107 protein-coding genes, 4 tRNA genes and 6 pseudogenes (1 of these 117 only partly in view) are annotated in these 110,907 nt (G+C 70.1%); 66 read left to right on the top strand and 51 right to left on the bottom strand.

All coding sequences use genetic code 11. The annotated features are described in order from the left end of the window. The 4 genes and pseudogenes from ABZ453_RS10560 to ABZ453_RS10545 all read left to right on the top strand — a co-directional run. On the top strand, positions 1-2,109 hold the 3' portion of the coding sequence (locus tag ABZ453_RS10560; RefSeq protein ID WP_359013650.1) for a molybdopterin cofactor-binding domain-containing protein. The gene continues 201 nt to the left of window position 1, outside the view; the window shows 2,109 of its 2,310 coding nt (coding positions 202-2,310); its start codon lies off the left edge, out of view; it ends in the stop codon at positions 2,107-2,109. A gap of 38 nt (positions 2,110-2,147) precedes the next feature. Then, positions 2,148-2,324: pseudogene (locus ABZ453_RS10555) on the top strand (phosphotransferase); the annotation flags it as partial. 399 nt (positions 2,325-2,723) lie between these two features. Continuing rightward, entirely contained in the window at positions 2,724-3,893 is a 1,170-nt protein-coding gene (locus ABZ453_RS10550; protein ID WP_359013648.1) for an SUKH-4 family immunity protein, read from the top strand. 83 nt (positions 3,894-3,976) lie between these two features. Continuing rightward, positions 3,977-4,381, top strand: coding sequence for a hypothetical protein (locus ABZ453_RS10545; protein ID WP_359013646.1), 405 nt, complete (start codon positions 3,977-3,979; stop codon positions 4,379-4,381). Positions 4,382-4,438: 57 nt separating this feature from the next. On the opposite strand, the gene ABZ453_RS10540 is transcribed toward ABZ453_RS10545, so the two are convergent. Continuing rightward, positions 4,439-4,513: transfer RNA gene (locus tag ABZ453_RS10540), tRNA-Cys, on the bottom strand. A 172-nt stretch (positions 4,514-4,685) separates the two neighbouring features. On the opposite strand from ABZ453_RS10540, the gene ABZ453_RS10535 reads away from it, so the two are divergent. From ABZ453_RS10535 to ABZ453_RS10525, 3 genes are all read left to right on the top strand, one after another. Beyond that, positions 4,686-6,143, top strand: coding sequence for an MFS transporter (locus ABZ453_RS10535; protein ID WP_359013644.1), 1,458 nt, complete (start codon positions 4,686-4,688; stop codon positions 6,141-6,143). 246 nt (positions 6,144-6,389) lie between these two features. Next, positions 6,390-8,183 (top strand): DEAD/DEAH box helicase, encoded by a 1,794-nt coding sequence (locus tag ABZ453_RS10530; RefSeq protein WP_359013642.1) that lies wholly within the window; start codon positions 6,390-6,392, stop codon positions 8,181-8,183. A 305-nt stretch (positions 8,184-8,488) separates the two neighbouring features. After that, positions 8,489-9,130: a helix-turn-helix domain-containing protein gene (locus ABZ453_RS10525; RefSeq protein ID WP_359013640.1), complete on the top strand. Its 642-nt coding sequence runs from the start codon at positions 8,489-8,491 to the stop codon at positions 9,128-9,130. 519 nt (positions 9,131-9,649) lie between these two features. On the opposite strand, the gene ABZ453_RS10520 is transcribed toward ABZ453_RS10525, so the two are convergent. Next, the gene (locus ABZ453_RS10520; protein ID WP_359013638.1) at positions 9,650-11,191 is read right to left on the bottom strand and encodes a helix-turn-helix domain-containing protein; all 1,542 of its coding nucleotides are present in this window, start codon (positions 11,189-11,191) and stop codon (positions 9,650-9,652) included. A 119-nt stretch (positions 11,192-11,310) separates the two neighbouring features. Here ABZ453_RS10520 and ABZ453_RS10515 point away from each other — a divergent pair, with 119 nt between their 5' ends. Genes ABZ453_RS10515 through ABZ453_RS10505 form a run of 3 tightly spaced genes read left to right on the top strand, consistent with a single transcriptional unit; the run spans position 11,311 to position 14,062 of the window. Further along, positions 11,311-12,111 (top strand): chorismate synthase, encoded by an 801-nt coding sequence (locus tag ABZ453_RS10515; RefSeq protein ID WP_359013636.1) that lies wholly within the window; start codon positions 11,311-11,313, stop codon positions 12,109-12,111. Continuing rightward, positions 12,108-13,217: an o-succinylbenzoate synthase gene (gene menC / locus ABZ453_RS10510; RefSeq protein ID WP_359013634.1), complete on the top strand. Its 1,110-nt coding sequence runs from the start codon at positions 12,108-12,110 to the stop codon at positions 13,215-13,217. The genes ABZ453_RS10515 and menC overlap by 4 nt, the downstream gene beginning before the upstream one ends. Before the next feature lie 53 nt (positions 13,218-13,270). Next, complete coding sequence (locus ABZ453_RS10505; RefSeq protein WP_359013632.1) at positions 13,271-14,062, top strand: S16 family serine protease; 792 nt, start codon at positions 13,271-13,273, stop codon at positions 14,060-14,062. Here ABZ453_RS10505 and ABZ453_RS10500 read toward each other — a convergent pair. From ABZ453_RS10500 to ABZ453_RS10485, 4 genes and pseudogenes are all read right to left on the bottom strand, one after another. Next, complete coding sequence (locus ABZ453_RS10500) at positions 14,059-14,244, bottom strand: hypothetical protein (protein WP_359013630.1); 186 nt, start codon at positions 14,242-14,244, stop codon at positions 14,059-14,061. The two genes, ABZ453_RS10505 and ABZ453_RS10500, sit on opposite strands and share 4 nt — an antisense overlap. A gap of 15 nt (positions 14,245-14,259) precedes the next feature. After that, a complete protein-coding gene (locus ABZ453_RS10495) occupies positions 14,260-14,850 on the bottom strand; it encodes a winged helix-turn-helix domain-containing protein (protein WP_359013628.1) in 591 nt (196 codons plus the stop codon). Between the two features lie 129 nt (positions 14,851-14,979). Beyond that, positions 14,980-15,269: pseudogene (locus tag ABZ453_RS10490) on the bottom strand (ABC transporter permease); the annotation flags it as partial. A gap of 25 nt (positions 15,270-15,294) precedes the next feature. Beyond that, positions 15,295-15,774 carry an Lrp/AsnC family transcriptional regulator gene (locus ABZ453_RS10485; RefSeq protein WP_359013626.1) on the bottom strand — a complete coding sequence of 160 codons (480 nt, stop codon included), beginning with the start codon at positions 15,772-15,774 and terminating at the stop codon, positions 15,295-15,297. Positions 15,775-15,900: 126 nt separating this feature from the next. Between ABZ453_RS10485 and hppD the strand changes: the two genes are divergently transcribed. The 5 genes from hppD to nthA all read left to right on the top strand — a co-directional run bounded on the left by hppD (position 15,901) and on the right by nthA (position 19,152). Continuing rightward, a complete protein-coding gene (hppD, locus tag ABZ453_RS10480) occupies positions 15,901-17,046 on the top strand; it encodes a 4-hydroxyphenylpyruvate dioxygenase (protein ID WP_359013624.1) in 1,146 nt (381 codons plus the stop codon). An 89-nt stretch (positions 17,047-17,135) separates the two neighbouring features. Beyond that, positions 17,136-17,996, top strand: coding sequence for a Teichoic acid biosynthesis protein C (Precursor) (locus ABZ453_RS10475; protein ID WP_359013622.1), 861 nt, complete (start codon positions 17,136-17,138; stop codon positions 17,994-17,996). 20 nt (positions 17,997-18,016) lie between these two features. Continuing rightward, positions 18,017-18,298, top strand: a complete 282-nt coding sequence (locus tag ABZ453_RS10470) for a hypothetical protein (RefSeq protein ID WP_359013620.1) — start codon at positions 18,017-18,019, stop codon at positions 18,296-18,298. Then, on the top strand, positions 18,291-18,581 hold the full coding sequence (locus ABZ453_RS10465; protein ID WP_359013618.1) for an SH3-like domain-containing protein: 291 nt from the start codon (positions 18,291-18,293) through the stop codon (positions 18,579-18,581). The genes ABZ453_RS10470 and ABZ453_RS10465 overlap by 8 nt, the downstream gene beginning before the upstream one ends. Next, complete coding sequence (nthA, locus tag ABZ453_RS10460; RefSeq protein ID WP_359013616.1) at positions 18,571-19,152, top strand: nitrile hydratase subunit alpha; 582 nt, start codon at positions 18,571-18,573, stop codon at positions 19,150-19,152. The genes ABZ453_RS10465 and nthA overlap by 11 nt, the downstream gene beginning before the upstream one ends. Position 19,153: 1 nt before the next feature. Here nthA and ABZ453_RS10455 read toward each other — a convergent pair whose 3' ends face one another. Continuing rightward, on the bottom strand, positions 19,154-20,599 hold the full coding sequence (locus tag ABZ453_RS10455) for a tetratricopeptide repeat protein (protein ID WP_359013614.1): 1,446 nt from the start codon (positions 20,597-20,599) through the stop codon (positions 19,154-19,156). A 92-nt stretch (positions 20,600-20,691) separates the two neighbouring features. On the opposite strand from ABZ453_RS10455, the gene ABZ453_RS10450 reads away from it, so the two are divergent. Then, a complete protein-coding gene (locus tag ABZ453_RS10450; protein ID WP_359013613.1) occupies positions 20,692-22,098 on the top strand; it encodes an FAD-linked oxidase C-terminal domain-containing protein in 1,407 nt (468 codons plus the stop codon). A gap of 17 nt (positions 22,099-22,115) precedes the next feature. On the opposite strand, the gene ABZ453_RS10445 is transcribed toward ABZ453_RS10450, so the two are convergent. Further along, positions 22,116-22,529 carry an SsgA family sporulation/cell division regulator gene (locus ABZ453_RS10445; RefSeq protein WP_359013611.1) on the bottom strand — a complete coding sequence of 138 codons (414 nt, stop codon included), beginning with the start codon at positions 22,527-22,529 and terminating at the stop codon, positions 22,116-22,118. 242 nt (positions 22,530-22,771) lie between these two features. Between ABZ453_RS10445 and ABZ453_RS10440 the strand changes: the two genes are divergently transcribed. Together ABZ453_RS10440 and ABZ453_RS10435 are read left to right on the top strand one after the other, a co-directional pair. Next, positions 22,772-24,364 (top strand): RDD family protein, encoded by a 1,593-nt coding sequence (locus ABZ453_RS10440; protein WP_359013609.1) that lies wholly within the window; start codon positions 22,772-22,774, stop codon positions 24,362-24,364. Between the two features lie 89 nt (positions 24,365-24,453). Beyond that, positions 24,454-25,149, top strand: a complete 696-nt coding sequence (locus tag ABZ453_RS10435; protein ID WP_359013607.1) for an RDD family protein — start codon at positions 24,454-24,456, stop codon at positions 25,147-25,149. Between the two features lie 91 nt (positions 25,150-25,240). Here the strand turns inward: ABZ453_RS10435 and ABZ453_RS10430 are convergent, their stop codons facing one another. Beyond that, positions 25,241-25,501: a hypothetical protein gene (locus ABZ453_RS10430; protein ID WP_359013605.1), complete on the bottom strand. Its 261-nt coding sequence runs from the start codon at positions 25,499-25,501 to the stop codon at positions 25,241-25,243. A 376-nt stretch (positions 25,502-25,877) separates the two neighbouring features. Between ABZ453_RS10430 and ABZ453_RS10425 the strand changes: the two genes are divergently transcribed. Then, the gene (locus tag ABZ453_RS10425; protein WP_359013603.1) at positions 25,878-28,232 is read left to right on the top strand and encodes an immune inhibitor A domain-containing protein; all 2,355 of its coding nucleotides are present in this window, start codon (positions 25,878-25,880) and stop codon (positions 28,230-28,232) included. Between the two features lie 134 nt (positions 28,233-28,366). Then, positions 28,367-28,696, top strand: a complete 330-nt coding sequence (locus ABZ453_RS10420; RefSeq protein ID WP_356766195.1) for a hypothetical protein — start codon at positions 28,367-28,369, stop codon at positions 28,694-28,696. Positions 28,697-28,732: 36 nt separating this feature from the next. On the opposite strand, the gene ABZ453_RS10415 is transcribed toward ABZ453_RS10420, so the two are convergent. Continuing rightward, positions 28,733-29,323 carry an isochorismatase family protein gene (locus ABZ453_RS10415; protein WP_359013601.1) on the bottom strand — a complete coding sequence of 197 codons (591 nt, stop codon included), beginning with the start codon at positions 29,321-29,323 and terminating at the stop codon, positions 28,733-28,735. Between the two features lie 73 nt (positions 29,324-29,396). After that, positions 29,397-30,743 carry a nicotinate phosphoribosyltransferase gene (locus tag ABZ453_RS10410; protein WP_359013599.1) on the bottom strand — a complete coding sequence of 449 codons (1,347 nt, stop codon included), beginning with the start codon at positions 30,741-30,743 and terminating at the stop codon, positions 29,397-29,399. A 139-nt stretch (positions 30,744-30,882) separates the two neighbouring features. On the opposite strand from ABZ453_RS10410, the gene clpS reads away from it, so the two are divergent. From clpS to ABZ453_RS10375, 7 genes are all read left to right on the top strand, one after another. After that, positions 30,883-31,200, top strand: a complete 318-nt coding sequence (gene clpS / locus ABZ453_RS10405) for an ATP-dependent Clp protease adapter ClpS (protein ID WP_240860202.1) — start codon at positions 30,883-30,885, stop codon at positions 31,198-31,200. A 41-nt stretch (positions 31,201-31,241) separates the two neighbouring features. Next, a complete protein-coding gene (locus ABZ453_RS10400; protein WP_359013597.1) occupies positions 31,242-31,844 on the top strand; it encodes a DUF2017 domain-containing protein in 603 nt (200 codons plus the stop codon). Positions 31,845-32,175: 331 nt separating this feature from the next. Next, positions 32,176-33,603 (top strand): amino acid permease, encoded by a 1,428-nt coding sequence (locus ABZ453_RS10395; protein WP_359013595.1) that lies wholly within the window; start codon positions 32,176-32,178, stop codon positions 33,601-33,603. A gap of 145 nt (positions 33,604-33,748) precedes the next feature. After that, on the top strand, positions 33,749-34,171 hold the full coding sequence (locus tag ABZ453_RS10390) for a M67 family metallopeptidase (protein WP_133046326.1): 423 nt from the start codon (positions 33,749-33,751) through the stop codon (positions 34,169-34,171). A 79-nt stretch (positions 34,172-34,250) separates the two neighbouring features. After that, positions 34,251-34,346 (top strand): putative leader peptide, encoded by a 96-nt coding sequence (locus ABZ453_RS10385; protein ID WP_358593903.1) that lies wholly within the window; start codon positions 34,251-34,253, stop codon positions 34,344-34,346. Between the two features lie 109 nt (positions 34,347-34,455). Next, the gene (locus ABZ453_RS10380; RefSeq protein WP_359013592.1) at positions 34,456-34,734 is read left to right on the top strand and encodes a MoaD/ThiS family protein; all 279 of its coding nucleotides are present in this window, start codon (positions 34,456-34,458) and stop codon (positions 34,732-34,734) included. 5 nt (positions 34,735-34,739) lie between these two features. Continuing rightward, the gene (locus ABZ453_RS10375; RefSeq protein ID WP_359013590.1) at positions 34,740-35,690 is read left to right on the top strand and encodes a cysteine synthase; all 951 of its coding nucleotides are present in this window, start codon (positions 34,740-34,742) and stop codon (positions 35,688-35,690) included. Positions 35,691-35,706: 16 nt separating this feature from the next. Here the strand turns inward: ABZ453_RS10375 and ABZ453_RS10370 are convergent, their stop codons facing one another. Further along, complete coding sequence (locus ABZ453_RS10370) at positions 35,707-36,159, bottom strand: type II toxin-antitoxin system PemK/MazF family toxin (protein WP_359013588.1); 453 nt, start codon at positions 36,157-36,159, stop codon at positions 35,707-35,709. A gap of 211 nt (positions 36,160-36,370) precedes the next feature. Between ABZ453_RS10370 and ABZ453_RS10365 the strand changes: the two genes are divergently transcribed. Next, a complete protein-coding gene (locus ABZ453_RS10365) occupies positions 36,371-37,123 on the top strand; it encodes an MBL fold metallo-hydrolase (RefSeq protein ID WP_359013586.1) in 753 nt (250 codons plus the stop codon). A gap of 68 nt (positions 37,124-37,191) precedes the next feature. On the opposite strand, the gene ABZ453_RS10360 is transcribed toward ABZ453_RS10365, so the two are convergent. Beyond that, on the bottom strand, positions 37,192-38,442 hold the full coding sequence (locus ABZ453_RS10360) for a PTS transporter subunit EIIC (protein WP_359013584.1): 1,251 nt from the start codon (positions 38,440-38,442) through the stop codon (positions 37,192-37,194). Positions 38,443-38,690: 248 nt separating this feature from the next. Here ABZ453_RS10360 and ABZ453_RS10355 point away from each other — a divergent pair, with 248 nt between their 5' ends. From ABZ453_RS10355 to rdgB, 4 genes are all read left to right on the top strand, one after another. Beyond that, entirely contained in the window at positions 38,691-38,924 is a 234-nt protein-coding gene (locus ABZ453_RS10355; protein ID WP_109498534.1) for a PTS glucose/sucrose transporter subunit IIB, read from the top strand. An 84-nt stretch (positions 38,925-39,008) separates the two neighbouring features. Further along, a complete protein-coding gene (gene rph, locus ABZ453_RS10350) occupies positions 39,009-39,746 on the top strand; it encodes a ribonuclease PH (protein WP_359013582.1) in 738 nt (245 codons plus the stop codon). Between the two features lie 142 nt (positions 39,747-39,888). Continuing rightward, positions 39,889-40,296 (top strand): hypothetical protein, encoded by a 408-nt coding sequence (locus tag ABZ453_RS10345; protein WP_359013580.1) that lies wholly within the window; start codon positions 39,889-39,891, stop codon positions 40,294-40,296. Positions 40,297-40,330: 34 nt separating this feature from the next. Next, entirely contained in the window at positions 40,331-40,933 is a 603-nt protein-coding gene (rdgB, locus tag ABZ453_RS10340; protein WP_359013578.1) for an RdgB/HAM1 family non-canonical purine NTP pyrophosphatase, read from the top strand. A 49-nt stretch (positions 40,934-40,982) separates the two neighbouring features. Here the strand turns inward: rdgB and ABZ453_RS10335 are convergent. From ABZ453_RS10335 to bcp, 4 genes and pseudogenes are all read right to left on the bottom strand, one after another. Then, a tRNA-Leu gene (locus tag ABZ453_RS10335) sits at positions 40,983-41,066 on the bottom strand. Positions 41,067-41,123: 57 nt separating this feature from the next. Then, positions 41,124-41,777: pseudogene (locus ABZ453_RS10330) on the bottom strand (HNH endonuclease signature motif containing protein); the annotation flags it as partial. Beyond that, entirely contained in the window at positions 41,774-42,415 is a 642-nt protein-coding gene (locus ABZ453_RS10325) for an HNH endonuclease signature motif containing protein (protein ID WP_359013576.1), read from the bottom strand. The pseudogene ABZ453_RS10330 and the gene ABZ453_RS10325, both read right to left, overlap by 4 nt. Positions 42,416-42,554: 139 nt before the next feature. Beyond that, a complete protein-coding gene (bcp, locus tag ABZ453_RS10320) occupies positions 42,555-43,022 on the bottom strand; it encodes a thioredoxin-dependent thiol peroxidase (RefSeq protein ID WP_359013574.1) in 468 nt (155 codons plus the stop codon). 105 nt (positions 43,023-43,127) lie between these two features. On the opposite strand from bcp, the gene ABZ453_RS10315 reads away from it, so the two are divergent. Further along, on the top strand, positions 43,128-43,457 hold the full coding sequence (locus ABZ453_RS10315) for a DUF3618 domain-containing protein (protein ID WP_359013572.1): 330 nt from the start codon (positions 43,128-43,130) through the stop codon (positions 43,455-43,457). Positions 43,458-43,479: 22 nt separating this feature from the next. Further along, the gene (locus tag ABZ453_RS10310; protein ID WP_133046337.1) at positions 43,480-43,833 is read left to right on the top strand and encodes a co-chaperone GroES; all 354 of its coding nucleotides are present in this window, start codon (positions 43,480-43,482) and stop codon (positions 43,831-43,833) included. 94 nt (positions 43,834-43,927) lie between these two features. Here ABZ453_RS10310 and ABZ453_RS10305 read toward each other — a convergent pair whose 3' ends face one another. Then, positions 43,928-46,198 carry a transglycosylase domain-containing protein gene (locus ABZ453_RS10305; protein WP_359013756.1) on the bottom strand — a complete coding sequence of 757 codons (2,271 nt, stop codon included), beginning with the start codon at positions 46,196-46,198 and terminating at the stop codon, positions 43,928-43,930. A gap of 1,190 nt (positions 46,199-47,388) precedes the next feature. Here ABZ453_RS10305 and ABZ453_RS10300 point away from each other — a divergent pair. The 4 genes and pseudogenes from ABZ453_RS10300 (at position 47,389) to ABZ453_RS10285 (ending at position 51,206) form a co-directional block, all read left to right on the top strand. Beyond that, complete coding sequence (locus ABZ453_RS10300; RefSeq protein ID WP_359013570.1) at positions 47,389-48,189, top strand: ABC-2 family transporter protein; 801 nt, start codon at positions 47,389-47,391, stop codon at positions 48,187-48,189. Between the two features lie 64 nt (positions 48,190-48,253). After that, positions 48,254-49,019, top strand: a pseudogene (locus tag ABZ453_RS10295) (ABC transporter permease). Between the two features lie 25 nt (positions 49,020-49,044). Continuing rightward, positions 49,045-50,055 (top strand): ATP-binding cassette domain-containing protein, encoded by a 1,011-nt coding sequence (locus ABZ453_RS10290; RefSeq protein WP_359013568.1) that lies wholly within the window; start codon positions 49,045-49,047, stop codon positions 50,053-50,055. A 314-nt stretch (positions 50,056-50,369) separates the two neighbouring features. Further along, positions 50,370-51,206, top strand: a complete 837-nt coding sequence (locus ABZ453_RS10285) for a DUF1707 domain-containing protein (protein ID WP_359013566.1) — start codon at positions 50,370-50,372, stop codon at positions 51,204-51,206. Between the two features lie 28 nt (positions 51,207-51,234). Here the strand turns inward: ABZ453_RS10285 and ABZ453_RS10280 are convergent, their stop codons facing one another. Beyond that, entirely contained in the window at positions 51,235-52,569 is a 1,335-nt protein-coding gene (locus ABZ453_RS10280) for an SGNH/GDSL hydrolase family protein (RefSeq protein ID WP_359013564.1), read from the bottom strand. Positions 52,570-52,837: 268 nt separating this feature from the next. On the opposite strand from ABZ453_RS10280, the gene ABZ453_RS10275 reads away from it, so the two are divergent. Beyond that, entirely contained in the window at positions 52,838-54,100 is a 1,263-nt protein-coding gene (locus tag ABZ453_RS10275; protein WP_359013562.1) for a DUF445 domain-containing protein, read from the top strand. Between the two features lie 133 nt (positions 54,101-54,233). Beyond that, positions 54,234-55,751 (top strand): MFS transporter, encoded by a 1,518-nt coding sequence (locus ABZ453_RS10270; RefSeq protein ID WP_359013560.1) that lies wholly within the window; start codon positions 54,234-54,236, stop codon positions 55,749-55,751. A gap of 260 nt (positions 55,752-56,011) precedes the next feature. Here ABZ453_RS10270 and ABZ453_RS10265 read toward each other — a convergent pair whose 3' ends face one another. After that, a complete protein-coding gene (locus ABZ453_RS10265) occupies positions 56,012-56,314 on the bottom strand; it encodes a hypothetical protein (protein WP_359013558.1) in 303 nt (100 codons plus the stop codon). Between the two features lie 162 nt (positions 56,315-56,476). Here ABZ453_RS10265 and ABZ453_RS10260 point away from each other — a divergent pair, with 162 nt between their 5' ends. Continuing rightward, positions 56,477-56,899, top strand: a complete 423-nt coding sequence (locus tag ABZ453_RS10260; RefSeq protein WP_359013754.1) for an Hsp20/alpha crystallin family protein — start codon at positions 56,477-56,479, stop codon at positions 56,897-56,899. A 93-nt stretch (positions 56,900-56,992) separates the two neighbouring features. After that, on the top strand, positions 56,993-57,457 hold the full coding sequence (locus ABZ453_RS10255; protein ID WP_359013556.1) for a DUF2267 domain-containing protein: 465 nt from the start codon (positions 56,993-56,995) through the stop codon (positions 57,455-57,457). Positions 57,458-57,479: 22 nt separating this feature from the next. Here the strand turns inward: ABZ453_RS10255 and ABZ453_RS10250 are convergent, their stop codons facing one another. Next, positions 57,480-58,292, bottom strand: a complete 813-nt coding sequence (locus ABZ453_RS10250) for an alpha/beta hydrolase (RefSeq protein ID WP_359013554.1) — start codon at positions 58,290-58,292, stop codon at positions 57,480-57,482. Positions 58,293-58,355: 63 nt separating this feature from the next. Between ABZ453_RS10250 and ABZ453_RS10245 the strand changes: the two genes are divergently transcribed. Beyond that, positions 58,356-58,787 carry a MarR family winged helix-turn-helix transcriptional regulator gene (locus tag ABZ453_RS10245; RefSeq protein WP_359013552.1) on the top strand — a complete coding sequence of 144 codons (432 nt, stop codon included), beginning with the start codon at positions 58,356-58,358 and terminating at the stop codon, positions 58,785-58,787. 10 nt (positions 58,788-58,797) lie between these two features. Here ABZ453_RS10245 and ABZ453_RS10240 read toward each other — a convergent pair whose 3' ends face one another. The 7 genes and pseudogenes from ABZ453_RS10240 to ABZ453_RS10210 all read right to left on the bottom strand — a co-directional run bounded on the left by ABZ453_RS10240 (position 58,798) and on the right by ABZ453_RS10210 (position 62,738). Further along, complete coding sequence (locus tag ABZ453_RS10240) at positions 58,798-59,328, bottom strand: PadR family transcriptional regulator (protein WP_359013550.1); 531 nt, start codon at positions 59,326-59,328, stop codon at positions 58,798-58,800. Positions 59,329-59,693: 365 nt separating this feature from the next. Then, entirely contained in the window at positions 59,694-59,984 is a 291-nt protein-coding gene (locus ABZ453_RS10235; RefSeq protein ID WP_359013548.1) for a hypothetical protein, read from the bottom strand. A gap of 56 nt (positions 59,985-60,040) precedes the next feature. Beyond that, a complete protein-coding gene (locus tag ABZ453_RS10230; RefSeq protein ID WP_359013546.1) occupies positions 60,041-60,508 on the bottom strand; it encodes a hypothetical protein in 468 nt (155 codons plus the stop codon). 88 nt (positions 60,509-60,596) lie between these two features. Next, positions 60,597-60,799, bottom strand: a pseudogene (locus ABZ453_RS10225) (DUF397 domain-containing protein). A gap of 391 nt (positions 60,800-61,190) precedes the next feature. After that, positions 61,191-62,027: a helix-turn-helix transcriptional regulator gene (locus ABZ453_RS10220; protein WP_359013544.1), complete on the bottom strand. Its 837-nt coding sequence runs from the start codon at positions 62,025-62,027 to the stop codon at positions 61,191-61,193. Beyond that, complete coding sequence (locus ABZ453_RS10215; RefSeq protein WP_359013542.1) at positions 62,024-62,545, bottom strand: DUF6879 family protein; 522 nt, start codon at positions 62,543-62,545, stop codon at positions 62,024-62,026. Before ABZ453_RS10215 ends, ABZ453_RS10220 begins: the two co-directional genes overlap by 4 nt. After that, positions 62,529-62,738 (bottom strand): hypothetical protein, encoded by a 210-nt coding sequence (locus tag ABZ453_RS10210; protein WP_359013540.1) that lies wholly within the window; start codon positions 62,736-62,738, stop codon positions 62,529-62,531. The genes ABZ453_RS10215 and ABZ453_RS10210 overlap by 17 nt, the downstream gene beginning before the upstream one ends. Positions 62,739-63,344: 606 nt before the next feature. Here ABZ453_RS10210 and ABZ453_RS10205 point away from each other — a divergent pair. After that, on the top strand, positions 63,345-64,589 hold the full coding sequence (locus ABZ453_RS10205; RefSeq protein WP_359013538.1) for a DUF262 domain-containing protein: 1,245 nt from the start codon (positions 63,345-63,347) through the stop codon (positions 64,587-64,589). A gap of 631 nt (positions 64,590-65,220) precedes the next feature. Here the strand turns inward: ABZ453_RS10205 and ABZ453_RS10200 are convergent. Both ABZ453_RS10200 and ABZ453_RS10195 read right to left on the bottom strand, forming a co-directional pair. After that, positions 65,221-65,559, bottom strand: a complete 339-nt coding sequence (locus ABZ453_RS10200; RefSeq protein WP_359013536.1) for a DUF397 domain-containing protein — start codon at positions 65,557-65,559, stop codon at positions 65,221-65,223. After that, positions 65,559-66,404 (bottom strand): helix-turn-helix transcriptional regulator, encoded by an 846-nt coding sequence (locus tag ABZ453_RS10195; RefSeq protein ID WP_359013534.1) that lies wholly within the window; start codon positions 66,402-66,404, stop codon positions 65,559-65,561. The genes ABZ453_RS10200 and ABZ453_RS10195 overlap by 1 nt, the downstream gene beginning before the upstream one ends. A 207-nt stretch (positions 66,405-66,611) precedes the next feature. On the opposite strand from ABZ453_RS10195, the gene ABZ453_RS10190 reads away from it, so the two are divergent. Then, positions 66,612-67,253: an ATP-binding protein gene (locus ABZ453_RS10190; protein WP_359013532.1), complete on the top strand. Its 642-nt coding sequence runs from the start codon at positions 66,612-66,614 to the stop codon at positions 67,251-67,253. A gap of 292 nt (positions 67,254-67,545) precedes the next feature. Here ABZ453_RS10190 and ABZ453_RS10185 read toward each other — a convergent pair whose 3' ends face one another. The 4 genes and pseudogenes from ABZ453_RS10185 to ABZ453_RS10170 all read right to left on the bottom strand — a co-directional run bounded on the left by ABZ453_RS10185 (position 67,546) and on the right by ABZ453_RS10170 (position 71,974). Then, positions 67,546-67,785 (bottom strand): hypothetical protein, encoded by a 240-nt coding sequence (locus ABZ453_RS10185; RefSeq protein ID WP_359013530.1) that lies wholly within the window; start codon positions 67,783-67,785, stop codon positions 67,546-67,548. Between the two features lie 303 nt (positions 67,786-68,088). Continuing rightward, positions 68,089-69,099: an SEC-C domain-containing protein gene (locus ABZ453_RS10180; protein ID WP_359013528.1), complete on the bottom strand. Its 1,011-nt coding sequence runs from the start codon at positions 69,097-69,099 to the stop codon at positions 68,089-68,091. 106 nt (positions 69,100-69,205) lie between these two features. Continuing rightward, positions 69,206-70,408: pseudogene (locus tag ABZ453_RS10175) on the bottom strand (MFS transporter); the annotation flags it as partial. A 93-nt stretch (positions 70,409-70,501) separates the two neighbouring features. Beyond that, the gene (locus ABZ453_RS10170; protein ID WP_359013526.1) at positions 70,502-71,974 is read right to left on the bottom strand and encodes a beta-1,6-galactanase; all 1,473 of its coding nucleotides are present in this window, start codon (positions 71,972-71,974) and stop codon (positions 70,502-70,504) included. Positions 71,975-72,241: 267 nt separating this feature from the next. On the opposite strand from ABZ453_RS10170, the gene ABZ453_RS10165 reads away from it, so the two are divergent. After that, entirely contained in the window at positions 72,242-73,039 is a 798-nt protein-coding gene (locus tag ABZ453_RS10165; RefSeq protein WP_359013524.1) for a class E sortase, read from the top strand. A gap of 31 nt (positions 73,040-73,070) precedes the next feature. On the opposite strand, the gene ABZ453_RS10160 is transcribed toward ABZ453_RS10165, so the two are convergent. After that, on the bottom strand, positions 73,071-74,507 hold the full coding sequence (locus ABZ453_RS10160; RefSeq protein WP_359013522.1) for an MFS transporter: 1,437 nt from the start codon (positions 74,505-74,507) through the stop codon (positions 73,071-73,073). Between the two features lie 69 nt (positions 74,508-74,576). Here ABZ453_RS10160 and ABZ453_RS10155 point away from each other — a divergent pair, with 69 nt between their 5' ends. The 3 genes from ABZ453_RS10155 to ABZ453_RS10145 all read left to right on the top strand — a co-directional run bounded on the left by ABZ453_RS10155 (position 74,577) and on the right by ABZ453_RS10145 (position 76,356). After that, entirely contained in the window at positions 74,577-75,104 is a 528-nt protein-coding gene (locus ABZ453_RS10155) for a helix-turn-helix domain-containing protein (protein ID WP_359013520.1), read from the top strand. Between the two features lie 10 nt (positions 75,105-75,114). Continuing rightward, positions 75,115-75,375, top strand: a complete 261-nt coding sequence (locus tag ABZ453_RS10150) for a hypothetical protein (protein ID WP_359013518.1) — start codon at positions 75,115-75,117, stop codon at positions 75,373-75,375. A 123-nt stretch (positions 75,376-75,498) separates the two neighbouring features. Beyond that, positions 75,499-76,356, top strand: a complete 858-nt coding sequence (locus tag ABZ453_RS10145; RefSeq protein WP_359013516.1) for a fumarylacetoacetate hydrolase family protein — start codon at positions 75,499-75,501, stop codon at positions 76,354-76,356. 114 nt (positions 76,357-76,470) lie between these two features. On the opposite strand, the gene ABZ453_RS10140 is transcribed toward ABZ453_RS10145, so the two are convergent. From ABZ453_RS10140 to ABZ453_RS10130, 3 genes are all read right to left on the bottom strand, one after another. Then, on the bottom strand, positions 76,471-77,337 hold the full coding sequence (locus tag ABZ453_RS10140) for an LLM class F420-dependent oxidoreductase (protein WP_359013514.1): 867 nt from the start codon (positions 77,335-77,337) through the stop codon (positions 76,471-76,473). Between the two features lie 88 nt (positions 77,338-77,425). Beyond that, positions 77,426-77,929: a heme-degrading domain-containing protein gene (locus tag ABZ453_RS10135; RefSeq protein ID WP_359013513.1), complete on the bottom strand. Its 504-nt coding sequence runs from the start codon at positions 77,927-77,929 to the stop codon at positions 77,426-77,428. Beyond that, positions 77,926-79,002 carry a Gfo/Idh/MocA family oxidoreductase gene (locus tag ABZ453_RS10130; RefSeq protein WP_359013511.1) on the bottom strand — a complete coding sequence of 359 codons (1,077 nt, stop codon included), beginning with the start codon at positions 79,000-79,002 and terminating at the stop codon, positions 77,926-77,928. Before ABZ453_RS10130 ends, ABZ453_RS10135 begins: the two co-directional genes overlap by 4 nt. A gap of 56 nt (positions 79,003-79,058) precedes the next feature. Between ABZ453_RS10130 and ABZ453_RS10125 the strand changes: the two genes are divergently transcribed. The 7 genes from ABZ453_RS10125 (at position 79,059) to ABZ453_RS10095 (ending at position 86,236) form a co-directional block, all read left to right on the top strand. After that, positions 79,059-80,153, top strand: a complete 1,095-nt coding sequence (locus tag ABZ453_RS10125; protein WP_359013509.1) for an ROK family transcriptional regulator — start codon at positions 79,059-79,061, stop codon at positions 80,151-80,153. Between the two features lie 103 nt (positions 80,154-80,256). Continuing rightward, entirely contained in the window at positions 80,257-81,006 is a 750-nt protein-coding gene (locus ABZ453_RS10120; protein ID WP_359013507.1) for a hypothetical protein, read from the top strand. Positions 81,007-81,093: 87 nt separating this feature from the next. Then, complete coding sequence (locus tag ABZ453_RS10115) at positions 81,094-81,873, top strand: HAD-IIA family hydrolase (protein ID WP_359013505.1); 780 nt, start codon at positions 81,094-81,096, stop codon at positions 81,871-81,873. A gap of 93 nt (positions 81,874-81,966) precedes the next feature. Then, entirely contained in the window at positions 81,967-82,506 is a 540-nt protein-coding gene (locus ABZ453_RS10110; protein WP_359013503.1) for a hypothetical protein, read from the top strand. Between the two features lie 2 nt (positions 82,507-82,508). After that, positions 82,509-83,174: a class F sortase gene (locus tag ABZ453_RS10105; protein WP_359013501.1), complete on the top strand. Its 666-nt coding sequence runs from the start codon at positions 82,509-82,511 to the stop codon at positions 83,172-83,174. Positions 83,175-83,273: 99 nt separating this feature from the next. Continuing rightward, a complete protein-coding gene (locus tag ABZ453_RS10100; RefSeq protein ID WP_359013499.1) occupies positions 83,274-84,836 on the top strand; it encodes an LAETG motif-containing sortase-dependent surface protein in 1,563 nt (520 codons plus the stop codon). A 398-nt stretch (positions 84,837-85,234) separates the two neighbouring features. Next, the gene (locus tag ABZ453_RS10095) at positions 85,235-86,236 is read left to right on the top strand and encodes a glycoside hydrolase family 6 protein (protein ID WP_359013497.1); all 1,002 of its coding nucleotides are present in this window, start codon (positions 85,235-85,237) and stop codon (positions 86,234-86,236) included. Positions 86,237-86,243: 7 nt separating this feature from the next. On the opposite strand, the gene ABZ453_RS10090 is transcribed toward ABZ453_RS10095, so the two are convergent. The 4 genes from ABZ453_RS10090 to ABZ453_RS10075 all read right to left on the bottom strand — a co-directional run bounded on the left by ABZ453_RS10090 (position 86,244) and on the right by ABZ453_RS10075 (position 91,493). After that, on the bottom strand, positions 86,244-88,181 hold the full coding sequence (locus tag ABZ453_RS10090) for a kelch motif-containing protein (protein ID WP_359013495.1): 1,938 nt from the start codon (positions 88,179-88,181) through the stop codon (positions 86,244-86,246). Further along, entirely contained in the window at positions 88,178-90,181 is a 2,004-nt protein-coding gene (locus ABZ453_RS10085) for a glycosyltransferase family 2 protein (RefSeq protein ID WP_359013493.1), read from the bottom strand. The genes ABZ453_RS10090 and ABZ453_RS10085 overlap by 4 nt, the downstream gene beginning before the upstream one ends. 317 nt (positions 90,182-90,498) lie before the next feature. Further along, entirely contained in the window at positions 90,499-91,215 is a 717-nt protein-coding gene (locus ABZ453_RS10080; RefSeq protein ID WP_359013491.1) for a FadR/GntR family transcriptional regulator, read from the bottom strand. 204 nt (positions 91,216-91,419) lie between these two features. Further along, a tRNA-Lys gene (locus ABZ453_RS10075) sits at positions 91,420-91,493 on the bottom strand. Between the two features lie 173 nt (positions 91,494-91,666). Here ABZ453_RS10075 and ABZ453_RS10070 point away from each other — a divergent pair. The 5 genes from ABZ453_RS10070 (at position 91,667) to ABZ453_RS10050 (ending at position 97,233) form a co-directional block, all read left to right on the top strand. Then, positions 91,667-93,031: a peptidoglycan-binding protein gene (locus tag ABZ453_RS10070; RefSeq protein ID WP_359013489.1), complete on the top strand. Its 1,365-nt coding sequence runs from the start codon at positions 91,667-91,669 to the stop codon at positions 93,029-93,031. Positions 93,032-93,141: 110 nt separating this feature from the next. Next, positions 93,142-94,254: an SPFH domain-containing protein gene (locus tag ABZ453_RS10065; RefSeq protein ID WP_359013487.1), complete on the top strand. Its 1,113-nt coding sequence runs from the start codon at positions 93,142-93,144 to the stop codon at positions 94,252-94,254. Positions 94,255-94,401: 147 nt separating this feature from the next. After that, entirely contained in the window at positions 94,402-95,007 is a 606-nt protein-coding gene (locus ABZ453_RS10060; RefSeq protein ID WP_359013485.1) for a lytic polysaccharide monooxygenase, read from the top strand. An 88-nt stretch (positions 95,008-95,095) separates the two neighbouring features. After that, the gene (locus ABZ453_RS10055; protein WP_359013484.1) at positions 95,096-95,557 is read left to right on the top strand and encodes a DUF3592 domain-containing protein; all 462 of its coding nucleotides are present in this window, start codon (positions 95,096-95,098) and stop codon (positions 95,555-95,557) included. Positions 95,558-95,613: 56 nt separating this feature from the next. Next, positions 95,614-97,233: an AMP-binding protein gene (locus ABZ453_RS10050; protein WP_359013482.1), complete on the top strand. Its 1,620-nt coding sequence runs from the start codon at positions 95,614-95,616 to the stop codon at positions 97,231-97,233. A gap of 159 nt (positions 97,234-97,392) precedes the next feature. Here the strand turns inward: ABZ453_RS10050 and ABZ453_RS10045 are convergent. From ABZ453_RS10045 to ehuB, 6 genes are all read right to left on the bottom strand, one after another. Beyond that, a tRNA-Lys gene (locus tag ABZ453_RS10045) sits at positions 97,393-97,466 on the bottom strand. Positions 97,467-97,553: 87 nt separating this feature from the next. After that, entirely contained in the window at positions 97,554-98,312 is a 759-nt protein-coding gene (locus tag ABZ453_RS10040; protein ID WP_359013480.1) for an IclR family transcriptional regulator C-terminal domain-containing protein, read from the bottom strand. Positions 98,313-98,522: 210 nt separating this feature from the next. Beyond that, the gene (ehuA, locus tag ABZ453_RS10035; protein ID WP_359013478.1) at positions 98,523-99,299 is read right to left on the bottom strand and encodes an ectoine/hydroxyectoine ABC transporter ATP-binding protein EhuA; all 777 of its coding nucleotides are present in this window, start codon (positions 99,297-99,299) and stop codon (positions 98,523-98,525) included. Between the two features lie 10 nt (positions 99,300-99,309). Continuing rightward, positions 99,310-99,960, bottom strand: coding sequence for an ectoine/hydroxyectoine ABC transporter permease subunit EhuD (gene ehuD / locus ABZ453_RS10030; RefSeq protein ID WP_359013476.1), 651 nt, complete (start codon positions 99,958-99,960; stop codon positions 99,310-99,312). After that, positions 99,960-100,673: an ectoine/hydroxyectoine ABC transporter permease subunit EhuC gene (ehuC, locus tag ABZ453_RS10025; protein ID WP_359013474.1), complete on the bottom strand. Its 714-nt coding sequence runs from the start codon at positions 100,671-100,673 to the stop codon at positions 99,960-99,962. The genes ehuD and ehuC overlap by 1 nt, the downstream gene beginning before the upstream one ends. Next, complete coding sequence (ehuB, locus tag ABZ453_RS10020; protein ID WP_359013472.1) at positions 100,670-101,605, bottom strand: ectoine/hydroxyectoine ABC transporter substrate-binding protein EhuB; 936 nt, start codon at positions 101,603-101,605, stop codon at positions 100,670-100,672. The genes ehuC and ehuB overlap by 4 nt, the downstream gene beginning before the upstream one ends. Positions 101,606-101,652: 47 nt before the next feature. Here ehuB and ABZ453_RS10015 point away from each other — a divergent pair, with 47 nt between their 5' ends. Beyond that, positions 101,653-102,147, top strand: coding sequence for a DUF3830 family protein (locus ABZ453_RS10015; protein WP_359013470.1), 495 nt, complete (start codon positions 101,653-101,655; stop codon positions 102,145-102,147). On the opposite strand, the gene ABZ453_RS10010 is transcribed toward ABZ453_RS10015, so the two are convergent. Next, positions 102,128-103,525, bottom strand: coding sequence for an amidase (locus ABZ453_RS10010; RefSeq protein ID WP_359013468.1), 1,398 nt, complete (start codon positions 103,523-103,525; stop codon positions 102,128-102,130). The two genes, ABZ453_RS10015 and ABZ453_RS10010, sit on opposite strands and share 20 nt — an antisense overlap. 22 nt (positions 103,526-103,547) lie before the next feature. Next, on the bottom strand, positions 103,548-104,495 hold the full coding sequence (locus tag ABZ453_RS10005) for a D-2-hydroxyacid dehydrogenase (protein ID WP_359013466.1): 948 nt from the start codon (positions 104,493-104,495) through the stop codon (positions 103,548-103,550). 142 nt (positions 104,496-104,637) lie between these two features. Between ABZ453_RS10005 and ABZ453_RS10000 the strand changes: the two genes are divergently transcribed. The 3 genes from ABZ453_RS10000 (at position 104,638) to ABZ453_RS09990 (ending at position 107,397) form a co-directional block, all read left to right on the top strand. Further along, the gene (locus tag ABZ453_RS10000) at positions 104,638-105,435 is read left to right on the top strand and encodes an aspartate/glutamate racemase family protein (RefSeq protein ID WP_359013753.1); all 798 of its coding nucleotides are present in this window, start codon (positions 104,638-104,640) and stop codon (positions 105,433-105,435) included. Then, positions 105,432-106,163: a decarboxylase gene (locus ABZ453_RS09995; RefSeq protein ID WP_359013465.1), complete on the top strand. Its 732-nt coding sequence runs from the start codon at positions 105,432-105,434 to the stop codon at positions 106,161-106,163. The genes ABZ453_RS10000 and ABZ453_RS09995 overlap by 4 nt, the downstream gene beginning before the upstream one ends. Before the next feature lie 139 nt (positions 106,164-106,302). Then, positions 106,303-107,397, top strand: coding sequence for an LLM class flavin-dependent oxidoreductase (locus ABZ453_RS09990; RefSeq protein ID WP_359013463.1), 1,095 nt, complete (start codon positions 106,303-106,305; stop codon positions 107,395-107,397). Here the strand turns inward: ABZ453_RS09990 and ABZ453_RS09985 are convergent. Beyond that, the gene (locus ABZ453_RS09985) at positions 107,370-109,175 is read right to left on the bottom strand and encodes an EAL domain-containing protein (protein ID WP_359013461.1); all 1,806 of its coding nucleotides are present in this window, start codon (positions 109,173-109,175) and stop codon (positions 107,370-107,372) included. The genes ABZ453_RS09990 and ABZ453_RS09985 overlap by 28 nt on opposite strands. Positions 109,176-109,457: 282 nt before the next feature. On the opposite strand from ABZ453_RS09985, the gene ABZ453_RS09980 reads away from it, so the two are divergent. Beyond that, positions 109,458-110,777 carry a M6 family metalloprotease domain-containing protein gene (locus ABZ453_RS09980; RefSeq protein WP_359013459.1) on the top strand — a complete coding sequence of 440 codons (1,320 nt, stop codon included), beginning with the start codon at positions 109,458-109,460 and terminating at the stop codon, positions 110,775-110,777. Positions 110,778-110,907 lie beyond the last annotated feature (130 nt).

The following is a 110,907-nucleotide window of genomic DNA, read 5'->3' as shown; positions in this document are numbered from 1 at the left end:
ATCGTGTCCATCGACACCTCCCACGCGCGGGAGATGCCCGGCGTCCGTGCCGTCGTCACCCACGAGGACGTGCCGGGTTCCGCCCGCCACGGGCGCGGCACGGCCGACCGCCCGGTCTTCGCCTCCGAGGTCGTGCGCCACCACGGCGAGCCCATCGCCGCCGTCGCCGCCGACCACCCCGACACCGCCCGCATGGCCGCCGCGGCCATCATGGTCGAGTACGAGGTCCTGGACCCGGTCACCGACCCCGAGCAGGCCTTCGAGGCCGAGCCGCTGCACCCCGACGGCAACCTGATCCGGCACATCCCGCTGCGCCACGGCGACCCCGACGCGGTCGGTGAGATCGTCGTCGAGGGCCTGTACCGCATCGGCCGTCAGGACCCCGCCCCCATCGGCGCCGAGGCCGGGCTCGCCGTCCCGCGCCCCGACGGCGGCGTGGAGCTGTACCTGGCCTCCACCGACCCGCACACCGACCGCGACACGGCCGCCGCCTGCTACGGCCTGGAACCCGAGCGCGTCAAGATCGTCGTCACCGGCGTCCCCGGCGCCACCGCCGACCGCGAGGACCAGGGCTTCCAACTCCCGCTCGGCCTGCTGGCGCTGAGGACCGGCTGCCCGGTCAAACTCACCGCGACGCGCGAAGAGTCCTTCCTCGGCCACGCCCACCGCCACCCCACCCTCCTGCGCTACCGGCACCACGCCGACGCCGAGGGCAAGCTGGTCAAGGTCGAGGCGCAGATCCTGCTCGACGCGGGCGCGTACGCCGACGCCTCCTCCGAGGCCCTGGCCGCCGCCGTGGGCTTCGCCTGCGGCCCCTACGTCGTCCCCAACGCCTTCATCGAGGGCTGGGCCGTGCGCACCAACAACCCGCCCTCCGGCCATGTGCGCGGCGAGGGCGCCATGCAGGTCTGCGCCGCCTACGAGGCGCAGATGGACAAGCTGGCGAAGAGACTCGGCGTCGACCCGGCCGAACTCCGCCTCCGCAACGCCCTGGCCACCGGGGACGTGCTCCCGACCGGCCAGACCGTGACCTGCCCGGCACCCGTCGCCGAACTCCTGCAGGCGGTACGGGACTTCCCCCTCCCCGCCCTTCCCAAGGACACCCCCGAGGACGAGTGGCTGCTGCCCGGCGGCCCCGAGGGCGCGGGCGAACCGGGCGCGGTGCGCCGGGGCGTGGGCTACGGCCTGGGCATGGTGCACATGCTCGGCGCGGAGGGCGCCGACGAGGTGTCCACGGCGACCGTGAAGGTCCAGGACGGCGTGGCGACCGTGCTCTGCGCGGCCGTGGAGACCGGTCAGGGCTTCACCACGCTGGCCCGGCAGATCGTTCAGGAGACGCTCGGCATCGACGAGGTGCACGTGGCGCCCGTCGACACCGACCAGCCCCCGGCCGGCGCGGGCTGCCGCGGCCGCCACACCTGGGTGTCCGGCGGTGCGGTCGAGCGGGCGGCCAAGATGGTGCGCACCCAGCTCCTGCAGCCCCTCGCGCACAAGTTCGGCATGTCGACCGAGCTGCTGCAGATCACCGACGGCAAGATCACCTCGTACGACGGTGTGCTGTCCACCACCGTCACCGAGGCGATGGACGGCAAGGAGCTGTGGGCCACGGCCCAGTGCCGCCCGCACCCGACCGAGCCGCTCGACGAGCACGGCCAGGGCGACGCCTTCGTGGGCATGGCCTTCTGCGCGATCCGCGCGGTCGTCGACGTCGACATCGAACTCGGGTCGGTACGAGTGGTGGAGCTGGCGCTCGCCCAGGACGTGGGCCGCGTCCTCAACCCCGCCCAGCTGGCCGCCCGGATCGAGGCCGGTGTCACCCAGGGCGTCGGCATTGCGCTCACGGAGAACCTGCGCTCCGCGCGCGGGTTGATCCGCCACCCCGACCTGACGGGCTACGCGCTGCCGACGGCCCTGGACGCCCCGGACGTCCGGATCGTCAAACTCGTCGAGGAACGCGACGTGGTGGCGCCCTTCGGCGCGAAGGCGGTCAGCGCGGTACCGGTGGTGACGTCCCCGGCCGCCATCGCCTCCGCGGTCCGCGCGGCGACCGGCCGCCCCGTCAACCGCCTGCCGATCCGCCCGCAGGCAGCGGTGGTGACGGGCCAGTAGGACCGCGCACGGTGCGGGGCGTGGTCGTCGTCACGGGAATGATGGCGTCGGGCAAGTCGACGGTGTCGCAGGCGCTCGCGGAACGCTTGCCGCGAGCGGCACCCGTGCGTGGCGACACCTTCCGCCGCATGATCGTCTCCGGCCGCGAGGAATACGCCCCGGACGCCGGCCCCGAGGCCCAACTACGCCTGCGCCGCCGCCTGTCGGCGGACACGCTTCCACCAGCGACCATCCGGTGCCGCCAAGACCGGTGACAGCACCCCCCGGATCATCGAGGACAGGGCGACGAGTCATGCCGGCCCTGGAGGCCGCGAGCCCGAACCGGGCTCCACGAGGCAGGTAATGGGCGACGCCGCGGCACGGGCTGTGGCTGGACACCACGGGGCTGAGCGTGGGGGAGACGGTGGAGGCGATTCTCGCGGGGCGGGAACGGACGAGGGTGCGCTGAGCGTCCTGGGATGCGTCGGCGGATGCGTCGGCCCGGGGTAATTCCAGGGCGTTGTCAGTGGCGGGGCGTAGTGTTCCGGGCAGTGGGTGACGGCCGGTGGGTGACGGTCGGCAGCCGAGCCCACACGCGACGAAGTTCATGTGACGCAACACATGCGGGGGAAGCAATGAGCAGGACCGACACCGCCGTCGGGGTGATCAGACTCACCGAGGACCAACTCGATCCGTACGTCACGCACGCGCCGACGCGGCACCGGCTGACGGGCCCCGGACTCCCCTCCGACGGAGCCCTGTTGACGTTCACGGCCCTGCGCACCCGCGGCCTGCGCACGGTGGCCCAGTCCACCGACGCCGACGACCCCGACCTGCCGACGGAGCTGCGGGACCGGCTGGTCATAGGCGAGCTCCTCGCCCCGGCCGGCATGGACCCGGAGTCGATCCTCCTCGACGGCGGCACCGGCGAGATCAGCACGGCGTACCTGTTCGAGCTGATGGACAGCCGCCCGCTGGCGCCCTCGCTGGAGGCGCTGGTGCGGTTCGCAGCCGTGACCGAGGAACTGGCGGACCTGCGCGGCCAGTTCGCGTCCTACGCGGGCCGCCACGGAACCAAGGCCGCGGCCGAGGCCTCCCGTCGGCTCCTGGCCCTGTTCGAGGAGGGCACGGACGGCCGGGTCCCGCCGTACTGGAAGGCCGCGGCGCTGATCCGCCCCCTCGCCCTCGCGGCCGGCCCCGGCACGGACTCCGGCCTCACCCTGGACGTCCCCGCCCGCCTCCTGCTCGAGGAGTTCGGGCACGGGCGCGTGGCCCGCTACGAGGACGTCGACTTCCCGTCGACCCTCACCCATGAGCCGACCCGCCGCTTCCTGCGCGAGACGGGCCTGCCGGAGCAGACGGTGCTCTTCCGCCTGGACACCGAGGTCCCCCTCCAGACCCTGGCCGAATACGCGGCGGACGACCGCCCCGGCACCGCGTCCCCCTTCGAACTCCCCGCCCGGGCCGACCACTTGATACGCCTCGGCCACCTGGTCGAGGACAACAGCCTGGTGGTGGACGGCGCGACGGGCGAGGTCCTGAACTGGAGCGAGCCCGAGGCGAGGCTGTACCCCCTCAACACGGACGTCTCCACCCTGGCTTTCACCCTGTGGCTGCACCACCGCGAGCGCACCATCGACCGGGCGCTCTCCCACGAGCTGTCCACCGAGGCCTACGACCAACTGGCCGCCACCATGCTCCAGGTCCTCACGTCGATCGACCCGACCGCCACCGCCACGACGACCGCGGCCGACTGGCACTACTGGACCCAGGCCTTCCAGGACGAGCCGGGCGGGGTCCTCTGACCCCGCGCTCCCGTAGCGCATGCCCGGGGCGGCGAATAGGCTGGTCACAGGGGGTCGACATGGTTCGATCCGAGGAGCCTCCCATGAGGAAGACTAGACACGGCGCTTGGCGTGCGGCTGGTGTCGTCACCGCACTCGCCACGGCCGCCGCGATCGCCTCCGTCGCCCCGGCACAAGCTCAGTCCACCGCTCAACTGTCCGCGTACGTCAGCGACGGCTGGGGCGGCGGAACCATCACCAGCCAACCGGCCGGGATCAACTGCCATACGTCGGCGTGGGATCCGTACGCCGGCGATCCCGCCCCGAACCCGACCGGAACCTGTACCGCGAGCTTCCAGGTCGGAACGACGGTCATCTTCACCGCCACACCCGACTCCGGGTCCTACATCAACGACGGCCCCACACCGAACCCCGTGACCGTACGGACCGGCTACAACTTCACCTGGGTGATGTTCTGCCCGACCGACGGCCTCTGCTCAGCGGGCTGACCCCCACCGATCCCGCCGGTGGGAGCCTCATTCTTCCGTCCTGCCTGGTGAGGCAGATGGAGGCCGTGGCGGGAATCGAACCCGCGTAACTCGCTTTGCAGGCGAGTCCCTGAACCACTCGGGCACACGGCCGTGTCGTTGGGATGACCGTAGGACGGGGCGGGCGCGGGGCTCAAGGGAATCCGTGGCGCCGCAACAGGACTGCCACACGCCGTTCATGAAAGGGGGCCTACGACCAAGGTCGCAGGGCGGACGGGACCCCCGACAGGGGTCAACGGGGGTTGTGGACCTTACGCTGGCGGGCATGACCGTCCTGGAGCCGCGTGACGCCGTAGTCGTCGAGGGAACCGCTGGTGACAGCGTGCTGGGGCGGGCCTACCGGGCGCTCAGTGTCGGGATCGTGTCCGTCGTGCTGCTCATCGCCTTCGAGGCGACCGCCGTGGGGACCGCGATGCCCGTCGCGGCACGGGAGTTGGACGGGGTCGGGCTGTACGCGTTCGCGTTCTCGGGGTACTTCACGACCAGTCTGTTCGGGATGGTGCTCGCCGGGCAGTGGTCGGACCGGCGGGGACCGGTCGGGGCGCTGACGACCGGGATCGGCGCGTTCGCCGCCGGGCTGGTGGTGGCCGGCACCGCCGGGGTCATGTGGGTATTCGTCCTCGGACGGGCCGTGCAGGGGCTCGGCGGCGGGCTGGTGATCGTCGCCCTGTACGTGGTCGTCGGGCGCGCCTACCCGGAGCGGTTGCGGCCGGCGATCATGGCGGCCTTCGCCGCGAGCTGGGTCGTACCGTCCGTGGTGGGCCCGCTGGCCGCGGGCGCGGTGACCGAACATCTCGGGTGGCGCTGGGTGTTCCTGGGGATCCCGGCGCTCGTCGTCTTCCCACTGGCGATCGCGCTGCCGCAGATACGGCACCGGGCCGCCGGCCCGGTCGACGGCCGCGCGGACGCCTCCGTCGACCGGCGGCGCATCCGACTCGCCCTCGCCATCTCCCTCGGCGCCGGCTTCTTGCAGTACGCCGCCCAGGACGTGCGCCCGCTCTCCCTCCTCCCCGCCCTCGCGGGCACCGCACTGCTCGTGCCGGCCGTACGGGGGCTGCTCCCGCGCGGGACGTACCGCGCGGCGCGCGGGCTGCCGTCGGTGGTGCTGCTGCGCGGGGTCGCGGCGGGGTCGTTCATCGCGGCCGAGTCCTTCGTGCCGCTGATGCTGGTCACCCAGCGCGGCCTGTCGCCGACGCTCGCCGGGTTCTCCCTCGCGGCGGGCGGGGTGACCTGGGCGGTGGGGTCCTGGGTGCAGTCGCGGGAGCGCGTCCAGCCGTACCGGGAGCGGCTGATGGTGGTGGGGATGGTGCTGGTGGCCGCCGCCATCGCCACCGCCCCGAGCGTGCTGGTCGACTCCGTGCCCGCCTGGACCGTGGCCGTCGCCTGGGCGTTCGGCTGTTTCGGGATGGGCCTGGTGATCGCCTCCACCAGCGTGCTGCTGCTGAAGCTGTCCGCCCCGGAGGAGGCCGGCGCCAACTCCGCCGCGCTGCAGATCTCGGACGGCCTGTCCAACGTGGTCATGCTGTCGGCGGGCGGCGCGGCCTTCGCGGCGCTGGGCGGCGGGGCGGTGGCCCAGACGGCGACCGCGGCCGAGGCCGCGGCCTCCGGCGCGGGACACCATCCGGCCGCCTTCGCCGCCGTGTTCCTGCCGATGGCCTCCGTGGCGCTGGTGGGGGCGTGGGTGGCGACGCGGGTGAGGGCCGCCGGGCACGCCACGCGGTGACGGAGGTGCCGTGACGAGCGGAGTCTTCCGCGCCGACTGTGACCTCGGTCCCACCCACGGACGACCCGCCCCGGTACGCGCATGGACAGCAGGGGCCCGCCGGTAGGGTGGCCCGGTTGTCATACGTAGCCGAGCCATCCCAATCCCTATAAGCCGAGCCGCCCGACCCACCCCACGGAGACCGTGACTACCGCCCGCCCGTCGCCCACCACCACCCTCAACGGAGGGCCCTCCGGGCCCACACCTATGTCTGCCAGCTCCGCCTCGCACTCCCACCACCTCTCTCCCGCCTTCCCCGGCCGCGCCCCCTGGGGCACCGCCAGCAAGCTGCGTGCCTGGCAGCAGGGGGCGTTGGAGAAGTACGTCCAGGAGCAGCCGCGTGACTTCCTCGCCGTCGCCACCCCCGGCGCCGGCAAGACGACCTTCGCGCTGACGCTCGCATCCTGGCTGCTGCACCACCACGTCGTGCAGCAGGTGACCGTGGTCGCGCCGACGGAGCACCTGAAGAAGCAGTGGGCGGAAGCGGCGGCGCGGATAGGGATCAAGCTGGACCCCGAGTACAGCGCGGGCCCGCTCGGCAAGGACTACCACGGGGTCGCGGTCACCTACGCCGGTGTCGGCGTACGGCCCATGCTGCACCGCAACCGCGTCGAGCAGCGCAAGACCCTCGTCATCCTCGACGAGATCCACCACGCAGGTGACTCCAAGTCCTGGGGCGAGGCCTGTCTGGAGGCCTTCGAGCCGGCCACCCGCCGCCTCGCGCTCACCGGTACGCCCTTCCGCTCCGACACCAACCCGATCCCCTTCGTCACGTACGAGGAGGGGAACGACGGCATCCGGCGCTCCGCCGCCGACTACACCTACGGTTACGGCAACGCCCTCGCCGACCACGTCGTGCGGCCCGTCATCTTCCTCTCCTACAGCGGCAACATGCGCTGGCGGACCAAGGCCGGTGACGAGATCGCCGCCCGGCTCGGCGAGCCCATGACCAAGGACGCGATCAGCCAGGCGTGGCGTACGGCACTGGATCCGCGCGGCGAGTGGATGCCCAGCGTGCTGCGCGCCGCCGACCAGCGGCTGACCGAGGTCAGGAAGGGCATCCCGGACGCCGGCGCCCTCGTCATCGCCTCCGACCAGGACTCCGCCCGCGCCTACGCCAAGCTCATCCGCGAGATCACCGGCAGCAGGGCGACGCTCGTGCTGTCCGACGACGCCGGCGCCTCGAAGAGGATCGACGACTTCAGCGAGAGCAACGACCGGTGGATGGTCGCCGTGCGGATGGTGTCCGAGGGCGTCGACGTGCCGCGGCTCGCGGTCGGGGTGTACGCCACCACCATCTCCACGCCGCTCTTCTTCGCCCAGGCCGTCGGGCGTTTCGTGCGGTCCCGGCGGCGTGGCGAGACCGCCTCCGTCTTCCTGCCGACCGTCCCCGACCTGCTCACCTTCGCCAACGAGATGGAGGTCGAGCGCGACCACGCCCTCGACAAGCCGAAGAAGGAGGGCGAGGAGGACCCGTACGCCGAGTCCGAGAAGGAGATGGAGGAGGCGAACAAGGAGCAGGACGAGGACACCGGCGAGCAGGAGCAGTTCGCCTTCGAGGCGCTGGAGTCCGAGGCCGTCTTCGACCGGGTGCTGTACGACGGCGCCGAGTTCGGCATGCAGGCCCACCCGGGCAGCGAGGAGGAGCAGGACTACCTCGGCATCCCGGGACTCCTCGAGCCCGACCAGGTGCAGCTGCTGCTGCAGAAGCGGCAGGCGCGGCAGATCGCGCACAGCCGCAAGAAGCCGGACGCCGAGGCCGACCTGCTGGAGCTGCCCGCCGAGCGGCGGCCCGTGGTCTCGCACAAGGAGATGATGGAGCTGCGCAAGCAGCTCAACACCATGGTCAGCGCGTACGTCCACCAGAGCGGCAAGCCGCACGGTGTCATCCACACCGAGCTGCGGCGCACCTGCGGCGGTCCACCGAGCGCCGAGGCCACGGCCGGTCAGCTCCGGCAGCGGATCGCCAAGGTGCAGGAGTGGGCGACCCGCATGAAGTGACGCCGGGCGCCCTGCGGGGACACGGTGGCGCACCGCCCGTATCAGGACAAACAGAGGTAGTCCGGTCCCGGCCAGTGCCCGGATTCTGGACGGAGACTTCCGCTCAGCGAACCCGCACCGCTAATGTCCCGCTACGCACACGCCCCGTGGCAGCGCCGCCGCGGAGCGCAGCCGTGAAGCGACGCGGTCCGGTATCGGCCGGACCGCCGGCCGATCGGCGGCCTCTGTTGCGCGTCACTGACGGGACTCGGTGACGCATCGTTGCGCGGAGACCGCCGACCTCACCACTTGGAGGAGTGGGCGTCGTGACCGCGGAGACCTCTCAGACGCTCGACCGAGGACTGCGTGTCCTCAAGCTGCTGGCCGACACGGACCATGGGCTGACCGTCACCGAGCTTTCCAACAAACTGGGCGTCAACCGGACCGTCGTGTACCGGCTGCTCGCCACCCTCGAACAACACGCGCTCGTACGGCGGGACCTGGGCGGCCGTGCCCGGGTCGGCCTCGGCGTGCTGCGGCTCGGGCGGCAGGTGCATCCGCTGGTGCGCGAGGCCGCGCTGCCGGCGCTGCGCTCGCTCGCCGAGGACATAGGGGCGACCGCGCATCTGACGCTGGTGGACGGGGCGGACGCACTGGCTGTCGCCGTCGTGGAGCCGACCTGGACGGACTACCACGTGGCCTACCGGGCGGGCTTCCGGCACCCGCTCGACCGGGGCGCCGCCGGCCGGGCGATCCTCTCCGCGCGGGCCAAGCCCGTGGGGGAGCCCGGGTACACCCTGACCCACGGGGAGCTGGAGGCCGGCGCGAGCGGAGCGGCGGCCCCGCTGATCGGGGTCACGGGCGTCGAGGGCAGCGTCGGCGTCGTGATGCTGGCCGACGCGGTGCCGGAGCGGGTCGGCCCCCGGGTCGTCGACGCGGCACGGGAGGTCGCCGAGGCCCTGCGCTGACCCACGTCACCAGGAGCCACCCAAGCCCCGCGCTGAACCACGCCCCCGGGGGCCGTCGAAGTCGTGCGCTGATCCGCGCCCCCCGGGGGCTGCCGAAGCCGTGCGCTGAATGCGCCCCGGGGGGCGCTGAAGTCGTGCGCTGATCCGCGCGACCGGGGCTGCAGAAGCCGTGCGCTGAGCCGCGCGCCGGAGGCGCCCAGGCCCTGCGCTGAACCACGCCCCCCGGGGGTCGCCGAAGCCGTGCGCTGATCCGTGCCACCGGGGCTGCCGAAGTCGTGCGCTCGGCCGTGCCACCGGGGCTGCCGAAGTCGTGCGCTCGGCCGTGCCACCGGGGCTGCCGAAGTCGTGCGCTCGGCCGTGCCCCCGGGGGCCGCCGAAGCCGTGCGCTGAACCAAGCCCCCGGGGGCCGCCGACCCCTTGCGCTGAGCCGTGCCCCCGCAGGTGCTCAAGCCACGGCGCTCGCGCACACGGCGGGGGAGTACGTCCGCGTGGGCCGCCTGCGCACATGCGAGGAGCGGCTCAGGGCGTGGCTCCGGTGAGGCCCGCCAGCGTCCGCAACTGAAGCCACAGCACCAGCCGTTCGTCGGGATCGGCGAGGTCGATCCCGACCTGCTGCTGCGCCTGCCTCAGACGGTAGCGGCAGGTGTTCGGGTGCACGGCGAGCAGCTTCGCCGCCCCCGCCATGTCGCAGCCCGCGTCGAACCAGCTGACCAGCGTGCGCGCGTAGTCGGTGCCGTGCTCCGCGTCGTACGCCAGCACCCGGCGCCACGCGCCCTCGCTCAACTCCCGTTGCTCGCCGAGCACTTCCGCGAGCCGCAGCAGGGTCACCCGCGGACGCACCTCCTCCAGCGTGGCCACCGGCAGCTCCGGCCCGAGCACCCGCAGCACCAGCTCGGCGTCCTGACGCGACCCCGCGAGCTCCGCCGGCCCCGCCACCACGTCCCCCAGCGCGGCCCGCACCGACACCCGCAAGGCCTGCCCCGCCCGCGCCACGATGTCCTCGGCCAGCCGCTTGTGGCGCGTACCGGACCCCGGCAGGACCGCGTACACCACCCCGTCGGCCGGCACACACGCGTGCCGCCCGTAACGCGCCTCGCACTGCAGCCGTACGACGTCCAGCAGGCGCAGGGCGGTCTGCTCGGCGTCCGGCAGGCTCGCCGCGTCGAGGACGAACGCGGCGACCCGCATCGGCCCGTCGAGGCCCAGGCGCTGCGCGGCCGTCGCCGCGTCCGCCGTGCCGTCGAGCAGTCGGCGCAGCAGGTCGCTGTTGTGGTGGCGGGCCAGCTCCTGGGCCGCCCGGGCCCGCAGCAGGAGCAGCGCCGCCGTGGACGCGCCCTGCGTGAGGGTGTCCTCGGCGTCGGGCGCGAGCGAGCCGTCGTCGACCACCCAGACCGAGCCCAGCGTCTCGCCGCCCGCGCGGACGGCGACCGCGAGACGGGGCAGGTCACCGTCCCGCTGCGCGGGCAGCCGCAGCGGACCCGGGGCCGCGAACAGTGCCCGGTACTGCTCGGTGTTGGCCGCGCTGACCGGGACCCGCAGGCCGAGGATGCCCTGCCGGCGGTCCTCGTCGACCGGCTGGCCGGGCACGGTGGAGTAGGCGAGGATCCGCTGGCGCGGGTCCTCCACGGCCGTCGCCCCGCCGGTCGCCGCCGCGACGGCGTCGGCCAGCGCGAACAGGTCCCCGAGACCGCCGGCCGACGGCGTGGGCCGGGCGCCGATCGCCGAGGACAGCAGCAGATGCACCTGGTGCCAGGCCACGTCCTCGTCGACCGACAGCAGCGCCATGCCGTGCGCCTCGGCCTCCCCGACCGGGCCGTCCGGGCCGCGTACGACGAGCCCGGTCATCCCCGCCTGTGCGGCCACGCGGACCAGCGGCCCGGCCGCGGCCGCCCGTACGCCGACCGCCAGGAGCAGCGCGCCCGGGGCATGCGGCTGCGGGGCGTGGGCGTCGTACAGCAGCGCCTCGGTGACCGGGACGGTGAGTCCGCCGGGGGCTGCGTGCAGGTGGACGGAGGGTCCGCCGATGACGTCCAGGAGGTCGCCGAGCGTGCAGGCGTCCATGGGTTCCTCCTGGGGCCGGTGGTGAGGGGGCGAACGGTTGGCCGATCCGGAAACGAACGTACGCGCGCCTTGTCCGCTCGCACAATGTGCCGACCGCACCCGCCGACGAGACTCGTCGCATGACGCTCGACCGCCCGCCCGGAGTGACCATCCGCACCGTCCACGACGTCGCCGGCCTCACGGCCGTCGCCGACCACTTCAGCGATGTGTGGCAGACCCCGCGCAGTTCCCCGCCCTATCCGGCCGAGGTGCTGCGCAGCCTCGTCCACGCGGGCGGCGCCGTGCACGCCGCCTACGACGGGACCCGGCTCGCCGGGGCGTCCGCCGCCGTGTTCGGGCCGGACCGGGCCACGTACTCGCTGGTCGCCGCCGCGGACCAGGGCCTCGGCTACCACGTGAAGCAGGCCCAGCGGGCCTGGGCCCTGGACCTCGGCGCCCGCACCATGCGCTGGACCTTCGACCCGCTGATCGGCCGCAACGCCCGCTTCAACCTCGCGAAACTGGGCGCGACCGGCACCGAGTACCTCGTCGACTTCTACGGCCCCATGGCCGACGGTGTGAACGACGGCGACGAGAGCGACCGGCTCACGGTCACCTGGGACCTCGCCCGGCCGCAGGCACCGGACGAGACCGGTGACCGCGAGACGGCGCCCGCCACGCACACGGCACCCGACGGCGGGACGCTGGCCCGGCGCGACCGCGGTGACGACCGCGTCTGGTGCCGCGTCCCGGACGACATAGTCAAGCTGCGATCCGCCGACCCCCGTCTCGCCCTGCGCTGGCGGCACGCCGTCCGCGAGGTGTTCACGGAAGCCTTCGCCCAGGGCTTCACGGCCACGGGCATGTCCCGCGACGGCTGGTACACGCTCACCCGGAGGCCCCAGAAGCCCCAGAAGCCCCGGAAGGACTCCGCGGTATGAAGCTCGAACGCGTCGAGATCGTCCATGTCGCGATCCCCCTGGTCTCCCCCTTCCGCACCTCCTTCGGCACGATGACCACGAAGGACACCTTCCTGTTGCACGTCGTCACGGACGAGGCCGAGGGCTGGTCGGAGTTCGCCGCCGACCCCGAGCCGCGGTACTGCTCCGAGTTCGTGGCCGGCGCGGAGATCGTGCTGCGGGACTTCCTGCTGCCGCGCGCCACCGCCCTCGCCCACCTCACCACGGCCGCCCTGGCCCCCGCCCTGGCGAAGACCAAGGGCCACGAGCTGGCGAAGGCGGCACTGGAGACCGCGGTCCTCGACGCGGAGCTGCGCTCGTACGGCATGTCCCTCGCCACCTACCTCGGAGCCGTCCGCGACCGCGTCCCGGCGGGTGTCTCCGTCGGTATCAAGGACTCGGTCCAGCAGCTGCTGGACGACGTCGAGCGCTATCTCGCCGAGGGCTACGTCCGTATCAAGCTGAAGATCGAACCGGGCTGGGACGTGGAGCCCGTACGGGCGGTGCGCGACCGCTTCGGGGACGCCCTGCCCCTCCAGGTCGACGCCAACACGGCCTACACGCTCGCGGACGCCGAGCACCTCAGGCGCCTGGACGAGTTCGGCCTGCTGCTGATCGAGGAGCCGCTGGAGGAGAACAACCTCCACGCCCACGCACAGCTCCAGCGGCGCCTGACGACCCGCGTCTGCCTCGACGAGTCCCTCCACAACGCCCGCGACACCGCCTCCGCGATCGCGATGGAGGCGTGCCGGGTCGTCAACGTCAAGCCCGCGCGGGTGGGCGGCTACCTCGAGGCCCGCCGCATCCACGACGTGGCGCACGCGCACGGTGTCCCCGTGTGGTGCGGCGGCATGCTGGAGACGGGCATCGGCCGCGCCCCCAATCTCGCCCTGGCCGCCCTCCCGGGCTTCACCCTCCCCGGCGACACCTCGGCCTCCTCCCGCTACTTCGCCGAGGACATCACCGAGCCCTTCGTCCTCGAGGACGGCCACCTGACGGTCCCGACCACCCCCGGGATCGGTATCGAACCGCTGCCGGACGCACTGCGGCGCTTCACACGGGAGCGGCGAGACTTGTACGTGAGCTGACCGTCGCCCGACCGACGCCTGGCCGGAAGTCACCGTCACGTTAGATTGATCCCGTGCTCTCTCGCCTCACACGCCCCCAGGCCCTCGCCGTCTGCGCCGCGCCCGTCGTGGCGCTGATCGCCACGGCCGTGTTCGCGCCGCTGCCGTTCTCACTGGCGCAGCCCGGGATGACGGCGAACGTCCTCGGGGACAACCAGGGCACACCGGTCATCACGATCTCCGGTGCGAAGACCCGGCAGACGAGCGGGCAGCTGCGGATGACGACCATCGAGGCGACCAATCCTGACACCCGGGTCTCGCTCGGGGACGTGCTCTCCGCCTGGTTCGCCACGGACAAGGCCGTGATGCCGCGCGACTCGGTCTATCCGAGCGGGCAGAGCACCAAGGAGATCGAGCAGCACAACACCGCGCAGATGAAGGAGTCGCAGGACGCCGCTACCCAGGCGGCGCTGAAGTACCTCGACCTCAGCGCGAAGGACGTCAAGGTCACCCTCAGGCTCGCCGACGTGGGCGGGCCGAGCGCGGGGCTGCTGTTCACGCTGGGCATCGTCGACAAGCTCGACGGCAACGGGAGCGGGGGAGACCTGACCGGGGGCCGTACCGTCGCCGGCACCGGGACGATCAGCGCCGACGGGAAGGTCGGCGCGGTGGGCGGCGTGGCGCTGAAGACGCAGGCCGCGCGGCGGGACGGGGCGACGGTGTTCCTGGTGCCGAAGGACGAGTGCGGCGACGCCAAGTCGGAACTGCCGAAGGGGCTGCGTCTGGTGCCGGTGACGACGCTGAAGGGTGCGGTCGGTTCCCTGGTGGCGTTGGAGGGCGGCAAGGGCTCCGTACCGAGCTGCTAGCCGACCAGCGCCGGCCGCCTCGCGGACGCCAGCCGCAGACCGACCTCGACGAGGGTCCAGCCCAGTCGGCCGCGCAGATCGAGCGGCACCCTGGCCCGCGCGGCGAGGCGGTGGGCGGCGGCCTCGGCGCGGAGCTCGGCGGCTCGGGCGTGGTGGAGGGTGAGATGGGTTTCGGGGTGCATGCGGGTGGCCTTCCGTCAGTCCGTGCTGAGCGGGAACGTGTGCGTGTGGATGCGTACGCGCTCGGCGTCCGGGGCGTCCGCCGCCTCGGGCAGGTCGCGGTAGCTCTCGACGAGGGCGTGCATCTTCTCGATGAGTTCGTGAGCGAGCCCGGGTGTGAGCCGTAGCGTCATGTCGCTCATGTCCGTGCCCTGGACCCACTCCTCGGACCAGGTGTGCCGGTTGCCGAGCCAGGTGGACAGCTCCTGGGCGTGCTTCGTGGCCACCTCGTGCATAACCATGTCGATGGCCCCGCGGACGGCCGGGCTGGCGTCCGTGAACAGGGCGTCGTCGAAGTACAGCCCGTCGTCGGCGGCCTTCCACCACCGCTCCCGCCCCTTGCCGTGCCCGGGTGCGTCCTCGACGAAGCCGTAGGTCGCGAGCTGACGCAGGTGGTAGCTCGTGGCGCCGCTCGACTCGCCCAGTCTCTCGGCGAGCTGGGACGCGGTGGCGGGACCGCCGAAGCGCAGCGAGTCCAGCAGCTGCATGCGCAGGGGATGGGCCAGCCCCCGCAGTGAACGCGCGTCGAGATGGCGGACCTTGTGGGTCTCGGGCTCTGGTTCCGGCATGCGTACAAAGGTAGCTATGCAAAGGATCCTTTGCAACGTCTTCTTTGCAACAACTTCTTTGTAAGCCGCGCCCTACCGCCCTCCCCCACGCCTCCAACCCCCGGGGCGAGAGCAGGAGTTCGGCGAGGGGCGCACGACGGGCAGCAGCCCGTACAGCGTCAGCGCGGTCACCGTGGGCGGCACGCCGAGGCCGACGACCGGAACGAGCAGGCCGATCACGACGAGGGAGGGGATGGTCAGGACCGTCGAGGTGGCCGAGGTGGCCAGGTCCCGACCCAGTCGCTGCGGTAGGTGAGGACGGCGATCAGCACGCCGAGCACGGTCGCGGCGACCATGCACTCCAGCACCGCGCTCGCCTGCTGGAAGGCGTCCGTGAGCAGCTGCCGGTGCCGGTCGCCCAGGTACTCCCAGAAGGTCACGCGCGCTTACCCCCCCGCCGGTCGGTCAGGTGCTCTCCGCGTCCTGGGCCGCCTGCTCCACCAGCGGGATGATCCGCAGCGGAACGGGGTTCTCCATCACGATCGCGGTGGCGGCCCGGACGATCCCATCGAAACCGACGACCCGGTCGATCACACGTTGGAGATCCGCGTTGGAGCGGGCCACCAGCCGGCACAGCATGTCCCCGCTGCCGGTGGTGGTGTGCAGCTCCAGCACCTCCGGCACGGTCGCCAAGTGGGCCCGTACGTCGGCCCCTTGGCCCTGGCGGATCTGCAGCGTGGCGAAGGCGGTGACGGGGTAGCCGAGGGCCGCCGGGTCCACCTGGGGACCGAAGCCGTGGATGACTCCGTTCGACTGAAGCCGGTCCAGCCGCGCCTGCACGGTCCCGCGCGCCACGCCCAGCCGCCGGGACATCTCCAGCACCCCGATCCGCGGCTCCCGCGCCAGCAGCGCGATGATCCTGCCGTCCAGTCCGTCGATCGCCACAGCAGCCTCCTCAGCCGGTGGTCATCCTGTACAGAAGAGCCGCTGGTCGCGCCTCGGAACCAAGCAAATTGTTCAGCGATTACGCAAACTATTGCGCACCTTGCCCGCACGGTCCAGGCTGCGGACATGACGCAGACCACACACCACACTCCCGACACCGCCCGGCAGGCCGACCCCTTCCCGGTCAAGGGAATGGACGCGGTCGTCTTCGCCGTGGGCAACGCCAAGCAGGCTGCGCACTACTACTCCACCGCCTTCGGTATGCGGCTGGTCGCCTACTCCGGACCGGAGAACGGCAGCCGCGAGACCGCGAGCTACGTCCTGGACAACGGCTCCGCCCGCTTCGTGTTCACCTCGGTCATCAAGCCCGCCACCACCTGGGGCCACTTCCTCGCCCAGCACGTGGCCGAGCACGGCGACGGCGTCGTCGACCTCGCCATCGAGGTCCCGGACGCCCGCGCCGCGTACGTCTACGCGCTCGAGCACGGCGCGCGCAGCGTCGCCGAGCCGTACGAGCTCAAGGACGAGCACGGCACGGTCGTCCTCGCCGCGATCGCCACCTACGGCGAGACCCGCCACACCCTGGTCGAGCGCACGGGCTACGACGGCCCCTACCTCCCGGGCTTCGTGGCCGCCGCCCCGATCGTCGAGCCGCCCGCTCAGCGCACCTTCCAGGCCATCGACCACTGCGTCGGCAACGTCGAGCTCGGCCGGATGAACGAGTGGGTCGGCTTCTACAACAAGGTCATGGGCTTCACGAACATGAAGGAGTTCGTGGGCGACGACATCGCGACCGAGTACAGCGCGCTGATGTCGAAGGTGGTGGCCGACGGCACGCTCAAGGTCAAGTTCCCGATCAACGAGCCCGCCGTGGCCAAGAAGAAGTCCCAGATCGACGAGTACCTGGAGTTCTACGGCGGCGCGGGCGTCCAGCACATCGCGCTCAACACCAACGACATCGTCCGCACGGTGAGGACCATGCGCGCGGCCGGTGTGCAGTTCCTCGACACCCCGGACTCGTACTACGACACCCTCGGCGAGTGGGTCGGCGACACCCGCGTGCCGGTCGACACCCTCCGCGAGCTGAAGATCCTCGCCGACCGCGACGAGGACGGCTATCTGCTGCAGATCTTCACCAAGCCGGTCCAGGACCGGCCGACCGTCTTCTTCGAGATCATCGAGCGGCACGGCTCCATGGGCTTCGGCAAGGGCAACTTCAAGGCCCTGTTCGAGGCGATCGAGCGGGAGCAGGCCAAGCGCGGAAACCTGTGAGCCCACAACCTTGCAACCGGTGAACGCCAGTTGACACTCTCAAGTCCTGCGGGTGCCGATGGGGTGCCCACAGGACTTGAGGGAGCAAGGTGCCCACGCGCGTCAACCTGGCCGTCCCGTCGAAGAGTTGGCTGTCGAAGAAGGCCACACTGAAGGAGCCGACGGTCCTGCAGTCGTTCGCCTTCGACGAGCACAACAAACACCTGTACGTCCTGCAGATCACCGCCACCGGCCACGAGGCCGGCGATCTCTGCCTCAACCAGCTGGACTACCAGGGCAATCGGCTCGGGTACATGTACCTCAAGGGCTTCGGGCACGGCGTCAGCATGGGCGTGCAGAACGACGACGACGGCACCGCCTGGATCTGGACCGAGTGCGACGCCAGGGGCGGTTACGGCCGGGGCGTCACCCGCTTCCGCTTCGCCGACAGGGCCACCCGCACCAACGCGGACATCGAGATACTCAAGCCGATAGCCGGCTCCACCAGCAACCAGCCCTCCGTGTGCATGACGTCGAAGCGCATCGCCGTCCGCCACCGTATGAAGGGCCTGCCCCGCTACCGCGTCTGGGACCTCGAGGCGTTCCTCGCGAAGAACCACGACGACCCGCTCGCCGACTTCGCGCAGACCGGCCTGCACCCCGACCCCGACATCGCCTTCCAGGGCTACGCCCTGCACGGCGACCACGTCTACCAGCTGGCCGGGACCGCCTACGACGACGTCACCAACCCGCCGGCGAAACACGGCAACGCCTATCTGTCCTGCCTGGACATCCACTCCGGGAAGCTCCTGCAGCGGATGCGCACCCAGGCCGGGTACTCGCTCACCTACCGCGAGCCGGAGGGCCTCGGCGTGCGCGGGGGCGCCGAACCGAAACTGTGCATCGGGCTCGCCTCCGGAGAGCTCGGCTCCCGCCGTTTCTCGATCTACGTCAAGGACGACAGCGAGTAGCGCGCGCCGTAGTCTGAAGCATGGCCAGGATCAACGACGTGGGCGGCACCGAGGGCTTCGGGACCGTCGACATCACCGAGGACGCCGAGCCCTTCCACGCGGACTGGGAGGCGCGGGTGATGGGCCTCGTCAACGCCCTGGGCGCCAAGGGGATCTTCAACACCAACGAGTTCCGGGACGCGATCGAGTCGATGCCGCCGCGGGAGTACCTGTCGACCTCGTACTACGAGCGCTGGTTCCACGCCGTGTGCGTGCTGCTGGAGCGCAAGGGCGTCCTGGAGCCGGGTGAGCTCGATGGCTGAGGACCGCTTCCCGCCCGGCACGCGCGTGCGCACCTTCCGCCACGACCCGCCCCACCACACCCGGCTGCCGCGGTACGCGCGCGGCAAGCGGGGTGTCGTCGTCGAGCCGGAGGGACCGGCCGAGCTGGCCGACGTCAGCGCGCGGGGCGGCGGGCACGCGCCGGTCGAGCAGATCTACGCCGTCCGCTTCGACGCCCGCGACCTGTGGGGCGAGGGCGACCACCACGTCGTACTGGACCTGTGGGAAAGCTATCTGGAGGAGGACCGGGCCGATGAGCGGTGACCACTCCGACGCGACGATCGCCCAGCGCGTGCGGCGGCTGGAGACGCTGCTGGAGGAGAAGGGCGTGCTCTCCGGCGCGCAGCTGGACGAGACCATCGACGCGTATCTGTCGGGTGCCTCTCCGGCGAACGGCGCCCGCGTGGTGGCCCGCGCCTGGACCGACCCGGACTACCGCTCCCGGCTCCTCGCGGACGGCACGGCCGCCGTGCGTGAACTGGGCTTCATGGAGGGCTCCTACCAGCGGCTGAGAGTCGTCGAGAACACGCCCGGCACGCACAACGTCATCGTCTGCACCCTCTGTTCCTGCTACCCGCTGCGGCTGCTCGGACCGTCCCCCAGCTGGTACAAGTCCGAGGCCTACCGCTCCCGCGTGGTCCGCGAACCCCGCGCGGTGCTCACGGAGTTCGGCCTCGACCTGCCCGCCGGCACCGAGATCACCGTCTGGGACTCCAGCGCGGAGACCCGCTACATGGTGCTGCCGCGCCGGCCGGAAGGGACGGCGGGGCTGGGGGAGGAGCAGCTGGCGGCGCTGGTGACCCGCAACGCGCTGATCGGTACGGCCGCCGTCTGACTCAGTGCTCCTCCTCCGCACCCTCCGTACCCACCGGGGTCGCCCGGGCGGTGGGCACGGGCTCGTCCGGAGGCTCGCCCAGGCCGGCCAACGCCGAACGCGCCACCGGGACGTTCAGCGGCGAGAAGTAGGGGTTGATCCGCAGCGCCTCCGTCAGATCCAGCCGTGCCGACCCGTCCTGCCCCAGCGTCCGCTCGATCATGCCCCGGTGGTACGAGTACAGCGCGCTGCGCACCCCGCCGCCGTGTGCCTTGTCCGTCGCCACCGTCGCGTACCGCAGCGCCTCCTTGTCGTGACCGGCCCGGTGCAGCGCCCAGCCCAGCGCGTCGGCCACCGCGATCCCCGGCTGCCGCGCGTACTCGGCCCGCAGCCGTCGTACGGCCGTCGCCGGGTCCCCGTGGTCGGTCTCCGTCACCCCGAGCACCAGCTCGTCGTCCACACCCCCCGACCGGTCCTCGCGCACCAGCGCCCGCACCTGGTCGTACTCCACCCGGGCCGCCTGCCCCAGCCCCAGCGACTCGTACAACTCGCCCAGTTCCAGCGCGTACTGGGGGCACGGCTGCTTCTCCAGCGCCACCTGGTACGCGCTCAGCGCCTCGGTCGTTCTGCCCATCGCCGCCATGGTCCGTCCCTGCCCGGCCTGCGCGGCCCGCTGGTCCGGGTCGACCCGGACGGCCTCCTGGAAGTGCCGCAGCGCGTCCTGGAGGTCACCGCGCTCGAAGGCCAGCTGCCCGGTCCGCTCCAGCCACTGCGCCCGCTCGGCCGGGGAGCGGGCCGCGGCCGCCGCGTCGGTGAGGGCGGCCGCCGCGTCCTCGCGCCAGCCCCGGTCGCGGTAGACCCCCGCCGCCCGCGCCTGCACGGCCGGTCCCGTCCGCAGCTCCAGCAGCCGGTCCAGGGTCTTCTTCGTCGCCTTGTAGTCGCCGAGCCCGGTGTAGGCGTCCATCAGCAGCGGGTACGTCGTCCACCGCTTCGGCGCCAGCTTCAGCGCCGCCTCACCCCACATCCGCGCGGACAGGAAGTCGTGCCGGGCGTTCGCCAGCGCCGCCATCCCGTCCAGGGCCTCGGCGTTCCCGCTCGGCCGCACCCGCAGCGAGGTCTCCAGCGCCTGCTCGGCCCGCGGATAGTCAGCCGCGTCCGCCGTCCGCCGCCCCCGCTCCACATAGGCGCTCCCCAGCACCGCCCACGACACCGCGTCCGCCGGCCGGGCCCGCACCCGGGCCTGTCGCGTCTCGATCAGCGCCGCCAGCTCGGGAAGACCTGCCGGGACGCCCGTGGTGACGGCGGTGAGCGCCTGGGCTCCCGGCGCCGGTGCGACGGGCCGGTGCGCGGCCGGCCGCTCCCAGGGCCACAGCGCCAGCACCCCGCCGAGCACGGCACACCCGGCGACGGCGGCGATCAGCGCGCGGCGTCCGGCCCCTGGCCGCCGGCCCTCCTCTTGCGTCTCCATGGCGCTCACTGTGCGTCAGTACGACGAGCACATCCCGGCATGCCTCCAGTGCCGTGGACGGGGTTCACACCGATGGCCCCGGGTGCGACGCTGTGATCATGAGCCGAATCGAAGCGCCCTCCGACGCAGCCACCGGAAACCTCGTCGACCGGCTCCTGACCGGTCTGCCCGCCGAGGCCGTCCTGATCGACCCCGACATCACGGCGTCCTACGCCAACGACATGGCCAGCTTCTGCCCGGCCGGCACCCCCGCGGTGGTCGTGCTGCCGCGCACCGCCGAGCAGGTCCAGCACGTCATGCGTGTCGCCACCGAACTACGCGTCCCGGTCGTCCCGCAGGGAGCCCGCACCGGCCTGTCCGGCGGCGCCAACGCCTCCGAGGGCTGCATCGTCCTCTCCCTGACCAGGATGGACCGCATCCTCGAGATCAACCCCGTCGACCGGATCGCCGTCGTCGAACCGGGGGTGGTCAACGCGGCCCTGTCCCGCGCGGTCGGCGAACACGGCCTCTACTACCCGCCGGACCCCTCCAGCTGGGAGATGTGCACGATCGGCGGCAACATCGGCACCGCGTCCGGCGGCCTGTGCTGCGTGAAGTACGGAGTCACCGCCGAGTACGTCCTCGGCCTGGACGTCGTCCTCGCCGACGGCCGCCTGATGTCCACCGGCCGCCGCACCGCCAAGGGCGTCGCCGGCTACGACCTCACCCGGCTGTTCGTCGGCTCCGAGGGCTCGCTCGGCATCGTCGTCAAGGCCGTCCTGGCGCTGCGCCCCCAGCCGCCGCAGCAGTTGGTGCTCGCCGCCGAGTTCGCCTCCGCGGCCGACGCCTGCGACGCCGTCTGCCGGATCATGGCCGGCGGCCACGTCCCCTCGCTCCTTGAACTCATGGACCGTACGACCGTCAAGGCGGTCAACGACCTGGCGCACATGGGTCTGCCGGAGACCACCGAGGCCCTCCTCCTGGCCGCCTTCGACACCCCCGACCCGGCCGCCGACCTCGCCGCCCTCGGCGCCCTGTGCGAGGCCGCCGGCGCCACCCAGGTCGTCCCCGCCGACGACGTCGCCGAGTCCGAACTCCTCCTGCAGGCCCGGCGGCTCTCGCTGACCGCGCTGGAGGCGGTCGCCGGCACCACGATGATCGACGACGTGTGCGTGCCCCGCTCCCGGCTCGGCGAGATGCTGGAGGGCGTCGAGCGGATCGCCGAGAAGTACGACCTGACCATCGGGGTCGTCGCGCACGCCGGCGACGGCAACACGCACCCCACCGTCTGCTTCGACGCGGCCGACCCCGACGCCTCCCGGCGCGCCCGTGAGTCCTTCGACGAGATCATGGGCCTCGGCCTGCGGCTCGGCGGCACGATCACCGGCGAGCACGGCGTGGGCGTACTGAAGAAGGAGTGGCTGGCGCGCGAGATCGGCCCGGTCGGCGTGGAGATGCAGCGGCAGATCAAGCAGGTCTTCGACCCGCTGGGCATCCTCAACCCCGGCAAGCTGTTCTGACCCGCGCGCGGGTGCCCTCACTGGGCGAGCAACTGGTCGAGCGCCTCGTCGATCCCCAGCTGCTCGCCCTCGGTCCCCGGCGGCACCGCGCGCAGCGTCCGCTCCAGCCAGGCGGACACCTGCGCGGCCGGTCCCTCCAGCAGGGCGTCCCCGTCCGGTGAACTCAGCGCCATCAGCACGACGCTGCGGCCCTCCGCCTTCGTCGGCCACACCCGCACGTCCCCGTGCCCGGACGGCCGGAACACCCCCTCCACCAGCAGATCGCGGGAGAACGTCCAGTGCACGGGGTGCTCGGAGTTGATGTGGAAGGCGACATGGACGGCGTACGGGTCGTCGGCGCGGTAGCTCAGCCGGGCCGGGACCGGGATGCTGCGCTCCGGTGACAGGACCAGTCTCAGCTCCAGCTCTCGTTCCACCACGGTGTAGTGCATGGCGTGCGGTTCCTCTCTCGGGCAGGTGTACGGGGCCCTGCGGTGGGCCCGTACCGGTGGAGAGCCGGAAGGGGGCGCGGGCATTACGCGGGTTGCGAGAACTTTTCTCCGAACATGTGGAGCGGGTGCGCGAGGTTGCCCGGAAAGGGGTGGGTAATACGGGACTGGCGGTGAGCATTGCGTCGGTCTGATAGATGTGGAGCCCCCCATACCCACCCCCGAGCAGATACGGGACGACGGACATGAGCGCCCCAACCCCGGCCCCCGGTGACGACAGGCCCCGCGAGGGCTACTACCCGGACCCGTCCATCCCCGGCTACGTCAGGTACTGGAACGGCGCCTCCTGGGTACCGGGCACCAGCCGCCCGGCGCCGACGGCCGGCGAGCCCCTGTCCCCGCCCGCCGGCTCTGCTCCCTCCCCGTCCGTGGAGGAAACCGGCCCCCACTTCTTCGACGAGGACCCCGAACCGTCCCCGTCCGACCTCCCGCACGGCGGCCGCCCCGGCCCGGCCCCGGCCTGGGGCGCCGACCGCGCCCACCAGTCCGGCTTCGGCGACGACCGCCGCGTCTCCTGGGGCGCCGACCCCCGCGTCCCGCACCCGACGGGCAACGCCACCAGCACGGACGGCACGGCGACGATCCCCCCGACGGACGAGGCGGCCTCGGACGTCCGCTCCGACGGCACGTTCGTCTTCCGCCGACCTGCGGCGGGCGGGGGAGGAGCGGGACTTCAGGGCGGCCCGGGTGCCGGGGGCTCGACGGATTCGGGCGCCGGTGGCTGGGGAGCCGGAGGCTCGAAGGCCTCGTCCGCCGCTGGTTCCACCCCCGGCATCCCCCACCCCGCCGGCCCCCGCGCCGACGAGGGCACCATGACATTCCGCGCCGTCTCCCCGCGCACGGGGCAGCAGGGAGGGGCGCAGGCGGGGGGCACGGGGGCGCCCGGCGATGCCGGTGGTCAGGGCGCGCCCGGTGCCTCCGGGGGGCCCGCGTTCGGGCCGTCGTCCTCGGCCACCGCGGCCGCTCCCGCCGCATCCAGTGGTCCCGGGTTCGGTGCGGGCAAGGCCGCTGCCGAGCGGGCCGCGACCGCCGCCCCGACCGCCCTCTCCGGCCCCCAGCAGCCCGCCACCGCGGTCCCGCAGCAGCAGGGCGCCGCCCAGCCCGCGCCCGTCGGTCAGCCCGGAGCCGACCAGTCCGCCCCGGCCGCCCCCATGACCAGCGGTCCCGGCGGGGGGCAGCCCTCCTGGGCGCAGCAGGTGCATCGGCTGGCCGGGGGGGCCGAGGGCGAGCAGCCCGTCGTGCCGTGGAAGCCGCCGGTCGAGGACGTGTTCCAGGCCGCCGCCCGGCGTCAGTCGGCCGCCCGGCCCGCCCCGCTCGGCAAGCGGCTGCTCGCGCGGATCGTCGACAACCTCGTCATCGGCGCCGTCACCGCCGTCGCCGCCGTCCCCCTCGCCACCAAGGCGATCGACCACGTCAACGACAAGATCGACGCGGCCAAGCTCAGCGGCCGGACCGTCACCGTCTGGCTCCTGGACGGCACGACCTCCGTCTACCTCGGTATCGTCCTCGCCGTCCTGCTCGTCTTCGGCGTTCTCTACGACGCCCTGCCCACCGCCCGCTGGGGCCGCACCCTCGGCAAGCGGCTGCTCGGCCTGGAGGTCCGCGACATCGAGGCGCACGAGCCGCCCGCCTTCGGTGCCGCCCTGCGCCGCTGGCTCGTCTACAGCGTCCCCGGCGTCCTCGTCATCGGTGTCGTCGGCGTCCTGTGGTGCCTGTTCGACCGCCCCTGGCACCAGTGCTGGCACGACAAGGCGGCCCGTACGTTCGTCGCCGGATGACCGACTACGCCGTACGGCGCAGCTGATTTCGTACTCCGGACGGCCGTCCGCCGGATGCAAAGCCGCGGGGTTCGCGGTCCACTCGGGCCATGAGCAGCGAACCCCCCGGCTCCGGCGCTCAGCCGCCGGACGACGACCCGTTCAGGAAGCAGCCCCCGCCCGGAGCGCCCGGAACGCCGGGAGCGGGCTCGGGCTCGCCCTACGACTCCCCACAGCCCCCGCCGTACGGCCAACAACCTCCGCCGCAAGGCCAACAACCCCCGCCCTACGGACAACAGCCACCCCCGTACGGTCAGCCGCCCTACAGCGGTGGCGCCCCCCACGGCGGCGACCCCCTCGCCGGCATGCCCCCGCTCGCCGACAGCGGCAAGCGCACCCTCGCGCGGATCATCGACCTGATCCTCGTCGGCATCGTCGTCTGGCTGGTCACCTGGCCGATCCACGCGTACACGGTGACCGGTGACAAGGTCGAGTACGGCAAGTCCTTCGCGCAGTCCCTGGTCGCGGCCGTCCTCTACATCGGCTACGACACCGTCATGACCAGCAAGTCGGGCCAGACGCTCGGCAAGAAGTGGCTCAACATGCGGGTGGCGAACCTCGACAACGGCGCCACACCGTCCCTCCAGAGCAACCTGGCCCGCGCCGCCGTGCTGTGGATCCCGTTCGCGTTCTGCTGCGCGTGCATCTGGACAGCGATCTCGGGCGGCTGGAGCTACTTCGACCGGCCCTACAAGCAGGGCCTGCACGACAAGGCGGCGAAGACGGTGGTGGTCAGCACCAACTGAGGCCCGGAGGCGGCCGGTTGAGGCACCGCAGCCGCCGTAGGCCGACGCCGTACACCGAACCGCCGTACGCCGTACGCCGAACCGCCCTACGTCACACCGACGTCGAGGAGCCCGTCGCCGCCACCGGCACGGGCTCTTCGGCCTGTTCGGCCGCAGGCCGGTGCGTGGCGACGACCCGGGACCTGGGCAGCGGCACCGTCATGGCGACCAGCAGCCCGAGCGCGAGAGCGGCCACGGCGATGATGGCGATCCCCACGCCCGAACTCGTCTGTGACAGCAGCAGCATGGCGAGCGTCGAGAAGATCACGGTGCAGGATCCGTAGGCGAGCTGTGCGGCAGTCGGACGAGGCATGGCAATCGTGTCCTCGGAAGTGGGGGTCCACGGGGGTGTCGGCCTGGCTTTCCGCCGGTTCTGGGGCGTGCCGCCAATCGACTCTAATCGCGTGTGTGCCCGAGTGGAACGAACAGTAAGCGTGACCTAACCGACACGGCCGGTGCACGGGGGGCGCACGGAGTCATACCGTCCACCACGTGGACGAACTCGCGCGCCCGTTCGACCAGTAGGCAGGTGTGGGCTCGAGGATCGCCACAGTGTCCACGGTGTCCGGAAAGCGGACTTTGGCTTTCGCATAGTGCAATTGATATGCACAAGTCAAGCCTGTTTCTTCTTAACAACTTCTAGTCGAATTGCGTCACTTCACTTACCACCTTGACCACGAGGAACTCAAGTGACGCATAGATCCTGGACGTTCAGGGCGGCAGCGGTCGGAGTCGCGCTGGCCGCGGCCACCGCCACGTTCTCGACGTTCGCAGTGGCGCAGGCCGCCGACAGCGCCAAGTCCGCCACCGTGGACCGCCATGACCCGGCGGCGGTCGGCAGCATGAAGGAGCACGACCTCGACGGTCCGCTCTCCAAGACTCAGGATGCCCAGCGCAGGGAGGCGCTCGACCAGGTCATATCCGGCAAGAGCCAGGTCAAGGACCGAGACGGTTCGCGGGTCGTCCAGCTCAAGAGCAAGAAGGGCGACAGCAAGTACGTCGAGCTCGGCCGGGAGAAGACCGACCGGATCTTCACCATCCTGGTGGAGTTCGGGGACCAGACCGACCCCCGCTACGGCGGCACGGCCGGCCCGCTGCACAACCAGATCGCCAAGCCGGACCGCACCAAGGACAACTCCACGGCCTGGCAGGCGGACTACAACCAGAAGCACTTCCAGGACCTCTACTTCGGCACCGGCAAGAACACCGAGTCGCTGAAGAAGTACTACGAGAAGCAGTCCTCGGGCCGCTACTCGGTCGACGGCGAGGTCACCGACTGGGTCAAGGTCCCCTACAACGAGGCCCGTTACGGCAACAACGCCTGCGGCTCGACGACCTGCTCCAGCGTCTGGAACCTGGTGCGCGACGGCCTGAACGCCTGGGTCGCCGACCAGAAGGCGGCCGGTGAGTCCGACTCCGACATCAAGGCGGACCTCGCCCAGTACGACCAGTGGGACCGCTACGACTACGACGGCGACGGCGACTTCAACGAGCCCGACGGCTACGTCGACCACTTCCAGATCGTGCACGCCGGCGAGGACGAGTCCGCGGGCGGCGGCGCCCAGGGCACCGACGCCATCTGGGCGCACCGCTGGTACGCCTACGGCACCGACGCCGGCGCGACGGGCCCCGCGAACAACAAGCTCGGCGGCACCCAGGTCGGCGACACCGGCGTCTGGGTCGGCGACTACACGATGCAGCCGGAGAACGGCGGACTCGGCGTCTATGCCCACGAGTACGGTCACGACCTCGGTCTGCCGGACGAGTACGACACCAACGGCGGCGACAACTCCACCGGTTTCTGGACCCTGATGTCCTCCGGTTCCTGGCTCGGCACCGGCAAGCAGGCCATCGGCGACCTGCCGGGTGACATGAACGCCTGGGACAAGCTGCAACTGGGCTGGCTGAACTACGGCGTCGCCAAGGCGGGCACCAAGTCCGCGCACAAACTGGGCGTCGCCGAGTACAACACCAAGAACAAGCAGGCCCTGGTGGTCACACTGCCCGACAAGGCGGTCACCACCGAGATCGTCACCCCCGCCCAGGGCTCGACCCAGTGGTGGAGCGGCAGCGGCGACAACCTCAAGAACACGCTGACCCGTGACGTCGACCTGACCGGCAAGAAGTCGGTGGCGCTGACGCTCGACGGCTGGTACGACATCGAGTCGGGCTACGACTACCTCTACACCGAGGTCTCCACCGACGGCGGCGCCAACTGGACCGCCCTGGACGGCACGGTCGACGGCCAGGCCCTCCCGCGCGACGGCAGCGACAAGCCGGCGCTCACCGGCACGGTCGACGCCTACAAGAAGCTCGCCTACCCGCTGGACGCCTACGCCGGCCAGAAGATCCAGCTGCGCTTCCGCTACCAGACCGACGGCGGCGTCGCGCTCAAGGGCTTCGCGGCCGACGAGATCACCGTCACCGCCGACGGCACGGCGGTCTTCTCCGACAACGCCGAGGCGGCGGAGGCGGGTTGGACCGCGAGCGGCTTCTCCCGCGTCGGAGCGTCCTTCACCAAGGACTACAAGCAGTACTACATCGCGGAGAACCGCCAGTACGTGTCGTACGACAAGGTGCTGAAGGTCGGCCCGTACAACTTCGGCTTCTCGACGACCCGTCCGGACTGGGTGGAGCACTACCCGTACCAGAACGGCCTGTTGATCTGGAAGTGGGACACCTCGCAGGCGGACGACAACACCAGCGTCCACCCGGGCACCGGTCTGATCCTGCCGGTCGACTCGCACCCGACGGCGCTGAAGTGGTCCGACGGCACGCTGATGCGCAACCGCATCCAGTCCTACGACTCGCCGTTCAGCCTGTACCCGACGGACGGCATCACGCTGCACAACGCCGACGTGGCGACCAAGATCAAGTGGTCCTTCGGGGTGCCGGTCTTCAATGACCGCACGAGCACCTACTACGACGCGTCGAACCCGACCGGCGGTGTCAAGATCACTGACACCAACACCAAGATCAAGATCGTCCGGGAGGCCCTGGACGGCTCGACGATCTCCCTCCAGGTCGGCCCCGCGGCGAAGTAGTCGGTATTTCCGCAGGTCAAAAGCGTATCGGCGGTGACCCCCTGGCGGGTCGCCGCCGATCGTGTTTAGGTGCGTCCTGTGCTGTTCTTATTGACAGTCCCATTCGACGCCGACACGCACGGGGTGTGACCTGCATGGCCGCAGGAGGTTTCTGCAAGCTGCCGACCGGCAGCGTGGTGGTGGCTCTGAACCTGCCCAGACCCACCGCCCACGGCACGGGCTCCGTCCGTGTCCTCGTCCACGCCCGCAACCGGGCGCGCGCCCTGACCAGGCTGCGCAACCTCGGCATGCGCGCGGTCTACCTGCGGGGCAACGCCGCCCCGCCGACCCCGGACGAGATCACCGCCGTCCTGCACCACCCCGACGGGCTGATATGGCGAACGGCCCCGGACAACGGTGTCACCGTGACCGAGCTGTGGCACCCGATCAAGGCACTCCTGCGCACTCCAGCGGCCTCGGCGTGACCCGCCCGGTCCACGCCCCGGGGCCCGTCCTGTGACCTACGCGACGACCGGCTTTCCGGTGAGCTCCACGCCCGCCTCGCGCAGCTCCTCGACCGCCCGCTCCGTGCTCTCCGCGGCGACCCCGGCGGTCAGGTCCAGCAGTACCTGTGTACGGAACCCCTCCCGCGCGGCGTCCAGCGCGGTGGCGCGCACGCAGTGGTCGGTGGCGATGCCGACCACGTCCACCTCGGCGACCCCGCGCGAGCGCAGCCAGTCGCCGAGCTTCGTCCCGTTCTCGTCGGCGCCCTCGAAGCCGCTGTAGGCCGCCGAGTACGCCCCCTTGTCGAAGACGGCGTCGATCGCGCCGGAGGCGACGGCGGGGGCGAAGTTCGGGTGGAAGCCGACGCCCTCCGTGCCGGCGACGCAGTGCGCCGGCCAGGAGTGCACGAAGTCGGGGTTGTCGGCGAAGTGTCCGCCGGGCGCGATGTGGTGGTCCCGGGTGGCCACCACGTGCTGGTATCCGGAGCCGCCCGCCTGTCCGATCAGCTCGGTGACGGCGGCGGCCACGTCGGCACCCCCGGCCACGGCGAGGCTGCCCCCCTCGCAGAAGTCGTTCTGCACGTCTACGACGATCAAGGCGCGGCGCATGGTGGGTGTCCTTCGACTTGTGTGGGTTACGAGCCTAGAGACTCGGACGACGCTGCGGGAGGGCGCACCACATTTAGCTACCCGAGCGCCCCTGCGCGTACTCCGTCGGAAGGACGGCCTCTCCGCGCGACAACTGGGTCGCGGACAGCGGCAGATTGGCGAGTGCCGCCACGTGCCGGTCGCGTGCCGCGTCCAGCGGCTCGCGGGCGACCACGTCACCGCCCTTGATCAGCTCCACGATCAGCTGCCGCTCGGCCAGCTCGGCCGGGACGGCGCCCGTGCCGAGGACCTCCGCCTCGGCCACCCCGTCCGCGTCGAGGCGCCGCGCGGCCCACTTGCGGCCCCCGACGGAGGTCTTGCCGCCGGTGGACTTCTTCGCGACCGGCACCAGCGGCGCCTTCGGGTCGTCGGACTCGGCGCGGGCCACCAGCTTGTAGACCATGGAGGCCGTCGGATGCCCGGATCCGGTCACCAGCTGCGTACCGACGCCGTACGCGTCCACGGGCGCCGCCGCCAGGGAGGCGATGGCGTACTCGTCGAGGTCCGAGGTCACGATGATCTTCGTGCCGGTCGCGCCCAGCTCGTCCAGCTGCTGGCGCACCCGGTGCGCGACCAGCAGCAGGTCGCCGGAGTCGATGCGCACGGCGCCCAGTTCGGGCCCGGCGACCTCGACGGCCAGCCGTACGGCCTCGGCGACGTCGTAGGTGTCCACGAGCAGGGTGGTGCCCCGGCCCAGCGAGTCGACCTGGGCGCGGAAGGCGTCCCGCTCGTGGTCGTGGAGCAGGGTGAAGGCGTGCGCGGAGGTGCCGACGGTGGGGATGTTGTAGCGGAAGCCCGCCGCGAGGTCGGAGGTGGAGGCGAAGCCGCCGACGTAGGCGGCCCGGGAGGCGGCGACGGCGGCCAGTTCGTGGGTGCGGCGGGCGCCCATCTCGATCAGCGGGCGGTCGCCCGCGGCGGAGGACATGCGGGAGGCGGCCGCCGCGATCGCGGAGTCGTGGTTGAGGATGGAGAGGATCACCGTCTCCAGCAGCACGCACTCGGCGAAGGACCCCTCGACGCGCATGATCGGCGACCCGGGGAAGTACACCTCGCCCTCGGGATAGCCCCAGACGTCGCCGCCGAACCGGTATCCGGCGAGCCACTCCAGGGTCGGCTCGTCGACGATGTTCCGCTCCCGCAGGAAGCCGAGGACGCCCGCGTCGAAGCGGAAGTTCTCCACCGCGTCCAGGACACGCCCGGTGCCCGCGACGACGCCGTAGCGGCGCCCGTCCGGCAGCCGCCGGGTGAAGACCTCGAAGACACTGCGCCGCTCGGCGGTACCGCCCTTCAGCGCGGCCTGCAGCATCGTCAGCTCGTACTGGTCCGTGAAGAGCGCCGTCGAGGGAACGTCCACCGGCAGCCCAAGGTCCGTTACATCCACGAAAGCTCTCCTAGCCACGATTCGCCGGGCGCCCCCAGGTCGGCCGGGGGTCCGGGGGTTGTCCCCCGGTGTATGCGGCATGGCGATAGATGCTACACCCCTTCGCGTCAGTGTGACGATTTATGCGGCCCGTGGCAGCATGGGCCTTGTGACGTCACCCGCTCCCGTAGAGATCGAACGCACCGAGTCGGCGGAGGAGGTCTTCGCCGTACCCGAGCCGGACGTCCCGTGGGTCACGATCGTGCACAACGACCCGGTCAACCTCATGAGCTACGTGACGTACGTCTTCCAGACGTATTTCGGGTACACCAAGGACAAGGCCACCAAGCTCATGCTCGATGTCCACCACAAGGGCCGGGCGGTCGTCTCCAGCGGTACCCGCGAGGAGATGGAACGCGACGTGCAGGCCATGCACGGCTACGGCCTGTGGGCCACCCTCCAGCAGGACCGGAAATGACCCCCTCCCGCGCGCAGCACCGGAAGTAGCGAATCTCCTCCATGCCAGGACACTTCGAACCGCTCCCCGGCGGCGGTGCGGCCGTCGCGCTCGACGACGTCGAGATCTCCATCATCCGGTCGCTCGCCGTCCAGCTGCTGGAACTCATCGGCCCCGGGCCCGGCGAGGACAAGTCCGACGACCCGCTCGCCGAGCTGTTCGCCGAGGGGCCGAGCGAGCCACCCAATGACCCGGTGCTCAAGCGGCTCTTCCCGGACGCCTACTCCGACCCCGAGGGCACCCCGGGACCCCAGGAGGCGCAGGAGGCCCAGGCGTACTCCGCCGAGTTCCGCCGCTACACGGAGAACGACCTGCGCGCCGGCAAGCGCGACAACGCGCTCGCGGTGGTCCGCACCCTGGACGCGCTCACCCCGGGCGCCGACGGCGGCGCGGTGCTCAAACTGTCGCCCGAGCAGTCCCGGCAGTGGCTGGGCTCCCTCAACGATCTGCGCCTGGCGATCGGCTCCCGGCTGGAGATCACCGACGAGGACGACACCGACGTCCTCTACCGGCTCCCGGACGAGGACCCCCGTAAGCCCATGGTGATGGCCTATCTGTGGCTGGGCGGGCTCCAGGAGACCCTCGTCAACACACTCCTGCCCTGACTCGCACCGATATGTGACGGTTCCGTGTTCGCTCAGAGGACGCTCAAATCCGGATAACGATCACGTCACCGTGACCGTCACGAATGCCCTCGTCGCGTCTTCTTTGTCCGCTTCTCCCTGTGGCGTGCGCCACTTCCACCCCCGATGATCAACGTTGCGGCCGTGATAAATCTTCACGACCGCCCGGCGAACACCACCCATGTGCGCCGGGTGCGCCACCGAGCCGGCGACCGTCGGCCAGGCACAAGCTCCATCGCAATCCGGGGGGATCGAGATCCGGTCGCGGCCGACGAGAGGCCCGGGCCGGGACATGGAGAAAGGCGCACCACACATGACCTCCGCTCAGGTCGACACCTCGGAGCAGGCCTCCGAAGAGGGGTACGAGCGCGGCCTCGGCAGCCGCCAGGTCCAGATGATCGCGATCGGCGGCGCCATCGGCGTCGGCCTCTTCCTGGGTGCCGGGGCGAACATCGCCAAGGCCGGCCCCAGCCTCATCCTGATGTACGCCCTCGCCGGCGCCATCGTCTTCTTCATCATGCGGGCGCTCGGCGAACTGCTCCTGTACCGCCCGGTCTCGGGCTCCTTCGCGGAGTACTCCCGCGAATTCCTCGGCCCGTTCTTCGGCTACTTCACCGGCTGGACGTACTGGCTGATGTGGGTCGTCACCGGCATGGCCGAGCTGACGGCCGCCGCGATCTACGTCAACTACTGGTTCCCGGCCGTCCCCCAGTGGGTGACCGCCCTGGTCTTCCTGGTGATCCTCTTCGGGGTGAACCTGATCTCCGTGAAGCTCTTCGGAGAGCTAGAGTTCTGGTTCTCGATGGTCAAGGTCACCGCGCTGATCGGCATGATCGTGATCGGCCTCGGTGTCCTCACCTTCGGCTTCAGCTCCGCCGGTGACACCGCCGCGGTCTCCAACCTCTGGCAGTTCGACGGCTTCTTCCCCAAGGGCATCGGGTCGTCCCTGATGACCCTGCAGGGCGTCATGTTCGCCTACCTCGCGGTCGAGCTGGTCGGCGTCACGGCCGGCGAGTCCGAGAACCCCGAGAAGACCCTCCCCAAGGCGATCAACACCCTCCCCTGGCGCATCGCCCTCTTCTATGTCGGCGCGCTCACCGTCATCCTCTGCGTCGTGAAGTGGACGGAGTTCGCCCCGGGCGTCTCCCCGTTCGTCGCCGCGTTCGCGAAGATCGGCATCCCGGCCGGCGCCGGCATCGTCAACTTCGTCGTCCTCACCGCGGCCCTGTCGTCCTGCAACTCCGGCATGTACTCCACTGGCCGCATGCTGCGCACCCTGGCCGACAACGGTGAGGCCCCCAAGGGCTTCCAGAAGCTGTCCGCCACCAAGACGCCGGCGCTCGGCATCACCGTCTCGGTCCTCTTCATGGGCATCGGCGTGGTCCTCAACTACGTCGTCCCGGAGAAGGCGTTCGGCTACGTCACCTCGGTGGCCACCGCGGCCGGCATCTGGACCTGGCTGATGATCCTGATCAGCCACGTCCTCTACCGCCGCGCGGTCGTCGCGGGCCGCCTGCCCGCGTCCTCCTTCCCGGCGCCGGGCGGTGCGGTGTGCAGCTGGATCGCCATCGTGTTCCTGCTCTTCGTCACGGGCCTGATCGCCTACGACGCCGACTCCCGCGTCTGCCTGTACGTGATGGCGGGCTGGGCCGCGGCCCTGGGCATCGGCTGGGCGGTGCTGAAGAGGCGCAACCCGGGAATCGTCAATCGCCGCGAGCCGGAGCTGCAGAAAGTCGGCTAAGCGCCGCAGCAGGAGGGCCGGCGGCCGCCCGCAGGCCCGTCGTGGCTGGTCGCGCAGTTCCCCGCGCCCCTGGGTGTGTCCGGCATGTGGGCCGCTCCGTACCGTCCCTCGGTACGGAGCGGCCCTCCTGCTTATCCTGGCGAGCATGCTGACCATCACCCAGGCCCTCGTCGACCAGATCGTCGCGCACGCGCGCAAGGACCACCCCGACGAGGCGTGCGGCGTCGTCGCGGGCCCGGCCGGCTCGGACCGCCCCGAGCGCTTCATCCCGATGCTGAACGCGGCCATGTCGCCCACGTTCTACGAGTTCGACTCCGGCGATCTGCTGAGGCTCTACCGCGAGATGGACGACCGCGACGAGGAGCCGGTGGTGATCTACCACTCCCACACCGCCACCGAGGCCTACCCCTCCCGCACCGACATCTCCTACGCCAACGAACCCGGCGCCCACTACGTCCTGGTCTCCACCGCGGACACCGACGGCCTCGGCGACTTCCAGTTCCGCTCGTACCGCATCGTGGAAGGCGAGGTCACGGAGGAGGAGGTCACGGTCGTGGAGGCGTACTGATCTCGCAGTTCGGACAGAATTCATCCACCATGCGGGATCACACTCCGGCCCGGCGACCGGGAATCGATACGATGAGCCCATGGTTCTGAACGACGTGAGCATCCAGGCGCCGAGCGTGCTGCTCGTGGCGCGGCTGCACGTCGACCTGTGCAGGCTGAACAGCGCCATCTGTTGACGCTGCCCTGCCGCCGTACGGCCGTGAGCCGCGGCACCCGGAGCACCACCCGCACTTCGCGCCGCCGCGCGCCCACCGATCCGACACCTTCCGACAGGAGCCCGCAACCATGGCCATCGAGGTCCGCATCCCCACCATCCTCCGCACCTACACCGACGGCCAGAAGGCGGTGGAGGGCACCGGGGACACCCTCGCCGAACTCTTCGCCGACCTCGAGACCCGCCACCCGGGCATCCAGGCCCGCATCGTGGACGGCGGTGAACTGCGCCGCTTCGTCAACGTCTACCTCAACGACGAGGACGTCCGCTTCCTCGACGGCATCAACACCAAGGTCGCCGACGGCGACAACGTCACGATCCTGCCGGCCGTGGCCGGCGGCATGGCCTGATCCGGATGCGGTACGACTCCCCGCTGGCCGCGGTCGGTAACACCCCCCTGGTGTGCCTGCCGCGGCTGTCGCCGTCCGCCGACGTCCGGATCTGGGCCAAGCTGGAGGACCGCAACCCGACCGGCTCGGTCAAGGACCGTCCCGCCCTGCACATGATCGAGCAGGCGGAGAAGGACGGCCGCCTCACGCCGGGCTGCACGATCCTCGAGCCGACCAGCGGCAACACCGGCATCTCCCTCGCCATGGCCGCCAAGCTCAAGGGCTACCGCATGGTGTGCGTGATGCCCGAGAACACCTCCCAGGAGCGCCGGGACCTGCTCGGCATGTGGGGCGCCGAGATCATCTCCTCCCCGGCCGCGGGCGGCTCCAACACCGCCGTGCGCGTCGCCAAGGAGCTCTCCGCCGAACATCCCGACTGGGTGATGCTGTACCAGTACGGCAACCCGGACAACGCCGGCGCCCACTACGCCACCACCGGCCCCGAGATCCTCGCCGACCTCCCCTCCATCACGCACTTCGTGGCCGGTCTCGGCACCACGGGCACCCTGATGGGCGTCGGCCGCTACCTGCGCGAGAACAAGCCGGACGTGCAGATCGTCGCCGCCGAGCCGCGCTACGACGATCTGGTGTACGGCCTGCGCAACCTCGACGAGGGCTTCGTACCCGAGCTGTACGACGCCTCCGTGCTGACCACCCGCTTCTCGGTCGGCTCCGCCGACGCCGTCACCCGCACCCGTGAACTCCTCCAGCAGGAGGGCATCTTCGCGGGCGTCTCCACGGGCGCGGCGCTGCACGCGGCGATCGGCGTCGGACGCAAGGCCGTCAAGGCCGGCGAGTCCGCCGACATCGCGTTCGTCGTGGCGGACGGCGGCTGGAAGTACCTCTCGACCGGCGTCTACACGGCGGCGACGACGGAGGAAGCGATCGAGACGCTGCACGGCCAGCTCTGGGCGTAGTGCCCGGCCGGCCGCCTCAGGTCGCCAGGTGACGGACCTGGTCCCACAGGACCGGGTCCACCATCCCCACCCTGCGCCGGAACTCCCACACCGGCACCTCACGCAACTCGGCGGTCTCCAGGAAGCTGGCCCGCCCGCGAGCATCGTCGACGGCACCCGGCGGCAGCGGGATCACCCCGGCCCGCTCGTCGCGGTACTTGCTGGTGATCTTCGCGACGGTCACCCGCTCCCCGTGCACCACCAGCACCAGACAGGGCCGGTCCTTGCGGCCCGGCCCGTCCTCGAACGGCACGTTCGCCCACCAGATCTCCGCCGGCCGCGGCCGCGCGTCCTTCCGCCCGCCCGGCCGTCCCGGCGGCCGCGACCGCCGCCCCGAGGGCCGCCGCCCCCGCCCCCATCCGTCGACGAGCGTGGCGACCAGCGCGAGCAGTACGACCGCGGCGAGCGCCAGCCACCATGACGTGTCCATACGAAGACGTTACCGGGGCGCGCGTCGCGTCGCGCGCCCTCTCTCGCGCCTCACCCGCCCCGCTTCCAGCCGAACCGGTGACACCACAGGTGAGTTCGCCCACAACAGCCCCTGGTGGAGGAGCGACGAGGGGTTTTGCGCCTTACGCTCGACGGACCGCACGACCCCCGTCTCCTTCCGGAAAAGTCCCGCCAGCGGAGGTTTCTGTTTCATGAAGCTCACCGTCGTCGGCTGCTCGGGGTCGTTCCCGTCCGCGGAATCGGCCTGCTCGAGCTACCTCGTCGAGGCCGACGGCTTCCGGCTGCTTCTCGACATGGGCAACGGTGCCCTTGGCGAGCTGCAGCGCCACTGCGGTCTCTACGACCTCGACGCGATCTTCCTCAGCCATCTGCACGCCGACCACTGCATCGACATGTGCGCGTACTTCGTCGCGCGCTACTACCGCCACGACGGCGGCCGTTGCGACCCGATCCCGGTCTACGGCCCCGAGGGCACCGAACACCGCCTCACCACCGCCTACGCGGACACCCCCACCGCCTCCTCCATGAGCGAGGTCTTCGACTTCCACACGGTCAAGCCGTCCACGTTCGAGATCGGCCCGTTCACGGTGCACACGGAACGCGTGGCCCATCCCGTGGAGGCGTACGGCATCCGCGTCGAGCACGGCGGCAGGGTCCTGACGTACTCCGGCGACACCGGCGTCAGCCCCGCCCTGGACGAACTCGCCCGCGACGCCGACCTGTTCCTGTGCGAGGCAGCCTTCACGCACGGCAAGGAGAACATCCCCGACCTGCACCTCAACGGCCGCGAGGCGGGTGAGGCGGCGGCCCGCGCGGGCGCCCGCCGCCTGGTCCTCACCCACATCCCCCCGTGGACCGACCCGCAGGTCAACCTGACCGACGCCCGCGCGGTCTTCGACGGCCCGGTCGACCTGGCGGTCCCGAGGCTGTCGTACGAGATCTGACCCCACGGCACGACGAAGGCCCCGGCACCTCCTCGGTGCCGGGGCCTTCGCGCGGGTGGTGCCGGTGCTCACGCCGTGGTGAGCTCCTCCACCTCCTCCTCGGGCTCGCGGCCCGGGGTGGGGAGGTTCCACTTGGTGATGGCGAAGCGGAAGACGAAGTAGTAGATCGCGCCGAAGACCAGACCGATGGGGATGATCAGCCAGGGCTTGGTGGCGAGGTTCCAGTTGAGGCCGTAGTCGATCGCGCCGGCCGAGAAGGTGAAGCCGGCGTGCACGCCGAGCGCCCAGGTGACCGCCATGGACAGGGCGGTGAGCACCGCGTGGATGCCGTACAGCACCGGGGCGATGAACATGAACGAGAACTCGATCGGCTCGGTCACACCGGTCACGAAGGAGGTGAGCGCGAGCGAGATCATCATGCCCATCACGGCCTTGCGGCGCTCGGGACGGGCCGAGTGGGCGATCGCGATGGCGGCGGCCGGCAGACCGAACATCATGATCGGGAAGAAGCCCGACATGAACTGACCGGCGGTCGGGTCACCCGCGAAGAACCGGGTGAGGTCGCCGTGCACGACGGTGCCGGTCGCGTCCTTGAAGTCGCCGATCTGGAACCAGGCCACCGAGTTGACGAACTGGTGCATGCCGATCGGGATCAGACCACGGTTGATCAGACCGAACAGGCCCGCGCCGAAAGCTCCGAGACCGGTGATCCACTCGCCGACGTGCGAGATGCCCTCACCGATGGGCTTCCAGACCAGACCGAAGAAGACGCCCATGGCGGTGCCGACGAACGCCATGATGATCGGCACCAGCCGGCGGCCGTTGAAGAAGCCGAGCCAGTCCACCAGCTTCTTGCGGTGGTAGCGCTGCCACAGCACCGCGGACAGCAGACCCATGATGATGCCGCCGAGCACACCGGGGTTGTTGTAGGTCGCGGGTATGTCCGCGCCCGCCTGGATCTTCGCCGCGGTGACCGGGAACGCCTTGAGGACGTTGCTGTAGACCAGGAAGCCGACGAGCGCCGCGAGGGCCGTCGAGCCGTCCGACTTCTTCGCGAAGCCGATCGCGACACCGATGCAGAACAGCAGCGGCAGGTTGTCGAAGATCGCGCCACCCGCAGTGGCGAACACCGCCGTGACCTTGTCGGGCAGGTGGAGCTTGTCGTGGATGTCCTGCTGGCCCAGGCGAAGCAGGATGCCCGCCGCCGGCAACACGGCGATCGGGAGCTGCAGGCTGCGGCCAACCTTCTGCAGGCCCTGGAACAGGCCTGATCCCCGCTTCTTCGCGGGGGCCGCCGGGGGGGCGGTGGCGGTGCTCATAGACGTCCTCCATCGGGTGGTGGTCTACACCACTCAGTGGTGTAGACCTGTTGTAGCAGATGAAGATGGCATAAGGAACCCGCGATTCCCGTGACCGTCGGGCTACTTTCCGCTATGCCTCAACGGCGTCCTCCCGGTCCTCCGGGCAGGGGAATCGCCGCCTCGGCACTCATCAGTTGGCGACCGCCCCTCAAGTGGTGTAGACCAGTCTCGCGAAGTTGGGTCAACCGTGCGTGAGGAGACCGACAATGGCCAGCAAGGCTGAGAAGATCGTCGCCGGACTCGGCGGCATCGACAACATCGAAGAAGTCGAGGGCTGCATCACCCGCCTGCGCACCGAGGTCAACGACGCCTCGCTGGTCGACGAGGCCGCCCTGAAGGCCGCCGGCGCCCACGGCGTCGTCAAGATGGGCACCGCGATCCAGGTCGTCATCGGCACCGACGCCGACCCGATCGCCGCGGAGATCGAAGACATGATGTGAACCCCGCCCGGGCGGGCCGGACATCCACGGGTTCCTCCCGACGCGGGAGGAGCCCCTTCCGCATGGGCGGATAGGCTCAGCGGCATGTCTCGAATCGACGGCCGCACCCCCGAACAACTCCGCCCGATCACCATCGAACGCGGCTGGAGCAAGCACGCCGAGGGCTCCGTCCTCGTCTCCTTCGGTGACACCAAGGTGCTGTGCACCGCCTCCTTCACCGAAGGCGTCCCGCGCTGGCGCAAGGGCAGCGGCGAGGGCTGGGTCACCGCCGAGTACTCCATGCTGCCCCGCGCCACCAACACCCGCGGCGACCGCGAGTCCGTCCGCGGCAAGATCGGCGGCCGTACCCACGAGATCTCCCGTCTCATCGGCCGCTCCCTGCGCGCCGTCATCGACTACAAGGCACTCGGCGAGAACACCGTCGTCCTCGACTGCGACGTCCTCCAGGCCGATGGCGGCACCCGCACCGCCGCCATCACCGGCGCCTACGTCGCCCTCGCCGACGCCGTCGCCTGGGCACAGGGCAGGAAACTGATCAAGCCCGGCCGCCAGCCCCTCACCGGAAGCGTCTCCGCGGTCTCTGTCGGCATCGTCGGCGGCGTCCCGCTCCTCGACCTCCGCTACGAGGAGGACGTACGGGCCGACACCGACATGAACGTCGTCTGCACCGGCGACGGCCGCTTCGTCGAGGTCCAGGGCACCGCCGAGGCCGAGCCCTTCGCCCGCGAGGAGCTCAACACCCTCCTCGACCTGGCCGTCACCGGCTGCGCGGAACTCGCCGTCCTCCAGCACAAGGCGCTTGATACCGTCCTCGAAAAGTAAAGGGCGCACCAAGAAGAGCGGGCGGCCGGGGCAACCCGCGCCGCCCGTACCGGCGTCCCTACAAGTGCGGGCGCACGGCACACCACCGTGCGCCCGACCACGGGGGCCTCACCGGGGCCTGGGACAGGGAGGACACACCGTCATGGCCGCGAGCCGAGGCCGCCGCAGTCGCCGTACCGTCACCACCCTCGCGGCCCTGGCCGCCCTCGGCCTGACGACGGGACTCGCCACCGGCTGCGACGCCGTCGACAAGGCCATCGACTGCGTGCAGACCGCCGACACCATCGCCGACAGCGTCACCGCACTCCAGCAGGCCGTCGAGAACGCGGGCAGCGACCCCACCCGGCTCGACCAGTCCCTCGCCTCCATCGACAAGAACCTCGACAAGATCGGCGACAGGACCGACAACGTCGACGTCAACAAGGCGGTCGACGACCTCGGCAAGGCCGTGGACAACGTCCGTACGGCCGTGAAGAACGGCGACAACACACCCGACGTCACCCCCGTGACCGACGCGGCAGGCGAACTCACCAAGGTCTGTACGTCGTGACGGGCGGCGACCGGGGACCGGGATACTGAACGGCATGACGCGCTTGATCCTCGCCACCCGCAACGCCGGAAAGATCACCGAACTGCGGGCGATCCTCGCCGACGCAGGCCTGCCCCACGAACTGGTCGGCACGGACGCCTACCCCGACGTCCCCGACGTCAAGGAGACCGGCGTGACCTTCGCCGAGAACGCCCTCCTCAAGGCCCACGCCCTCGCCCGCGCCACCGGCCTGCCCGCCGTCGCCGACGACTCCGGCCTCTGCGTCGACGTCCTGGGCGGCGCCCCCGGCATCTTCTCGGCCCGCTGGTCCGGCCGGCACGGCGACGACAAGGCCAACCTGGACCTCCTCCTGGCCCAGCTCTCCGACATCGACGACACCCACCGCGCCGCCCACTTCGCCTGCGCGGCAGCCCTCGCCCTGCCGGACGGCACGGACCGGGTGGTCGAGGGCCAACTGCGGGGCGTGCTGCGGCACACCCCGACCGGCACGAACGGCTTCGGCTACGACCCGATCCTCCAGCCGGAGGGGGAGTCTCGGACGTGCGCGGAGCTGACCGCGGAGGAGAAAAACGCGATCAGCCACCGGGGGAAGGCGTTTCGGGTGCTCGTGCCGGTGGTGCGGGAGTTGTTGGGCTGACAGCGATGAAGGTCCACCTGCATTCAGGTGGACCTTCGAATCAAAGGTGTGCGGCCGGAGGGACTCGAACCCTCAAGGGATTTCTCCCACAACATCCTAAGTGTTGCGCGTAGGCCAATTCCGCCACGGCCGCTTGCGCGCTCATGCTACCCGGCGAGGCGGCTTCGTAGTCGAGGGCCCAGGCGACTCTACGGCCACCTCGGCACCACGTGTTGGTGATCGCGTGGCAGTTGGGGCACAGCAACCGCAGGTTCTCCCGCCGGTCGTCGCTCCAGTCCCCGTTGATGTGATCGACCTCCAGTGTCATGGGCTTGCCGAGCCACTCGGGACCTGTTCCGCACTCGGCGCACTCCTCGGGTACGCCCACCTCCAGCAGTGCCCGGCGGAGCAGATGAGTCCTGGTCCGGCGCTGGCCGTCATGCTGGACAAGGATGTCCTCGGCGCGCCTGAGCGGTGTGGTGCCCGGCCCGCCGCGTTGATGGGCCTGTCCAAGGAAGTGGGCGGTGTCGAGACCGTCCTCGTTCACCCAGCCTCGGAGCTGAGCGCGCAACCTGCTGTTGTAGGGCTCCATCCCCAGAGCGCGAAGCGTATCGGCGATGGAGGTTGCTCCTGCGACCGCACGGCGCAGCTCGTCGGCGGCTGGTCGGGCGGGCACTCCCCTTGCTTGTCTCTGGCGGGGCATGTGCGAGACGTCGATTCCGAAGTGGTCGAAGCGATGGAAAAGGTGACGGCGCAGTTGGCCGTATGGCCGGGTGCCGAAGAAGGCGATGACCTCATCGATGTCCGAACACTGGGCGGCGGCTTCTGCCAGCCGTTCCCGGGTGTACTGCACGCCGCTGCTCATGAAGTCCTCGCTTTGCCGCGCCCCCGGTAACTGTCCGTTGTTGAGTGGCAGTTGGGGCACAGGAATCGCAGGTTCTCGATGCGGTTGTCGCGCCAGTTGCCGTCTATGTGATCGACCTCCAGCGGGAGCGGATGCCCTCGCCAGACCGCTTCCGTCCCGCATTGGGCGCACCGTTCTTGCATCCCCAGTGCTGTCATCGCCGACTTGAGCCGATCGCTAGGGATGCGCCGAGCCTGGCCGAGGGGCTGCTCGACGAGTAGCCCCTCGGGTGTGCGGGGGCGCCACGCTTTGCCGCGTCGGGTCGGCACCTGAAAGTGCGAGGTGTCGATCCCGTACGCCTTGATCCGGCGACTGATGTGTGTGTGGTGCCCGCCGACGACCTCCAGCCCGAGATGCCGCAGGACGTCACACATGTTCGTCGACGCCGAGACTGCCACCTCCAGGATCTGCCGCGTCCACTTGACCCCCTCCCGCTCGAAGTGCGACGTATCCACCCCCAGCTTCCGCATCCGCTCCAACACGTATCGCCGCGTCGAACTCCCCGGATCCACCCCCAACCACACCAACGCCTCCGACAACGTCCGAGCCCCCCGAGCCGCCTCCTCCAGCCGCTCCCTGGTGTACGCACTGGCCCCCATCACACCCCTCCGTCCCGGCCGCGCGTTCGCGGCTCGTACGGAGTAACGAACAGCTCATCGGACAGTCACGCCCGAAACGTGAAGCGGCTCGCGCCGGGGTGTCCCGGTGCGAGCCGCTGACCTGGCGGGAAGGGGGGCCTCAGATGTCCAGGTCCTTGATGATCTTGGCTACGTGGCCTGTGGCTCGGACGTTGTAGAGGGCCCGTTCGACCTTGCCCTCCTCGTCGACGATGACCGTGGAGCGGATGACGCCCATGTAGGTCTTGCCGTAGTTCTTCTTCTCGCCGTAGGCGCCGTAGGACTCGGTGACCTTCTTGTCCGGGTCGGCGGCCAGGGTGACCTTCAGGGACTCCTTCTCGCGGAACTTCGCCAGCTTCTCCGGGGCGTCCGGGGAGATGCCGATGACGTCGTAGCCGGCGCCGGCCAGGACGTCGAGGTTGTCCGTGAAGTCGCAGGCCTGCTTGGTGCAGCCGGGCGTGAGGGCCGCCGGGTAGAAGTAGACGATGACCTTGCGGCCCTTGTGGGCCGACAGGGAGACGTCGTTGCCGTCGGCGTCGGGGAGGGTGAAGTCGGGGGCCACGTCCCCGGGCTGGAGTCGCTCGCTCATCGGAACAGCGTAACCGGGGGTCCTGACAGTGCGGCGGCACGCGGAGCTGACAGACTGTCCAGAACAAGCGACAACAAGGCATCGGCTGACTTCGGAGGCCCCACGGTGGCGGACACGTCGGACACCAGAACCCCGGCGCAGATCGAGGCGGACATCAAAGCCCGCCGCGTAGTGCTGGCCGAGACCCTCGACGAGATCGGGGTGCGTGTGCACCCGAAGACCATCGTCGGTGACGCCAAGGCCAAGGTCGCGTCCAATATCGATCACACGCTGGGCCGGGCGTACGTCGGCGTCAACAAGGCCGTCACCGACGTCAGGGCCCGGTTCGTGGACGAGGAGGGCGCGCCCCGGCTGGAGCGGATCGTGCCGGTCGCACTGGTCGCCGTGGGCCTGGTGGGGCTGCTCGCTCTCGGCACCCGACGGCGCAAGAGCTGACGGAGAGCTGTAGGTTCGGGACGTGAGCGCCAACAGAAACGAGCAGAGCACCCACGACAAGCTGCCCATCCGGATGCTGCACGACCGGGTGCTGGTCAAGCAGGAGACCGGTGAGGGCGAGCGGCGGTCCGGCGGGGGCATCCTGATCCCCGCCACCGCGGCGGTGGGGCGGCGGCTGGCGTGGGCCGAGGTCGTCGCCGTCGGCCAGAACGTGCGGACGGTGGAGCCGGGCGACCGTGTGCTGTACGACCCCGAGGACCGCGCCGAGGTCGAGGTACGGGGCGTGGCGTACGTGCTCATGCGCGAGCGCGACCTGCACGCCGTCGCCGCGGACCGCTTCGAGGGCTCGGAGGACACGACGGGCCTCTATCTCTGAGATCTCTGACAACTCCGCAGCAAAGTTCCGAGAACGTCGAAGGGGCCGGTGACCACCGTCACCGGCCCCTTCGACGTTCACCGCCCGCGGTGTGTCACTGTCTGCGGCTGGTGGACTGGGGGCCCGCCGCCGTGCCGGTGGTCGTGCCTCCGGTGTCCGCTCCGTTGGTGCCGCCGTTGGTGCCCCCGTTCGTGCCGCCGGTGTCGCCTCCCGTGGTGCCGGTCGTCGTACCGCCGTTCGTCGTGCCCGTCGTCGTACCGCCGTTCGTCGTGCCCGTCGTCGTACCGCCGTTGGTGGTGTCGCCGGTGGTGCCTCCGGTGGTCGTCGGGCCGCCCGTCGTGGGCGTCCCGCCGGTCGTCGGCGTACCGCCCTGGGTCGGGCCCTGGTCGGTCTGGCCGCCCGTGGTGGTCGTACCGCCGTTGTCCTGGCCGCCGGTACCGGGAGCCGCCGACTGGGGCGGCGCCTGCGTCTCGTCGGCGCCCGGCATCAGCTGCAGGTCGAAGTCGCTCGCCGACCGCCCCTTCAGCGCCGCCTTGGTGTACTGCGCCCAGATCTCCGCCGGCGGGCCACCGCCGTTGACGCGCTGCAGGCCCATCGCGCCGTACAGCGACTTGTGCTGGGCCGTCACCGGGTCCTGGCCCATCACGGAGACGACCGTCGCCAGGTCGGGGGTGTAGCCGGCGAACCAGGCGGCCTTGTCGTCCTCCGCGGTACCGGTCTTGCCCGCGGCGGGGCGGCCCGCTCCCTGCGCGGCGGTCGCGGTGCCGTTCTCGACCACGCTCTGCAGGATCGAGGTCGTCGTGTCGGCGGCCTCCCGGCTGACGGCCTGGGTGGTCCTGTCCTTCGGCAGCTCCACCTTCTCGCCGTTCCTGGTGATCGACGCGATGATCGTGTACGTGTGCCGCTCGCCGTGGTTCGCGAGCGTCGCGTAGGCCTCCGCCATGTCGAGGACGCTGGCGGTGTTCACACCGAGCGCGATGGACGGGGTCGCGGTCAGGTCGGGCGTGTTGGCGGGGATTCCCAGGTCGATGGCCGTCTGCTTCACCTTCGACGGGCCGACGTCCACGGCCATCTGCGCGTACACCGCGTTGACGGACTTGTCGGTGGCGGTGCGCACGGTGATGTTGCCGTAGGAGACGTCGTCCTCGTTCGCGGGCGCGTAGCCTCCGCCGGCCCAGCCCTGTACGGGGCGCTTGTTGGTGCCGTCGTAGTAGGTGTTGGGGGTGATGACCTGGCCGTCCTGGGTCTCGGAGTGGTTCTGGACGGCCGAGGCGAACACGATCGGCTTGAAGCTGGAGCCGACCTGGAAGTCGCCGCGGGTCGCGCCGTTCGTGTACTGCTTGACGTAGTCGATGCCGCCGTACATCGCGACGACCTTGCCGGTCTTCGGGTCGACGGAGGCTCCGCCGGCGCGGACGTAGTTGTCGACCTTGCGGTTCTTCTTGTCGAGGTGGTCGATCACCTGGTTGTTGACGGCCTTGACGAAGGCGTTCTGCTTGTTCTTGTCGAGCGTGGTGGTGATGCGGTAGCCGCCGGCCGCGAGCTCGTCCGAGCTGACGATCTTGTTCTTGGCGAGGTAGCTCTCCACGGCCTTGACGATGTAGCCGCGCTGGCCGGACATGCCGGTGGAGAGGGTCTGCTCCTTCGGCATCGGGAACTGCAGGGTCGCCCGCTTCGCCTCGGACAGCCAGCCCATCTTGACCATGCCGTCCAGGACGTAGTTCCAGCGGGCCACGGCCGCCGCCTTGTTCTCCGGGTGCGCCACGACGTCGTACTCGCTGGGCGCGTTGACGAGCGCGGCGAGGTAGGCGGCGCGGGCCGGGTCGAGGTCGGTGGAGTCCACGCCGTAGTAGGCCTGGGCGGCGGCCTGGATGCCGTAGGCGTTGCGGCCGAAGTAGCTGGTGTTGAGGTAGCCCTCGAGGATCTGGTCCTTGGACTTCTCGCGGTCCAGCTTGATGGAGATGAAGAACTCCTTCACCTTGCGGGTGACGGTCTGCTCCTGCGCCAGGTAGTAGTTCTTCACGTACTGCTGGGTGATCGTCGAACCGGACTGCTTGCCCTTGCCGGTCGCGGTGTTCCAGCCGGCGCGCAGCATCGCCTTGGGGTCGACGGCGGACTCGGTGTAGAAGTCGCGGTCCTCGGCGGCCAGAACGGCGTGCTGGGCGTCCTTGGAGACCTGGGCGAGGGTCACGTTCTCCCGGTTGATGTCGCCGTCCCGGGCGATCTGGGAGCCGTCGGCGTAGAGGTAGACGTTGGCCTGCTTCATCGCGAGGGCGTTGGCGTTCGGGATCTTCACGAGCGAGTACCCGAGGAAGAACAGCCCGACCACCAGCAGCACGCCGATGACGAAGGTGCCGAGCACCATCCGCCACGTCGGAATGATCCGCCGCCACCCGGTCCGCTTGGGCCGCTTCCCCTTCTTCCCGCCACCGGCACCGGCACCGACAGCGGCACCGACAGCGGCACCGGCAGCGCCGGGTGTGACAGCGGCCGCGTCACCACCGACCCCGCCACCCGCAGCCCCGGCGGCGCCAGCCGCACCGCCCGCGACAGCGGCGGACGCGGCGGCGGCAGCGGCGGCGGACGCGGCGGCCTGCGGAGACGCGGTGACCCGCCCACCAGGAGGCGCCGACCCCGTCGAGGCGGGCTTCACCGGCGCCAGACGCTGGGTGGGGGAGTCGGTCACCGGGCGACGGGGGGAGGCGCCGGACGCCGGGGACTGGGCAGGGGTGCCAGGTGCCTGAGGCGAGGTGGCGTCGCCGGGCGTACCGGACGCGGCGCCCGCGGCAGCCCCGGGCCGTCCCGCCGCTCCGGGGCGAACAGCGTCTTCGGGGCGATCAACGTCTTCGGCGGGCACGGGTGCCAGGCGCTGGGTGGGGGAGTCGACCACCTTCGGCCGGGCTGACGCGTCCGGCGTCTGGGGCCGGGTGGGCGTACTGGCCTGCGGAGGCGTGTCCGCCCCGGTCTGCTCGCTTGCCTCGGACCGCTCGACCGCGTCGGCCCGCTCTGCGGTGTCTCCGTCGCGATCCGCCGCCTCGGCAGCACCGGTGGCGGGGGAACCCTCAGCCACCCCAGCCACCGAACTCCCAGCCGGGGAAGCCTCGGTGGTCCTGTCAGCCGCAGAACCTTCGCTGGTCCCGTCAGCCGCAGAACCTTCGCTGGTCCCGTCAGCCGCGGAACCCTCGGTCACCCCACCAGCCGCAGCGTCATCAACCGCGCCGGAGGTCACCGCACTCCCCGGCGGATCCGTCGGCTCTGGGGTGTTCGACCTTGCCGCCCCCGGCCGTTCGGTGCCCTGTGGTGGGTCACTCGGTGCCGAGGCCTGGTTCGGCTGCTGCGGCTCGTCGCTCATGTGTTGCACGGACTCCTGTTTCGCGTCGTACGTTCCCGTACGCCCTCGAACGCCTTCTGCGCCCCCTGTTGAAGACTCTCGCACCAAGCGTTCCGTTCCCGGACCACGGCACGCTTCCGGTCCGGAAAATGCGTGGCGTGTGTCACTGCCAGGGCAGTAGGCTCCTGCGCTTCGGTGCCGGGCGGGCTGAGGAGGGCAGTGGCGTGGGCTCGGGACGGTTGTACGTTGCCGTCACGGCGGGCGGATTCAGAAGGTACGCGACGTATCGGGCGGCCACTGCGGCGGGGGTGTTCACCAACACCGTTTTCGGCCTGATCCTGGTGTACACGTACCTCGCCCTGTGGGACGAGAAGCCACACCTAGGGGGGTACGACCAGGCACAGGCCGTCACCTATGTGTGGCTGGGACAGGCGATCTTCGCCGCGCTCGCGATCGGCGGCAGCGGCGTCGAGTCCGAGTTGATGGAGCGGATTCGCACGGGCGACATCGCGATCGACCTCTACCGGCCCGCCGATCTGCAACTGTGGTGGCTGGCCGCCGACTTGGGCCGCACGATGTTCCAGCTGCTGGGCCGGGGAGTGATCCCGTTCGTGTTCGGCGCGCTGCTCTTCCAGGTGGCGCTGCCCGACGACCCGGCGACTTGGGCCGCCTTCGTGGTGTCGCTCCTGCTGGCGACGGTGGTCAGTTTCGGCATCCGGTATCTCATCGCGCTGCTGACGTTCTGGTTCATGGACGGCACCGGCATGACCCACATGACCATGCTCGCCGGGTTCTTCTGCTCGGGCATGATGCTGCCGCTCAACGTGTTCCCGGGGGCGCTCGGTGACGTCGTACGGGCACTGCCGTGGTCGTCGCTGCTGCAGAAGCCGGCGGACCTGCTGCTGGGGCAGGCCGACCCGTGGGGCACCTTCGCCTTCCAGGGGGCGTGGGCGGTGGCGCTGCTGGCGGCGGGGCGGCTGGTGCAGTCGGTGGCGACACGGAGGGTGGTCGTTCAGGGTGGCTGAAGCAGCAGTGGCGAGGAGCGGCCGGCTGGTGGAGGGGCTGCGGGCCTACCGGCTGATCGGCGCGATGTGGATCCGCTCCACGATGGCCTACCGCGCGTCCTTCGCGATGACGACGTTCGCCAACTTCGCGGTGACCGCGCTCGACTTCGTCGCGATCCTGCTGATGTTCTCGCGGATCGACGCGCTCGGCGGCTGGCCACTGCCCGAAGTGGCCTTCCTGTACGGCCTGTCGAGCGTCGCCTTCGGTCTCGCGGACCTGGCGATCGGCTCGATGGAGCGGCTCGGACAGCGGGTGCGTGACGGCACCCTGGACACGCTGCTGGTGCGTCCGGCGCCGGTGCTGGCCCAGGTCGCCGCGGACCGTTTCGCGCTGCGCAGGCTCGGGCGGATCACGCAGGGCTCGCTGGTCCTCGGGTACGCGCTGGCCGCCGTCGACATCCACTGGACGCCGCTGCGGCTGCTGCTGATGCCGGTGGCCGTGGTGAGCGGCGCGGCGATCTTCTGCGCGGTGTTCGTGGCGGGCGCGGCCTTCCAGTTCGTGGCGCAGGACGCCTCCGAGGTGCAGAACGCGTTCACCTACGGCGGCGCGACGCTGCTGCAGTACCCGCCGACGGTGTTCGGACGGGAGCTGGTGCGCGGGGGTGACCTTCCTGCTGCCGCTGGCCTTCGTCACCTGGATCCCGGCCGCCTATGTGCTGGGGCGGCCGATCCCACTGGGTCTGCCGAGCTGGGTGGCGTTCGCGCCACCGCTGGTGGCGGGGGCGTGCTGCGGGCTCGCGGGGCTGGCGTGGCGGGCGGGACTCAGGTCGTACAGGAGTACGGGAAGTTGACGACTGGTAAGGGCTGTTGAGGACTGTGGACGATCACGTCAGCGAACATCACACCGATCACTTCATCGAACTCGACCGCGTCGAGAAGGTCTTCGACGTGCGCAAGAAGACCGGTTTCATGAAACGGGAGCGGCGCGAGGTCCGTGCCGTCGACTCGATCTCCTTCACCGTGGCGCGCGGTGAGATGGTCGGGTACATCGGGCCGAACGGTGCCGGGAAGTCGACGACGATCAAGATGCTGACCGGCATCCTCACCCCGAGTGGTGGCCGGCTGCGGGTCGCCGGCATCGACCCCTCCCGTGAGCGCACCCGCCTCGCCCACCGCATCGGCGTGGTCTTCGGGCAGCGTACGACGCTGTGGTGGGACCTGCCCCTGATCGACTCGTACCGGCTGATGCACCGCATGTACCGCATCCCCGAAGCCCGTTACCGCGAGAACCTCGACCGCTGCGTCGAACTCCTCGAACTCGACGAGCTGTTGGACGTGCCGGTACGACAGCTGTCCCTGGGCCAGCGCATGCGCGGGGACATCGCGGCGGCGCTGCTGCACGACCCCGAGGTGCTCTACCTCGACGAGCCGACCATCGGACTCGACGTCATCTCCAAGGCCAAGGTGCGTGGTTTCCTGCGGGAGTTGAACGCCGAGCGCGGCACGACCGTCCTGCTGACCACCCACGATCTGCAGGACATCGAGCAGTTGTGCTCGCGCGTGATGGTCATCGACCACGGACGGCTCATGTACGACGGCCCGCTCACCGGCCTGCACGAGGTCGGTGAGAGCGAACGGACCCTGGTGGTGGACCTGGAACGGGAGCTGCCGCCGATCGAGATGGCGCCCGCGCGGGTGGTACGGGTGGAGGGGCCCCGGCAGTGGCTGGCGTTCCCGGCGTCCGAGTCGGCGGCGGCGCTGGTGGCGCGGGTCGCGGCGGAGTATCCGCTGGTCGACCTGTCGGTACGGGAACCGGACATCGAGGCGGTGATCGCCCGGATGTACGCGGGCGAGGCGTCCGGCGCGGCCGGGCAGGCGGTGTCGTAGTCTCCGGCCAGGGGAACGGGGCCGGGTAGGCGGTGTCGCAGTCTCCGGGCGGGGGAGCGCGGCCGGGCAGGCGGTGTCGTGGTCTCCGGCTGGGGGAGCGGGGGCGGGCAGGCGGTGTCGTAGCTTCCGGCCGGGGGAGCGGGGGCGGGCGCGGTCTCGTAGCCTCCCGCCGGGGAACGGGGCCGGGTAGGCGGTGTCGCAGTCTCCGGGCGGGGGAGCGCGGCCGGGCAGGCGGTCTCCTGGTCTCCCTCCGGGGAACGGGGCGGGTAAGCGGTCTCGTAGCCTCCCGCCGGGGGAACTCGTAGGCTGCTGCCATGACCGAAGACGCCGCAGTCCCGGAACTTCGCGCATCCGACGCCGACCGTGAACGAGTCGCCGAGGTCCTGCGGGACGCCCTCGCCGAGGGGCGTCTCGACATGGAGGAGTTCGAGGAGCGGCTGGAGGCCACGTACAAGGCGCGGACATACGGCGAACTGACGCCGATCACCCGCGACCTGCCGGTCGCCGGAGTCACCCCGCCCCCCTCCGTGTCGCTGACCAAGGAGCCGGAGCCGAGCGGGAGTTGGGCGGGCCGGATCGTCGGCGGCGAGGGGTCCTCGTCATGGGCCGTCGCCGTGCTGTCCGGGTTCGAGCGCAAGGGGCGCTGGACCGTGCCCCGGCAGTTCAACTGCTTCGCCCTCCTGGGCGGCGGCGAACTCGACCTGCGCGAGGCGAACTTCGCGGACCGCGAGGTCGAGATCAACTGCATCGCGATCATGGGCGGGATGAACGTCATCGTCCCGCCCGGTGTCGAGGTCGTCGTACGCGGCATCGGCATCATGGGCGGGTTCGACCACCGCGAGGAGGGCGTACCGGCCGAGCCCGGCGCCCCGCGCGTGATCATCACCGGGTTCGCCTTCTGGGGCGGCGTCGGCGTCGAGCGCAAACTGACCCGCGAGGAACGCCGCCGCCTCAAGGAGGAGCGCCGTCGGCAGAAGCTGGAGCGCAAGGCGGGGCGGCCCCTGGGCGAGGGGTACGACGACCATCGGCGGATGCTGGAGGAGCACCGCGAGTGGCGCCGCGACCTGCGTGACGAGCGCCGGGAACGGCACGAGGAGCGCCGCGAACGGCACCGGGAGCGCCAGGACCGCCGCCGTCACGACGACTGGTGAGCAGGCGCCGCGATGATCCGTGAGCGGTTCACAGCCGTGCCGACGGGGAGCCCTTCAGGGACGTGAGGTCGATCGCGTCCGCCATCCGCTCGTAGCCCCGGTCGCTGGGGTGCAGATGGTCGCCGGAGTCGTAGTCCGAGCGGAGCCTGCGCGGGTTGTACGGGTCCCGCAGGACCTTGTCGAAGTCGACCACCGTGTCGTACACCCGCCCCGAGCGGATCTCGGCGTTGATCTCCTCCCGCACCTCCTCGCGGGGCGCGCTGTAGCCGCGGTGGCCCTGGAAGGGCATCAGCGTCGCGCCGATGACCCTGATGCCGTGGGCGTGCGCCTCGCCGACCAGGGTGCGCAGACCGGCGACGACCTTGTCCGGGTCGGCGAGCCGGCGGTTGCGCAGGATGTCGTTGACGCCCAGGTCGATCACGACGACCTTGACGTTCGTCCGGGAGAGCACGTCCCGGGAGAACCGGTCGAGGCCGCTCTGGTTGTCGGCGGGACGGCCGCGCCCGCTCGCGAGGACCTGGTTGCCGCTGATGCCCTCGTTGACCACGCTGTAGCGCGGCACGTCATGGCCGGACCGCAGCGCCGTGCGCAGCCGGTGCGAAAGGACGTCCGGCCAGCGGTGGTTGGCGCCCGGTGTGGAGGTGACCCCGTCGGTCAGCGAGTCCCCGAAGGCGACCAGCGTGGCGTCGGCGTCGTTGCTGAGCACGTCCAGCGCGGTGAGGTAGCGCCAGTACGGCGTCTGCTCGGTGTAGGGGGCGCCGGACGTGTCCTCGGTGAGGTCGCCGTCCGCGACGTACGAGATCTGACGGGCGCGCGGATGGTAGGTGACCGGGCCGGACGCGGTGGGCGAGTACGTGGTGACCAGGATGTCGCCGCCCTGCGGGACGAGGATCCGCACCATGTCGCTGAGCACCTGGTGACCGGCCGGGATGACGACCGTCGTGTTGCCGCCGAACGTCAGCCGCCGCATGCTCTCCGCGCTCGCCGCCGCGCTGTCGGAGGCGACGGCCACGGCGATCGACGCGTGCGTGATGGTCAGCGCCGACTGGCCGTAGAGGTTGGACAGCGTGATACGGGCACTCGTACCGCCGACGCTCGCGTGGACGACGTTGCGGACCGAGCGGCCCGCCAGCCCCTCGGTCTCCGTGCCGGGCTCGGCGCCCGCCGGCGAGGCGGACCAGGCGCCGACCCAGACGCCGGTGGAGGCGGGGGCGGCGGGGTTGTGCGGGGCGCCGTTCTTGCCGAGAGCGGCGGTACCGATGCTTCCGTCGTCGGCGCCGGCACCGACGTATATGGCGGCCGAAAGGCCCACGATCAGAGCGACGATCGCGGAAAGCAGGGCATAACCATGACGCTTGGTCATGCGGTGCGTGTCTCCTCAGACAAATGGGAGCCCGAGGCTCCGAAGTGATCATCCCAATGATGACAGACGCCGGGAACTCTCCGTCCGTTCCGGGAGTCGGTCAGGAAGGGACAATGTGTGCAGGGGATCACGAACGGGTGGATGGATGGAACGTACGAAGCCGGGTGAAAAAGGGGTGGATGGCACAGTGGAGTCGATAGAGCCTGCGGACGGTGCTCGGTCGGTTCCCTCGGGCGGTCGGGCCGTCCCGGCCACGGCCGCCCGCGCCATGAACACCTTCACCGCCGCCGACGAGGAGCGGCAGCGCGGGGTGCGCCGGATGAAGCTCACGGCGACCGGGCTGCTGCTGTTCGTGGCCGTGGTGTACGTCCTCGCCAAGTGGGCGGAGAACTCCGGCGCCGGCGCGTGGGCCGCGTATGTCGCCGCCGCCTCCGAGGCCGGCATGGTGGGCGCGCTCGCCGACTGGTTCGCGGTCACGGCGCTGTTCCGCCACCCGCTGGGCCTGCCCATCCCGCACACCGCGATCATCCCGACGAAGAAGGACCAGCTGGGGGTGTCCCTGGGTGAGTTCGTCGGGGAGAACTTCCTCTCCGAGGACGTCGTACGCCAGCGGTTGCGCGCCGTCGGCATAGGTAGCCGGCTGGGCGCGTGGCTCGCCGACCCCGAGCACGCCGACCGGGTGACCGCGGAACTGTCGGCCGCGCTGCGGGGCGCCCTGACCGTGCTGCGGGACTCGGACGTCCAGGCGGTGGTCGGCGAGGCGATCACGCGGCGGGCCGACGCGCAGGAGATCGCGCCCGGGATCGGGAAGATGCTGGAGAAGGTCGTCGCGGACGGGGGGCACCGGCGGGTCGTCGACCTCGTCGTCACGCGGGCCCACGACTGGCTCGTCTGGCACGACACCGAGATCATGGACGCCGTGCAGGGTGGGGCGCCCGGGTGGACTCCGCGGTTCGTCGACAAGAAGGTCGGCGAGCGGGTCTACAAGGAGCTGCTGCGGTTCGTCACCGAGATGCGGGACATGCCGTCGCATCCGGCGCGTGGGGCACTGGACCGGTTCCTGTCCGACTTCGCCTCCGACCTGCAGTCCGACACGGACACGCGGGCGCGGGTCGAGCGGCTGAAGGGGGAGGTGCTGGGGCGGGGCGAGGTGCAGGACCTCATCGCCTCCGCGTGGACGGCCGTACGGTCGATGATCGTCGCCGCGGCCGAGGACGAGCGCAGTGAGCTGCGGTTGCGGGTGCGGGCGTCCCTGCTGTCGCTGGGGGCGCGGATGGCCGTGGATCCGAAGGTGCAGGGGAAGGTCGACGGGTGGGTGGAAGGGGCGGCGGTGTACGTCGTCAGCACCTACCGCAAGGAGATCACCTCGCTCATCACGGACACGGTGGCCGGGTGGGACGCCGAGCACACCACGCGGAAGATCGAGGCGCACATCGGGCGGGACCTGCAGTTCATCCGGATCAACGGCACGGTGGTGGGGTCGTTGGCGGGGTTGCTGATCTTCACGTTGTCCCGGGTGGTGGGGGCGTAGGGGGGTGTCGATCTTCGCGTTGTCCCGGGTGGTGGGGCGTAGCGGGACGCTGTGAAGCGGGCGTAAAGGTGCTGGCCCCGGGCACCCGATCCGGGTTCCTCTCGATGAAGAGGGAGCACTGAGGAGGGAGCCCATGACCACCGCGCAGGCCGAGACCGGCCGCACCGTGACCACCAACATCCCCGCCCGCCTCGACCGGCTGCCCTGGTCGCGCTGGCACTGGACGATCGTCATCGGTCTCGGGACCGTGTGGATCCTCGACGGCCTGGAGGTCACGGTCGTCGGCAACATCGCGAGCCGTCTGTCGGAGTCCGGGAGCGGGCTGCCGATCACCTCCGGTGAGATCACCGGCGTCGCCGCCGCGCTGTATGTGGCGGGTGCGTGTGTCGGTGCACTGTTCTGGGGGCGGCTGACGGACAAATGGGGCCGTAAGAAGCTCTTCATGATCACCCTGGCGGTGTACCTCGCGGCGACCGCGCTGACCGCGGTGTCGTTCTCCAGCTGGTGGTTCTTCACGTTCCGATTCCTGACCGGATTCGGTATCGGCGGTGAGTACGCGGCGATCAACTCCGCGATCGACGAGCTGATCCCGGCGAAGTTCCGCGGGCGGGTGGACCTGATCATCAACGGCAGCTTCTGGCTGGGCGCGGTCGGTGGGTCGCTGCTGTCGATCGTCGCGCTGAACACGGACTTCCTGCCGAAGGATGTGGGGTGGCGGCTGACGTTCGCGCTGGGTGCCGTGCTGGCTCTGGTGATCCTCCTGGTACGACGCCATGTTCCGGAGAGTCCGCGGTGGCTGCTGATCCATGGCAGGGACCGGGAGGCCGAGGAGATCGTCACCTCGATCGAGGAACGGGTCGAGGCGGAGAAGGGGCGGGCGCTGGAGCGTCCCGAGGGTGAGATCACGATCCACCAGCGGCGGAGTGTGTCGTTCGTGGAGATCGCGCGGACGCTGTTCGCCGACTACCGGCGGCGGTCCATCCTGGGATTCTCGCTGTTCATCGGGCAGGCGTTCCTGTACAACGCGATCACGTTCGGGTTCGGGGCGATCCTCACGACGTTCTTCGACGTCCCGACCGGGGACACGGGGTACTACTTCGCGGTCATCGCGGTGGGCAACTTCTGCGGGCCGCTGCTGCTGGGCAAGCTGTTCGACACCGTCGGGCGGCGGGTGATGATCTCCGGTACGTATCTGCTGTCGGGGCTGCTGCTGTTCGGTACGGCGTGGTTGTTCGACCGGGGGTCGTTGAACGCGACGACGATGACGGCGTGCTGGTGTGTGGTGCTGTTCTTCGCGTCGGCCGGGGCGTCGAGTGCGTACCTGACCGTGTCCGAGGTGTTCCCGATGGAGACGCGGGCGATGTCGATCGCGTTCTTCTACGCGCTGGGTACGGCGGCCGGTGGTATCAGCGGGCCGCTGCTGTTCGCGGACCTCACGGGGACGGGGAAGGTCGGCGACACGGTGCTGGCGTTCCAGATCGGCGCGGCGTTGATGTGCGCGGCGGGGCTGGTGGCGGCGTTCCTGGCGGTGCGGGCGGAGCGGCGGTCGCTGGAGGACATCGCGAAGCCGCTGACGGCGGCGGCGTCGGCGGTCTCCTCGCGGACGCGGTCCCCTCGGGAGCGGGAGCGGCCGGGGACGGCGACGGCGTAGGTGGTCGGCGTGGTTGCCATGCCTGCGGCGCAACCGCGGCTTCGGTGGGGGCGGGCGTAGCGCCTCGGGTTCGGTTGTGGGTCGGGGCCGGGGTGGGGGGGTGTCCGTCCTCGGACCGGCGGTGCCGTACGTCGGGGCTGTGCCCTGAGTTGACGCCGGTCACTGCGGGCGGACACCCCCCACCCCGTCCCCTTCCCGCCGTACGCGCCCGCGGGTCCGCGATACCTCGTTGTCCGCGGGCAGGCGTGCCGCCCGCCCCGCTACCCCCGCCGGTCCGCCACCGCCCACGACGCCAGGGCCACGGCACCCGCCACGCCGAACACCGCCGGCCACGCGCCCACCTTCTTCGCCAGCGGATGCGATCCCGCGAACCCGGCGACATACGCGGCCGTCAGCGCCCCGGCCGCCTTCCCGCCCGCCCGCTGCCGCCACTGCTGCGCCGCCGCGGCACCGGCGACGGCCAGGACGACCCCGCCCAGCTGCCGCTTCTTCGTCCAGCGGGCCACCCCGTACCCGCCGACCAGCCCGCCCGCCGCGACCACCGCGCTGGGAACCCCGGCCATGTCTGCCTCCTGCCGCTTTGACTCCCCCGAGGTTCTCGAGGCTAGCTCCCACCTGGGCGTCGCCTCGTACCTGAGTCTGGGCTTGTCAAGTTTCCTCCTTCGAGCTATATAAGAAGCCGTAGGGCATCGCACCTCAGCCCCGTGAGAGAGGAGTGACCCGTGATGCTCATGCGTACCGACCCGTTCCGCGAATTCGACCGCCTCGCGCAGCAGGTCCTCGGTTCCAACGCCCGCCCCGTCGCGATGGCGATGGACGCCTACCGGTCCGGTGACGACTTCGTCGTCCACTTCGACCTCCCCGGCGTCGACCCCGAGACGATCGAGCTGGACGTCGAGCGCAACGTCCTGAACGTCCGCGCCGAGCGCCGCAGCCCCGCCCCCGAGGGCGCCGAGCTGCTCGTCGCCGAACGGCCCACGGGCTCCTTCACCCGTCAGCTCTTCCTCGGCGACACCCTCGACACCGAACGCATCGACGCCTCGTACGAGGCCGGCGTGCTCACCCTGCGCATCCCCGTGGCCGAACAGGCCAAGCCGCGCCGCATCCAGATCTCGGGCGGCCGGGACCGCAAGGAAATCGGCAAGTAATCGGTTCAGCCGCCGCGTCCCGCAGGTCCGTGCCACGCCGGCCGTCTGCGGGACGCGGCACGACCCCGCGCGCACTGGAGGAGAAGCCCGCCCATGACCGTGACGACGGCGCCCAGCACGATCGAGGCTCCGCGGACCGACACCGGATGGAGCGAACTGATCGAGAAGGTACGGGATGTGGGCCAGTACCCGACCCGAGCGGAGGCGGAACGAGTCACCCGGATCGTCCTGTCGGCCCTCGGCGGCCACGTCGTCGGCGACGAGCGCGTCGACCTCGCCCGCGCCCTGCCCGAAGCGGCGGCCCGGCTGATCGCCGCCCAGATCCCGGCCACCCGCCCCCTGACCGCCCAGGAGTTCGTCGACTCGGTGGCGGCCCGCATCGAGGGCGCCACCCCGGCCACGGCCCGCTGGGACGTCAGCTCGGTCCTGTCGGTCCTGCAGAAGTTCGTCGGAGACGACCTGGTCGACCGCGTCCTGCGTCAACTTCCGCCGGGCTACGCCCTGTTGTTCGGCCGGGCCGAACTGGCCCGGAGTATGAGAGAGATGAGCCTGACCTGACCCACTCCATCGGCGTCGGCCGTCATCGACTGGTCGTCGTCCGTCGCAGATGGGAGTCGATCAGGTCGAACGTCGCCTCCGGCTGCTCGAGTTGGGGCAGGTGGCCGGCCTTGGGGACGATCTCCAGACGGGCGTCGGCGAAGGCGGCCGCGTAGGCGGCGCCGTACGCCGGGGTGACGATCCGGTCGCTCTCGCCCCAGACGAGGAGCGCGGGCTGCCGGACCCGGGCCAGGCGCCGCAGCAGCTTGGGGTCGTGCATGTAGGGGTCGCCGGCGAGGGCGCGCATGGTCGCCATGTTGGCCTGGCGGGTAGCGAGTTGGTCGGCGGGCAGCTGGGCCGGGTCGATGTAGTAGCGGTCCGGGTCGTGCCAGGAGAGGCCGGCGGCGGCACGGGGGTCGAGGGCGAAGTAGTCGGCGATCGGTTCGTCCTCGACGTACACACCGACCGCGTCGATCAGTACCAGTCCGGTGATACGGCGCGCGCTGTCCCGTACGGCCATCTCGGCGGCGATCCATCCGCCGAGGGAGGAACCGACGACCAGGACGTCCTCCAGTCCGCGGTCCTCCAGCAGGTGCAGGTAGAGGAGGGCGAGGTCGTCGACGCCGGTGCACCAGGCGGGGCGGGGGGTGCCGTCCCAGCCCGGGTGTACGGGGGTGAGGGTGTGGGCGGTCCCGGACAGGTGCCGGGCGATGGGGGCGACGGTCAGGGGGCCTCCGCCGCCGTGGAGGATCAGGACGGGGCGGGCGCCGGTTTCGAGGGCCGGGCCCGCCTCGGCGATGGTGAGGATCGCGGTGTCCGAGGTCAGGGCCGCTGAAGTCATGGTGTCTGAGGTCATGCCGACGAGTGTAACTAAGGATCCTTAATTAAGGAAGCTTAGTTTCTGGAGTAGGCTTGCCCCATGGACGCTGAGCTGCAACTCCTCGGCCGGGCGATCAAGCAGGCCCAGTACCGCCAACACCGCTCACTGGACAGTGCGTTGACGGCGGTCGGTACGACCCTGGCGCAATGGGACGCATTGCGCGCCGTCAGCCGTACGCCGGGTGCCTCGGCGCGTGAGCTGGCCGCGGCGACGTTCCAGACCGAGCAGGCCTTCGGGGGCCTGGTGGGGCGCCTGGCGTCCCAGGGCCTGGTCGACCGCCGCCCCGGCCACGGCCGCCGTATCGAGCATCACCTGACGGTGGAGGGGGAGCGGGTGCTCGCGGCCGGGCACGAGGTGGCGGACCGGGTGCTGGCGGAGTGCTTCGAAGGGCTGGGGAAGGGAGAGCGGGCCGAGCTGCTGGGACTGCTCCGGCGCCTGAACGGCTACGGGAACGAGCCGGCCGAAGGCTGACCGGGAGGCTTCACTTCTCCGGCAGGTGCTCGGCGAGCCGCTCGGTCGCCCAGTGGGCCCACTGCTCGGCGGTGCGGGAGCCCCGGATGCCGTACTCGAGGATGAGCCAGCCGCTGATCTGCGCCGGATCGCCGACCCAGTCGACGTTGTCGCGGATGGACTCCAGCGCGGTCAGGCGCTCCCGGTTGTGACGGGCGAACTCCTCCAGAAAGGCGGTGCCCTCCTCGCGGGTGAGGGTCCACAGGAAGAAGACGCGGAGCAGCGCCGCGCTGCGGAACGCCAGGTCCAGGCCCGGTTCGGTGAGCCACTGGCGCAGTTCAGCGCGCCCGGCCGCGGTGATGCCGTACTCCCGCCGGTTGCGCGCGCCCGTGCCGGTGACCTCGATCAGGCCGCTGTCGTTCAGCTTGCCCAGCTCGCCGTAGATCTGACTCTGCTGTGCGGGCCACACCATCGCCAGCGAGGTCTCGAACCGCTTGAGCAGGTCGTACCCGCTGGCCGGCTTCTCGGCGAGGAGCCCGAGGAGGGCGTGGCGCAGACTCATGCGGCTCACCCTAACAAGTTCTTCAATTCACCTGTCGGATCTGGACGTTCCAAGAGTGACATGTCACTCTCGTAATGTCTCTGCCCCCGGGAATCGCATCGCTACAGTGAGGTACCGCGCGGAGGATGTACCGGCGCAGAGCGGGCGGGTTGTGGAGCGGCGGAGGGGGGCGGGGGAGGTGGTGCATCGGGGGCGGTGGGGGAGGCAGGGTTAACCGCCACTCACCGGCCCTGTGCCTCCTGCTTCAGACGTGTTGCGAGGGCGACGCCTTCCTGGACAGCGATGTCGAAGTCGGGGTCCTGGTAGAGGCGGATTCTGCCCCGGTAGTCGACGATCACTGCGGCGACAGCGTTGAGGTCCGTCTCCTAGGATGCCTCCAGCGCGCGCTGGAGATCCGCTTCGTAGGACTCCCGATCGCCCGGGAAACCATGCCCCGACCGAAGGGCGGTTCGAAGATGGCCGATGGTCTCCAGCGGCAGCGCCGCAGGACCGGGTGTCGCCGCGTTTTGTGCGCTCCCGGTCTGCAGCGTGCTCCAGATCATGTCGGGAGCGTACGACTTCCCTTGCCGCGTGCACTGGGACCAGCCGATCACCTCGTCCTGTGTGGCTGCCGTGACGGTGGACAGTCGCTGCTGCCAGGGGATCGTGCTGGTCATCCGGCTGCTCCGATCGGTCGCTTCGATCTCTTCGGTTGCTCGGCGCCCACATCCGACTACGGGACCGGACAATCCAGTTCGGGTCTCGAACGGTTGGGAGAGCAGGTCACCACAGCCAAGGACAGAAACGACGGCCGTTCGAGGTAGAAGCCCAGGGCTACGTCGCCACCCCAAGCGAGCCGCTCGAAAGCGGAGTTGAGCGATGCGGCCACACGTCCGACATCGCGATGCTCCTCGAAGGCGAACCGGTGCATGTACTCGGCCAACCGTTCCCCGAGCCAGGCGACGGCTTCCTTGGGATGGTCCCAGGTACCGCGCACCAACGAACCCGGCTTGACGAGCCAATAGGCCGGCTCCAGCGGCGGGAGATCGATGGTCGTGAACCCGGCTGCCACCTCGCGGTAGCGCTGAACGAGCTCCGGCTTGCTGCCGACGCCGGGCGGCTCGGGATGCGGTGGACGCCGTAGCCCCTCCTCGTCGAAGCGCTCCTTCGGGCCCGCCCAGAGATACCCGTGATGGTGCACCAGTCACCCCTGTCCGGTGTCGAGGGTGTCGGGGGACCGGTCCCGGTGCCACGTGGGGAGCCGGGACCGGTTGGCAGGAGGCCGTCGCTCAGACGGACACCCCGAACCTCGCCGGATCGATGCCGGCCGCGTCCAACTCCTCCGTCGTGAACCGCAACGGCTCGGCATCCGGCCGCTTGCTGTCGCCCAGCATGCGTCCTCACCAATTCGGGCGAGGGTCACGCACCCTTCGGTGCAGGGGCCACCGCATGCCTTCACGAAGGCAACACCAGTGACGTCGAGTTCGTACAGCTAGCTTCCGTCCAGCATTGCTGTTCCTTTCTTTCGGGTGTAGCGGTCTTGAAGGACCGCTTGCTGTTCTGTGGGAGTTTCACGGAGGCCTTCAGCGCGCAGAGGGGCTGCCGCACTTCACGCAGCGCGGACAGTGGCAGGGAGGCCATTCTGAAGTGATCAGGGGTGGTAGGTCTTTGTCTCCAAAGACAGCCTTTTCAGGTCCCCAACTCTTCCCGGAGTCGCGAGAAACCCGCATCGTCATCAAGGGGCGACCGGTAAAAAGCTCACCGGTGGGTGACTCGCTGCACCTTCGAGATCCTTGCGATCCGGCCATTAACCCTCCCGGCTTTATGACGTGTCCATCATTCACCGTCGCGCCTGGAGAGTGGAACCATATTCCCGTCATGGACTAAAGATCACGGAAGGTACTTGCCCACTTGCGTAGCAAACTCCTTGCTTCTTCGTCGAAGCTGGCGTGTCGCTCGAAAAGTGAGAAGACGGCGAGGTGTTCCAAGACATCTCGCGAATCACAAAAAACCATACGGCCCGTGAAGTTCTCGACCGTGGCGAGACGGTTGTCGTATACCGTGAAAGTATTCATGGGTCCCCGTGCCACGACAGCCCCCAAGGGCACTATGCCGAGGCGCAGATTCGGCAGATGCGACAGTGACACCAGGCGGTCGATCTGTATCGCCATGGCCGAAGCCGGGGCGATTGCCCACCGTACCGCCTGCTCAGTAAGGAGGAATGTGAACGTTTTGGATGTCTCGTAGAGAACCGCCTGGCGTTCCAGTTTGCGAGCCACAGTTTTCGACGGGTCACCTGGCGTGTGAGTAAGGCTGGCACGAACGTACTCGGGAGTGGCCAGCAGCCCTGTGATCATCGAGGGCAGAAAGTACCGCAGCTCCTTGGCCTCGCGCTCCAAAGATGCCAATTCTGCCTGACGTTTCTCCATTCCGCGGCGCCAGGAAGAGCGCTTGTCCTGCCATTCGGTATTGGCGATGCGTGCGAGAGCAGATACCTCCGCCACTATGTCGGCTGGTGCATCAAGAGCCCGCAGGATTCGTTCGACGTCCACGAGCTTGGGCGTCTTCTTGCCGGTTTCGAACTTACTGATCTGGCTTTGGGACATGTTGCAACGCCGAGCGAGCCGGTCCCCGGTGAGGCCGGCTCGCTTACGCAATTCGCGGAGCGTCTGCGCCAGGTCGTTTTTGGACTGCCCCAGCTGCTCGGGCTCGAAAGTCACTCTACTGCTTTCACATATTCAGCGAACGGCACCGAGTGAGCTTGCGCAATGCGCTTCCACTCCAGGTGTGCGGTGATGTCACCGGTGAACAACTCTCGGTTGATTTGGGTCCCGTCGGGACGGTAGTTCAGATGCACGACCCGAGTCTCGTCGAACATCCACCAGTCGGTGCCGGACAGCGGGAGTCCGTAGTCCTCGTGCGTGACGTCCAGGATGCGGATGTCCTCACCGGCCGCTGTGTTTCCTGGAATTCCCCAAGAGAGTTGGTATCGCTGATAGTCCGTCAACGGAGTGCGTACGACCCGTACTCGCCCGATGGTGCGCCCTGACGCGACGTACCCACGCACGCGTTCATGCCACCGCGCATTGTGGTCGGCAGGCTTCGACTCACCGCGAAGGAAGCGGGCAACGTTCTCGGCTTCCCTCGGCATGGTGTAGATGGGTTGGGCTTCGAACCGCCATGCGTCATGCTCGTAGGCGTCGAAGATCCTCCGCCACTCGTCACCATCCAAGAGCACGTACGGCCTCCCTGAGTACCGACTCCGGAATCTCCACCAGCGCCTCGCCTTCCGGTGGCTGGAAGGCCTCGGACACCGCCCCTTGGACCACGATGGACCCGTCCGCTGTGCGGTACACGTTCGGGCAGTCGTCGTCGTCACAGTTGGATCCGTTGACAGTCCCGGTGAGCCGCGTCAGGTCCTCGCGTGCCATGGTGCCCCCTTGTCTGTTCCGCCCCGCTGGGCGAGCTTCCGACGACGCTACGGAGAGCGTCGTTACTCGTCCAGGCAGACTTTGAAATATTCCTCAGGTGGCATAAATGATCTTGTGGAGGGATCGTCAGTCGAGTCAGTTGAGGCCAATCCACGGCAGCCGCCGCGCGCTCATTCCCTACACCAGCACGACCTCCGTGTTCGCCATCTTTACGACCGTTTGCAGGACTGGTCACGATGGTCAGCACCCTGCGCCGTTGAACTCACGGACTGTCATGGGGAGGTCGGGTTGGGCACAGACCTGCGCCTGGGATGGCTGGACGAAGATCGTGCCGATGCAGGAAATGGACAGGACAGCGCTCGTAGGCGGCGCCGAGCGCGACCATCCGGATCGTCTTGACCCGGCCGCTGTCATGGTCGGCGATGATCAGGCGGACCCAGGCAGGCCACGCTTACGCAGGAAGCGCGGGAACTCGCTTCGCTCTCGCTGTCGCCCACCATCAGCAGCCGCAGGACCTAACGGCCGGCGGCCCTCCGTGATGCCCGTGACTCGAGATGCTGATGGCCCCTCACATACCTCTTCACGCGTGAGTACCATCTGCCCTCAGTGGAACGATCAACCTGCGGCCCGGGAGACCTGATGGCGAGGGTAAGCACGACCGATGATTTTGACGACCAGGACGGCGAGGAGAACGAACCCTCAGACGTATCCTCGGATGACGTCACACGTGCAGTCGTAACAGATACCGACTGGACAACTGAAACCATCCTGAGCCAGCTGCGACGGGGAAACATCTTGTTGAACCCTCGATTCCAGCGGCGGGACGCGTGGGATAAGCCTCGCAAAAGCAAGTTCATCGAATCCCTCATTCTCGGCCTGCCAATCCCTCAAATTGTGCTGGCAGAAGACAAAAGGCGGCGGGGGAAGTTTATCGTTCTGGATGGAAAGCAGCGACTCCTCGCGCTTCGACAGTTCGCCGCCGGATCATCTTTCGCCATATCAGAGGGTGAACAAGATTTCCAAGGCCTCAAACTGACCGGCCTTCAGGTGCGAGAAGATTTGCGCCTCAAGACTCTGGCCAAGATCGAAAATGATAGCGAACTCGTTGACGACCTGAACGCTTTCCTTAATGAAACAATCCGAACAGTCGTAGTGCGTCGCTGGCCGAACGAAGAGTTTTTGAACCTGGTCTTCCTTCGACTCAATACGGGAAGCGTTAAGCTCTCCCCTCAAGAGTTGCGCCAGGCCCTGCATCCTGGTGATTTCACCAACTACCTTGACGATGCGGCGACTGACAGTCTCTGGCTCAAAAAGGCTCTACGCAGCGAGAAGCCTGATTTTCGTATGCGTGACGTGGAAATACTGCTTCGATATTTCGCTTTCCGCTATCGCCTTCAGGACTATACGGGTAACCTCAAGACCTTCCTTGACAGCACAGTAAACCAGCTGAACGAGAAGTGGGGTGACGAAGAAGAAGAGATCCGGCAAGTTGGCAAGCAGTGCGATTCGTCCATTGAGTCCACATTCGCCATTTTCGGAGAGAACTCCTTCTATCGTTGGTCAAATGGAGACTATGAGGGGAGGTTCAACCGAGCTGTCTTCGACGTAATGACTTATTACTTTACAGATCCGAATGTGGCCGCAGCGTCTATCGAGCGGCGCGAGCAAGTGGAGGCTGCGTTCAAGGACCTGTGCGCGGAGAACGTGCAGTTCGTGGAGGCAATTCAGACCACTACAAAAACTCCACTCGCCACACAGCGGAGGCTCTCACTTTGGGGGCGGAGCCTGCAACTTGCTATCGAGCAACCCTTGCCGATTCCTCGTCTCGTAGACAATCGCATCTTTGTCTGAGGTGTGAAAATGGCATCCAAGCGTTACGGTTCCCTCTCGCGCCGAATATACGAGCTCCGCAGAAATTTACTTCCTCGAAACTTCGACCCTCTCGGCCTGTATTCTGATCGTATTTACGAAAGAACCCGAGGTTTTAGAGTTCTGGCGCATGCAGAGTTTGAATCATACATCGAAGACCGGTGTGTTGAAATAGTCCACAGGGCTCATGTCGAGTGGAAAGCGACCGGATCAATACGTCCATGCCTTCTCTCGCTTATCGCGCACCATGAAGACATTGCGCGATCCGGAAATTCTTCCCCGCAGAATGTGACGGCGCGACTGCTGGGGAGTATCCCAGAGTCGCTGTCTGATCTGTCTGACAGATCCAGTAAGTACCCTACTTTGTCGGGCAAAATAGAGACCGCGAAAAAGCGCTATACGACCTACGTGCGAGAGCGAAACCACGGAATAAAGGAAAGAAACCTGCTACTCCTCCTGCTTCCGCTGGGCGTGGAAAAGCTGGAGATAGATACCACATGGCTGAATACCACTGAAGGGTGGGCAACAGAGCGTGGTACCGTGGCCCACACATCGGCCAAAATGCAAGTGCAAGTAGATCCGCGATCTGAGCTTAATACGGTGAAGCAAGTGCTTAACGGTTTTCAGAAAGTGGACGGGATTCTGGAGAAAAAGTAGGTGGGCGCCGTGCAGGAATTGAGGTATTTCGCTCGGGTGGCATGACGACTGCGTCACGACTGCTGGCCGAGTACCGTGCCATAGTGGCGCCCCAGCGCTCTTGCAACTCTCCCTTTCGGAGTGCGGTAACAAAAGAATCCCACGCCTGTTTCTGGAGGGCGATGACGGGGCCCTCTGCACTCTTACTGTCACGTAGAAGGGCTCTGCCTTCCCCTTGTGCGCACTCCACACACTCAGTCCCGCTACCACCACTGTAGGAGGACTTGAACCAATGAACGTACGGCGACGCTTCCATCAAGACTCCTTGCTGATCCGCTCGATGAGTTCGGCTGAAGACTCGAAGTCGAGGGCTTGAGCGCTGAGGTACTCGAACGCCAACCTATATCGTTCGAGTTCCTGCGGCTTCTCCATGAAGAGACCGCCGCCGATGAGGTCCACGTACACCACGTCGAGTTCTCGGACCTGCCCGCGCAGTACGGCGAAACTGCCTACGGCTGCTGCGTGAGCACCGCGTTCGAACGGTAGGACTTGGACTGTGATGTGCGGCCGCTGGGAGACGGCAAGCAGGTGCTGCAACTGCTGTCGCATGACCTCTCGGCCGCCCACCAGCCGTCGGATGGCTGCCTCGTCGATCACGCACCAAATGTGTGGTGGCTCCTCTCGATTCAGCAACTCCTGGCGCTTCATCCGGATGTCCACCATGTGCTGGACTTCGCGTTCAGGACACTGCACCTCCGAGGCTCGGTGTACGGCTTCGGCGTACCCCCGGGTTTGAAGCAGGCCGGGAACGTACATGCAGGCATAGTGGTCCTCGCGTACGACTTCGTCCTCGAGCGTCAGCATGAGGTTCATGGACTCGGGGATAGAGTCGGCGAGGGAGCGCCACCACCCCTGGATCTTGGCTCCCTTGGCTAGTTCGACCAGTGCGGCGCGCTCCTCGTCCGTGGCGCCGTACTCGCGGCAGAGAGCGTCGACGGCCGGCCACTTCACCGTGCCTTCCTTTGTTTCGTAGCGGCTGAGTGTTGCCTTCGAGATGCCGACGCGTGCGCCCGCCTCCTCCAGGGTGAGCCCTGTCAACTCTCGTAGTCGACGTAGGTCTGCTCCTAGCTGGCGTCTGCGAGTGGTGGGTCCAACTGCCATGCCTACGGCCCTTCTTCTTGACAGGTAGATCGTCCTCGTTCCTCTGGATGGACTGCAAGGTGGTGCGCGCCGGGGCGCGTGGCGCGGTGGCACGCTCCTTCTCGCTCGATTTGAGAGTTCCATTTTGGAACTCTCACTGCAACCCTTGATTGTTGTGATGTCAGTGGGCGCACCGTCGGCGGGGCGAGCGAGGGAGTTGAGTACGTCATGGACTGCAACGGCTCACGAAGGGTGTGGGAACTAGCGTTTCTAGCTGAGGCGGAGGAGGTTGCCGTACTGCGGCGGACGCTGAGACTGCACCTGGGGCTTTGGGGGTTGAGGGAGCTCAGCGAAACCGCGGAACTCTGTGTCAGTGAGCTTGTCGCCAACGTCATCAAGCACGTGGGACCTGGCACCCTCACGACACTCGCGGTCCGAATGAGAGGCATCCGCCTGCGCATCGAAGTCCACGACCCAGATCCGTGCGCCATGCCGACTCTGGATGACGCGGACTCGGATGCCGAGACAGGGCGGGGCATGGCCCTTATCGACGCCATCACCGATCGATGGGGTGTCGATCTCACGGCCGGACACAAGGTGACATGGTGCGAACTGCTGACGAATGTCAGAACTACGGGCGGGCACACCCCAAGCCTTCGCATGGCGCGAGCCGCAGACGTGCTTGGGCTTTACACCAGCGGCTCGAATTCGCCTCCGGTGCTGGTGCTGAGTCGGCTGCGGAGGTCGGTGGCGGAGGAAGCGGCGATCAGCGTGATCGCCGATCTTCTGCACTGGCTCCGGGCGCACGGCTGGGACCCGGAAGAGGTACTCGACCGCGCCCAAGACCATTTCGAGGCTGACGCACGCTGACGGGCAGCTCGACTCAGTGGGTCAGCTCATCGTGATGGCCGAGTTCGTTCACACTCTGGCCGGGAGCCCGTGCCGCAGGTGCCCGGGCTGCTGCCATTGTCGGCGAGTCGCTGTGCGAAGGACACCCCCAGCGAGAGCGTTGGTGTAGTGCGGGTGCGCCGCAGGAGGTGGCTCCCGCACTGGGTGTAAGGCTGATAGCGCTGTTCGCTGTGAGGTTGTCGGCCCAGCGACTCTCAGAGGGGTAAAAGTCTTTCGCCCATCGCCAATCGGCGCGGCATGAGGTGCTCAGTCGTCAGTGAGCCAGGTCGGGGAAGGAGTCCTCAATAATTTTGAGAAGGTCCCGGGCCGAATCACGGTCAAGCTGAATGCTTTGGCTGATCTTGCCGTGGATCTGCCGGTCTGGGGATCCATAGGTGTCTAGCTGCAGGACGCGTCGACCATCCACAGTGAACGTTCGGTAACCACAAGTCACTGGCCCATGCAGCTTCTGTGAGTCAGAGGAAACCGACTGAAACTCTTCGATCAAAGCCATGGGCACACTTTTCCACGCCAGTTGAGGATAGCGCCAGCGAAAGTCTCACTTGTGATGGCATGGGCGAAACAGGCTCCTGGCTGGCGTGATGCGCACTCATGGAAGCAAGAGGTGCCCCTGTCAGCAACGCGCCACCGCCACGCGTGAGGAGCTGAGGATGGCGCTGGAACGTGGCGGAAGGATGCACCGATGAACGACGCAATGAGAGGGGTGCGGACCTTCGCGGGAAGACTCACTCCTGAACGGTGATCCGTACACCGACGCCCCGCCCGTCCACGAGAAGGCGGGGCGTCGGGGTGTGGGTCAGGCTCCGTGGCAGGTGTCGTACGGCTGGCCCGAGCCGCACCAGCATGCCGCCCCCCGCTGTGGCGGCCACTCCACCGCGCGGCCCCGGGCCGCCAGGGTTGTGGCGTATTGGGGGAGGAGGTCAGGGTCTGCCGGGGACGTGGCCTCTGAGGCTGCGAAGGCCTCGTAGGAAGGGACCGTGCCCGTCACGATGCCGAGGTTGGGGGTGCCTGAGGCGGCCAACTCCCTCAGGGACGCCTCTATCGTCGTCAGGTGCTCCTCGTGGGAGGAGTACTCCGTGGTCAGGGTCGGGTACGCGTCCAGGAGTTCCGCCAGTTCGCCCTTGGGCCAGTGCAGGACCGCCACCGGGAACGGGCGGGACAGGGCCTCGCGGTAGGTGCCCAGTTCCGCGCGCAGGCGGGAGATCTCCGCCTCCAGTTCCGCCGGGTTGTCCGAGCCGAGGGACCAGACGCGTTTGGGGTCGTGGAGTTCGTCCAGGGAGACCGAGGAGGAGTGGAGGGTGTCGGCCAGGCGGTCCCAGTCGTCGTGGGGGACGCCGAGCATGCGGCGGACCCGGTGGCGGCTGAACAACAGGGGGTGCGTGGAGTACGGGGGCTCCGGTACGTCGGTCAGGAGCAGGCGCGCTCCCTCCGTGAACGTCTCCTGGGCCGCCTCCAGCTCGTCGTGGGCCTCCAGGGCCTCCGCGACGATCACCCAGGGGGCCGGGTCGCGGGGGGCCGCCGCGCGGACGCCGGTGATGATGGCGCGGGCCTCGGCCTCGTGGCCGTACTCCCAGAGGTTGGAGGCCTTCAGGGCCCGTACCAGGTAGGGGTTCTCCAGACCGGTCTGGGAGGAGAGCAGGCTGTCGTAGAGCGCGGTCGCGGCGGGGCGGTCGCCGGCGAGTTCCAGGTGGGCCGCGGCCTGCAGGAGCAGGGCTTCGGCGTCCTCGGGGTACAGGCCGGCGGTCCGCTCCAGGCGTGCCGCTTCGGCGGTGTGGTCGACGTTCTCGGCAGGCGTGTCGGGGCGCATGGACGACACCGTACTGCCGATGGCCTACGGAGGCGGAGAGAGGCGGGGGAGGATGCGGTGAGATGTGCGCAGGTCGTCGGACCGCGAGGGGCGGTGCGAGGGCGGATCACTGCGTTCCGGTTCGGGGGGAGGGGCGGCTCTCCGCAGGCGTGGGGATGGGCGGCTCCCCGGTGGGCGGTGTCGTGCGTGCCGCGTACGTCATCACCGCGACCGCCGTCAGTACGATCGCCGCGCCCACGTACAGCGGGGCCCGGTAGCCGAGGCCCGCGCTGATGGCCAGGCCGCCGAGCCAGGCGCCCAGGGCGTTGCCGATGTTGGAGGCGGAGACGTTGGCGCTCGCGGCCAGGGGGACGCCGTGGGCCTGGTCGGTGACGCGGGTGATCATGCCTGGGACCGGGGCGAAGCCGAAGACGCCGAGGAGGAGGACCAGGGTGACGGCGGCCGGCTTGCTGTCCGCCAGGAGGCCGAAGGCCGTGAGGGTCGCGGTGAGGCCGGTCAGGCTGATGACGAGGGTGCGGTCGCGGTTGTGGTCGGCGCCGCGGCCGCCTGCCATGTTGCCGGCGACCAGTCCGGTGCCGTAGACCACGAGCAGCCAGGGGATGTCGGTGTCGGCGAAGCCGGTGACCTCGGTGAAGGTGTACGTGAGGTAGCTGAAGGCGCCGAACATGCCGCCGTAGCCGAGGGCCGTGGCGGTCAGGGTCAGCCAGACCTGGGTGGAGCGGAAGGCGCGGAGGTCCGTGCGGAGCCCTGTTCTGGTGGGCGGGACCGTGCCCGCCGAGGAAGGGACCAGGGCTGCTGTCGCGGTCAGGGCCACCACCCCGATCCCCGTGATCGCCCAGAACGTCGCACGCCAGCCCCAGCGTTCGCCGATCAGGGCGCCGAAGGGGACGCCGAGGACGTTCGCGACGGTCAGGCCGACGAACATCACCGCGACGGCGCGGGAGGCCCGCTCGGGCGGGACCATGCGGCGGGCCACCAGGGAGCCGATGCCGAAGAACGTGCCGTGGCAGAGGGCGGCCACCACGCGGCCCAGGAGCATCACCGGGTAGTTCGGGGCTACGGCGCTGAGCAGGTTGCCGGCGACGAACAGGGCCAGCAGGCCGATCAGGACCGCCTTGCGGTGCAGGCCGGCCGTGAGAGCGGTGAGCGCGATCGCGCCGACGGCCACCGCGAGGGCGTATCCGGAGATCAGCTGGCCCGCGGTGGCCTCGGACACCCGCAGGTCGCGGCCGACCTGGGGGAGCAGGCCGGCGATCACGAACTCGGTCAGGCCGATGCCGAAACCGCCGAGGGCGAGGGCGGCGAGACCAGGCCCGGGACGTGGCCGGGGACGTGGGCCGGGACGCGGTCCGGGGCCGGGCCCCGGACCGCGGTTCCCGTGGGGGGAAGTGGGGCTTCCCAGTCAGATCACCACCCCGTCTATCTGCAGGGTCTGTACCGCCTTCGCGGCGAAGGTGACGGCGACCGTCTTTCCGCTCAAGTAGGTGTCCGAGTACGACTTGTAGAGGTCGCCGCCCGTCGTCACCGTGTTCCAGCGCGGTACCAGACCGCCCGAACCGCCGCTGACGGTCGTGAAGTTGGAGAGGTTGAAGGTCAGGGTCTGGGACGAGGTGGAGGTGTTGAGGGCGACGATCACCAGGCGCCTGGCGGAGGAGTCGTAGGCCGCCACCGCGTTGCTCACGCCCGTGTCGAGGATCTTCATGCCCGGGCGGATGTGCCGGCTGAACTGGGCCATCGTGTAGTACTTCGTCTGCACCGCCCCCGCCTGCAGGGTGCTCTCGTCGTACGCGATCATCGCCCAGTTGGTGGACGGGTCCATGACCTGCCAGTAGACCCAGGCGGTGGGGTGCAGCCAGCGGAAGTCGTAGAGGAGGTTGAAGGCGAGCGTGTAGCCGGTGCCGTCGTTGTCGCCGGTCTCGGAGTTCCACAGGGCCTTGCCCGCCGTGGTGACGACGTCCGTGTAGAGCAGGTCGCGGCGGCCGCCGGAGCCCTGGTAGCCGTGGACGTTGACGCGGTCCACGTACCCCTTCGTGGTGGAGCTGAAGGAGCTCCAGGTGGTGCGGGCGAGGTCGTAACTCGTCTCGTCGGACGCGGAGATCTTGGTGCCCGTCAGACCCCGCTTGTCCAACTCGCTGCGCACGTACGGCAGTACGGCGGACTGGACGGTCGAGTCGATGTGGCAGCCCTCCTGGGTGCCGGTCGCCGTCCACCAGCTGGAGCTGGGCTCGTTGAAGGCCTCGACGGTCGCGAAGTTCACGCCCCAGTTGTTCTTGGCGTAGTGGGCGACCGCGGCGAGGTGGGAGGCGTGCTGGCGGTAGTTCCAGGACTGGAGGTTGTTGCCGCCGTCGGAGGCGCCGGAGGGGTTGTGGTTCAGACACATCCACCACATGGGGGAGTTGGCGAACAGCTCGGTGGTCGCGCCGCGGGCCACCGCCTTCGTCAGCATCGCGCGCTGGGTGGCGTCCGCGGTCCACTTCCACGCGGAGGAGGTGGGGTCCTCGTTGTTCCAGTCCTGCCAGTAGCCCTCGATCTGCTTGAAGGCGGGGATGTTGGCGGAGGCGACCATGGTCGTGCCGCCGACGCTGTTCCAACTGCTCGCGCCCAGGTTGTAGCGGGCGATGTTCAGGCCGAGGCCGGGAAGTGAAGTGCCGTTGTACGTCGTCGACTTGGTGGTGAAGAAGATGTCGGCGAAGTCGTCCCGGCCGCCGAAGACGTTCGCCCACCAGGCCAGCGAGGTGCCCCAGCCCTCCCACGTGCCGTACGACGTTCCGGGGCTGACGCTGATCGTGGCGTCCGCGCGTGCGGTGCCGGTCGCGAGGGCGCTGCCGAGGAGGGTGCCGCCGGCCGCGGCCAGCAGGGTTCTGCGTCTGATCATGGCTGCTACTCCGCTTCGCTCACGGGCCCGGGCGGACCGGTCCCTGAACCGGTCGGCGGGGCCCGGCGTGTGGCCTGTCCCGTTGGTGCCAGCACGAAGCATCGGGTGTGACGGGTGGGGTTGTCGAGAGCTGCGACAGCCCTTTCTAAAACCTATGTACGAAGTACCGAACAGTGCGTGTGGCTGGTGAGTTGGGAAGCGGCCCCTTATGGTGCGGGCGGCTCGGTGCGGGGCCTGGCCCGGAAGGCGGCGCGAGGAGGTCTGCGGATGCGCGTTCCCGTCGTGCAGCACAGCAGCCGGCGCCGCTCGGCCCGCCGCCGGCGCGCGCTGTGGAGCGGGGCCGAACTCCTTGTCACCGTCGGGGTGGTGCTGCTGCTCCTCGTCGTCCACCAGCTGTGGTGGACCAACCGGGAGGCCAGGCGGGGCGCCGAGCGGAAGGTGGAGGCGCTGGAGCGGGAGTGGGGGAAGGGCGGGGGAGGCGCGGAGGGTGGTGGCGGCGGGGCGGGTACGGCCCCGACGCCGGCGGTCCCGAAGTCGTACGGCGGCTCGGGCGGCGGGGGCGGTGGTGCGGGGCAACGGACCACCGCCGTACGGCAGTCGAGCCCCTCCTGGTCCCAGGCGTACGCCGTGCTGATCATCCCGCGCCTCGGCCTGCGCGTCCCCGTCGCCGAAGGTGTCGGCAAGCAGGCGGTCCTCAACAAGGGGTACGTCGGCCACTACCGCGGCACCGCTCAGCCGGGCCAGGCGGGCAACTTCGCCCTCGCCGGCCACCGCAACACCCACGGCGAGCCGTTCCGCTACCTCAACCACCTGCGGATCAGGGACCTGGTGGAGGTGGAGACGCGCGAGGCGACGTACACGTACTCGGTCGACAAGACCCTGCCGCAGACCTCGGCGCGGGACTCCGGGGTCATACGGCCGATTCCGCGCTCCGTCGTCAAGCCGGGGCACGGCTACGGCCAGCCCGGCTACTACATCACGCTGACGACGTGCACACCGGAGTTCACGTCCCGCTACCGGATGGTGGTGTGGGGGAAGCTGGTGTCGATGCGGCCGAGGGGCTGAGTCATGGACGGGCGGGGGGAGTTCAGCCGTGTCAGGCGCGCTCCCGCAGCGCCAGCACCGCCACCGCCGCCAGCAGCGCCATTCCCGCCGACACCACCAGGGCGACGTTCGCGCCGTGGCCCAGGCCGCCCGCGGAGGACGTGACGATGGCGATCGTGAGGGCGACGCCGGCGCAGGAGCCGATGTAGCGGAAGGTCTGCTGGGCGCCGGAGCCCATGGCCGCGCGGGCCGCAGGGACGGACTCGACGGAGAGCAGGGGCAGGGCGGCGTTGAGCAGGCCGCTGCCCACGCCCCCGAGGACGAGGCCCGGCAGAAGGCGGTGCCAGGTGCCGGAGTCGATGGCGCCGAGCATCGTCAGGACACCGGCGGCGTGCAGGGTGAAGCCGGCGGCGAGCTGGTGGCGGGGCGGCACGCGGCCGGCCAGGCGCTTGGCCTGGAGGGCGACCAGGAAGGACAGGCCGGACCAGAGCAGGAACAGCCAGGCCGTGTCCATGGGGGTCAGGCCGAGCACCTGCTGGAAGAGGACCGGGAAGAAGCTGAAGAGGCCGATCACCGCCAGGCCCGTGAACAGCCCGCCGGCCGAGGAGGCCAGGAAGCCGGGGCGGCGCAGCAGGGTCAGGTCGATCATCGGGGTCGCCGTGCGGAGTTCCACGAGGGCGAACAGGCCCAGCAGGACGACGGTCGCCAGGAACAGCAGGCCGACCTCGGGGCGCAGCCAGCCGTCGCGGCCCAGCGTCAGCGCCGCCACCAGGGAGACCAGCGCCAGGCCGAAGGTCAGCGCGCCCACGATGTCGGGGCGTCCGCCCCTCGGGGAGCGGGACTCCGACAGCGTACGGACGCTCAGCGCCGTGACCAGCAAAATCGCGGCGCCCAGCACGCCGTACGCGAACCGCCAGCTCGGCAGGGAGCCCGCGAGCAGGGGGCCCGCAGCGATGCCGCCGCTGACGAAGGCGCCCCACACGCCGGTCGCGTGCAAGCGGCCGCGGGGGGTCGGGAAGGCGTGCACCAGGAGGCCGAGGCTGCTCGCCAGGATCGCCGCGCTCGCCGCGCCCTGGGCGACGCGGGCCAGGGTGAAGAGCCAGGTGGAGGAGGCCAGGGCGCCCAGGGCCGTGGTGATGCCGAGGGTGAGGGTGCCGAGGAGGAAGATCCGGCGGCGGCCGTAGTCGTCGGCGAGGCTGCCGGCCACCAGGAGGAGGGCGGCGAGGCCGAGCGGGGTGCCGTTGATGAGCCAGGCCTGCGCGGAGAGCGGGGTGTGGAGGGCGGCGGCGGTGTCGGGGAGCGTGACGATCGGCGCCGTGTACGTCATCAGCGTCACGGCGGTCGCCGCGCTGGTCAGGGCGAGGGTGGCGCGGGGATGAGGGGGCGCCTCAAGGTGGGGTGCGGCTGGGTGGGAGGCGGTTTGGTGGGGTGCGGGGCCGGCGTGCGGGGTCTCGGGGGGAGTGAGGGTTCGTTCATTGAACCTAGTCATGTGAGTCACCGTAACACCGTAGGTTCGGTCATTGAACCAACCCCGCGAAAAATGGTTACAGTGGACGGCATGGCACTGGGCAAGGACTACGCGACACAGGAGTGCTCCATCGCCCGCGCGCTGGAGGTCATCGGCGAGCGGTGGACGCTGCTGGTGATCCGCGACGCGCTCTACGGCGTCCGGCGCTACAACGACTTCCTCGTCCACCTCGGCATCCCGCGCGCGGTCCTCGCCGCCCGCCTTCAGACGCTGACCGCGGAGGGGATCCTCGAGAAGCGCCGCTACCAGGAGTCGCCGCCGCGCGACGAGTACGTCATCACCGAGCGCGGCATCGCCCTGTGGCCGGCCCTCCGCTCGCTCGGCATCTGGGGCCGCGAGCACTTCCACGAGCCCCGGATGCGCTACTTCCGGCACGCCGACTGCGGCACCGAACTCGGGCCGTACGGCGAATGTCCCGCGTGCGGAACTCCCGTACCGGTCGCCGACGTTCTCATGGTGCCGGGACCCGGTCTCAGTCCGGACCCGGCCGATCCGGTCAGTAAGGCGCTGCTCAAGCCGAAGCGTCTGCTGGAGCCGGTGGAGACCACGAGCGCCTAGGGGGAGGGGCATGATCCGCGACCGAGTGGTCCGGGACCGAGTGGTCCGGGACCGACTGTTCGGGGGCCGAGTGGTCCGCGATCGCGTCTCCGCGCGCCCCCTCGCCGTGCTCCTCCTGCTGCTCCTCCAGCTCGCGCTCCTCGACGCCGGCATCCTCACCGCCACCGTCGCCCTCGCCGCCACCGCGGCCGTGGTGCCGCTGGCGGCCGCACTGTACGTCGTCACCAGTACGGCATGGAGCGCTGTGGAGCGGGCCGTGCTGTACCGGTGACGGGGCTACGGTCCAGTACGTGAACCGGGTATTGCCTACCGGACGCCGAGCTTGGAGGATCGACCAGTCCTCCGATGGCTGCACCCATCGGGTGGGCGCCCGCGATCGAGGGAGACTGTGACCATGAAGCTGCTGCGAGTCGGTACGGCGGGAGCGGAGACGCCCGCACTGCTCGATGCCGAGGGGGTGCTGCGGGACCTGTCGGGTCTCGTGCCCGACATCGACGGGACGGTGCTCGCCGACGACGCGGCACTCGCGCGGATTCGCTCCGCGGGTGACGCCGGTGAACTGCCCGTTCTCGACGCGGCGGGGCTGCGGGTCGGTCCGCCGCTCGGGCGGATCGGCAAGATCGTGTGCATCGGGCTCAACTACCACGACCACGCGCGCGAGACCGGGGCCGAGCCGCCCGCCGAGCCCGTCATCTTCTTCAAGGCCGCGGACACGGTGGTCGGACCGAACGACACGGTGCTGGTTCCCCGGGGCTCGGTGAAGACCGACTGGGAGGTCGAACTGGCGGTCGTCATCGGACGTACGGCCCGCTACCTGGAGTCTGCGGAGGAGGGGCTCGCGCATGTCGCCGGGTACGCCGTCGCGCACGACGTGTCCGAGCGGGAGTTCCAGATCGAGCGGGGCGGGACCTGGGACAAGGGGAAGAACTGCGAGACGTTCAACCCGCTGGGGCCGTGGCTGGTGACAGCGGACGAGGTGCCGGATCCGCAGGCGCTGTCGTTGAAGCTGTGGGTCAACGGGGAGTTGAAGCAGGACGGGACGACGGCGGAGCAGATCTTTCCCGTGGGGGAAGTCGTGCGGTACGTCAGTCAGTTCATGACGCTGTATCCCGGGGACGTCATCAATACCGGTACGCCGGCGGGGGTGGCGTTGGGGCAGCCCGAGCCCAAGCCGTTCTTGCGGGCCGGGGATGTGGTTGAGCTGGAGATCTCGGGGCTCGGGCGGCAGCGGCAGGAGTTCAAGGACGCGTAGACGCTCCGCTGGGAGGGCCGGGGAACTGCGGCGATTCGTCGACTGCGGGCCGTCTTTGGCTGATCGCGCCCCGCGGCGGTCCCGCAAATCGACACAGCCCCGCGCCCCTGACGGCTAGGCCAGCAGAGATGCCAGGCGGCGCCAGGCCTCTCGTGGGAGGTGGTCGCGGGCGCCGCCGTCGACCACCTGGAGGGCCACGTGGTCGGCGCCCGCTGCGAAGAAGGCGTTGATGCGGGCGCTGATGGTGGATTCGTCGCCCCAGGCGAAGACCGCGTCGACCAGGCGGTCGCTGCCGCCGTTGGCCAGGTCCTCCTCCGTGAAGCCGTGGCGGAGGAAATTGTTGGTGTAGTTGGGGAGGGCCAGGTACATGGCCAGGTAGTCGCGGGACACCGCGCGGGCCCGGGCCGGGTCCGTTTCCAGGACCACCTTCAACTCCGGGGCCAGCAGCGGGGATTCGCCCAGGATCTCGCGGGCGTACGCCGTGTGTTCGGGGGTGACCAGATACGGGATCGAGCCCGCCGCGCGGTCGCGGGCCAGCTCCAGGCTGCGCGGTCCCAGGGCGGCCAGCAGACGGCGGTCGGCGGGGACGCCCGCCTCGTCGAGGGCGTCGAGGTAGGCGACCAGCGCGGAGTACGGGCGGCGGTACTGGTCCGCGAGCTTGGCGTGGCTCACGCCCAGGCCCAGGACGAAGCGGCCGGGGTGGGACGACTCCAGGCCGGCGTAGCCCGCCGCGCTCTCCGCCGCCTCGTACTGCCAGATGGACTGGATGCTGGTGCCGACGGTGAGCGTCGAGGTCGCCTCGAGAAGGGGTGCGGCGTGCCGGGGCGCGCTGCTGCCGCCGAGCCAGACGGCGCCGTAGCCGAGTTGCTCCAACTCGGCGGCGGCTTCCGCGAGTTCGCCGCGGCGGGACGGGTCCTCCGAGCGCAGGGCGGCGCTCCAGACGCCGTAGCGGCCGACGGATTCCTTCAGGGTGTCACTCACGGGTTCCCTTCCCTCCGGTCGGTGGCGCGTACAACCGCGTACAACGATGCCAACCGAAGGAGGGCCGGGGATCTTCCCCGTGTGAGCGTCAGCGCTTGAGGAACTCCTCCAGCGCCTCCACCACCAGCCGGTGATCCTGCAGCTGCGGCAGTCCGCTCACCGTCACCGCGCCGATCACGCCGACGCCCTCGACGGTGATCGGGAAGGAGCCGCCGTGGGCCGCGTACTCGTCCGGGTCGAGGCGGGCGGAGTCCTCGAAGGTCGTGCCCTTGGCGCGGAAACGGGCGCCGACCAGGTAGGACGCGGAACCATAGCGTTCGACGACCCGGCGCTTGCGGGCGATCCAGGCGTCGTTGTCGGGGGTGGAGCCGGGCAGGGCGGCGTGGAAGAGCTGCTGGCCGGCGCGGTGGATGTCGATGGCGACCGGGGCCTGGCGTTCCCGGGCCAGTTCGACGAGCAGGGAACCCAGGGTCCACGCGTCCTCGTGGGTGAACTGCCGGAAGACCAGGCGCCGTTCCTGCGCCTCCAGTTCCTCCAGCGGCGGGGTGAGCTCCGGGTGGAACTTCGGGGTCAGCTCGGTGTTGTGCGTCACAGCTTCACCACCACTCCGTCGCGGGCCGAACGGCGGGCCGCCTCGAGCACGTCGAGCGCGGCGGCCGCCTCCGCGGCGGTCACCGGATTGGCGCCGTCGCCGTCGAGGGCCCTGTTCACGGCCGCATAGTACGCGGGGTAGTCCCCCGGGAGGGTCGGTACGGGAGTGCCGCCGCCGGTCGCTGGGGACTCCCCGGAGCCGACCCGGCCCCACGCCGACTCGGGCTCCCGCCCCCAGTCCGGGCCCGGGCGCTCGCCCTCGCGCAGGGCGGCCTCCTGGGGGTCGAGGCCGTACTTGACGTACCCCGCCTTGGAGCCCAGCACCCGGAAGCGCGGGCCGAGTTGGGCGGTGGTGGCGGAGACGTAGAGGTGGGAGCGGACGCCGCCGGCGTGGGTGAGGGCGATGAAGGTGTCGTCGTCGGCCTCGGCACCGGGGCGGCGGACGTCCGACTCGGCGTACACGGCGGTGACGGGGCCGAAGAGGGTCAGGGCCTGGTCGACGACATGGCTGCCGAGGTCGTACAGCAGACCTCCGATCTCCGCGGGGTCGCCGGACTCCCGCCAGCCGCCCTTGAGCTGTGGCCGCCACCGCTCGAACCGGGACTCGAACCGCCACACGTCCCCCAACTCGCCCTCGTCGAGGAGCTGTCGGAGGGTGAGGAAGTCGTTGTCCCAGCGGCGGTTCTGGAAGACGGAGAGAAGGAGCCCGCGGTCCTCGGCGAGGGCGGCGAGCTCGCGGGCCTCGGCGGCGGTGCCGGCGATCGGCTTGTCGACGACGACCGGGAGGCCGGCCTTGAGCGCGGTGGCCGCCAGCGTCACGTGCGTCTTGTTCGGCGAGGCGATGACGATCAGGTCCAGCTCGGCGGACCGCGCGAACAGCTCGTCGGGGGAGGCCGCGAGGCGCACGTCCGGGAACTCGGCGCGGGCCTGCTCCTGCCGCTCCGGGTTGGAGGTGACCACCGTGTCGAGGACGAGGCCCTCGGTGGCGGCGATCAGCGGGGCGTGGAAGACGGAGCCCGCGAGCCCGTAGCCGACGAGGCCGACGCGGCGGGGAGAGGCAGTCGTACCAGTCATGCCCTCCACTTTCGCAACGCTGTTGCCAAAGCGCAAGTGGCGACGACAATGGAGGCGTGAACCTGAATGGAGGGGTGAACCTTCTCGCCCTGCGCAGCCACAACGCCGCCCTCGTCCTCGACCTGCTGCGCACCGCCGACGCGGACGGCATCAGCCGGCTCGAGCTCGCCGAGCGGACGGGACTCACCCCGCAGGCCGTCAGCAAGATCACCGCGCGGCTGCGGGCCGACGGTCTGGTGGCCGAGGCGGGGTACCGCGCCTCGACGGGCGGCAAGCCGCGGACGGTGCTGCGGCTGGTGCCGGAGGCCGGGCACGCGGTCGGGGTGCATCTGGACCGGGACGAGCTGCGGTCGGTGCTGGTCGACCTGACGGGGACCGTGGTGGGGGAGCGGCGGGCCGCGCTGGACTTCGGGGCGGGGGCGGGGGCGGAGGCGGTGGTGCGGACGGTGGCCCGGGAGGTGGAGGCGTTGACGGGGGTACCTTCCCCCGGTCTCCCGCCCCGCTCCCTCCTCGGCGTGGGTGTCGCCCTCCCCGGACCCCTCGATCACACCCGTGGGGTGCTGCACCGGGTCACCGGCTTCCCGGAATGGGACGGCTTCCCCCTGCGGGACGCGCTCGCGGGGCGGCTCGGGACGCCGGTCGTCGTCGACAAGGACACCAATGCCGCCGCGCTGGGGCTCGCCGTCGCCGGGGAGCGCGGATCGTTCGCGTATCTGCATCTGAGTACGGGGCTCGGGGCCGGGCTGGTGATCGGCGGCACCGTCCACCGCGGTGCCCGTACCGGCGCCGGGGAGTTCGGGCACCAGGTGGTCCGGCTCGACGGACCCCGGTGCGGCTGCGGCAACCGGGGCTGTGTCGAGGTGCTGTGTCTCGACGCCGTGGCCCGCGATGACCTCGCCGAGGCGGCCCGGGTGCTCGGCGTCGGGGCCGGCAACCTGGTCGCGCTGCTCGACGTGGACGTCGTCCTGCTGGGCGGCCGTACCGTCGCCGCCGCCCCCGAGGCCTTCGTACGGGGCGTCGCCGCCGTCCTCCAGGAGCGGGCCCGGCGCGGCGGCGAGGAGCCGGTGCCGGTGCGGCTCGCCTCCGGCGAGGTGGCCGAGGGCGCGGCACAGCTGCTGCTGGCGCCGCTGTTCGGGCGGGCGGACGGCTGAGCCGGCGCCGCCGGCGCCCCTCTCGGCCGATCGAGGGGATCGGGAGCGCCGTACGGAGCGGCACACCGAAACCGCCGCCCGCACCCGGCATGGTCATGTGTTCATGCGACTGCACACGCCCCTGTCCCCCTGCCTACTAGCAGCCGCCCTCCTCCTCCCCGCGGCGACCCCCGCGTCCGCCGCCCCCGTCCCGAGCTGCTCCGAGGGCGGCCGCTTCCCCCTCACCTCCCGGATCCGCGGCGGCCCCGACACCTACGAGGCCGGCGGCGGTTACGGCACCTGGTACCTGGACCTGACCAACACCACCAGCCGGACCTGCGCGGCCATCCACCCCGTCGTCGTGCTCGTCGACGACAAGCGGGCCCTGAAGCCGGACCAGCCCCGCCTGGACTTCTACGACACCCACGACGACGGCCACCCGCACCCCGTCCGTTTCGTGCGGACCGACGAGGACGAACTCGTCGGCGCCTTCGACGACGGCCTCCCCGGCTTCACCGTCGGCCCTCGCCGGACCGTCAGCGTCAAGGTCCGTCTCGCCCTCGCCCCCGACACCGCCCCGAACGACGTCACGGTCAACGCGGCCGTCGTCCAGCGGCACGAGGACGACGGCGACTGGGTCGGCCAGTCCGGCGACTACCGCTTCCGCGTCGAGGAGGGCGCCCCGGACGCCACCACCCCCGGCCCGTCCAGCCCCTCCGCCTCGCCGGGCCCCCTCCCGGATCTGCCCTTCGCCGACGAACTCGCCCGCACCGGCCTCGGCACCCCCGGTGCCGTCCTCGCCGCCGTCACCGCCGTCCTCCTCGTCACCGGTGGCGGGCTGCTGCTGGCCCGCAGGCCCGGAAGGCGCCGCTGAGACGGCCGTTCCCCAAGATCTGGCCAGTGTCTAGGCTGGGGAGCCCAGGCAGCACCGCGCACGGGCGTACGGCAGGAGAACGCGCACATGGCAGAACGCAGGCCCATCGAGTCGTGGCTCACCGACATGGACGGTGTGCTCATCCACGAGGGCGTACCGATCCCCGGTGCCGACGCCTTCCTGAAGAAGCTGCGTGAGTCCGGCCGGCCCTTCCTGGTGCTGACCAACAACTCCATCTACACCCCACGCGACCTGCACGCCCGCCTGCGGCGCATGGGCCTGGACGTGCCGGTCGAGTCCATCTGGACCTCGGCCCTGGCCACCGCCCAGTTCCTGGACGACCAGCGGCCGGGCGGCTCGGCGTACGTCATCGGCGAGGCGGGCCTGACCACCGCCCTGCACGACATCGGGTACATCCTGACCGACCACGAGCCCGACTACGTGGTCCTCGGCGAGACCCGCACGTACTCCTTCGAGGCCATGACCAAGGCCGTACGGCTCATCCAGGACGGCGCCCGCTTCATCGCCACCAACCCCGACGAGACCGGCCCCTCCACCGAGGGGCCGCTGCCCGCCACGGGCGCCGTCGCCGCCCTGATCACCAAGGCGACCGGCAAGAAGCCGTACTTCGCGGGCAAGCCCAACCCGCTGATGATGCGCACCGGGCTCAACGCGATCGGCGCCCACTCCGAGACCAGCGCGATGATCGGCGACCGCATGGACACCGATGTGCTGGCCGGCATGGAGGCCGGGATGCAGACGTTCCTGGTGCTCACCGGGCTGACCCGGCCGGAGCAGATCGAGGACTTCCCCTACCGGCCGTCCAAGGTCGTGGACTCGATCGCGGATCTCGTCGACCGCGTCTGAAACCCGTCACCACCCGTTCGGAGCAGCACGGGCCCCGCTGCGGATGCGGGGCCCCGCCGCACGGGGGAGTCTCCAGATGTCTGGAGGTTCACGATGGGTTCAGCAAGAATCACTTTCTGTGCGGCAGCGGTGGCGGCGGCGGTCGTCTCCTTCACCCCGGCGGCCCACGCGCAGGACGGGGGCTGGTCGGTCACCCCGGCCTCCCCGGCGCCCGGCAGCGATGTCGCCCTGCGGGTCGGCGACTGCGCCGAGAAGACCGCCACGGTGGTCTCCGCCGCCTTCGTCGCGGACGCCCGGCTGGCCGTCACCAACGGCGCGCTCGTCGGCGAGACCCGCATCCGCTCGTCCCTCACCGTCGGCACCTACGACGTGACGATCACCTGTGGCACCTCCGAGCGCAAGGGCACGATCACCGTCGCCCAGGGCACGGGCCGGCCGGCGACTCCCACGTCCCCCTCTTCGCCGGTCGCCCCCGTGCCCGCCGGCGGTGGCGGCACCGCCCACCTCGCCGCCACCGACGCGCACGCGGCCGGGCCCGGTACCGCCCACGCGGTGACCGGCCTGGTGCTGGCCGGGGCCGCCGCTGCCGCCGTCGCCGTGCTCAGCGGGCGCCGGAGACGCGGAACGGGCTGACCATGTCCGAACACGAGCGGTCCTCCGGCTCGGGCCGGCTGCTGACGGGCGTGGCCTGGGCGGTCCTGCTGCTCGGGCTGTGGCTGTGGGGGCGGGGCGTCACCGACCTGCGGCAGGGCATATCCGCGCCGGCCACCGGGGACATGGCGGCGGTCGGACGCCCGCCGGACGCGGAACTCCCGCCCGCGGTACGCCCCTTGGGCGACGCGCTGCCGCAGCGGCTGGACATTCCCGACCTGCGGGTGCAGGCGCCGGTGGTGGCGCGGGGCCTGGACGCGAAGGGGGCGGTCGATCCGCCGCCCTTCGACCAGGCGGGCGTGGTCGGGTGGTACGCGGCCGGGGCCAGGCCCGGGGCGGCCGGCACGGCGCTGATGGTCGGGCACGTCGACACCGAGACCCGGCCCGCCGTCTTCTACCGGCTCAGCGTGCTGAAGCCCGGCGAGACGATCCGGGTGGTCCGGGACGACGGCAAGGTCGCCGAGTTCACCGTCGACGACGTGCGGGTCATCGCCCGCGACGGCTTCGACGCCCAGCAGGCATACGGGCAGCGGCAGTCGGGGCGGGCCGAGCTGCGGCTGATCACCTGCGGCGGCAGCTTCGACCGGGCTCGCGGCAGCTACACGGCGAACGTGGTGGTGTCGGCGTACCTGACGGGCAGCGGTCTGTAGAACGGGCGAGCGGCGGCTCGAACTCCAGGACAACCCTTGGCGTCCCTGGGGTGTCTGAAGGGTGGCGGGACGAGAGTCGTCCCGTGGGGAGGGACACGGATGACCAACCGTCAGCGCAAGGCGGCGGCGGTGCTGGCCGCCTTCGCGGCCGCCGTCGCCGCATGGCTGCCCGCCACGTCCGCGCAGGCCGCGGACGGACCGGTGGTGCACATCTCCGTATGGAACGACGACATCGGGATTCCCATCCCGGCCGAGGACCCTCCGCAGATCAGCTGGGGTCTTTACAACGACGGTCCCGGCGCCGCGAAGGACGTCACCATCAAAGCGGACTTCAGCAAGGTCAAGGACTGGGTCACGGCCGACGGGCAGTCGGTGGACACCTACACCTGGTCCCCGATCGCCGACGTCAAGGAGGGCAGCAACGCGGGCTACATCGTGGACCTGAGAGCGAAGCCGGGCACCCCGCTCGGCACCAAGGGCACGGTGACCCTGAGCGGCACGTCGTCGAACGGAACCGTGGTCTCCACCGACGTGCAAGTGACCGCGGGCAACGTGGAGTTGTCGGTCAACGAGCTGACCGACCGGAAGGGCGACAAGCCCGGCTCCACGATCGAGAACCCGGTCACCATCAGCAACACCGGCTCCCTGCCCGCCCACGGCGCCCAGCTGCAGATGCGCACCACCCCCGGCCTCTCCTACGCGGACCGCTACTCCAACTGCGTCTACTCCACGGTCAAGGACCCCGACTACCAGGCGACCCAACAGGCGCTGTGCACCTTCGACACGGTGCTCGAGCCGGGCAAGCGCTACCGGCTCCAGCAGCCGGTCAAGCTGGACGTCGGCAGCCAGGCGCTGTTCGAGTACTTCCAGGACGACGTCCTGGCCTCGCCCGGTGACGCCACCGCGGGGCCGTCGGGCGACAACAAGCTCTCCCTGGTCGAGGACGGCACGGCGACCTCCGGCGGACAGAGGACCGGCCGTCAGGTGATCACCGTCGACAACACCGCCGACATGGTGGCCGGCGGCGACAAGGCCAAGGGCGCGCCGGGCGACGTGGTCCCCGTCGACATCTCCCTCAGCAACGAGGGCCCGGGCTGGGTCCATTACAACCTCAGCGACGACCAGCCGGCGCTGCTGTTCACCGTTCCGACCGGCACCAAGGCGGTGGAGATCCCCAAGGAGTGCAGCGTGTGGAACGGGAACGCCGGCACCGGCGAACAGACGCCGGGGGCACCGCAGTACGTCTGCGATCCCCACGACAACGCCTTCGCCGTCGGGGACTCCCGCACCTTCCACTTCGGCCTGGAGATCCGCAAGGGCGCGAAGACCACCACCGGTGAGGTCAAGGCGATGACGGCGTACGGCAACGTCATGACCTTCGACCACAACCACGCCAACGACACCGCCGCCGTCACCGTCAAGGTCGAGGGCGACGACAGCGGTGCCGGCGCCTCGCCCTCCGCCTCCGCCACCACCCCGGGCGGCGACGACAGCGCCGGCGGCAACGACGTCACCACCCAGACGGTCGCCGACACGGCCGCGACCGGCTCCCTCGCCAGCACCGGCAGCAGCAGCGTGCTGCCCGTCGTTGCCGCGGTGGGCGCGGGCGCCCTGCTCGTCGGTGGCGGTCTGGTGTTCGTCGTCAGGCGCCGCAGGGCCTGACCGCGGACTCGGCCGGAATCCCGGCACCCGGCCCGGTCGGCGGCCCGCTCCCCCTGAAGCCGCCGACCGGGCTGGTCCTCAACCGCGCGCGCTCGGGCTGCGGGAGTGACCCGGCGCCGACGCGGGAGGTTCGGGGCCGCAGTGGTGCACTGCCGACCGGGGCTCGGGCCATCTGAGAAGACTCTAGAACGGACGAGCGCCGGAGCCTAGAGGGCGAATGACGCCAGGTCCCCCTGCGGTGGCTCTCCGTCATACGTGCTGGTGGCCCACGCCCTCACGGGCACTGTCGGTCCTCCTGAGGTGTAACAGGTCGCCGACAAGGCCGGGACGGCCTCGTGGGCGGCTCGGGTCGTATGTCAGGATTGACACCAGGACCGTTGCACCCAAGGGGGGGTTGGATGTACGGCAGCAGGGGGGCGTGTGCGGCCGCGCTGGGGGCAGTGCTGCTGGTCGCCGGATGCTCCTCCTCAGGAAGCGGTGGCGACCACAAGGCCGGCGCGACGATCACCCAACAGCCCAAGGAGAGCGACCCGTTCTGGGTCAACCCCGACAGCAACGCGGCCCGGCAGGTGAAGGCGTACGCGAAGTCGGGCAAGGACACCGACGCCGAGCAGATCCGCAAGATCGCCGAGCAGCCGACCGGCGAGTGGATCGGCCCGGAGAACCCCGAGCAGGAGGCCCGGGGCTTCACCGAGGCCGCCGACAAGGCGGGCCGCACCGCCCTGCTCGTCCTCTACAACATCCCGCACCGCGACTGCGGCCAGTACTCCCAGGGCGGCGCCTTTGACGGCAACGCCTACCGCGCCTGGATCGACGCGGTGGCCGCCGGCATCGAGGACCGCGCGGCGATGGTCGTCCTCGAACCGGACGCCGTGCTGCACCTGGTGGACGGCTGCACCCAGAGCCAGTTCCAGGAGGAGCGCTACAGCCTGCTCGGCTACGCGATCGACAAGCTGAAGTCGCTGAAGTCGACCAAGGTCTACCTGGACGCGGGCAACGCCGGCTGGGGCCACCCGGACCAGATCTTCCAGCCCCTCATCCGCGCGGGCATCGCCCGGGCCGACGGCTTCGCCGTCAACGTCTCCAACTTCTACCCCACCCAGGACTCCATCGCCTACGGCAAGCAACTCTCCGCCAAGGTCGGCGGCAAGCACTTCGTCATCGACACCAGCCGCAACGGCAACGGCCCCTACACGGGCGGCGATCCGGCCGAACGCTGGTGCAACCCCCCGGGCCGGGCGCTGGGCGAGACCCCGACGACCAGGACGGCGGACGACCTGGTGGACGCCTACGTCTGGGTCAAGCGCCCGGGGGAGTCGGACGGCACCTGCAAGGGAGGCCCGAAGGCGGGCCAGTGGTGGGCGAGTTACGCACTCGCCCTTGCCAAGGCAAGCAAGTAGCCGACGACTACGGCACCTTGACCCACTGCGCCTTCGACGGCGTCCCCTGATCGTCGTCGACGAACAGCATGTACCAGCCGGACGTCACCAGGTTCCGGTTCTTCGGCATGGTCACCGTGATCCTGTTCCCGGACGTCGTGAAGTCCAGCGCGACCGACCGCTGGTCGACGTCCGTCACATGTGTCGACGCGCTCGGCCGGATCAGCCGTACCTTCTTGATCGCGGAGGCCTGCGGAGACGTGAACGTCCCCGTCCCGCCGCGGGCGATGGTCTGGGGACCGCCGGACAGCGACGGGCGTGAATCCCGGTAGAGGTACGGCGGCGTGTAGATCTCGATCCGCTGCTCGAACGTGCCCGGCTTGGTGTTGGCCCTGTCGCCGTACAGCGAGTCGGATCCGAAGAACATCACCCGCCCGTCCGGCAGCAGGATCGACCCGGAGTGGTAGTTCCGCCCGACCAGCGGATCCGCCACCCGGTCGAAGGAGTTGGTGCCCGGGTGGTAGATCCGCGCCTGGAGGATGTTGGAGGCGCCGCGCCCCCGGTAGTCCTCCGAACCGCCGGACACCAGCACCGTGTCGTCCGGCAGGATCGAGGACTGCGGATAGCGTGTGCCCTTCTCCAGCGTCGGCCCGTCCACGAAGTGCGGGTTCTTCGCCTTCAGGTCGATCAGCCGGGTCTTGTTGCTGGACAGCTTGGACTCGCCGACCCCGCCGCCGCCGATCACCATGAACTTCTCGTCCTGTGCGGGCGGCAGCAGCACCGTCCCGGACGTCTCCATCCGGTTGGCGTCGCTGAGCCCGGGCAGTTTGGTGAACCGGTTGGTGTCCACGTCCCAGATGCCCGGGTCACGCCCGACGTTGTCCGGGCCGTAGCCCGCGTTGGACCCCGAGTAGAAGATCTTCCCGTTCTGCATCAGGAACAGCGCCGGATAGGTCGGGAACTGGCGGATCTTCTTCGTGTACGTCCACTTCTTGCTCGCCGGGTCGAAGATCTCGTTCTTGCCCGGGACCAGCTGACCGATGTCGTCCAGTCCGGAGACGCTGAGGATCTTGCCGTCGCTCAGGGTGGTGAGCGTCGGGTACCAGCGGGCCTCGTTCATCGGGTCGACCTTGATGTACTTCTCGGCCACCGGATCGAACTCGAAGGCGTCCCGGATGCCCTGGAAGTCCTTCTTGTCCAGGGCGAGTTTCTGCGCGATGCCGTAGGTGTTGCGGGCGTCGGCGCCGGCCAGCCCCTGGATCGTGTAGTTGTCCTGGGTACCGGTCTCGTACTTGGTGCCGCTGAGCCTCGCCTCGACGTAGATCCGGCCGAGCCCGGGGTCGTTGCGCAGGAACCGGCCGGTCTTCGGGTCGAAGACCTTCTTCGCGCGCGGCACCAGCACCGGGTCCTTGGAGACGAAGGTCTTGCCGTTCTCCTTGCCGGTGAACACGGTCCCCGCGGGCAGTGTCATGGGCTTGTCCGGGTTCTCGTTGTGCACCACCATCAGCCCGCCGGCCTTGGTGACGTCACCCTTCAGCTTCTCGTAGCGCTTGGTGCCGCCCGCGATCAGCAGATTGCCGTTGGCCAACTGGGTGTGCCCGGTGCAGAACAGGTCCTTCGGCGTCGGGACCTTCTTGATCGTGCCCTTCACCGGGTCCCAGATCCGGGTGTCGAACTTCTTCGCGTTGAAGTTGTCCTGGTTGTTGCCCGACCCGGCGATCAGCAGCACCTTGCCGGTCCGCAGCAGCGCCGCGTGGATGGTGTCCTGGCGGTACTCCTTCGGGAACTCGATGATCTGCCAGTGCCCGTTGTCCGCTTTGTACTCGGGTCTGTTGATCTGGTACTGGTGGTACTTCTCGGTGCTGAAGCGGTACACCCAGGGCCCGTTCATCCCGGCCAGCGCCAGCACCACCGCCGTCCCGATCGCGAGCCTGCGGGCGCGGCGGCGGCCTGCACGGTCGTTCATTCCTTACGTCCCCCGAATCCACCGAGTGCGATCTGCATCGTCTGGTCGTCGCCCAGGTCCGAACCACCCTGCGAGGAAGCCCAGTTGGGCTTCTGCCCGGTGCCGTGCCGCGGCGTCTGCCGCTCCGGCAGCGGTCGCGGCTGGTACGGCACCGCGAGCGGGGCGTCCTGCGGCTCGGTCTGCCCCTGAGCCGGCGGAGCAGGCTCCCGCTCCGCCCGGCGCAGCTGGTACCGCCAGGCGAAGATGGGCGACGCGGTGATCAGCAGGGCGAAGGAGGCCCAGACGATCATCGCGGGGTGCGAGTGCCCCAGGGTGAGACCGGCGGCGATCGAACCGCCGAAGACCAGGATGAAGAACAGGTGGATGCGGAAGGTCCCGAACAGCGTGTCCGGGCTGGCCGAGTCGCCCTTGGGCGTCACCACGAACTTGGACTTGCGGCGCAGTACGGCGTCCATCAGGGAGCGCGCGTAAATGGGCGCCGACAGCGCGGACATCGCCATGCCCGCCACCCCGCCGGAGCCCTCCGGCTCGTGCGGGGAGACGTTGTGCCGGCGGTTCCAGACGTACAGACCGATCTGCAGCGCGGAGGCGTTGCCGTACAGCATCAGCCACACGGTCGGGTCGATGTTCACACCCGAGGCGCCCAGACCCAGGAACAGCGCGCAACTCAACGCGGCAAGGATCCAGTTGAGGGCCGACATCGGGTAGAAGATGATCATCATGGTGTAGTTGAAGAGCTTGCCCGGAGGCAGTGAGAACCAGCCCTTCCAGTACTGCTTCAGGATCGTCTCGTACGTCCCCCGCGACCAGCGCAGCTGCTGGGTGAAGAAGTCCGTCCAGGCCGCCGGGCCCTCACCGACGGCGAGCACGTCCGGGGTGTAGACCGACTTCCACTTCCGGCCCGTCGCCGGGTTCTTGTGGCGGTGGATCTCGAAACCGGTCGCCATGTCCTCGGTGATCGAGTCGTACAGACCGCCGATCTGCTTGAGCGCACTGATGCGCACGGCGTTCGACGTACCCACGAACATCGGGGCGCCGTAGAAGTTCCCGGCCCGCTGGATGAGGGCGTGGAAGAGGAACTGCTGGGACTCCGCCGCCTTGGTGATGGGGTTGTCGTAGTTGCCGTACACCTGCGGGCCGATGACGAAGCCGACGTCCGGGTCGCGGAAGAAGCCGAGCATCCGCTCCAGGTAGTTGGGCAGCGGCACGTGGTCGGTGTCGACCGAGGCGAAGTAGTCGTACGCGTCACCGTGCGCCTGGAGCCAGGAGTTGTAGTTGCCGTGCTTGGTCCGCGCGCGGAACGGACCCTTCTTGCGGTTCCACTGCTCGACGCCCTTGCGGGAGAAGTGGTGCACGCCCAGGCGCGCGCAGACCGCCTTCACCTCGTCGTCGTCGCCCTCGTCGAGCAGCCAGACGTGCAGCAGGCCCCGGTGGCGCAGCCGCACGGCCGCCTCCAAGGTCCTGGTCACCATCTCCAGCGGTTCCTTGCCGGGCACGTACGTCGTGATGAAGGCGACCCTCGTGCCGGTCTCGGGCACCACCGGGACCGGGTCGCGGGCGACCAGGGTGGCGTGGGCGTTGGACAGCACGTTCATGCAGCGGAAGAACTCGATCAGACCGATCGAGACCAGCATCACGACGTCCAGCGCCGGCAGGAAGTCGTAGGTGGGGTAGTCGCGCTGGGTCCAGTGCTCCGGCTGCAGCAGCCAGGCGAGCAGGACCAGCGACAGCAGCGGCGCGGCGCCCAGCATCACGGCGGCGCGGACCCGGTGCGGCTCCTGCGAGAGCAGCGAGCGGTACTGCACCTTGTAGGGCTTGTCGGGGTCGGGCTGGGTGAGGGGGCCGGCCAGCCTGCTGTAGTGCTCGTAGTCGTATCTGGGCAGCGTTCTCTTGATCCGCCGGAACTGGCCCGTGTGGCTGTTCGTTTGCGAAGGCACTCGTAGCTGTGTGGTTTCTGACGGGTCGGAGTTATGCCGGGCGCCCGTCGGCGTCGACGTCATGAGTCATTACCCCCCACACGCAGTTCGCCGCGTGTTGTGTCGGTTCTCCTTACGCCTGCTGGCGGTCCCCCTCGACCTTCGCAGACGCAACGGTGGCTGGCCGCAGTCGCCGTACTCTCCCCACTCAGGACATGGAACGGCGGCCGTCCGGTTGCATGGATGCCCCCCTCGGCATCCGCTGGTGAACGGGGCCCCTATCCCCGCAGATCAGGCAACCACTTACTAATCCCCCAACTGCCGTGTACCGCCAGCATCTTGGACACAGGGTTCTACGGCGTTCGTCATGATCGCAAGACGCGAAACGCGCTGTTTACCGGTCATACGCGTTCATTGGGACGCGTGTGGGGGTCTTGTGGATCTGCTGTGGACAGACGGGCGCGGATGTTGCCGAAGTGCTCCCTTATGGCCGCCTCGGCCCGTATCGCGTCCCCGGACCGCACCGCGTCGAGGATGTCCCGGTGCTGCCGGCAGGTGACCTTCGGGTTCTGCGGGGTGCCCCCGAGGTCGGTGTGCACCCGGTGGAAGGCGTCCCAGAACGCCTCCAGGACCTCGCCGAGCAGGATGTTGTCCAGGCCGCGGTAGAGGGTGGCGTGAAAGGCGCGGTCGGTGTCCGCGAGACCGGCGCCGCCCTGCGCGGCCTGCTCCTCCATGCGGGAGACGAGCGCGTCGAGTTCGGCGAGGTCCCGCTCCGGGATGCGCCCCGCGAGCCGGGAGACGAGCCCCGTCTCCACCGCCTCGCGCAGCTCCAGCAGCTGCAGCAGGGAGTCCTCGCCCCGGTAGTGCCCGGCGACCGTGCGGAAGGCGAGGCCCTCGATCATCGGGGCCAGGGACATCGGGCCGACGTACGTGCCGAAGCCGTGCCGGATCTCCACGATGCCCATCGCCTGCAGCGCCTTGAGCGCCTCGCGCACCGAGTTCCGGCTCGCCCCGAGGTACTCCATCAACTCGGTCTCCGTCGGCAGCGGGGCCCCGGAGGGAAGTCGGCGGTCGATGATGAGCTTCTTGATCCGCTCCTGGAGGTCACGCGCTGCCATGGCCAGAGAGTATCCGGCCAAACAGCCGACAGCCCCCTCGTTCGAACGAGGGGGCTGCGGGGCGCGCGCGGCTGTGCTGCGCGGGCTTCTCGACCCCGGTCGTGGAGGTTCCGGGGAAGGGGGGTGTGGGTGGCGAAGCCGGTACTGGCAGGACCTGCCTCAATGGCGAAGGCCCCCCGCGTTTGCGAGGGGCCTTGCTGTCTGTGCGCCGCCAGGGACTCGAACCCCGGACCCGCTGATTAAGAGTCAGCTGCTCTAACCAACTGAGCTAGCGGCGCCTGCTGACGTCGTAACTCTACCGGACCTCGGAGGGTGCTCCGGACCACCCCGGTCGGGGCGGGCGGGGCCGTACGTCATTCGGACCGTCAGAATGCGCGTCGGGAAGACAGTTGGGAAACTGATCGATGTGCATGAAAGCGGTCATTTTCGTCCCGGGTGTGAGGGGAATCGCATGGAGACTCCGGTATTCGAGGAATTCGATCCCGCGAGCGACTGCGACTGCCCCGGATGCGCCCACCGGCGCGCGGCCCTGCGGCACTCGACGTCGGCGCGGACGGCCCGGCATCCGGCCGCCCGCCCCTTCGTGATCGTCGCCGCCGCCTCCGCCGTCCTCGGCGCCGGTCACCCGGCACCGGCGGTCGCGGCTGAACGCGTACCCCCCGGACCCGGCGTCCCCGCAGGTGACGAACCCCAGACCCCGCAGGGGCGCAAGGCCCCCCTGCACGGCCCCGGGGGCAGGCCCGCGCACCCGCAGAGCGCCGTAGGGGTGCCCACCACCACCCGTACGGAGATCATCAACCGGGCCAAGACCTGGGTCGCCGCCGAGGTGCCGTACAGCATGGACGACTACTGGACGGACGGTTACCGGCAGGACTGCTCCGGCTTCGTCTCCATGGCCTGGGGGCTGCCCGGGAACGAATGGACCGGCAGCCTCGACAAGTACGGGGTGCGCATTTCCAAGGAGGATCTGCAGCCCGGCGACATTCTGCTGTTCCACAATCCGGCCAACCCCGAGAATGGCTCACACGTCGTCATTTTCGGCGGCTGGACGGACTACACCCACACCTACTACATCGCCTACGAAGAGACGCCCCCGGTCGCCCGCCGCCAGGCCACGCCGTACGCCTACTGGAGCCACTCGGACCAGTACGTGCCCTACCGGTACAAGGGGCTGGGGACGGACGCGGCCGGCCCGACGCAGAGTACGCCGAGCACGCCGAGCACGCCCAGCACATCGAGTGCGCCGGCCGCCGGGGGGAGTGCCACGGCGTTTCCCGGGGCCGCGTTCTTCGGGCCGGGCTCGGACAACCCCTACGTCACCCGGCTGGGGCAGATGCTCGTGGCGCGCGGCGGCGCCCGGTTCTACGCCACCGGTCCGGGGCCGCGCTGGTCGGAGGCGGATCTGCGGGCCACCGTGGCCTTCCAGCTGGCCCAGGGCTGGACGGGCGCGGACGCCGACGGACTCCCGGGACCCCAGACCTGGGACCTGCTGGTGACCGGCAAGGGCAAGGACATCCCGGCGGCCACGAGCGGTGGCGGGGCGGCCGGCGCACCCGGCGCGCCCGCCTCCCACGGCGTGCCCGGCTATCCCGGGCGTGGGATGTTCCGGCCCGGGGCGGACAACAAGTACGTCACCCAGCTCGGCCGGCAGCTGGTGAAGAAAGGCTTCGGCAAGTACTACACGACCGGTCCCGGCCCGCGCTGGGGCGAGGCGGACCGCCGTAACGTCGAGGCCTTCCAGCGCGCCCAGGGCTGGCGGGGCGGCGCGGCGGACGGCTATCCGGGGCCGGAGACCTGGCGGCGGCTCTTCTCGTAATTCCCGTAGGGCAACGGGTTCCTCTCGTGGCGCAGCCGCTTCCGCTCGAGGGCAACCGATCGACCCAACCCACTGTCATGACGCATCTGGCGCGGAGGCTGGAGGCACGCATGAGCACGACGACCACTTCACAGACACCCGAGTCCGAGGGACCGGCCAGACCCGGCCGGCTCATCCAGAACGAGTCGACCATGGAGATCCCCGTCCATCTGCTCTTCCGTGACGACCCCGACCCGGCGCCGGTCCCGGCCCGACCGGCGGTCGTCGGCCGTCGGCAGGGTACCGGCGAGCAGCCGCGCCTGCGACGTCCCCTCCCGACGAAGGCTCGTCCCACGGTCCAGGTCGACCCCGAACTGGCCGAGCGGCGGGCGAGGGTGCTGCCCGGGGTGGTGGGGCTGCTCGCCGGGGCCTGCGGGGTGGCCGGGTGCGCGGTGACCTCCTGGTGGGCGGGGGTCGTGCCGCCGCTCGCGCTGGAGGCGCTGCGGCTTCCGGCGCACGCGGGGGCGGGCCTCGGGCCCGTCGAGTGGGCCGCCTACGCGGGGGCCGGCGCCCTCGGGCTGTTCGGTTTCGGCGGGCTCGCCCGGGGGCGGACCGGGCGAGCCTGGGTGCTCGGTCTGTTCGGGCGGTACCGGGGGACGGTGCGGCGTACCGGGCTGATGTGGGTCAATCCGCTGCTGCTGCGCCGCCGGGTGGATGTACGGCTGCGGCACTGGAGGAGCGAGCCGATCCCGGCGGCCGACGGGAACGGGGTCGCACTCAGGGTGGCGGTGCTGGTGGTGTGGCGGGTGCGGGACACCGCGCGGGCCGTGCTGGGCGTCGAGGACCACGAGACCTATCTGCGCGAGTGCGTGGAGGCGGGGCTCGCGCGGGTGCCGGTGGAGATGCCGGGCGGCACACGGGGCTCGGCCGAGGCGGCCGGGGACACGCTGACCCGGCTGGTCGCGGCGGACGCGGCACCGGTCGGGCTCGAGGTGTTCTCCGTGCGGCCGGTGCGCACCGAGTACGCGCCCGAGGTCGCCGCCGCGATGAACCGCCGCCGGATCGCCGCGCTGGACGCCCGGCAGCGGGCCGGCATGCTCGCCTCGGTCGTCGACTCGGTGGAGGACACGGTGACCCGGCTGACCGTCCGGGGGCTGGTGGAACTGGACGACTACGAACGCAAGGCCCTGGTGAAGGACCTCACGGTGGCGTTCTGCGCGGGGCGCGGAGATCAGGGGCCGTGACCGGTACGCCGGACGACGGCAGCCGCTATGGGCCTTAACCCCACCACAGCATTGGTATGGACATGCTCAAGGTGCGGCAATAATCTGGGACTTGGTCTAGACCTGCACGTCTCACGGAACTTCCCCCACGTCTCCAGGAGCGGCAGCATGCGCGGAAAGACCAAGTGGTACGCCGCCGCGCTCGGGCTCACCACCGCCGGGGCCTTCGTGCTCTCGGCCGGCAGCGCGAGCAGCCACGGCTACACCGACCTCCCCATCAGCAGGCAGAAGCTCTGCGCCAACGGCACGGTGACGAACTGCGGCGACATCCAGTACGAGCCGCAGAGCGTCGAGGGTCCCAAGGGCTTCCCGGCCGCGGGGCCCGCCGACGGTTCGATCTGTTCCGGCGGCAACGCCCGCTTCTCCCAGCTCGACAAGCCGAAGACCCCGGCCGGCGGCGCCTGGCCCACCACCCGGGTGACGGGCGGTCAGAGCTACACCTTCCGCTGGCAGTTCACGGCCATGCACGCCACGACCGACTTCAAGTACTACGTCACCCGGCAGGGCTGGAACCAGAACCACAACCTGGCCCGCTCCGACCTCAACACGACCCCCTTCCTCACCGTCCCCTACAACGGTCAGCGCCCCCCGGCCACGCTCTCCCACAGCGGCACCCTGCCGTCCGGGCTCAGCGGCCACCATGTGATCGTCGCCGTCTGGACGATCGCGGACACGGGCAACGCGTTCTACGCCTGCTCGGACGTCACGTTCTGAGGTTCTCTTGAGTCCGTGGCCCGGCCGGCGTGGGTAGGTTCCTCCCACGCCGGCCGAACGGGGTCGGCGTACGATCTCGGGGGATGCCATGGAAGCGTTCTTCTACCTCGTGCCCGGGCTGATGATCGCCTTCGCGCTCACCGCCCTGGTCGCACTGCTCCGCCGCGCCCGGCACATCAGCAGCGCCTGGAACAGCGGGCTCACCGCCGAGGCGCGGTGCCTGAACACCTACACCACGACCAGCGGGGGCGGTGAGACCTCCGTGAGCACGACACTGCACCACGTCTACGAGTTCACGAGCCGTGAGGGCCGTCCCGTCCGCTTCGAGGAGAGCAACGGGCCGAGCACGATCGTCACCGGTGACGTCGTCATGGTGCGCTACACGGCCGAGCATCCGGAGCGGGCCACGGCGAAGCCGCCGGCGCCCGGGCGGCTCGTGGCGGAACAGGGCTGTCTGCTGGCCTTCTTCGGTGTGTTCATCGCCTTCTGTGTCATGTTCATGGTTGCAGTGCACGTGGGCTTCTCCATCATGGACGGCGTTCTGCCCTAGCGAAGTCCTGCCATGACGCTCCACATCTGACGACCCGTCAATTATCGTGCGGCTCCATGGACTCCAGGAGGCGCACGGTCGCGGAGCTGGTGGCCGGGCGGTGGGGCGACCACCGTCCGGGGCTGTGGTTCGAGGATCAGGTGCTCACCCATCACGCGGTGGCCGCCGGTGCCGCCGCCCGCGCGGCCCTGCTGGCCGACCTCCTGCCGCCCGGCGCGGAGCCGCATGTGGGCGTGCTGCTCGACAACACCCCCGAATATCCACTGTGGTTGAGCGCGGCCGCCCTCGCGGGAGCGGCCGTCGCCGGGATCAACCCCACCCGCCGCGGCCCCGAACTGGCCCGGGACATCCTGCACACCGAGTGCCGCCTCCTGGTCACGAGCCACACCCACCTCCCGCTCCTCAAGGGCCTCGAACTCCCTGGGGTGCGCCTGCTGTTGACCGACACCGCGGAGTACGCCGACCTGCTCGCGCCCTATGCGGATGCCGTGCCGGACGCCTCCCGGGCCACGCCCGAGGACCGTCTGCTGTTGTACTTCACCTCGGGTTCGACGGGCGCCCCGAAGGCGGCGATCTGCAGTCAGGGCCGGCTGGCCGCCGCCGGGGCCTCGCTGGTCGGGCAGTTCGGGGTGCGGCGCGAGGACGTGCACTACGTCTGCATGCCGATGTTCCACGGCAACGCGGTGATCGCCGACTGGGCGCCCGCGCTGGCGGCCGGGGCGGGGGTGGCGCTCAGGCGGCGGTTCTCGGCGTCCGGGTTCCTGACGGACGTGCGGAAGTTCGGGGCGACGTACTTCACTTACGTGGGCCGGGCCGTGCAGTACATCCTGGCCACCGAGGAGCGTGCCGACGACCCCGACAACCCGCTGCGGCTCGGCTTCGGCACCGAGGCGGGGGCGGTGGACGCGGCGGCCTTCCGGCGGCGGTTCGGCGTGCGGCTGGTGGAGGGGTACGGCTCCTCGGAGGGCGGGGCGGCGATCCAGTGGTCGCCGGGGACGCCGGCCGGGGCGGTGGGAAAGGCGGCGCCCGGTCTCGTCGTACTCGATCCGGAGACGGGGCGGGAACGGGCGCCTGCCGTGTTCGACGCGGCGGGGCGGCTGCGGAACGGGGACGAGGCGATAGGGGAGCTGGTCAACCGGGCGCCGAACCCCTTCGAGGGGTACTGGCGCAACCCGGGCGCGGAGACCGAGCGGCGGCGGGACGGTGCGTACTGGACCGGTGACCTCTTCTACCGGGACACCGACGGCTATCTCTACTTCGCCGGGCGCGCGGACGACCGGATCCGCGTCGACGGGGAGAACCTGGCCGCCGCGATGATCGAGAACATCCTCGCCCGGTATCCGGGCGCGGACGCCGTCGCCGTGTACGCGGTGCCGGATCCGGTGACCGGGGACCAGGTGATGGCGACGATCGCGGGGTCCTTCGAGCCGGCCGGGTTCGCCGAGTTCCTGGCCGCGCAGCCCGACCTCGGCACGAAGATGGCGCCCCGGTTCGTGCGGGTGGTGCAGCGGATGCCGGTCACGGCGACCAACAAGATCCACCGGGCAGGGCTACGGAAGGAGGGGGTCCGCTGCGGCGATCCGGTGTGGTGGACGCCGCCGGGGGAGCGGACGTACCGCCTGCTGACCCCGGAGGACGCCAAAGGGCCCCTCGCTCCCACGAGAGGCCCTTCCTGATGGGGTTGCCATCGAAACCGTGCGCCGCCAGGGACTCGAACCCCGGACCCGCTGATGCTGCATTGCCCGGGGGATGACCCCCGGACCCCCAGCCGCTGCTTTGGTGCCCCGCTTCAATGGCGAAGGTCCCCCGCGTCTGCGAAGGACCTTCACTCACCGTGCGCCGCCAGGGACTCGAACCCCGGACCCGCTGATTAAGAGTCAGCTGCTCTAACCAACTGAGCTAGCGGCGCATGACTCTCGTCACCGGCTCGAAGTGTTTCCCGCCGGTGACGACGAAGAAAATACTACCTGCTCCGAAGGGGTGCTACCGACCACCCTCAGATGGCCAGGGAGAGCAGTACCGGTGCCGCGTTCCGGTTCAGGGCGTCCGCGGCCCGGCGCAGGCGGTGGGCGTCCTGAACCGGCAGTGACAGGGCCAGGCAGCCGACCGTTGAGCCGGCGGTGATCGGTACGGCGGCACAGACCGTGCCGATCGCGTACTCCTGGAGGTCCAGGTGGGGCACGCTCGGCGGCTGGGACTCCAGGCGGTGCAGCAGGAGCTTGTCGCTGGTGATGGTGCGCGAGGTCAGCCGCGCCATCTTGTGCCGGGACAGATGGTCACGGCGGCCGTTGACGTCGAGCTGGCCGAGCAGGCTCTTGCCGATCGCGGTGGCATGGGCGCAGGAGCGGAAGTCCACCCACTCGTTGACGACGGGGGTCGTGGGCCCGTCCGCGTACTGGGAGACCCGCACCTCGCCGTCGACGTATCGGCTGAGGTACACCGCCGCGCCCACCGAGTCGCGCAGCCGGTCCAGGGTGCGCTGCAGTTTGTCGCGCAGCGCCTGCTCATGGCCCTCGGCGGAGCTCAGACGGGTCAGGGCGTCGCCGGTTATGTAGGCGCCGTCGGCGATCTGCTCGACGTAGCCCTCGCGGCGCAGCATCTTCAGGAGGGTGGTCAGCCGCTCCGGGTCGAGGTCGGTGTGCCGGGCGAGTCGTTCGTCGGTGATTCCGGTGGTGTGCCGCGCCACGGTCTCCAGGACGCGCAAGGCGTCCTGGGCCGAGTGGTACGGCGCGGTCGGCTCGTGCTTCAGCGCCACGGTTCCCCCTGCGCTCGTTCACTACTGGGCCGTATTCCGGTCAGTGAATCATTACCACGATAACGGCCAAGAGGCGTGTTGTGAGCGGTTGTTGACGAGATTACGGGGCCCGTGCACGGCGCTCAGCAGGGGCGCAGACACGCTGGCATATGCCAGCGACATGACCCGCGCCCCGGACCTCGGAGATTGAACAGTGTTCAACTTCCGACGTCAGAGCACCGCGCTCAGAAATTCCCGCGTCCGGTCCTGTTCCGGCTCGCTGAAGATCTTCTCCGGCGGCCCCGACTCGATGACCCGGCCGGAGTCGAACATCAGCACCTGGTCGGAGATGTCCCGGGCGAAGTTCATCTCGTGGGTCACGCAGAGCATGGTGATGTCGGTGGTGCGGGCGATGTCCCGCAGCACGTCCAGGACGCCGGCCACCAGCTCCGGGTCGAGCGCCGAGGTCACCTCGTCCAGCAGCAGCACCCGCGGCCGCATCGCCAGCGCCCGGGCGATCGCCACCCGCTGCTGCTGGCCGCCGGAGAGCTGGGTGGGGCGGGCGCCGGCCTTGTCGGCGAGGCCAACCAGGTCCAGCAGGTCCAGGGCGCGCTGCTCCGCCTCGTCCTTGGACATGCCGAGCACGGTCACCGGCGCCTCGGTGACATTGCGCAGCACGGTCATGTTCGGGAACAGGTTGAACTGCTGGAACACCATCCCGATCTTCTTGCGGACCTCGCGCACCTGCTTCTCGGGCGCCGGGAAGAGCCGCTGACCGTCGACGGTGATGGTGCCCTCGTCGGGCTTGGTCAGTGTCATCAGCAGTCGCAGGATCGTCGTCTTGCCGGAGCCGGACGGGCCGATCAGGGTGACGTGCTTGCCGGAGTCGACGGAGAAGTCCAGCCGGTCCAGGACCGTGTTGTCACCGAACCGCTTGGTGACCTGTTCGAGCCGGATCAGCTCGCTGCCGTCCACCGGCGGGTTGGCGTGGGCGTCGGGTTCGTTCATCAGAGGGGCGTCAGTGGACAAGGCGTCGCTCCAGAGCTCGCAGAAGAAGGGAGGCCAGATAGGAAATGACGATGAAGGCCACGCCGATCACCGTGAGGGGCTCGGTGAACTGGAAGTGCTGCTGGGAGAAGAGCCGTGCCTGGCCGAGCATCTCCAGCACGGTGATCGCCATCAGCATCGGCGTGTCCTTGAGCATCGCGATGACGTAGTTGCCGAGGGCCGGCACCACCCGGCGGATCGCCTGCGGCAGGATCACGATCTGCCAGGTCCGCAGCCGCGGCAGGTTCAGCGCCGTCGCGGCCTCCCACTGGCCGGCCGGCACGGCCTCGATGCCGGCGCGGTAGACCTGCATCGTGTACGTCGAGTAGTGCAGGCCGATGCCGAGGACGCCGGTGGTCAGCGCGGACATCGTCAGGCCCCACTCGGGCATCACGTAGAAGAGGAAGAACAGCTGCACCAGCAGCGGGGTGTCGCGCACGAACTCGGTGACCACACCGACCGGCCAGCGCACCCAGCGGCTCGGCATCCGCATCAGCAACGCCCACACCAGGCCCAGCGCGAACGCGATCAGTGAACCCAGCGCGAGGGCCTGCAGGGTGACGAGCACGCCGTCCCAGAAGTGCGGCATGAACTCGCTCACGGCGTTCCAGTCCCACTTCATCACGCACCCCCTCCGACACCGACGCCCGCGCCGACGGGCTCAGCAGCCGTCACCTTGCGCTCGGGCGCCTTGCCGACCCCCGCCTTCAGCTTCTTCTCCAGGCCCCGCATGACCCGGGTGAGCAGGAACGCGATCACGAAGTAGATGAGCAGGACGTACGTGTAGATCTCCGCGCTCTGCTGCAGCGCGAGCCGCACCAGGTTGGCGCTGAACGTCAGATCGCCCATGCCCATGACCGACACCAGCGCGGTGCCCTTGAGCAGTTCGATCAGCAGGTTGGAGAACGGCGGGATCATCTCCGGCACCGCCTGCGGCAGCAGGATCAGCCGCATCCGCTGCCAGGGTGTGAAGCTGAGCGCGATCCCGCCCTCCTTCTGCGCCGGGTCGACCGCGCCGAGCGCGCCGCGCACGATCTCCGAGCCGTAGGCGCCGTAGGTCAGCCCGAGCGCGAGCGTGCCCGCCCACATCGGCACCAGCTGCCAGCCGAAGGCCGGGGGCAGCACGAAGAAGACCCAGAAGATCATGACGAGGGCCGAGGTACCGCGGAACACCTCGGTGTAGAAGCCCGCGAGGAAGCGGACGATCCACAGCCGATGGGTGCGCGCGACGCCGACGACGAAGGAGACGGCTGCCGCCAGCAGGCTGCTGAGGACCAGCAGCTGGACGGTGGTCCAGATGCCCTTGAGTACGAGTTCCCACAGTCCGGTGGTCATCCGCTCTTGCCTCCCCCGCACAGCTCCTTGGCGGTCAGGTCGGTCATCTCGTCCCGGGTGAAGCCGAAGGGCCTGAGGATGCGGAAGAGCTCGCCGCTCTTCTTCAGCTTGCGCAGCTCCACGTTGAAGGCGTCCCGCAGCCGGGTCTCGGTCGGCCGGAACGCGAAGGCGCCGCCGTCGACGTGCGGCTTGCCGTCCACGAGCGGCGCGAAGGCCTCGGTGGCCTCGGCCTTGCCCGACTTCTTCACCACCTCGCGGGTGGTGAGCGCCGTACCGGCGAAGACGTCGACGCGTCCGGCCTCGACGGCGTTCAGGCCCGCGACCTGGTCCGGGACGATCAGGATGTCGCTCTGCTGGTATCCGGCGTCGACGGCGTACTGGATCTCCGCATAACCGGTGCCGGTGGCGAACCTGGCCTTCTTCGCGACGACGTCCTTGTAGTTGTGAAGACCTTTTGGATTTCCCTTGCGGACGATGAAGGAATCGAGCATCTGATAGTCGGGATCCGCGAAGATCACCTGCTGGCAGCGTTCGGGATTGACGTACATCCCGGCCGCCACGACATCGAACTGCTGGGAATTCAGACCGGGAATCAGCGAGCCGAACTCGGTGGGCACGGGCTGCACCTTGTCGATGCCCAGCCGCTTGAATATGACTTTGGCCAGCTCCGGTGCCTCGCCGGTCAGCTCGCCGTTCTTGTCGATGTATCCGAAGGGGATCTCACCCGCGATTCCCAGCCGCACCACACCGGCGGCGCGGAGCCGTTCGAGCAGGTCACCGCCCTCGACGGTGGACGCGGTGGCCACGCGGCTGCAGCCCGCGGCCCCCAGCGCGCCGAGCGCCGCCACCCCCGCGAGCAGCGACCGGCGCGTGGTCCCGGGGGTGCCTCTGTCTTTTTTGTGATCGTTCTCGTACCCAAAAGGTGGAGCCATGGCGGCGCGGCTACCCGAAGGCATGCGATGTATGCACCATGGATGACATGGCCGACCGTTTCATAGAAGTCTCGCTGGTCAAACGCGGAATCACCTGCACGGCAAAACTGCTGGACGACCGTGCTCCCCTCACCTGCGCCGCGGTGTGGGACGCCCTGCCCCTGGCGGGTGACGTTTATCACGCGAAATACGCGCGCAACGAGATCTATGCCCTCTTCCCTCCATTCACGACATCCGAACCACCCCTGGAAAATCCGACAGTGACCCCTATTCCGGGAGATCTCTGCTATTTCTCCTTCGCCGGGACGGAACTCGGCACGCAGGCCTACGGCTACGACCGCGAGGTCCGCGCGGGCACCACGGTCGTCGATCTCGCCCTCTTCTACGAACGCAACAACCTGCTGATCAACGCCGACGTCGGCTGGGTCCCCGGCATCGTCTGGGGCCAGGTCGTCGAGGGCCTGGAGGCGATGGCGGAGGGCTGCAACGACCTGTGGCGGTCGGGGGCGGCGGGGGAGACGCTCAGCTTCCGCCGGACGTGACCCCGCTCTCCTGCAGCGCGTGGGCGGCCCGCAGCACCAGGTCGTCCCGGTGCCGGGCCGCCACCAGCTGAAGCCCGACCGGCAGGCCGTCCCCGTCCGTGCCGACGGGGACGGTCGCCGCCGGCTGCTGGGTCATGTTGAAGGGGTAGGTGAACGGCGTCCAGCCCGTCCAGCGCCGGTGCCCCGAGCCCTTCGGCACCTCGACACCCGCCTCGAAGGCGGTGATCGGGAGCGTCGGGGTGACCAGCAGGTCGTAGGAGTCGTGGAAGCGGCCCATACGGCGGCCGAGCTCCATGCGGACATCCACCGCGGCGAGGTAGTCGAGCGCGGAGAAGCGCGCGCCGGCCGCGCGGATCTCCTTCAGGCCGGGGTCGAGCGACTCCCGCTGCCGTGGCGAGAGCTGCTGGGTGACCCGGGCCGCGCCGGAGAACCACAGGGTGTGGAAGGCGTCGACCGGGTCGGCGAAGTCGGGGTCGGCCTCGGTGACGTACGCGCCGAGTACCGCCAGTCGCTCCACCGCCCGGCGCACCGCGGCGGCCACGGCGGGCTGTACGGCCACCTGCCCGCCCAGGGACGGCGAGTACGCCACCCGCAGCCCCCGCACCCCGCCCGCCAGCCCCGCCGTGAACGACCCGGGCGCCGGTCCCAGCGCCGACCAGTCACGGCTGTCCGGCACGCCGATCACGTCGAGCAGCAGCGCCGCGTCCGCCGCGTCCCGGGTCATCGGCCCCACGTGCGCCAGCGTGCCGAAGGCGCTCGCCGGATACAGCGGGACACGGCCGTACGTCGGCTTCAGCGCGAAGATCCCGCAGAACGCGGCCGGGATACGGACACTGCCCCCGCCGTCCGTGCCGAGCGCGAGGGGCCCGGCGCCGAGGGCCACGGCGGCCGCCGCGCCGCCGCTGGAGCCGCCGGCCGTGCGGGAGGGGTCGTGCGGGTTGCGGGTGACGCCGGACAGCGGTGAGTCCGTGACGCCCTTCCAGCCGAACTCGGGGGTCGTGGTCTTGCCGACGAACACGGCGCCGTGCTCCCGCAGCCGGGCGACGGACGGGGCGTCCTCGTCCCAACTCCCCTGCTCCGAAATGGCCTTGGACCCTTTGAGGGTGGGTGCGCCCTTCAGCAGGATGATGTCCTTGACGGTCGTCGGAACCCCGTCCACCAGCCCCTTCGGCTCGCCCCGGCGCCATCGCTCCGTCGACTCCCGCGCCTGGGCCAGCGCCTCGTCCCCCAGCAGCCGTACGAAGGCGTTGACCTCCGGCTGGATCCGCTCGGCCCGCTCCAGCGCGGCCCGCGTGGCCTCCTCCGGACTGAACTCGCCCTTGCGGTACCCCTCGACGAGTCGTGCGGCGGTCAGCTCGGTGAGGTCGAGGTCCGTCATCTGCCCTCCATCGCTCGGCGGTTCAGCGTCCGGGTACATACCCCCGTTGCTTGTCGACCACGTTCAGCAGGGGCCGGCCGGTCTCCCAGCGCTCGTACAACTCGACGAACTGCGAGCCGAGTTCGTCGCGCCAGCCGACCGTGTCCCCGCTCATGTGCGGGGACACGATCAGGCCCGGGGCCCGCCACAGGGGGCTGTCGGGGGTGAGCGGTTCGTGCTCGAAGACGTCCAGGGCGGCGCCCGCGATCCAGCGCTTGGCGAGGGCGTCCGCGAGGGCCTCCTCGACGACCAGACCACCGCGCCCGACGTTGATGAAGCGGGCCGAGGGCTGCATCACGTCGAAGCGGCGGGCGTCGAACATGCCCCGCGTCTGCTCGGTCAGCGGGGCGGCCGCGATCACCCAGTCGGCGCGGGCGATCAGCCGGTCCAGGTCCTCGGGGCCGTGGATGCCGGTGTGCGGGGTGCGCCCGACCAGCGCGGTGGTGATGTCGAGCGCCCTGAGCATGCGGGCGATCGTCCGGCCGATCGGCCCGGACCCGACCACGCACGCGCGGGTGCCCGCCACCCGCTGGCTCTCCCGGTGCCGCCAGGTCCGCTCCCGCTGCAGCTCCAGCGTCCTCGGCAGGTCCTTGGCCATGGCCAGGACGAGGGCGGCGACATACTCGGCGATCGGCTGGTCGAAGACGCCCCGCGCGTTGGTGACCACGGTGTCCGAGGCGGCGAGTTCCGGACACATCAGATGGTCCACGCCCGCGCTCGCGGTGTGCACCCAGCGCGGCCGCGGCCCCGCGCCCGGCCACGCGGCCCGCACCGCCCGGGACGTGAAGTCCCAGACCAGCAGTACGTCCGCGTGCGGCAGCCGCTCGGCCAGCGTCGAGGGATCGGCGTGCTCGACACGGGCGCGACCCGTGAGGCGCCCGAGGCGGGGGAGGGGATCGGCGTCCAGGACCAGGACGGTGGGGACGGTCATGCGCAGGGACTCGATTCCGGAGCGGGGCGGCCGTCTGACATGCGAGGTTTGACCACGCTCGCACCCGAACCTACCTTCGTCAACACGGGCGTACGCACGGTCCGTTGCTCACCCCTTTCTCACAGTGAGGGCGGTGGCCGTCATGGACGTGTCCTTCCTGGGTGGTCCCCGGCCGCAGCGCGGTGTCGGAGTCGTCGCCCCCTTCGACTTCGCCCTGGACCGCGAGCTGTGGCGCTGGGTCCCCGACGAGGTGTCGCTGCACCTCACCCGCACCCCGTACGTGCCGGTCGAGGTCAGCCTCGACCTCGCCCGGCTGGTCAGTGAACACCAGACGCTGGACGACGCGGTGCGCACCCTCACCGCGATCACCCCCGAGGTCGTCGCCTATGCCTGCACCTCCGGCAGCTTCGTCGGCGGGATCACCGGGGAGCGGGCGATGTGCGCGGCGATGACCCGGGCCGGCGCGGTCCCCTCGGTCACCACCTCGGGCGCGCTCCTTCAGGCCCTGGCGGCGCTCGGCGCGCGGCGGGTCGCGCTGGTCACGCCGTACACCGGGTCCGTCACCCACGCGCTGGAGGAGTACCTCGCCGAGGCGGGGGCAGAGGTCACCGGGTGCGCGTACATGGGTCTGACCCGGCACATCTGGAAGGTGCCGTACCGCGACGTGGTCGCCATGGCGCACCGGGCGGTCCGGCGCGCCGCCGACGTGCTGTTCATCAGCTGCACCAATCTGCCGACCTACGACGTCATCCCGCAGCTGGAGGCCGAACTGCGCATCCCGGTCATCTCGGCCAACCAGGTGACCATGTGGGCCGCGCTGGCCCGAATGGGTACCCGGGCGGTGGGACCGTATCAGGCGCTGATCGATCCGGCGGCGCGCTCCGGTCCCGTGGTGCCGGAACTCCCGGACGGTGAACAGCAGCAGGAAGGCAGGTCATGACCGCACTCGGATTCCTCTACCCGGGGCACTCCGCCGAGGACGACTACCCGCGCATCGAGCAGCTGCTCGGTAGTGACATCCGCCTCGACGTCGTCCACACCGACATCGGTACGGACGCCCACCGGGTGGACGCCCTGCGGGAGATGGGCTCGGCCGAGCGGCTGGCGGCGGGCGTCGACGAACTGCGCATGGCGGGCGCCGAGTCGGTGGTCTGGGCGTGCACCAGCGGCAGCTTCGTATACGGCTGGGAGGGCGCCCACGAACAGGTGCGCACCCTCGCCGTCACGGCCGGGATGCCGGCCTCCTCCACGTCCTTCGCCTTCGTCCACGCGCTGCGCGAGCTGGGCGTGCACAAGGTGGCGGTCGGCGCGACCTACCCCGAGGACGTCGCGGAGCTCTTCGCTGACTTCCTGCGCGCCGGGGGCGTCGAGGTCACCTCCGTCCGGGGCGCCGGCATCGTCACCGCCGCCGAGGTCGCCACCTGGGGCGAGGCGGAGATCCATCTGCTGGCCCGCGAGGCCGACGCCCCGGACGCCGAGGCCCTGCTCCTGCCGGACACGGCCCTGCACACGGCGGCCCACATCCCGGACCTGGAGAAGGAGCTGGGCAAGCCCGTCCTCACCGCCAACCAGGTCACGGTCTGGGAGGGCCTGCGCCTGGCGGACCGCCGGGTGAACGCGCCGATGATGGGGTCGCTGTTCACCAGGGAGCCGCTCGTGCAGGTGTGAGCGCCCCTCGCTGATCGTCGGGCGTCGGGATCGTCGGGCGTCGGGATCGTCGGGCGTCGGGGTCGCCGGGAATAAAGCGGAGACCGCCTCCTGTTAGCTGTGCGGGCAAACCGCGTCGCACCAACAGGAGGCACCCACCGTGACGGCAGACGAGATCCGGGGCACCGTACAGGGCACCGCCCCCGTCCCCCTCTCCGTACTGGACCTGGTCACCGTCGGCGCGGGCAGTACCGCCACCGACGCACTGCGCACCAGCGTCGAACTGTCCCGGTACGCCGAGTCCCGCGGCTTCCACCGCTACTGGGTCGCCGAGCACCACTCCATGCCGGGTGTGGCCTCCTCCTCCCCGGCCGTGATCCTCGCCCACCTCGCCGCCCACACCGACCGCATCCGCCTCGGCTCCGGCGGCGTGATGCTGCCCAACCACGCGCCCCTGGTGATCGCCGAGCAGTTCGGCACGCTGGAGGCGCTGGCACCGGGCCGCGTCGACCTGGGTCTCGGCCGCGCCCCCGGCACCGACGGCGCCACGGCCGCCGCCCTGCGCCGCACCGAGCGGCTCAACGAGGGCGCCGACGACTTCCCCGAGCAGCTCGCCGAGCTGACCCGCTTCCTGGACGACGACTTCCCGGACGGCCACCCCTACCGCCGCATCCACGCCGTGCCCGGCCCCGTGCAGGCCACGTCCCTCGGCGGCGTCCAGTCCCCGCACCGGCCGCCGATCTGGCTGCTGGGCTCCTCCGGCTTCAGCGCCCGCCTGGCCGGCGTCCTCGGCCTGCCCTTCGCCTTCGCGCACCACTTCTCCGCGCAGAACACCGTCCCGGCCCTGGAGCTGTACCGGGAGTCCTTCCGCCCCTCCGACGTCCTGGACGAGCCCTACGCCCTCATCGGCGTCTCCGTCCTCGCCACGGACGACCCGGGGGAGGCCCGCCGCCAGACCCGCGCGATGGCCCTGAACATGATCCGGCTGCGCACCGGCCGGCCGGGCCTGTTCCCCGACCCGGACGAGGCGGAGAAGCACGAGTTCAGCCCGTACGAGGAGGAGTTCGTCGCGTCCTGGACCTCGAACATCGAGCACGGCACGGCCGACGAGGTCGTCGCCGGTCTGGACGCCCTCCACAAGCGCACCGGCGCCGACGAGTTGATGCTCACCTCGCACGCCCACCGCGGCGAGGTGCGGCTGCGCTCCTACGAACTCATCGCGGACGCCTACGGGTTGCCGACGGCCTCGGTCTGAGTCCCCATCAACTCGCCGATCCGCTCGGGCGACACCGGCCGTGAGTACAGCCAGCCCTGGCCGGTGTCGCAGCCGATGCGGCGCAGCCGGGTCGCCTGGGCGGAGGTCTCCACGCACTCCGCGGTGACCGTCAGGCCCAGCCGGTGGGCGAGTTGGATCATCGCCTCGACGACGACCTCGTCGGCCGGGTTGGGCGCCACCGTCCCCTCCTTGTCGCCCTCGTACTGGAAGCCGCGGACGAAGGAGCCGTCCAGCTTCAGCACGGACACCGGCAGACGGCTGAGGTAGGCCAGGTTGGAGTAGCCGGTGCCGAAGTCGTCGATGGCGATGCGGACGCCCATGTCGCTGAGCGCCTGCAGGGCCTGCAGCGGGCGGCCCGCGGAGCCCATCACGGCCGACTCGGTCAGCTCCAGCTGCAGCAGTCCCGGTGCGAGGTCCGTCTCCGCGAGGGTCTGGGCGACGTCCGCCACCAGGTCGGAGTCCCAGACCTGGCGGACGGCCACGTTGACGCTGACGAACAGCGGCGGGTCCTCGGGGTGGTCGAGCTGCCAGCGCCGGGCCTGGCGGCAGGCCGTGCGCAGCACCCACAGGCCGAGCGGCACGATCGAGCCGTCCTCCTCGGCCAGTCCGATGAACCGATTCGGCGTCAGGACACCGAACTGCGGATGGTTCCAACGGACCAGCGCCTCCACGCCGTTGACCCGCCCGTCCTCCATGCCCACCAGCGGCTGGTACTCCAGCACGAACTCACCGCGCTCGATGGCGGGGCGGAGATGGGAGGCGAGGGCCTGACGGGTCATGCGGTGGGCGTTGCGCTCCGGGTCGAACAGCGTCCAGCGGGCCTTGCCGTCGGCCTTGGCCCAGTAGAGGGTGGTGTCGGCCGCCTGCATCAGGGCGGTCGGGGTGGTGCCGGCCGCGTGCCGCTCCACGACCCCGATCGAGGCCGACACCGACAGCCGCTGACCGGCGAGGTCGAAGGGCGCCTGGACCGCCTTCAGGACGGACTCGGCGAGGTCGGCGAGCTGCTCGGTACCCGTCGAGTCCTCGACCAGCAGGGCGAACTCGTCGCCGCCGAGTCTGGCCACCAGCGGTGCGCTCGCTCTGGCGTACCCGGCCTCGTCCGCGCACCGCGTCAGCCGTTCGGCGACGGCGGCGAGCAGCCGGTCGCCGACGCGGTGGCCGAGGGTGTCGTTGATGGCCTTGAAGCCGTCCAGGTCCAGATAGCACAGACCGATCCGCCCGGTGCCGCTCTCCTCGTACGACCCCGCCTCCAGCGCGGCCGTCAGCCGCTCGAAGAACAGGGTGCGGTTGGGCAGCCGGGTCACCGGGTCGTGCATCTGCAAGTGCCGCAGTCTGCCCTGGAGTTCACGCTGCGCGCTGATGTCGGTGACGGACAGCAGGACACCGTCCTCGCCGGCCGGCAGCGGGGCGACCGTGACCTCGACCCAGACGGACTGGCCGTCGGGGTGCTTCATGCGCCGGGTGCAGCGCAGCCGGGCCTCGCGGCCGCGCAGCACCTCGCGGTAGGCGTGCCAGGTACGGGTGTCGGAGGCCAGGTCCACCAGATCGGCGGCGACCTTGCCGGTCAGCGCGTCCGGCGGGCTGCCGAGGAGCGCGCCGAACCCGTCGTTGGCGGTGACCACCAGGCCCTCGCGGTCGACGACCGCCATGGCGACGGAGGCGGTCCTGAAGACGGACCGATAGATGCTGTCACTCTCTGTTACGGCGCCCCGGTCGAGGTCTGCCGCGGGCGCCGGCCCTTCGGACGTTCCGCTCACCGCTAGCTCCCGCAGTGCACTCGATCTCTGTCCGTGCAGGAAAGTGTGCCGATCATAGAGGCAGACCCAAGGGCCTTCCAGCCACTGTCCAGTGTCCCGGATCCAGCGGCACTTCTGACAGATCGTTTCTGCCCGCAGCTGGACGGGTTCATGGGTGCTGAGACCACTTGTGACGTTCCGTGAGCGATTCGGGGTGTCGGATCTGAGGATCCGTCGGCCGGCTCACTCATCTGGGGCAGGCAAACAGGGCGTAGTACGACAAATATGCACAGGCTGGGTGCGGTGTCCCGTGTACCGCTCCCGGAGGTCCCTGTGCCGCGTCAGTTCCCCTTCTTGGCTCCCTCCAAGGGATTCCGGGGCACCCGACTGCGCAGCACCGCCGCCGTGTGCACCACCCTGTCCGCGCTCGCCGCGACCTCCCTGATCACCGGGCCGTCGGTCGCCGAGCCCTTCTCCTCGGTGCCGTGCGCCCTGCGGCGCACCGAGGCCCACCACTCCGAGGGCCTAGACACCTGGAACGCCGCCTATCCGCGCCCGACTCGCGCGCTGGACGCGGTGATGGTCTTCCTGTCCTTCCCCGGCTCGGCCCCGCGCACCACGCCGGCCCAGCTGACCGCCGACCACTTCCCGGCCACCACCCGCTTCTACGAGCGCGCCTCCTACGGCAGGTTCACCCTGCGCCCGCACCCCCTGCAGCGCTGGATCCGGATGCCGCACCCGGCGACCTCGTACGCCATACAACGCGACTGGAACCCCGAGCGCCGCGCCGCCTATCTGCGCGACGCGCTCGCCGTCGCCGACCCGCGCGTCGACTTCTCCCGCTACGACGTCGTCTACTTCGTCGCCGACCCGGACGCGCCCGGCGTGGACTCGGACGCCACGAAGGTCGTCAACCTGGACGTCCCGCTGCGGGCGGACGGCCGGGACATCCGCCGTGTCGTCACGGTCTTCGAGAAGCATCCGCCGGACCGGCTGGTCCTCGCCCACGAGACCGGCCACGTCTTCGACCTGCCGGACCTCTACCACCGGCCGGTCGACGGCAAGGGCGACTGGGACACGTACGTCGGCGACTGGGATCTGATGGGCAGCCAGTTCGGGCTGTCGCCGGACCTGTTCGGCTGGCACAAGTGGAAGCTGGGGTGGCTGGAGCCGCGTCAGGTGGTGTGCGTACGGGAGTCCGGCACCACCCTGCTGACCCTGGAGCCGCTGGACGCGGCGCCGGGACCGCCGGTCACGGGAGCCGCCGGGCCGCCCGCCTTCGGGCTGGGGCGGGGCACCAAGCTCGCGGTCCTGCGCACCGGTCCCGACAGCGTGCTCGCCTTCGAGGTGCGCGAGCCGGCCGGCAACGACACGACGACCTGCCGCTCCGGCATCCTCGTCTACCGCGTCCGCAGCGGCGCCCCCTCCGGCGACGGCCCCATCCAGGTGATCGACGCCCACCCCCGCACCGAGGCCTGCTGGGAGAACTCCGTCTACCCACCCCTGGCCGACGCCCCGGTCGCCCTCGGCGAGAGCTTCACGATCCCGGGCACCAAGGTCCGCGTCCAGGCGGAGGGGCGGACGGTCTCCGGGGAGTGGACGGTGAAGATCACGGACGGGTAGCTCTCGGCGGGCGGCCGCTGGACCGACGCTTCCAGGGGTGTGGGTGGCGGAGCCCCCACAGCGCGCGGCGAAGCCGCGCAGACACGACGATGGCAGCCGCTCCTGCCGTGCCGGTGGGAATCGGGTGCTG

The sequence above is a fragment of the Streptomyces sp. NPDC005799 genome, assembly GCF_040630525.1.
Classification (GTDB): Bacteria; Actinomycetota; Actinomycetes; order Streptomycetales; family Streptomycetaceae; genus Streptomyces; species Streptomyces griseorubiginosus_B.
Note: the sequence above shows the minus strand (reverse complement) of the source record. Positions and strands in the feature narration are given on the sequence as shown.

Coding starts and splice junctions, on each gene's coding strand:
- ABZ453_RS10550 (WP_359013648.1), top strand. CDS start 2,724: ATGAGCAGGACCGACACCGCCGTCGGGGTGATCAGACTCACCGAGGAC.
- ABZ453_RS10545 (WP_359013646.1), top strand. CDS start 3,977: ATGAGGAAGACTAGACACGGCGCTTGGCGTGCGGCTGGTGTCGTCACC.
- ABZ453_RS10535 (WP_359013644.1), top strand. CDS start 4,686: ATGACCGTCCTGGAGCCGCGTGACGCCGTAGTCGTCGAGGGAACCGCT.
- ABZ453_RS10530 (WP_359013642.1), top strand. CDS start 6,390: ATGTCTGCCAGCTCCGCCTCGCACTCCCACCACCTCTCTCCCGCCTTC.
- ABZ453_RS10520 (WP_359013638.1), bottom strand. CDS start 11,191: ATGGACGCCTGCACGCTCGGCGACCTCCTGGACGTCATCGGCGGACCC.
- ABZ453_RS10515 (WP_359013636.1), top strand. CDS start 11,311: ATGACGCTCGACCGCCCGCCCGGAGTGACCATCCGCACCGTCCACGAC.
- menC (WP_359013634.1), top strand. CDS start 12,108: ATGAAGCTCGAACGCGTCGAGATCGTCCATGTCGCGATCCCCCTGGTC.
- ABZ453_RS10500 (WP_359013630.1), bottom strand. CDS start 14,244: ATGCACCCCGAAACCCATCTCACCCTCCACCACGCCCGAGCCGCCGAG.
- ABZ453_RS10495 (WP_359013628.1), bottom strand. CDS start 14,850: ATGCCGGAACCAGAGCCCGAGACCCACAAGGTCCGCCATCTCGACGCG.
- hppD (WP_359013624.1), top strand. CDS start 15,901: ATGACGCAGACCACACACCACACTCCCGACACCGCCCGGCAGGCCGAC.
- ABZ453_RS10470 (WP_359013620.1), top strand. CDS start 18,017: ATGGCCAGGATCAACGACGTGGGCGGCACCGAGGGCTTCGGGACCGTC.
- ABZ453_RS10465 (WP_359013618.1), top strand. CDS start 18,291: ATGGCTGAGGACCGCTTCCCGCCCGGCACGCGCGTGCGCACCTTCCGC.
- nthA (WP_359013616.1), top strand. CDS start 18,571: ATGAGCGGTGACCACTCCGACGCGACGATCGCCCAGCGCGTGCGGCGG.
- ABZ453_RS10455 (WP_359013614.1), bottom strand. CDS start 20,599: ATGGAGACGCAAGAGGAGGGCCGGCGGCCAGGGGCCGGACGCCGCGCG.
- ABZ453_RS10445 (WP_359013611.1), bottom strand. CDS start 22,529: ATGCACTACACCGTGGTGGAACGAGAGCTGGAGCTGAGACTGGTCCTG.
- ABZ453_RS10440 (WP_359013609.1), top strand. CDS start 22,772: ATGAGCGCCCCAACCCCGGCCCCCGGTGACGACAGGCCCCGCGAGGGC.
- ABZ453_RS10435 (WP_359013607.1), top strand. CDS start 24,454: ATGAGCAGCGAACCCCCCGGCTCCGGCGCTCAGCCGCCGGACGACGAC.
- ABZ453_RS10430 (WP_359013605.1), bottom strand. CDS start 25,501: ATGCCTCGTCCGACTGCCGCACAGCTCGCCTACGGATCCTGCACCGTG.
- ABZ453_RS10420 (WP_356766195.1), top strand. CDS start 28,367: ATGGCCGCAGGAGGTTTCTGCAAGCTGCCGACCGGCAGCGTGGTGGTG.
- ABZ453_RS10415 (WP_359013601.1), bottom strand. CDS start 29,323: ATGCGCCGCGCCTTGATCGTCGTAGACGTGCAGAACGACTTCTGCGAG.
- clpS (WP_240860202.1), top strand. CDS start 30,883: ATGGGCCTTGTGACGTCACCCGCTCCCGTAGAGATCGAACGCACCGAG.
- ABZ453_RS10400 (WP_359013597.1), top strand. CDS start 31,242: ATGCCAGGACACTTCGAACCGCTCCCCGGCGGCGGTGCGGCCGTCGCG.
- ABZ453_RS10395 (WP_359013595.1), top strand. CDS start 32,176: ATGACCTCCGCTCAGGTCGACACCTCGGAGCAGGCCTCCGAAGAGGGG.
- ABZ453_RS10390 (WP_133046326.1), top strand. CDS start 33,749: ATGCTGACCATCACCCAGGCCCTCGTCGACCAGATCGTCGCGCACGCG.
- ABZ453_RS10385 (WP_358593903.1), top strand. CDS start 34,251: ATGGTTCTGAACGACGTGAGCATCCAGGCGCCGAGCGTGCTGCTCGTG.
- ABZ453_RS10380 (WP_359013592.1), top strand. CDS start 34,456: ATGGCCATCGAGGTCCGCATCCCCACCATCCTCCGCACCTACACCGAC.
- ABZ453_RS10375 (WP_359013590.1), top strand. CDS start 34,740: ATGCGGTACGACTCCCCGCTGGCCGCGGTCGGTAACACCCCCCTGGTG.
- ABZ453_RS10370 (WP_359013588.1), bottom strand. CDS start 36,159: ATGGACACGTCATGGTGGCTGGCGCTCGCCGCGGTCGTACTGCTCGCG.
- ABZ453_RS10365 (WP_359013586.1), top strand. CDS start 36,371: ATGAAGCTCACCGTCGTCGGCTGCTCGGGGTCGTTCCCGTCCGCGGAA.
- ABZ453_RS10360 (WP_359013584.1), bottom strand. CDS start 38,442: ATGAGCACCGCCACCGCCCCCCCGGCGGCCCCCGCGAAGAAGCGGGGA.
- ABZ453_RS10355 (WP_109498534.1), top strand. CDS start 38,691: ATGGCCAGCAAGGCTGAGAAGATCGTCGCCGGACTCGGCGGCATCGAC.
- rph (WP_359013582.1), top strand. CDS start 39,009: ATGTCTCGAATCGACGGCCGCACCCCCGAACAACTCCGCCCGATCACC.
- ABZ453_RS10345 (WP_359013580.1), top strand. CDS start 39,889: ATGGCCGCGAGCCGAGGCCGCCGCAGTCGCCGTACCGTCACCACCCTC.
- rdgB (WP_359013578.1), top strand. CDS start 40,331: ATGACGCGCTTGATCCTCGCCACCCGCAACGCCGGAAAGATCACCGAA.
- ABZ453_RS10325 (WP_359013576.1), bottom strand. CDS start 42,415: ATGGGGGCCAGTGCGTACACCAGGGAGCGGCTGGAGGAGGCGGCTCGG.
- bcp (WP_359013574.1), bottom strand. CDS start 43,022: ATGAGCGAGCGACTCCAGCCCGGGGACGTGGCCCCCGACTTCACCCTC.
- ABZ453_RS10305 (WP_359013756.1), bottom strand. CDS start 46,198: ATGGTGCTCGGCACCTTCGTCATCGGCGTGCTGCTGGTGGTCGGGCTG.
- ABZ453_RS10285 (WP_359013566.1), top strand. CDS start 50,370: ATGACCGAAGACGCCGCAGTCCCGGAACTTCGCGCATCCGACGCCGAC.
- ABZ453_RS10280 (WP_359013564.1), bottom strand. CDS start 52,569: ATGACCAAGCGTCATGGTTATGCCCTGCTTTCCGCGATCGTCGCTCTG.
- ABZ453_RS10275 (WP_359013562.1), top strand. CDS start 52,838: ATGAACACCTTCACCGCCGCCGACGAGGAGCGGCAGCGCGGGGTGCGC.
- ABZ453_RS10270 (WP_359013560.1), top strand. CDS start 54,234: ATGACCACCGCGCAGGCCGAGACCGGCCGCACCGTGACCACCAACATC.
- ABZ453_RS10265 (WP_359013558.1), bottom strand. CDS start 56,314: ATGGCCGGGGTTCCCAGCGCGGTGGTCGCGGCGGGCGGGCTGGTCGGC.
- ABZ453_RS10260 (WP_359013754.1), top strand. CDS start 56,477: ATGCTCATGCGTACCGACCCGTTCCGCGAATTCGACCGCCTCGCGCAG.
- ABZ453_RS10255 (WP_359013556.1), top strand. CDS start 56,993: ATGACCGTGACGACGGCGCCCAGCACGATCGAGGCTCCGCGGACCGAC.
- ABZ453_RS10250 (WP_359013554.1), bottom strand. CDS start 58,292: ATGACCTCAGACACCATGACTTCAGCGGCCCTGACCTCGGACACCGCG.
- ABZ453_RS10245 (WP_359013552.1), top strand. CDS start 58,356: ATGGACGCTGAGCTGCAACTCCTCGGCCGGGCGATCAAGCAGGCCCAG.
- ABZ453_RS10240 (WP_359013550.1), bottom strand. CDS start 59,328: ATGAGTCTGCGCCACGCCCTCCTCGGGCTCCTCGCCGAGAAGCCGGCC.
- ABZ453_RS10235 (WP_359013548.1), bottom strand. CDS start 59,984: ATGACCAGCACGATCCCCTGGCAGCAGCGACTGTCCACCGTCACGGCA.
- ABZ453_RS10210 (WP_359013540.1), bottom strand. CDS start 62,738: ATGGCACGCGAGGACCTGACGCGGCTCACCGGGACTGTCAACGGATCC.
- ABZ453_RS10200 (WP_359013536.1), bottom strand. CDS start 65,559: ATGGAAGCGTCGCCGTACGTTCATTGGTTCAAGTCCTCCTACAGTGGT.
- ABZ453_RS10195 (WP_359013534.1), bottom strand. CDS start 66,404: ATGGCAGTTGGACCCACCACTCGCAGACGCCAGCTAGGAGCAGACCTA.
- ABZ453_RS10190 (WP_359013532.1), top strand. CDS start 66,612: ATGGACTGCAACGGCTCACGAAGGGTGTGGGAACTAGCGTTTCTAGCT.
- ABZ453_RS10185 (WP_359013530.1), bottom strand. CDS start 67,785: ATGGCTTTGATCGAAGAGTTTCAGTCGGTTTCCTCTGACTCACAGAAG.
- ABZ453_RS10180 (WP_359013528.1), bottom strand. CDS start 69,099: ATGCGCCCCGACACGCCTGCCGAGAACGTCGACCACACCGCCGAAGCG.
- ABZ453_RS10170 (WP_359013526.1), bottom strand. CDS start 71,974: ATGATCAGACGCAGAACCCTGCTGGCCGCGGCCGGCGGCACCCTCCTC.
- ABZ453_RS10165 (WP_359013524.1), top strand. CDS start 72,242: ATGCGCGTTCCCGTCGTGCAGCACAGCAGCCGGCGCCGCTCGGCCCGC.
- ABZ453_RS10160 (WP_359013522.1), bottom strand. CDS start 74,507: ATGACTAGGTTCAATGAACGAACCCTCACTCCCCCCGAGACCCCGCAC.
- ABZ453_RS10155 (WP_359013520.1), top strand. CDS start 74,577: ATGGCACTGGGCAAGGACTACGCGACACAGGAGTGCTCCATCGCCCGC.
- ABZ453_RS10150 (WP_359013518.1), top strand. CDS start 75,115: ATGATCCGCGACCGAGTGGTCCGGGACCGAGTGGTCCGGGACCGACTG.
- ABZ453_RS10145 (WP_359013516.1), top strand. CDS start 75,499: ATGAAGCTGCTGCGAGTCGGTACGGCGGGAGCGGAGACGCCCGCACTG.
- ABZ453_RS10130 (WP_359013511.1), bottom strand. CDS start 79,002: ATGACTGGTACGACTGCCTCTCCCCGCCGCGTCGGCCTCGTCGGCTAC.
- ABZ453_RS10120 (WP_359013507.1), top strand. CDS start 80,257: ATGCGACTGCACACGCCCCTGTCCCCCTGCCTACTAGCAGCCGCCCTC.
- ABZ453_RS10115 (WP_359013505.1), top strand. CDS start 81,094: ATGGCAGAACGCAGGCCCATCGAGTCGTGGCTCACCGACATGGACGGT.
- ABZ453_RS10110 (WP_359013503.1), top strand. CDS start 81,967: ATGGGTTCAGCAAGAATCACTTTCTGTGCGGCAGCGGTGGCGGCGGCG.
- ABZ453_RS10105 (WP_359013501.1), top strand. CDS start 82,509: ATGTCCGAACACGAGCGGTCCTCCGGCTCGGGCCGGCTGCTGACGGGC.
- ABZ453_RS10100 (WP_359013499.1), top strand. CDS start 83,274: ATGACCAACCGTCAGCGCAAGGCGGCGGCGGTGCTGGCCGCCTTCGCG.
- ABZ453_RS10095 (WP_359013497.1), top strand. CDS start 85,235: ATGTACGGCAGCAGGGGGGCGTGTGCGGCCGCGCTGGGGGCAGTGCTG.
- ABZ453_RS10090 (WP_359013495.1), bottom strand. CDS start 88,181: ATGAACGACCGTGCAGGCCGCCGCCGCGCCCGCAGGCTCGCGATCGGG.
- ABZ453_RS10085 (WP_359013493.1), bottom strand. CDS start 90,181: ATGACGTCGACGCCGACGGGCGCCCGGCATAACTCCGACCCGTCAGAA.
- ABZ453_RS10080 (WP_359013491.1), bottom strand. CDS start 91,215: ATGGCAGCGCGTGACCTCCAGGAGCGGATCAAGAAGCTCATCATCGAC.
- ABZ453_RS10070 (WP_359013489.1), top strand. CDS start 91,667: ATGGAGACTCCGGTATTCGAGGAATTCGATCCCGCGAGCGACTGCGAC.
- ABZ453_RS10065 (WP_359013487.1), top strand. CDS start 93,142: ATGAGCACGACGACCACTTCACAGACACCCGAGTCCGAGGGACCGGCC.
- ABZ453_RS10060 (WP_359013485.1), top strand. CDS start 94,402: ATGCGCGGAAAGACCAAGTGGTACGCCGCCGCGCTCGGGCTCACCACC.
- ABZ453_RS10055 (WP_359013484.1), top strand. CDS start 95,096: ATGGAAGCGTTCTTCTACCTCGTGCCCGGGCTGATGATCGCCTTCGCG.
- ABZ453_RS10050 (WP_359013482.1), top strand. CDS start 95,614: ATGGACTCCAGGAGGCGCACGGTCGCGGAGCTGGTGGCCGGGCGGTGG.
- ehuA (WP_359013478.1), bottom strand. CDS start 99,299: ATGAACGAACCCGACGCCCACGCCAACCCGCCGGTGGACGGCAGCGAG.
- ehuD (WP_359013476.1), bottom strand. CDS start 99,960: ATGAAGTGGGACTGGAACGCCGTGAGCGAGTTCATGCCGCACTTCTGG.
- ehuC (WP_359013474.1), bottom strand. CDS start 100,673: ATGACCACCGGACTGTGGGAACTCGTACTCAAGGGCATCTGGACCACC.
- ehuB (WP_359013472.1), bottom strand. CDS start 101,605: ATGGCTCCACCTTTTGGGTACGAGAACGATCACAAAAAAGACAGAGGC.
- ABZ453_RS10015 (WP_359013470.1), top strand. CDS start 101,653: ATGGCCGACCGTTTCATAGAAGTCTCGCTGGTCAAACGCGGAATCACC.
- ABZ453_RS10010 (WP_359013468.1), bottom strand. CDS start 103,525: ATGACGGACCTCGACCTCACCGAGCTGACCGCCGCACGACTCGTCGAG.
- ABZ453_RS10005 (WP_359013466.1), bottom strand. CDS start 104,495: ATGACCGTCCCCACCGTCCTGGTCCTGGACGCCGATCCCCTCCCCCGC.
- ABZ453_RS10000 (WP_359013753.1), top strand. CDS start 104,638: ATGGACGTGTCCTTCCTGGGTGGTCCCCGGCCGCAGCGCGGTGTCGGA.
- ABZ453_RS09995 (WP_359013465.1), top strand. CDS start 105,432: ATGACCGCACTCGGATTCCTCTACCCGGGGCACTCCGCCGAGGACGAC.